This is a genomic window from Chryseobacterium sp. BIGb0232 (assembly GCF_024810195.1).
Taxonomy (GTDB): Bacteria; Bacteroidota; Bacteroidia; order Flavobacteriales; family Weeksellaceae; genus Chryseobacterium; species Chryseobacterium pennae.
The window spans coordinates 1,326,441-1,420,408 of sequence record NZ_JANUEH010000001.1; the positions used below are offsets into that span (position 1 = coordinate 1,326,441).

General features: G+C 34.1%; 85 protein-coding genes, 1 tRNA gene and 1 pseudogene. 37 read left to right on the forward strand and 50 right to left on the reverse strand.

What is annotated here, in order from left to right; genetic code table 11:
• Positions 1 to 267: 267 nt before the first annotated feature.
• Positions 268 to 558 carry an HU family DNA-binding protein gene (locus M2372_RS05785; RefSeq protein ID WP_027379880.1) on the forward strand — a complete coding sequence of 97 codons (291 nt, stop codon included), beginning with the start codon at positions 268 to 270 and terminating at the stop codon, positions 556 to 558.
• Positions 559 to 884: 326 nt separating this feature from the next.
• Here the strand turns inward: M2372_RS05785 and pdxH are convergent, their stop codons facing one another.
• Positions 885 to 1,526: a pyridoxamine 5'-phosphate oxidase gene (gene pdxH / locus M2372_RS05790; RefSeq protein WP_123318000.1), complete on the reverse strand. Its 642-nt coding sequence runs from the start codon at positions 1,524 to 1,526 to the stop codon at positions 885 to 887.
• Between the two features lie 24 nt (positions 1,527 to 1,550).
• On the opposite strand from pdxH, the gene M2372_RS05795 reads away from it, so the two are divergent.
• The 3 genes from M2372_RS05795 (at position 1,551) to M2372_RS05805 (ending at position 2,786) form a co-directional block, all read left to right on the forward strand.
• Positions 1,551 to 2,102 (forward strand): YqgE/AlgH family protein, encoded by a 552-nt coding sequence (locus M2372_RS05795; RefSeq protein ID WP_115970090.1) that lies wholly within the window; start codon positions 1,551 to 1,553, stop codon positions 2,100 to 2,102.
• A 103-nt stretch (positions 2,103 to 2,205) separates the two neighbouring features.
• Positions 2,206 to 2,361, forward strand: coding sequence for a hypothetical protein (locus M2372_RS05800; protein WP_228455616.1), 156 nt, complete (start codon positions 2,206 to 2,208; stop codon positions 2,359 to 2,361).
• A gap of 14 nt (positions 2,362 to 2,375) precedes the next feature.
• Entirely contained in the window at positions 2,376 to 2,786 is a 411-nt protein-coding gene (locus M2372_RS05805; RefSeq protein ID WP_259080651.1) for an N-acetylmuramoyl-L-alanine amidase, read from the forward strand.
• Positions 2,787 to 2,874: 88 nt separating this feature from the next.
• Here the strand turns inward: M2372_RS05805 and M2372_RS05810 are convergent, their stop codons facing one another.
• The 14 genes from M2372_RS05810 to M2372_RS05875 all read right to left on the reverse strand — a co-directional run bounded on the left by M2372_RS05810 (position 2,875) and on the right by M2372_RS05875 (position 18,799).
• A complete protein-coding gene (locus M2372_RS05810) occupies positions 2,875 to 3,690 on the reverse strand; it encodes an aminotransferase class IV (protein WP_115970088.1) in 816 nt (271 codons plus the stop codon).
• 78 nt (positions 3,691 to 3,768) lie between these two features.
• Positions 3,769 to 4,155, reverse strand: coding sequence for an START-like domain-containing protein (locus M2372_RS05815; RefSeq protein ID WP_034696870.1), 387 nt, complete (start codon positions 4,153 to 4,155; stop codon positions 3,769 to 3,771).
• A 216-nt stretch (positions 4,156 to 4,371) separates the two neighbouring features.
• Entirely contained in the window at positions 4,372 to 4,938 is a 567-nt protein-coding gene (locus M2372_RS05820) for a hypothetical protein (RefSeq protein ID WP_123317999.1), read from the reverse strand.
• 57 nt (positions 4,939 to 4,995) lie between these two features.
• On the reverse strand, positions 4,996 to 6,069 hold the full coding sequence (locus M2372_RS05825; protein ID WP_123317998.1) for a hypothetical protein: 1,074 nt from the start codon (positions 6,067 to 6,069) through the stop codon (positions 4,996 to 4,998).
• A gap of 65 nt (positions 6,070 to 6,134) precedes the next feature.
• Entirely contained in the window at positions 6,135 to 7,310 is a 1,176-nt protein-coding gene (locus tag M2372_RS05830; protein ID WP_115970228.1) for an aspartate aminotransferase family protein, read from the reverse strand.
• Positions 7,311 to 7,444: 134 nt separating this feature from the next.
• Positions 7,445 to 8,221, reverse strand: a complete 777-nt coding sequence (locus M2372_RS05835) for a hypothetical protein (protein ID WP_123317997.1) — start codon at positions 8,219 to 8,221, stop codon at positions 7,445 to 7,447.
• 1 nt (position 8,222) lies between these two features.
• Positions 8,223 to 9,050: a hypothetical protein gene (locus M2372_RS05840; RefSeq protein WP_123317996.1), complete on the reverse strand. Its 828-nt coding sequence runs from the start codon at positions 9,048 to 9,050 to the stop codon at positions 8,223 to 8,225.
• A 1-nt stretch (position 9,051) separates the two neighbouring features.
• On the reverse strand, positions 9,052 to 9,960 hold the full coding sequence (locus tag M2372_RS05845) for a hypothetical protein (RefSeq protein ID WP_123317995.1): 909 nt from the start codon (positions 9,958 to 9,960) through the stop codon (positions 9,052 to 9,054).
• Between the two features lie 689 nt (positions 9,961 to 10,649).
• Positions 10,650 to 12,392: an OstA-like protein gene (locus tag M2372_RS05850; RefSeq protein WP_115970082.1), complete on the reverse strand. Its 1,743-nt coding sequence runs from the start codon at positions 12,390 to 12,392 to the stop codon at positions 10,650 to 10,652.
• 3 nt (positions 12,393 to 12,395) lie between these two features.
• Positions 12,396 to 12,869 (reverse strand): Fur family transcriptional regulator, encoded by a 474-nt coding sequence (locus M2372_RS05855; protein ID WP_027374694.1) that lies wholly within the window; start codon positions 12,867 to 12,869, stop codon positions 12,396 to 12,398.
• 67 nt (positions 12,870 to 12,936) lie between these two features.
• Positions 12,937 to 14,928, reverse strand: a complete 1,992-nt coding sequence (locus tag M2372_RS05860; protein WP_115970081.1) for a KUP/HAK/KT family potassium transporter — start codon at positions 14,926 to 14,928, stop codon at positions 12,937 to 12,939.
• Between the two features lie 123 nt (positions 14,929 to 15,051).
• Positions 15,052 to 16,032, reverse strand: a complete 981-nt coding sequence (locus M2372_RS05865; RefSeq protein ID WP_115970080.1) for a pyruvate dehydrogenase complex E1 component subunit beta — start codon at positions 16,030 to 16,032, stop codon at positions 15,052 to 15,054.
• Positions 16,033 to 16,326: 294 nt separating this feature from the next.
• Complete coding sequence (locus M2372_RS05870; protein WP_115970079.1) at positions 16,327 to 16,746, reverse strand: DUF2147 domain-containing protein; 420 nt, start codon at positions 16,744 to 16,746, stop codon at positions 16,327 to 16,329.
• Positions 16,747 to 16,870: 124 nt separating this feature from the next.
• Positions 16,871 to 18,799, reverse strand: a complete 1,929-nt coding sequence (locus M2372_RS05875) for an LTA synthase family protein (RefSeq protein WP_123317994.1) — start codon at positions 18,797 to 18,799, stop codon at positions 16,871 to 16,873.
• A gap of 89 nt (positions 18,800 to 18,888) precedes the next feature.
• Between M2372_RS05875 and M2372_RS05880 the strand changes: the two genes are divergently transcribed.
• From M2372_RS05880 to M2372_RS05900, 5 genes are all read left to right on the forward strand, one after another.
• Complete coding sequence (locus tag M2372_RS05880) at positions 18,889 to 19,602, forward strand: phosphatidylcholine/phosphatidylserine synthase (RefSeq protein WP_123317993.1); 714 nt, start codon at positions 18,889 to 18,891, stop codon at positions 19,600 to 19,602.
• Positions 19,603 to 19,659: 57 nt separating this feature from the next.
• Positions 19,660 to 20,424, forward strand: coding sequence for a 3'-5' exonuclease (locus M2372_RS05885; RefSeq protein ID WP_123317992.1), 765 nt, complete (start codon positions 19,660 to 19,662; stop codon positions 20,422 to 20,424).
• A 2-nt stretch (positions 20,425 to 20,426) separates the two neighbouring features.
• A complete protein-coding gene (locus M2372_RS05890; RefSeq protein ID WP_123317991.1) occupies positions 20,427 to 20,828 on the forward strand; it encodes a DUF2007 domain-containing protein in 402 nt (133 codons plus the stop codon).
• A gap of 77 nt (positions 20,829 to 20,905) precedes the next feature.
• Positions 20,906 to 21,511, forward strand: coding sequence for a fumarylacetoacetate hydrolase family protein (locus M2372_RS05895; RefSeq protein ID WP_123317990.1), 606 nt, complete (start codon positions 20,906 to 20,908; stop codon positions 21,509 to 21,511).
• Positions 21,512 to 21,570: 59 nt separating this feature from the next.
• Positions 21,571 to 22,008 (forward strand): universal stress protein, encoded by a 438-nt coding sequence (locus M2372_RS05900; protein ID WP_123317989.1) that lies wholly within the window; start codon positions 21,571 to 21,573, stop codon positions 22,006 to 22,008.
• Positions 22,009 to 22,090: 82 nt separating this feature from the next.
• Here the strand turns inward: M2372_RS05900 and M2372_RS05905 are convergent, their stop codons facing one another.
• Positions 22,091 to 22,324 (reverse strand): DUF6341 family protein, encoded by a 234-nt coding sequence (locus tag M2372_RS05905; protein ID WP_115970072.1) that lies wholly within the window; start codon positions 22,322 to 22,324, stop codon positions 22,091 to 22,093.
• Positions 22,325 to 22,366: 42 nt separating this feature from the next.
• Between M2372_RS05905 and M2372_RS05910 the strand changes: the two genes are divergently transcribed.
• Positions 22,367 to 23,272: a DUF6427 family protein gene (locus M2372_RS05910; protein ID WP_123317988.1), complete on the forward strand. Its 906-nt coding sequence runs from the start codon at positions 22,367 to 22,369 to the stop codon at positions 23,270 to 23,272.
• Between the two features lie 6 nt (positions 23,273 to 23,278).
• On the forward strand, positions 23,279 to 23,863 hold the full coding sequence (locus M2372_RS05915) for a DUF3109 family protein (protein WP_123317987.1): 585 nt from the start codon (positions 23,279 to 23,281) through the stop codon (positions 23,861 to 23,863).
• Positions 23,864 to 23,943: 80 nt separating this feature from the next.
• Here M2372_RS05915 and M2372_RS05920 read toward each other — a convergent pair whose 3' ends face one another.
• From M2372_RS05920 to M2372_RS05990, 15 genes are all read right to left on the reverse strand, one after another.
• Positions 23,944 to 26,787 (reverse strand): pitrilysin family protein, encoded by a 2,844-nt coding sequence (locus M2372_RS05920; protein WP_123319055.1) that lies wholly within the window; start codon positions 26,785 to 26,787, stop codon positions 23,944 to 23,946.
• Between the two features lie 393 nt (positions 26,788 to 27,180).
• Positions 27,181 to 27,867: a hypothetical protein gene (locus M2372_RS05925; protein WP_115970069.1), complete on the reverse strand. Its 687-nt coding sequence runs from the start codon at positions 27,865 to 27,867 to the stop codon at positions 27,181 to 27,183.
• Positions 27,868 to 28,074: 207 nt separating this feature from the next.
• The gene (locus tag M2372_RS05930) at positions 28,075 to 29,409 is read right to left on the reverse strand and encodes a trigger factor (RefSeq protein WP_123317986.1); all 1,335 of its coding nucleotides are present in this window, start codon (positions 29,407 to 29,409) and stop codon (positions 28,075 to 28,077) included.
• A gap of 176 nt (positions 29,410 to 29,585) precedes the next feature.
• Positions 29,586 to 30,140: a hypothetical protein gene (locus M2372_RS05935; protein ID WP_115970067.1), complete on the reverse strand. Its 555-nt coding sequence runs from the start codon at positions 30,138 to 30,140 to the stop codon at positions 29,586 to 29,588.
• 20 nt (positions 30,141 to 30,160) lie between these two features.
• Positions 30,161 to 32,545 carry a TonB-dependent receptor gene (locus M2372_RS05940; RefSeq protein ID WP_185018685.1) on the reverse strand — a complete coding sequence of 795 codons (2,385 nt, stop codon included), beginning with the start codon at positions 32,543 to 32,545 and terminating at the stop codon, positions 30,161 to 30,163.
• Positions 32,546 to 32,815: 270 nt separating this feature from the next.
• Entirely contained in the window at positions 32,816 to 33,169 is a 354-nt protein-coding gene (locus tag M2372_RS05945) for a hypothetical protein (RefSeq protein WP_123317985.1), read from the reverse strand.
• Positions 33,170 to 33,607: 438 nt separating this feature from the next.
• Positions 33,608 to 35,536 carry an ABC-F family ATP-binding cassette domain-containing protein gene (locus M2372_RS05950; RefSeq protein ID WP_115970065.1) on the reverse strand — a complete coding sequence of 643 codons (1,929 nt, stop codon included), beginning with the start codon at positions 35,534 to 35,536 and terminating at the stop codon, positions 33,608 to 33,610.
• Positions 35,537 to 35,674: 138 nt separating this feature from the next.
• Positions 35,675 to 35,923 (reverse strand): hypothetical protein, encoded by a 249-nt coding sequence (locus tag M2372_RS05955; RefSeq protein WP_123317984.1) that lies wholly within the window; start codon positions 35,921 to 35,923, stop codon positions 35,675 to 35,677.
• A 27-nt stretch (positions 35,924 to 35,950) separates the two neighbouring features.
• On the reverse strand, positions 35,951 to 36,682 hold the full coding sequence (locus M2372_RS05960; RefSeq protein WP_123317983.1) for a hypothetical protein: 732 nt from the start codon (positions 36,680 to 36,682) through the stop codon (positions 35,951 to 35,953).
• 262 nt (positions 36,683 to 36,944) lie between these two features.
• The gene (locus tag M2372_RS05965) at positions 36,945 to 38,288 is read right to left on the reverse strand and encodes a DUF2235 domain-containing protein (protein WP_123317982.1); all 1,344 of its coding nucleotides are present in this window, start codon (positions 38,286 to 38,288) and stop codon (positions 36,945 to 36,947) included.
• A gap of 153 nt (positions 38,289 to 38,441) precedes the next feature.
• Positions 38,442 to 39,119 (reverse strand): response regulator, encoded by a 678-nt coding sequence (locus tag M2372_RS05970; RefSeq protein WP_123317981.1) that lies wholly within the window; start codon positions 39,117 to 39,119, stop codon positions 38,442 to 38,444.
• On the reverse strand, positions 39,088 to 39,774 hold the full coding sequence (locus tag M2372_RS05975) for a sensor histidine kinase (RefSeq protein ID WP_123317980.1): 687 nt from the start codon (positions 39,772 to 39,774) through the stop codon (positions 39,088 to 39,090). The genes M2372_RS05970 and M2372_RS05975 overlap by 32 nt, the downstream gene beginning before the upstream one ends.
• Positions 39,775 to 39,869: 95 nt before the next feature.
• Positions 39,870 to 40,493, reverse strand: a complete 624-nt coding sequence (locus M2372_RS05980; protein ID WP_123317979.1) for a hypothetical protein — start codon at positions 40,491 to 40,493, stop codon at positions 39,870 to 39,872.
• Between the two features lie 16 nt (positions 40,494 to 40,509).
• Positions 40,510 to 41,280 carry a hypothetical protein gene (locus M2372_RS05985; RefSeq protein ID WP_228455615.1) on the reverse strand — a complete coding sequence of 257 codons (771 nt, stop codon included), beginning with the start codon at positions 41,278 to 41,280 and terminating at the stop codon, positions 40,510 to 40,512.
• Between the two features lie 66 nt (positions 41,281 to 41,346).
• On the reverse strand, positions 41,347 to 41,967 hold the full coding sequence (locus M2372_RS05990) for a DUF5715 family protein (protein ID WP_185018683.1): 621 nt from the start codon (positions 41,965 to 41,967) through the stop codon (positions 41,347 to 41,349).
• A gap of 220 nt (positions 41,968 to 42,187) precedes the next feature.
• Here M2372_RS05990 and aqpZ point away from each other — a divergent pair, with 220 nt between their 5' ends.
• Entirely contained in the window at positions 42,188 to 42,904 is a 717-nt protein-coding gene (gene aqpZ, locus M2372_RS05995; RefSeq protein ID WP_123319053.1) for an aquaporin Z, read from the forward strand.
• Between the two features lie 181 nt (positions 42,905 to 43,085).
• On the opposite strand, the pseudogene M2372_RS25595 reads toward aqpZ, so the two are convergent.
• The 12 genes and pseudogenes from M2372_RS25595 to aceB all read right to left on the reverse strand — a co-directional run.
• Positions 43,086 to 43,234: pseudogene (locus M2372_RS25595) on the reverse strand (penicillin-binding transpeptidase domain-containing protein); the annotation flags it as partial.
• A gap of 127 nt (positions 43,235 to 43,361) precedes the next feature.
• A complete protein-coding gene (locus tag M2372_RS06000; RefSeq protein WP_123317977.1) occupies positions 43,362 to 44,030 on the reverse strand; it encodes a hypothetical protein in 669 nt (222 codons plus the stop codon).
• A 156-nt stretch (positions 44,031 to 44,186) separates the two neighbouring features.
• Positions 44,187 to 44,732 carry a hypothetical protein gene (locus M2372_RS06005; protein ID WP_115970056.1) on the reverse strand — a complete coding sequence of 182 codons (546 nt, stop codon included), beginning with the start codon at positions 44,730 to 44,732 and terminating at the stop codon, positions 44,187 to 44,189.
• Positions 44,733 to 44,784: 52 nt separating this feature from the next.
• Positions 44,785 to 45,777, reverse strand: coding sequence for an acyl transferase (locus M2372_RS06010; protein ID WP_123317976.1), 993 nt, complete (start codon positions 45,775 to 45,777; stop codon positions 44,785 to 44,787).
• Positions 45,778 to 45,971: 194 nt separating this feature from the next.
• Positions 45,972 to 46,742: a UDP-2,3-diacylglucosamine diphosphatase gene (locus tag M2372_RS06015; RefSeq protein ID WP_123317975.1), complete on the reverse strand. Its 771-nt coding sequence runs from the start codon at positions 46,740 to 46,742 to the stop codon at positions 45,972 to 45,974.
• Positions 46,743 to 46,766: 24 nt separating this feature from the next.
• Positions 46,767 to 47,213, reverse strand: coding sequence for a 6-carboxytetrahydropterin synthase (locus M2372_RS06020; protein WP_115970053.1), 447 nt, complete (start codon positions 47,211 to 47,213; stop codon positions 46,767 to 46,769).
• A 72-nt stretch (positions 47,214 to 47,285) separates the two neighbouring features.
• Positions 47,286 to 48,728, reverse strand: a complete 1,443-nt coding sequence (locus M2372_RS06025) for a serine hydrolase (protein ID WP_185018681.1) — start codon at positions 48,726 to 48,728, stop codon at positions 47,286 to 47,288.
• 97 nt (positions 48,729 to 48,825) lie between these two features.
• On the reverse strand, positions 48,826 to 49,491 hold the full coding sequence (locus M2372_RS06030; RefSeq protein ID WP_123317973.1) for a DUF6624 domain-containing protein: 666 nt from the start codon (positions 49,489 to 49,491) through the stop codon (positions 48,826 to 48,828).
• Between the two features lie 39 nt (positions 49,492 to 49,530).
• Positions 49,531 to 49,941, reverse strand: coding sequence for a thioesterase family protein (locus M2372_RS06035; protein WP_259080645.1), 411 nt, complete (start codon positions 49,939 to 49,941; stop codon positions 49,531 to 49,533).
• Positions 49,942 to 50,019: 78 nt separating this feature from the next.
• Positions 50,020 to 50,592 carry an OmpH family outer membrane protein gene (locus tag M2372_RS06040; protein WP_115970222.1) on the reverse strand — a complete coding sequence of 191 codons (573 nt, stop codon included), beginning with the start codon at positions 50,590 to 50,592 and terminating at the stop codon, positions 50,020 to 50,022.
• A gap of 228 nt (positions 50,593 to 50,820) precedes the next feature.
• Complete coding sequence (aceA, locus tag M2372_RS06045) at positions 50,821 to 52,101, reverse strand: isocitrate lyase (protein ID WP_123317971.1); 1,281 nt, start codon at positions 52,099 to 52,101, stop codon at positions 50,821 to 50,823.
• 117 nt (positions 52,102 to 52,218) lie between these two features.
• Complete coding sequence (gene aceB / locus M2372_RS06050; RefSeq protein ID WP_123317970.1) at positions 52,219 to 53,793, reverse strand: malate synthase A; 1,575 nt, start codon at positions 53,791 to 53,793, stop codon at positions 52,219 to 52,221.
• Positions 53,794 to 53,919: 126 nt separating this feature from the next.
• Between aceB and M2372_RS06055 the strand changes: the two genes are divergently transcribed.
• The 3 genes from M2372_RS06055 (at position 53,920) to M2372_RS06065 (ending at position 56,926) form a co-directional block, all read left to right on the forward strand.
• Positions 53,920 to 55,392: a helix-turn-helix domain-containing protein gene (locus tag M2372_RS06055; RefSeq protein WP_123317969.1), complete on the forward strand. Its 1,473-nt coding sequence runs from the start codon at positions 53,920 to 53,922 to the stop codon at positions 55,390 to 55,392.
• A 67-nt stretch (positions 55,393 to 55,459) separates the two neighbouring features.
• A complete protein-coding gene (locus M2372_RS06060; RefSeq protein ID WP_115970046.1) occupies positions 55,460 to 56,116 on the forward strand; it encodes a ComF family protein in 657 nt (218 codons plus the stop codon).
• A gap of 123 nt (positions 56,117 to 56,239) precedes the next feature.
• Positions 56,240 to 56,926, forward strand: coding sequence for an alpha/beta fold hydrolase (locus M2372_RS06065; RefSeq protein ID WP_123317968.1), 687 nt, complete (start codon positions 56,240 to 56,242; stop codon positions 56,924 to 56,926).
• 2 nt (positions 56,927 to 56,928) lie between these two features.
• Here the strand turns inward: M2372_RS06065 and upp are convergent, their stop codons facing one another.
• Positions 56,929 to 57,579 (reverse strand): uracil phosphoribosyltransferase, encoded by a 651-nt coding sequence (gene upp / locus M2372_RS06070; protein ID WP_123317967.1) that lies wholly within the window; start codon positions 57,577 to 57,579, stop codon positions 56,929 to 56,931.
• 143 nt (positions 57,580 to 57,722) lie between these two features.
• Between upp and M2372_RS06075 the strand changes: the two genes are divergently transcribed.
• Together M2372_RS06075 and M2372_RS06080 are read left to right on the forward strand one after the other, a co-directional pair.
• Positions 57,723 to 61,643, forward strand: coding sequence for a Pls/PosA family non-ribosomal peptide synthetase (locus tag M2372_RS06075; RefSeq protein WP_123317966.1), 3,921 nt, complete (start codon positions 57,723 to 57,725; stop codon positions 61,641 to 61,643).
• A gap of 158 nt (positions 61,644 to 61,801) precedes the next feature.
• Positions 61,802 to 62,284, forward strand: a complete 483-nt coding sequence (locus M2372_RS06080) for a GNAT family N-acetyltransferase (protein ID WP_123317965.1) — start codon at positions 61,802 to 61,804, stop codon at positions 62,282 to 62,284.
• 117 nt (positions 62,285 to 62,401) lie between these two features.
• Here the strand turns inward: M2372_RS06080 and der are convergent, their stop codons facing one another.
• The gene (gene der / locus M2372_RS06085; protein ID WP_115970043.1) at positions 62,402 to 63,712 is read right to left on the reverse strand and encodes a ribosome biogenesis GTPase Der; all 1,311 of its coding nucleotides are present in this window, start codon (positions 63,710 to 63,712) and stop codon (positions 62,402 to 62,404) included.
• Positions 63,713 to 64,082: 370 nt separating this feature from the next.
• Between der and M2372_RS06090 the strand changes: the two genes are divergently transcribed.
• Positions 64,083 to 64,153: transfer RNA gene (locus tag M2372_RS06090), tRNA-Gln, on the forward strand.
• 148 nt (positions 64,154 to 64,301) lie between these two features.
• On the opposite strand, the gene M2372_RS06095 is transcribed toward M2372_RS06090, so the two are convergent.
• Entirely contained in the window at positions 64,302 to 64,826 is a 525-nt protein-coding gene (locus tag M2372_RS06095) for an antirestriction protein ArdA (protein ID WP_123317964.1), read from the reverse strand.
• Between the two features lie 508 nt (positions 64,827 to 65,334).
• Between M2372_RS06095 and M2372_RS06100 the strand changes: the two genes are divergently transcribed.
• From M2372_RS06100 to M2372_RS06165, 14 genes are all read left to right on the forward strand, one after another.
• Positions 65,335 to 69,576: an NACHT domain-containing NTPase gene (locus tag M2372_RS06100; RefSeq protein ID WP_123317963.1), complete on the forward strand. Its 4,242-nt coding sequence runs from the start codon at positions 65,335 to 65,337 to the stop codon at positions 69,574 to 69,576.
• A gap of 268 nt (positions 69,577 to 69,844) precedes the next feature.
• Positions 69,845 to 70,246, forward strand: coding sequence for a hypothetical protein (locus tag M2372_RS06105; RefSeq protein WP_123317962.1), 402 nt, complete (start codon positions 69,845 to 69,847; stop codon positions 70,244 to 70,246).
• A gap of 1 nt (position 70,247) precedes the next feature.
• Complete coding sequence (locus M2372_RS06110; RefSeq protein ID WP_185018679.1) at positions 70,248 to 70,823, forward strand: hypothetical protein; 576 nt, start codon at positions 70,248 to 70,250, stop codon at positions 70,821 to 70,823.
• A 32-nt stretch (positions 70,824 to 70,855) separates the two neighbouring features.
• Positions 70,856 to 71,170, forward strand: a complete 315-nt coding sequence (locus tag M2372_RS06115) for a hypothetical protein (RefSeq protein ID WP_123317961.1) — start codon at positions 70,856 to 70,858, stop codon at positions 71,168 to 71,170.
• A 2-nt stretch (positions 71,171 to 71,172) separates the two neighbouring features.
• Entirely contained in the window at positions 71,173 to 71,562 is a 390-nt protein-coding gene (locus M2372_RS06120) for a hypothetical protein (protein WP_148060697.1), read from the forward strand.
• A gap of 429 nt (positions 71,563 to 71,991) precedes the next feature.
• On the forward strand, positions 71,992 to 72,285 hold the full coding sequence (locus M2372_RS06125; RefSeq protein WP_123317959.1) for a hypothetical protein: 294 nt from the start codon (positions 71,992 to 71,994) through the stop codon (positions 72,283 to 72,285).
• A 414-nt stretch (positions 72,286 to 72,699) separates the two neighbouring features.
• Entirely contained in the window at positions 72,700 to 73,905 is a 1,206-nt protein-coding gene (locus tag M2372_RS06130; protein WP_123317958.1) for a putative phage abortive infection protein, read from the forward strand.
• A gap of 270 nt (positions 73,906 to 74,175) precedes the next feature.
• Complete coding sequence (locus tag M2372_RS06135; protein WP_123317957.1) at positions 74,176 to 76,392, forward strand: type VI secretion system Vgr family protein; 2,217 nt, start codon at positions 74,176 to 74,178, stop codon at positions 76,390 to 76,392.
• Between the two features lie 32 nt (positions 76,393 to 76,424).
• On the forward strand, positions 76,425 to 77,633 hold the full coding sequence (locus tag M2372_RS06140) for a DUF11 domain-containing protein (RefSeq protein ID WP_123317956.1): 1,209 nt from the start codon (positions 76,425 to 76,427) through the stop codon (positions 77,631 to 77,633).
• A gap of 19 nt (positions 77,634 to 77,652) precedes the next feature.
• On the forward strand, positions 77,653 to 78,165 hold the full coding sequence (locus M2372_RS06145) for a hypothetical protein (protein WP_123317955.1): 513 nt from the start codon (positions 77,653 to 77,655) through the stop codon (positions 78,163 to 78,165).
• A 101-nt stretch (positions 78,166 to 78,266) separates the two neighbouring features.
• The gene (locus tag M2372_RS06150) at positions 78,267 to 78,596 is read left to right on the forward strand and encodes a DUF4280 domain-containing protein (RefSeq protein ID WP_123317954.1); all 330 of its coding nucleotides are present in this window, start codon (positions 78,267 to 78,269) and stop codon (positions 78,594 to 78,596) included.
• A gap of 13 nt (positions 78,597 to 78,609) precedes the next feature.
• The gene (locus M2372_RS06155) at positions 78,610 to 79,305 is read left to right on the forward strand and encodes a hypothetical protein (protein WP_123317953.1); all 696 of its coding nucleotides are present in this window, start codon (positions 78,610 to 78,612) and stop codon (positions 79,303 to 79,305) included.
• 291 nt (positions 79,306 to 79,596) lie between these two features.
• The gene (locus M2372_RS06160) at positions 79,597 to 79,722 is read left to right on the forward strand and encodes a hypothetical protein (protein WP_259080649.1); all 126 of its coding nucleotides are present in this window, start codon (positions 79,597 to 79,599) and stop codon (positions 79,720 to 79,722) included.
• 580 nt (positions 79,723 to 80,302) lie between these two features.
• Positions 80,303 to 80,635, forward strand: a complete 333-nt coding sequence (locus M2372_RS06165; protein ID WP_148060696.1) for a hypothetical protein — start codon at positions 80,303 to 80,305, stop codon at positions 80,633 to 80,635.
• 123 nt (positions 80,636 to 80,758) lie between these two features.
• On the opposite strand, the gene M2372_RS06170 is transcribed toward M2372_RS06165, so the two are convergent.
• From M2372_RS06170 to M2372_RS06185, 4 genes are all read right to left on the reverse strand, one after another.
• The gene (locus tag M2372_RS06170) at positions 80,759 to 82,261 is read right to left on the reverse strand and encodes a hypothetical protein (RefSeq protein WP_123317950.1); all 1,503 of its coding nucleotides are present in this window, start codon (positions 82,259 to 82,261) and stop codon (positions 80,759 to 80,761) included.
• Positions 82,262 to 82,425: 164 nt separating this feature from the next.
• Positions 82,426 to 82,689, reverse strand: a complete 264-nt coding sequence (locus M2372_RS06175; protein ID WP_123317949.1) for a helix-turn-helix domain-containing protein — start codon at positions 82,687 to 82,689, stop codon at positions 82,426 to 82,428.
• A 77-nt stretch (positions 82,690 to 82,766) separates the two neighbouring features.
• Positions 82,767 to 83,678, reverse strand: a complete 912-nt coding sequence (locus tag M2372_RS06180; protein ID WP_123317948.1) for a hypothetical protein — start codon at positions 83,676 to 83,678, stop codon at positions 82,767 to 82,769.
• A 2-nt stretch (positions 83,679 to 83,680) separates the two neighbouring features.
• Positions 83,681 to 85,132: a phage integrase SAM-like domain-containing protein gene (locus M2372_RS06185; RefSeq protein WP_185018677.1), complete on the reverse strand. Its 1,452-nt coding sequence runs from the start codon at positions 85,130 to 85,132 to the stop codon at positions 83,681 to 83,683.
• 545 nt (positions 85,133 to 85,677) lie between these two features.
• Here M2372_RS06185 and M2372_RS06190 point away from each other — a divergent pair.
• From M2372_RS06190 to M2372_RS06210, 5 genes are all read left to right on the forward strand, one after another.
• Positions 85,678 to 87,102, forward strand: coding sequence for a hypothetical protein (locus M2372_RS06190; RefSeq protein ID WP_123317946.1), 1,425 nt, complete (start codon positions 85,678 to 85,680; stop codon positions 87,100 to 87,102).
• Positions 87,103 to 87,125: 23 nt separating this feature from the next.
• Positions 87,126 to 87,620: a hypothetical protein gene (locus tag M2372_RS06195; RefSeq protein ID WP_115973977.1), complete on the forward strand. Its 495-nt coding sequence runs from the start codon at positions 87,126 to 87,128 to the stop codon at positions 87,618 to 87,620.
• 417 nt (positions 87,621 to 88,037) lie between these two features.
• Positions 88,038 to 89,657 carry a T9SS type A sorting domain-containing protein gene (locus M2372_RS06200; protein WP_123317945.1) on the forward strand — a complete coding sequence of 540 codons (1,620 nt, stop codon included), beginning with the start codon at positions 88,038 to 88,040 and terminating at the stop codon, positions 89,655 to 89,657.
• Between the two features lie 12 nt (positions 89,658 to 89,669).
• Positions 89,670 to 93,212 (forward strand): DUF5977 domain-containing protein, encoded by a 3,543-nt coding sequence (locus tag M2372_RS06205; RefSeq protein WP_148060695.1) that lies wholly within the window; start codon positions 89,670 to 89,672, stop codon positions 93,210 to 93,212.
• Positions 93,213 to 93,345: 133 nt separating this feature from the next.
• On the forward strand, positions 93,346 to 93,968 hold a 623-nt coding region (locus M2372_RS06210), incomplete at its 3' end, for a DUF6443 domain-containing protein (protein WP_228455614.1).

A 93,968-nucleotide genomic window follows, 5' to 3' on the forward strand; every position in this document is an offset into this window, starting at 1 on the left:
TTAAAAACATCAATACTTTATACACAATTTAGGATTTAATAAATACAGGAAATAATATTAACTTTTTGCTAAAGTCAATAAACATAAGCATTTGGCATGATTTTAGTAACCCGTAACGTAGATTTTTCGCTAAAACACGAATTATCATATTTTAACTGTTTTCACTGAAAAGTAAAAAAATTATGTAAGTTTTTATAAAAAAATTGCACAATTAGAAAATAGTATTATATTTGCTATAATTACGAACTAACTTTAATATTAAAAATTATGAACAAGTCTGAATTAATCGACGCAATCGCAAAAGATGCAGGTATCACTAAAGTTGCAGCAAAGGCTGCTTTAGAATCTTTCATTGGTAACGTAACTTCTACTTTAAAGAAAAAAGACGGAAAAGTTTCTTTAGTAGGTTTCGGTACTTTCTCAGTAGCTGAGAGAGCAGCTAGACAAGGGATCAACCCTGCAACTAAAAAACCAATCAAAATTGCTGCTAAAAAAGTTGCTAAGTTCAAGGCTGGAGCTGATTTATCAAATGCAGTTTCTGGTGCTAAGAAAAAATAATCATTCAGATTACGAAAATTCAAGACCGCTTCTCCGAAGCGGTCTTTTTTATACTCAATATTACCGACATTGGATGGATCATTAATTATGGCTTCGAATTCCTAAACTGAGAATTATATTCAAAAATTGAGTGATTAAGATAGAAGAAAACATTAAGAAGAGTGAAGGTGTTAAGAGTATTAAGTTTTCGCTAAAGCCTTTAGTAATATATAATAAATAAGCGGGCTAAAGCCCGCTTCTATAGATGTTTTAAATCCTTTTTATTAATTTACTGAAAATAGGTGTAACAAACCCTCTACCTACTCTTTTTCGCTTTTCATCCTTACCTATGGAGCCAATCGAGAAACCTTCCAGTCCAGCCCGTCCAGCTCATATACAATTCTATCGTGAAGGCGATTAGGTCTTCCCTGCCAGAATTCAATTTCGTAAGGCTTTGCAAGATACCCCCCCCAATGAGCAGGTCTTGGAACTTCAGTGTCTTCGTATTCTTTTTCCAGATCCTTTAATTTTTCTTCTAAAAACTCTCTGTTCGGAATTTCCTGACTTTGAGGAGAAACCACCGCACCCAACTGACTTCCTTTGGGCCTTGAATGAAAATAACCCTCACTTAGATTTTCTGCCACTTTCTCAAGATTGGCTTTGATGATGATTTGTCTCTCCAGATTAGGCCAGAAAAAATGCAGACAGGCTTTATGATTGTGCTCTATTGCTTTTCCTTTTTTACTGTTATAATTGGTATAGAAAATAAATCCTTCGTGAGTATAAGCCTTCAACAATACCATTCTTGTTCTTGGACAACCGTCTTCCTCTACCGTAGAAACCGCCATAGCATTGACTTCTGAGATCTCAGGACTTTCAGTTGCCTCCAAAAACCAGTCTCTAAACTGCTCAATTGGATTTTGTTTTATCTCACTTTCAATAAGTTGGGATTTGTCATACACTTTTCTTTTGTCGTGCAGGTTTTCCATAAATATTTTTTATTAAATTTGAGTATGAATCACTCATACAAAGGTAAAATATTAATCTCGACACCTGACATTTCCGGCGATATTTTTTCCAGATCGGTAGTATTGGTTATTGAACATAACGAAAGCGGAGCTTTTGGTTTGATACTGAATAAAAAGAATAGCCAGATGAGCAGTAAATTCAAGGATTTCTTTGATTTTAAGATCGAGGTATACGATGGTGGCCCTGTAGAAAATGACAAGGTATTCTTTATTGTAAAGAGTGATGAAAAAGTAACTGAAATCTATACTGATATCAACGATGAATACTACCTTACCGAAGATATCGAGCGCATCATCAATGCTGTATTAGCCAATGAACTGGATATTCACAATATAAAAATCTTTTCCGGATATTCCGGATGGGCTCCTAACCAGCTGGACAGTGAAGTTCAGAGAAAGATGTGGACTGTGGTAGATGTTTATAACCTTGACTATACCCTTCCAAACGACCAGACATTATGGAAATCAATCATGCAGAATCTTGGGGGTGAATTTTTACTTTGGGCTAACTCTCCTGAAGATATCTCATTAAATTAACTATATCCTTTTCAGATCAATAAAATAATTAACAAATTTTAGGATTTTATTAACCAATTTTAAAGAAAGTTTTCCCGTTCTTTGAAAAACCAAAATTACTGAAATGAAAGGTATTCCATTATTTGCTTTATCAATCTTTTCGACTGTCTTTTTATCATTCACTCCTCTCAGCAAGAAATACATTGTCATAGATGCCGGTCATGGCGGAGATGATTATGGCGCGGTGTATGGCGCTTCAATGAAAAAGATATCACACTAAGTATTGCGAAAGAAATTCAAAAACTTAGCGGAAAGCAAGAGCTATACGAGGTCATTTTAGTAAGAGACGAAGATACTTACCCCAGCCTTTCCGAAAGAACTGATCAGATCAATAAACTGAATCCTGAAATGGTATTTTCACTCCATGTCAATACCTCTTCTCAGAAAGAAACCTCAAAGCATGGTACTGAAATATATGTTCAGAATGCTGAAGACTCAAAGAAACTGGCGGGAAAAATTTATAAAAAATTTGATGTCCGTAAAATTGAAGAGCGTAATCTTCATATTTTGAGAGAAACCAAAGCTCCTACGGTATTGGTAGAACTTGGATTCATCAATAATTCCACAGACAGGAATTATGTCACCAGTGAAAAAGGACAAAAGGAAATCGCACAGAAATTCGTTGACATTATCAACGGAAACTAAATAAAAAAAAAAAAACAATTTCTGATTTACTCAGAATAAAACCCGGTAAAGGACTTTATAACTTGTTGTTTACCGGGTTTGTCAATTTTTATGAATTAAAACTCTTTTTCCAGCTTTCTACTAATTCTGTGAATCGGGAAATTTCAAAGGTCTTATTTCTTATTTTACCTACAGAAAATATGCCTTTCTCATCAGAAATCATCAAAATCTCTTCTGCTTTCTGAGATTCAAAAGCAATAATTTCGTGTTCCTGAATATCAGCCAGATTATTTTTATGTAAGAAAGTAACAAAATTTTCCATCAAAGGAGAAATGTAAGCACCTTCTGTCTGCTTTGGAACTTTAATAATATTACCTTCCATGAATAAAAGGTTTCCGGACGTGGTACGGGCAATTCTTTTATTAGGGTTCAAAAGGATTACGTCATCAAGGTCATTTTCCTGAGCGTAAATTTCACCATAGATATTTTCCGGACAATGTACTCTAATGTTACTTAAGAGATTATTATTTACATTAATTTCCTTGATCAGATCCAGGTCCAAAGGTCTTTGGTGAACAGCCAGTACATCATCCATTTCTTCAACTTCATAAAAGTAAGAAATTGAAGATTTTGCCAATGTCACAGCATCCTGATTTCTGAATACCTGAAAATTGATAATTCCGTTTTTGATTCCTTTACCGTCTATGATATCCTTTTGGAATAGTAACTGGAAAAACTCCAGTGTATAGGTTAAGGGAATATTCATTCTCATCTTTCTCATGGAAGCCATCAGGAAGAAATAACATTCTTCATCCATGATCAATCCGCCGTTTCTTACAAAGAAAGAAACCTTCACTGCGTCGCCCCAAAGAAAGGCTCTGTTCTTTACATTTAATGCGTCTGATGTAAAATATTGATTTTCCAATTTTTGATGTGATTTATTTACAAAAAAATAATGAACGATAAATCGTTCATCAGTTTTATCATTTAATAAAGCTCTGCATTACGCAGCACCTAATTTTATTCTGAGATTCTCAATAAGATTTTCCCAATACATTGCGTTTTCCTCTTCGTCACCTTCTTCACAAAAATCTGTAATATTCAGTGCAAGATCTTCTGTAATATCATCTATTGTGATAGTCATTTCAAAGAAGTTTTTAGTTCCCTCATCTTCTTCCCATCTGAAACGTACGAAACCTTCAGGCTTATATCTGATCAAAGTGGCCTTCTCTGCAGGTCCTCCACCCCAGCTAAAAAAGAAATCATCGCCTTTCTCTGTTACCTCATCCGCAAACCATTCAGACAATCCCTCCGCAGTAGCCAGATACTCGTATAAAATCTCTGATAAACAGTGCATTGGAAATTCGTAATGGACTTTATGTTTCGCCATATAATCTTTGTTTTTATCGTCCCGCAATATATAAATTAATTTTTTTATTACACAAAATTGCAGTTACTTTTTTAAAGAATCTGCATGATATTTATCAGAGATTATAAATACCTATTCTATTGTATATAAACCGTTAAAATTACCATGTTAAGCATAAAAAAAATCTCTCAATTCTGAGAGATTTATATCAACTGTTTCGAGTTATTTTTAGTTTGTTTAAAAGTGAAAATTCAATTCTACAAAACCTACTTTTCCGAATCCTGTTTCACTCCACCCGGTCTTCTTATCCTTTTGGAAAGTATCGCGGTCTACAATATAAATGTATTTATAATAAAACATAGGTTCTGTAGAAATGGAAAAATGCGGAGAAATGAAGTACTGAACACCTATAAAGGCCCCTATTCCGTTATCATACTGGGGTTTATTAATATTCTTGTAATTAGAATATCTCATAAAAGCATCTGCCCCATAATAAAAGTTCCAGTTACGGTATCTCTTAAGGTTTCTATCAACCCCAAGCTTCATGGCAAACTGTGTAAACCCTCCTTCACTATCATCCTTCTTATAATCAAATCCTGTTCTATAAGACCATTTCCCTTTCGGAGAATACCGGTAATTGATCACCATTGCATTATCATCGGATGCAAAAATGGATTTAATAAACTTATTAATCCCAATACCTATCTGATGTTTCGGGATTGTAAATAAAGTATCTTTCTGAGTCTGGGCCAGGCACAGGCATGAAAAGAAAAGAAAGAAAAATGCTGTAGTAATACGTTTCATAATAAAAACATCTCAAAGACTTATAAGCCTTTGAGATGTGTATCTTTTTTAGTTATGTTATTTTATATAATTTGCGAATATAGCTTTGATCTTCTGCTCAAAATCACCAATATACACATCTGTATTTTCAGTAGTTCCATCAGCATATACAATAAAGAATTCTCCTTTTCCATTTACTGTTTTATAAATGATCTCCCCAACCTTTTGTCCGGAATAGGATACTACAGCTTTAGAGTTTGCATTAATCTGGCTATCTGTTGGATCATTAATGGCAGCTAATGCTTCTACATTCATGCTGCAGTTAATTTTAAGATTCCCTTCTGTTACAGATGCTGTGATTGCTTTAAAATCATCTTTAGAAGATATATTAGCATAGTCCGCATGTTTTAATGTAACATTGGCAATAACTTCACTGTTTGCTCCCTGAGGTGTAGTAGCATTATATTTGAACTGGAATTCTTTACTTGAATTTCTCTGCCATGTAATCGTCTGCGTCCAAGGGGAAGCAAAGATCTTGATATTGGCACTGATCGGCATACTGAAGTTAGTACTGTTATCAAAAGTTACATTTGATAAGTTCATGCTAAAAACTGTATTATTACTTTTCTTTAATGTAAGATCAAAAGTTTTCGGAAGCCAGATTGTTTCAGAATTGTAGCTTGTCTGAACATCAGTATAGGAAGTAAGTGTTAATTCTCCGTCAACAGCTGCCTGATTCTTAACTGATGGAAATTTAAGAACAACTCCTGTAGAATTTCCTGTCTTAGCCCATTGCCCTGTAACATTATTAAAAGTATATTCACCCAGTTTTGTAGCAAACTGCAGCTTGTTATTGATCAGAACTTCTCCATATTGGTTTTCGAAACTTTCGATAACATTATTTAAGTGGCTATCATCGTACTCTTGTGCAGTATTATTGAACATGGTGTACAATATATATTTGGACAGATCACCATCATCCAATACATTCAGCTTATCATAAAAACCATTAATTGTTTTCTTGATATTTTCTTTGTCTTGTGCTACTGTTGTGGTACGATTTTCAGTAATAGAATCGTCTGAGCTCCCGCAGGCCTGAATTCCCAGGATAGTAGCAAGTCCTATCCCAGTGAATAAAATAATTTTTTTCATGGTTATTTTTTACGCTGCGAAAGTAAAGATTTTTTTTATGTATTCAAAGTTTTATAAAAAGAGTCTTATTCTTCATCCAGAATCTGTAAAATAATTTCACAGCCTTTTCTGATCTCTTCTTTTGAAATGGTTAACGGTGGAGATATTCTCAAATATTCATTTCTGTACAACTGCCAGAAAACAATAAGCCCGTTTTCCATACATTTTTTAGCAACATTTAAAGTATATTCAGGTTCCCCAAGGTTAACGGCAAGCATCAATCCTTTACCATTAATATTTTTAATCTTCGGATGTACCAAAAGCTCCCTGAAGAGATTTTCTTTTTCTTCTACTTCTTCCATCAGACCACTTTCCAGAACTTCTTTCAAGGTGGCATAGCTGGCTGCTGCAATCAGTGGATTTCCTCCAAAAGTCGTCACATGTCCCAGTTTTGGAGAATGAGACAGGGTTTCCATAATTTTTCTGGAACTCATAAAAGCTCCTACAGGAACTCCGCCTCCCATTCCTTTCCCCATGACCAAAATATCAGGAACGATTCCGAAATGCTCAAATGAAAACAGTTTTCCTGTTCTTCCAAATCCAGGTTGAATTTCATCCAGAATCAAAAGTGCACCTACTTCTTCACATCTTTTTTTCAGTCTGATCAGATAGTTATTATCAGGAACCAGGAATCCGGCAGCTCCTTGAATGGTTTCCAGAATAACACAAGCCGTTTTTTCTGTGATCTTTTCAAATTCGCTCTCATTATTGAATTCGATAAAAGATACCATTGGCAACAATGGGCGGAATTCCCTTTTATGATTTTCATTTCCTGAAACACTTAGTGCTCCATGAGTATTTCCATGGTAAGAATTTTTAAAGGAAACAATTTCTTCTCTCCCGGTATATCTTTTAGCAAGCTTCAAACTCCCATCAATGGCTTCAGCACCACTATTTACAAGATATGTCACCTCCAAAGGCTCTGGAGTAGCCTCCGCCAGTAACTTACATAATGCAATTGGTTTTTCCTGCGCATATTCTCCGTATACCATTACGTGAAGGTATTTATCTGCCTGTTCCTTGATGGCATTCACAACTTTTGGATGTGAATGTCCCAGAGTATTGGCCGATACTCCCGCTACAAAATCAAGATATTTTTTCCCATCTGTACCATAAATATAGTTTCCTACCGCTTTTTCAACTTCAAAACCTGCTGCAAATTTTGTGGTTTGCGCCTGATATATAAAAAAATCTTTGTGCATTTCCATTGTCTCAAAAAATTTCAGCAAAGCTATAAAAGATTCAGCAAACGCCGAAATTATTGATAGGGAATAAAAAAGTCACACTTACTAATGTAAATGTGACTTTTCATTGAAATATTAAGATTCGTTTTATCTTATAATACCTTCTCTACTGTTACATAACTGTCATTGGTAACTGTATAATTGGTTGTACCACTTACTTCCGTAATGGACTCTAGTGTAATATACTGTCCCTGAACCGCATACACTGAAATATCCAAACTAATCTTCCGATTGGTACCATCAAAATTAACTGTATCTTCAAGCAATTGAAATCTTTTGACATCATTCAGGTATAAACTGGCTCCCAATCTGTTACTAAATGATCCGGCGGGACCTGTAAAATTAAGATTGAGATTAACTCGATATAATCCTGTTTGCCTAATGTACAGTCTATTCAGGTTTGCTCCTGTTGTAGGAACGTTTGTTTTAAGCTTTAAAGGATCGGCAAGAAAATTGGGTTTATCGATCGTATTATTTATCGGTAGTAAAGCTGTACCATTGGTAGTTGATACAGAATTTAACCGGAATCTTGAGATATTATCAGATTCTATTTCAAAAGCCTTGCTCCATACGAGACCGTCAAAAACCATTACCTGTCCTGTAGCTTTAACAAACAAGAGCATTCCTCTTAATTCCTCTATCCTGGTTGCCGGAGCACTTGCTCCTGTATATGGAAGATCTGTTGCTGCATTTACAGCTGGAAGTCCAAGACCTTTTACACCAGTTGCTTCACTGGTATTGGTAACATACATCATTACCCTGTCATTTCCATTCGCGTTAGAATCGGGATTAGAGATATTGGTGAAATTCACCTGTGCACTGTAAATATTGATCGCCAATAAAGACAGTCCGAATAAATATTTTTTCATCTTAATAAGCTTTAATTAAACGTGCTGCAAGGTAAGAGTTGATTGAGCTGGCATCTGTACCATAAGCAGATAGAGACCCTCCTGATCCACCAATAGTTCTGATTGTAGGAATAACCCTTAATTCAGCACCTACCGGCAATGAAAGCGTCTGGGCAAAACTGCATGTTTTATTTCCATTAGTATCAATAACAAATATGAGTGAATAGTTTGACTTGGTAACGATAGTTTCCCAATTTCCTGTAGGTACATACCTAACCTGTAATGTCAGTTTAAACTCTGTAACTCCAATCTGGGCTCCAAGCGATCCACCGGTAAACCCTAAAGCAGCTCCTACATCATAGACTCCAGCCTGTTTTATTGTTACATTACTTGCATTCTTTAATGTAAGATTATCAACAAGAACTTCGCTTTTATTATCCGGAGCTAAATAAACGGCAGACCCTGTTGAAAGACATATTCCTAAACCGAAAGCAATACAAGGAATTGAAATCCCTGAAGAGATTCCCAGTCTTGATCCTTTAAGCTGGTATATCCCCTGGATCTGTCTTGCAGGATTCCAGGCATAGCCGTCATATTTGTAATATTGATCATCTGTCTTATTGTAGATAAGCCCTCCTATAAGGTTAGGATAGTCATTAAATACATCTGTCACTCCAGCGTTATATTGTGGAAATGAAGTAAAGCTATTAGAATAAGGAAGTATTACTCCTTTAGTTCCGTCCAGAACTTTTACTATATTTTTTGTGCTATAAATATCACCACCAATACCTACCTGCGCCTGTAGAAAGTATTGGCTAAAAAGCGCTATAATAAGTGTTACCTTTTTCATCTTATTGCATATTTATTTTTTCAACAATAATATCCGATATAGAGTTTCCTGTAGTGTTCATCGAAAAAAACATATTACTTCCCAGACAACCACCTACCAGCATTGCCTGGTTACCATAAAATCTTAATCTAGCTCTGTCATTAGCATTAAAAACACCTACATAGGTAAATGCAAGCGACTGACCTACGTCTATAGATCCAATAGGTATTGAACCCAATGAAAGTAATCCGCCTGTGGTATTACTTACTGTATTATTAACAGGCTTCCAAGATGTACCATTATCAGAACTGATTTCTAAGTTCAATCTGGAATACAGGTTGGTTGATGCACCTATACATGTAGGTGTTCCCACATTAAGTGTACCACTTTTAAATGATATTTTATATAAACCTCTTGTTTTAAAATTAATCACATTACTTGTGGTACTTAGTAAATCTACATCAGTTGATATTTCATTCAGAGCAGGTATTCCTGTAGTAAATGGTACATCTACTGCTGCGCATTGCTGATTAGATCCTATAATACAATTGGGGAATGGTAACAGCACACAGGGATCACAAGTAGTAGTTACAGTACCATTCCTTATAAAACGGGCCATTTTGTTATTCTTCATGGTGGTTACAATAGGATCTGAAATCTTCCAACTTGTTCCGTCATTCTGAACAACACTTCCTGTTTCACGGTTAAAGATGATAGAACTTTGGGTTCCATCTCCCGTTGTACCAGCTAATGAAGCAGGCAATACTGAGGTGGTATTGGCTCTTGGTAATCTGGCGGCGTAATCATCTTGCTTTACGTGCAATTGAGCTCGAACGTCTGGCTGGAAGCCCGCGGTTTTGGAAATACCAACTTGGGCACTAATCTTTATATTAAAAATAATAAAGATCAAGATAATAAATTCTAATTTCATATTGTCATTTTTAGATTGGCTTGACCTATTAAATGTATAAAATATTATAATTATATAATTATGTCATTATAAAAAAAATAATAATTCCAATATATTAGAATAAACATAACCCGTAAAAACAGCTGTACACAACAGAAAATTCTATGTTTATGACAGAAAAAAAATATTTTTAAATTCTGAAGTTTAAGAGTAAAATTCGAACTTTTTCAGGCTCTTTTTTATGATTTTACTCGTAAAAAATTCACCACTTATTGATATGAAGAATGATTTTTTAACATTTTGTATCACAAAATAATATTTAAATATGGCTTTTGCCCAGATTAAAATCCAATTACCAACAATAAAAAACAACCCCGCAAAATACTGATTTACAATATTATAAATAAAAATTAAATAAATTTATTAATAACAATAAGATGCTTATACAATTTATTCTCTATTGTTACCAATCTTATTAATAAATTTTATTTAACATATTGTTTTTTCACTATTAAATGATATAAAATATAAAATTATACTTATTTTATTTAAATATTCATAATCATCAAAAAATTGAGTCTTTGTTTAACCAAAACCTAGCTGAACAAAATTTCAAAACCTTTATTTATAATTTTTATTCTTCAAAAAAACATCAAATTAACCTTTATAAATAAAAAAACCGCTTTACAAATAAAGCGGTTCATTTTATGTTATTTTCTTACTCTTTTCGGTTTCTTAGCCTCTTCTTTGGCCCGTTCTTTCTCAATAGCATCCTGTGCCTGATCGTACAGCTCATTATCTGAAGAATACTTGATTTCTTCATAATTCGGGCTGTCTACCAGTATATCCTGCCATTTCCTTATCCTGTCTTTTGTATTCCAGTTAAAATCGGGGAACTTCCTTCTTACAGGTTCTAGTTTACTCATCGGATAGGTATCTGCTGTAGCCCCAATACTGCAGGAAATAATCTGCAAAGTTCTTTCCTCAAATAAAGCACCAATAATACCACAGGCAGAAAGTGTGATTCCAATTCTTTCAGGCTTTTGAGTTTCTTTGTTTACATCATCTACATAAGCAATAGACTGGGCATTTCCTACGACCCTTGCCTCTTTAATATCATTCCCCTGATAGTAAACCGTCATAAATTTACCTTTCACCTGATTGAATTCATCTTTCAGGGTTAAGGAATCTACTTTGCTGATCGCTAAAGCATTTCCAGTTACTTTTAAAGAGTCTATATTTTCATTCTGGGTATTGAAATAGGCTTCAACCTTATCTCCTGTTACCTGTTTCTCCCCACTCCATAAAATAGGTTTTGTATACATATGCAAGATACCATCTGTCTCATTAAACGCAATGGAATCAGCCCTTCCCTGTGCATTGGATTTGTATATTCTAGCCTTTTTGTAAGCTCTTAAAAAGCTCTTCTTTATTCTGATATCTAAAGAATCCTGTTTCTGGTAAGATATAATCTTCTCTGCTGCAAAATACGCGGTGTCTTTTTCCATGATTTTGACAGCATAAGGATTTTTAGTCATCATGGAAGAATCTTTTTTCTCAAAGATTTCACCATATCCTCCTTTCATATATCTCCTTTCTTTCGGATCATCAAGCTTTACATTTCCAGTCGCTTTTCCAAAACCTGTGATCTGGTTAAAATACATATCATCACCGGTAAGGATTTTGTCATTATAAAAGATCTTGGAATTCTTATTTAGGAAAGCTTCTTTGGTTTCCATCCTATAGGTTCCTCTTTCTGTATAAACCCTGTTTTTAGGATTAGCTCTGTTGGTGATGGTAGTAGGTCCGAAAAATTCGGCGACTTTGGTATTCTGATTCTGCTTGATATTAACTCCTTCAATAATGTATTGGGCATTGTCTATTTTCACATTTCCAACAAAATCAATCATTTTGGTATCGAGAAAATAGGTTGCAGACTTAGTATACATTATATTCCCCTGACTATCAGAAATAGTACCTCCCGTATTAAAATAAGCCTGACTAGAAAGTTTATCATAATACAGAATATCAGTTTTAATAGTCTGCTTGGGATCTGTTAAGACAACATTTTTCCGGGCAACACCTTTTTGGGTATTCCCATCATATTCCATTTCTCCTGCTGTAATCACAGAGCCGTCTGCATTCTGAAGTTTTGTATTTCCAATTGCTTTGGCAAAGTTTTCTTCACTATAAAGAACAACTTCATCTGCGGTAAGTATAGACCCCTTTTGTTCTATCTGAACATTTCCTACAAAGTATTGATTACCATCATATTTCGTGGGATCTTTAATAATTTTATCTGCGTTGATAAGTTTTATTTTATCTTCAGGTTTCAGGGGCTGTGGTTTTGCAGGTGAAGGAGTCTGTAAATAGGGATCTCGCTTCACAGGCGTCTTGTCCTGCGCCAAACTGAACGTAGAAATAAAGATAAACAGAAAAAGGATTATTCTCATTAATTAGTCATTCTTAGTGCCATAGAAATATAGCGAATGAGAATCAATTTTTACGCCAAATGCTTCTTCAATGGCTTCTTTGATTCCTTGAATTCTTGGGTCACAGAACTCAATAATTTCTTCAATTTCTTTATCAGAGTCTTTTTTGTAGATTACCAGATGGTCATGCTGCTTGTCAAAATAAGACTTTTCATAAGATGAAGAGGTAAGGGTTTTTTCTCCAAACTGATGCTTACGGATTAAACCTGCATCAAGGAAAATCTCAATAGTATTGTAGATGGTAGCTTTAGAAACATGGTATTTCTTCTGCATCATCAGAAGATACAGATCATCAACATTAAAGTGATGATCCATATTATAAATTTCTTCTAATATCGTATATCTTTCAGGCGTGTTTCTGAACCCTTTTTCTAATAAGTAGTTTCTTAAAACATCCTTGATCAAAGCTATATTTTTTTCTTTTTGTACTGTATCCATTAAAAAAATTATCTACAAATTTATTGAATTTTATTTAAATAGATAGTATGGTTAAATACTCCGGGTATTAAGAGTTGTGACGGAAGTACCCAGACTGTTCAATTTTATTATCATAAACAGTAAGTTCTGTAATAGGGGCAGACTCCACTTCTACGTTGTGTGAAGATACTCCCCAGGCCTTAAAGTCATCACTTCCTATATACTTCACAAAGTTGTAAATATTAAGGGTAATCTTCTGTTTAACAGTTAAAAGTATATCGTTGATATAGGTGTTATCAATGATAACATACTTCAGATCCGGCGGTATATTATGAGCTCTTAAAGACGGATGACTGCTTCTTGAAGGGATGGTTCCTTCAGCCATTAAATCTTTAAGCACCATATTAAAATAATCATTAATTCTTCGGTCTACTTTAAATCCTAAAAGGAAATTGATCTTATAAACGGTTCCAGGCAGAATTTCATCTACTGTGTATTTGAATGTATATGGATCTTCCTGGTTAACAATACTTAAAATAAAGTAATGATCTGCTCTTTTCGGCTGTTTTTTGATGATGGAATAGATAATTTTGGATTCCACTTCATCATTTCTTTTGGCGCGGCTCAGATAAGCTAAATTGGTGGCATATTTCGGAATGGTTTCATCCAGTTTCATATCCTTAAGAATAGAAACGTATTTTTCTATTTTCACATATTGGATAAAATTAGCTTTAATTAATCTTCCGTTATACCATGCGTACATACATACGGCAATAAACCCACCTAATACCATTGTTAACCAACCTCCGTCTACAAACTTAATTACATTGGCATAGAAGAATCCCGATTCCAGGAAAAGATATACAACCGCAAAACCGGCAATAAAAACTTTATTGACCCTTGTACGGCTCAGCCAGAATAAAAGAAGGATTGTTGTCATCAGCATCGTAATGGTGATTGTAAGCCCATAGGCAGCTTCCATACTTTCTGATTTCTGGAAGAATATAACCACTACAAAACAGAAAGCCATCAACCCCCAGTTAATTCTTGGGATATACATCTGTCCTTTAACCCCTGAAGGGTATTCAATATGCTGATTAGGCCAGAAAGAAATAGACATTGCTTCTGAGAACATGGTAAATGAACCGGTAATTACCGCCTGACTGGCAATAATTGCCGCTGCAGTTGCCAGAATTACACTTGGTAAAACAGCCCATTCCGGCATGATTCCAAAGAAAGGATTTACTCCGTTGTGTACCTGATGATAATTATCCAATAACCAAGACCCTTGTCCTAAATAGTTCAGGATAAGCATAAGCTTAACAAAAATCCAGCTGATTCTGATATTCTTTGCCCCACAGTGTCCTAAGTCTGAATACAAAGCTTCCGCTCCTGTTGTACACAGGAATACGGCTCCCATAATGACAATGGCACTGGATGAATGTGTAATCAGATTATAGGCATAGATCGGATTGAAAGCTCTTAAGATTTCAATGTGGTCGAAAATATGCATTGATCCTGAAATTCCTAATACCAGGAACCACGTCACCATGACGGGTCCAAAGAATTTACCAATAGATGCGGTTCCAAACTGCTGTACAACAAAAATTATGAATAGGATGACTAAAGTAATGAGGACTACCGGAGTTTCTGGATTGTAAATTTTTAATCCCTCAATTGCAGACATCACCGTTAAGGAAGGGGTGATTACACTATCTGCGACGAGCGTGGATGCTCCAATAATGGCGACTACGTACAGCCATTTTTTCTTGAGTTTTTTTACTAGTGAATACAGTGCAAGAATTCCACCTTCACCCTTGTTATCTGCTCTTAAAGCAATAATCACATATTTCAGGGTAGTCTGAAGCGTCAATGTCCAGATGATACAGGATAATGCTCCTTCAATGTATTCATCAAATGGCATGGTAGCGCCGTCTTTTCTTGCGTTCACAATCGCTTTCATTACGTAAAGCGGTGACGTACCTATATCTCCGAAAACGATCCCGAGAGAAACGATAACGCCTACAAATGAAAGCTTCTTTAAGTCAAAGTGATGACCGCCTTCTGTAACTTCTGCCATATCAGCCAATTTATTTTTTTAAAAGCGCAAATTTATATCAATTTTATGACCCCAAGAACTTTTCTTCATGAATATAATAAATGAAAAAACTTCCTTTCGGAAGTTTTTCTCTATAATCTATCATTATTTTACGTACATCGCTTTTTTGATTTCCTCTTTTACTTTTTCAAGTTTAGGGAACCATTCTGCAAATAATGCAGCAGAATAAGGTGCAGGTGCATCAGGAGTAGTAATTCTCTTGATTGGAGCATCTAAATAATCAAATGCTTTTTGCTGTACCATATAAGTAATTTCAGAAGATATAGACGCAAATGGCCAGGCTTCTTCTAAAATCACCAATCTGTTTGTTTTCTTTACAGATTCTAAAATAGTGTCAAAATCAAGAGGACGAACAGTTCTAAGATCGATAACCTCAACAGAGATTCCTTCTTTCTCCATATCTTCAGCTGCCTGCATCGCTAATTTCATGATCTTACCGAAAGAAACTAAAGTAACATCCTTACCTTCTCTCTTTATATCTGCTTTTCCTAATGGTAAGTAGTATTCTTCTTCAGGAATTTCCATTTTATCTCCATACATCTGCTCAGATTCCATGAAAATAACCGGATCATTATCCTGAATTGCAGTTTTCAACAATCCTTTCGCATCATAAGGATTTGAAGGAACCACTACTTTAAGGCCAGGAATGTTTGCAAACCAGTTTTCAAAAGCCTGAGAGTGCGTAGCTCCTAATTGCCCTGCAGAAGCTGTAGGTCCACGGAAAACAATTGGGCAGTTCCACTGTCCACCACTCATCTGACGGATTTTTGCAGCATTATTGATAATCTGATCAATTCCTACCAATGAGAAATTGAATGTCATATACTCTACAATTGGTCTGTTACCATTCATCGCAGCTCCAACAGCAATTCCTGTAAAACCAAGTTCTGCAATTGGGGTATCGATTACTCTTTTAGGACCAAACTCATCCAGCATTCCTTTTGAAGCTTTATATGCACCATTGTATTCTGCAACTTCCTCCCCCATTAAAAAGATGGATTCGTCTTTACGCATTTCCTCGCTCATTGCCTGTGCAATTACCTCACGAAAAGTATATTCTGCCATATTTATTCGAAAAATTTAGACTACAAAAATAGTGTTTTTTTATTATACACATAATAAAAAGGCATCTCATTTGAAGGAAGTTTCTTAATATTAAGAATAATTTAAACTCAGAGATTTCTGAAAAGAAGGATGCTGAAAGCTATTGAAGCCTGAGAGAACAATTAGAAATTAATTTTTAATAATTCCCGACACCTTCATCTCAAAACGTTCCAGGGATAAAAGATTTTTCCAGGTATACTAAAAAATGACATTCCATTTTTGAAATGCCATTTTAAAATTCTATTTAAACTTATATTAATTAGCTTTCTCCCAAACCTGGGTTCTTCCTAATAATGATAATCCTAAATACCCTCTTACATTAAGCTTATCTCCGCTCTTTGTAATGGTACATTTGTAAGTTTTTCCCGTTTTAGGGTCTGTGATATTACCTCCTGTAAATTCATCACCTTCTTTTTTCAATCCTCTGATGATTTCCAGTCCTACAATTGGTTTTCCTTTTCTGTCATCTTTACAAGCGGTACAGTTAGGCTCAGCAGGTTTTATCAATAATTGAGAAACTTTCCCATAATACTTTCCATCGGACTTCTTGAAGATCTCTACAATAGATTTAGCCTGTTTGGTTTCATCGTCTATCGTCTTCCACTTTCCTTCTATCTGTGCGAATGTCATCACACCAAATAAAGAAAGCGCGAATGTTAACATTATTTTTTTCATATTTCTTATAGTTTTAATTTTAATACAATATACTTTTCTATGTATTGATAAAAATATAAATTAATTCTTAACGAACAAAAACTTTTATTATACAAAGCATAAAAGACCTGGTAAATGAATTTATCTAATTCAGCTTTCTATTAATCACTCTGTCCATATAATCCTGATACCATGCTTTTGCTGTTTGTTTTCCTTGTTCTACTTCAGGTGTTTTTAGCTGGCCAATCAGATTCTTTTCAAGAGCAAGGTCTGTTTTATCATATACTCCCACAATATCCTTGCCATCAAAACGATAGATATAATTTCCAATCATAAATTGTTCATTATTTCCATCTGAATTCACCATAATACCTGGATATTTTTTATCACTTACCAGACTTCTTCCCCAGCTTCTGATGGGTTTATTATAGCCTATTAAATCTGCAAGTGTCGGATAAATGTCTATTTGCTGCGCCATTTCCGGATTTTCTCCTTTCAGTTGATATTCCGGATTTGGAGAATATAAAACCAGCGGAACAGCAAAACGGTTCATCGCTTTTTCATATTCTGGATAATAAATCTGATTGGTATGATCTCCCGTGAATACAAAGATTGTATTGTGGAACCAAGGTTCTTTTTTAGCCGTTTCAAAATATTTTTTAATTGCATAATCCGTATACTGTATAGGTTCATGCATTTCTATTTTCCCTTTTTTGAATTTTCCCTGATATTTCTCCGGAATTTTGAATGGATGGTGAGAAGATGCCGTAAATACCGTAGTCATAAAAGGTTGTTTCTTTCCTACATTTTTAGCAAAATACTGAAGAAATGGTTCATCCCAAATCGCCCACATTCCATCAAAATCTTCATCATGATTATATTCTGTTTTCCCAAAATAATGCTTGAAACCTAAGATATTTCCAAATCCCAGGAATCCCATAGAACCATTAGGTGCCCCATGATAAAATGAAGTATCGTATCCCAGATCATTGCAGACAGAAACAATAGACTGAATTTTCTGGTTAGAATATGGAGAACCTGTAAAAGCATCCGTAAGACTCGGAATTCCGGCCAGCACACTGCTCATTCCATGGATGGATTGCCTTCCGTTCGCAAAGGTATTTGGGAAAATAAGGCCTTGTGTAGCCAGACTGTCCATAAACGGAGTATATGAAACGTAATCTTTAATATTTTTATCTTTATTAAAAGCTCCGGAGTACTCTCTACCAAAAGATTCTACAATGAAAATAACAATATTGGGACGGTTCTCTACTTTTCTGTCGTATTGTTTATAAGGCTGAACATTTTCTTCAATATACTTCTCATCCACAAAGTGAACTTCCTTGAAATTATTAGTATTTAAAGTCCTGAAGAAAGAGAATGTACTGTTAAGAACCAGATTTCCCTGCAATGGATTGGTTACAAAACGGGTAGCATCCACCATATTGATCGGTCTTGTACTGTGTTTGAAATCTCCTCTGATTCCGCCTACCACCAAAACTGCAGTAATACACAAAGTAACAATGGAGGATAAAAAATAAGGTAGTAACTTAACAGGTTTTACTTCATCAACTTTTACTTTTTTATAAAGGAAAACCCAAAGTCCCATTAAAATAATAAACCAGATCAGTACAAAAGGATGTTGCTGAACAGAAATCATCAAGGTCTGAGAAACATTAGACTCATGCTCTGCTACCTGAAATACTGCTGAAGTAAGCCTTGATTGGGAGAATTTATAATAAATAAAATCCCCGAAATTCATTCCATATGCTACTCCGTTCGTCAGAAAATAAACCCAGAAAAGGAGTTTCTGAAATACTTTCTTTGTATTGATGACTAATGGAAGGAGACTTAACAGTATAAATAAGGCATTCACATACAAAATAGCTGTGGTATCGAAGGCTGTACCATGATATGCCAGTTTAAGATACTCTGAAACAGAGTCTACCTTAATGAGGTCTTTATTAAAGTACCAGAATAAAAGTCTTGCGATCTGATAAAAAACATAGGCTAAAAAAATTCTGTAAAGCAGTGCCAGAACTTCCTGTTTTCTAAATCCTTTTAAAAATTTCATGGGACAAATTTACATCAAAATCACTTTATGGCGTTTTTTAGTGCATATTATTTTGAGTTAGAATTTTTAAAAACTGTAATTTTGTACTTATGGATTTTATAAAGAATAATCTGGCTAATGCCTTGACCCTGGCTAATCTGTTTGCAGGCTGCGTGGGTGCAATACATCTTATTTTAGGAGACTATCAAACCACGGCAATATGCCTTATCCTCTCCTCTATTTTCGATTTCTTTGACGGATTTGTAGCCAGAGCCGTAAAATCAAACTCCAACCTGGGACTTCAACTCGACTCTCTTGCCGATATGGTGAGTTTTGGGGTTATTCCTGGATTAACAATGTATAAAGCTCTTGAACCATTTGGAACAGAACTTCTTGGAATACATTTTCCTTTTGAAATTAAATATATAGGATTAGTAGTAACCGTTTTCTCTTGTTTAAGGCTTGCTATTTTCAATCTGGATGAGGAACAGAGATATTATTTCAAAGGTTTAAATACACCTACCAATACTGTTCTCTTGTTTGGTTTGTATTATGCTTTTAAAGAAACCGGGACTTTCAGTTTCCTGTTTGACAATGCATTACTGCTTATCATACTTTCGTTCCTTACTTCATGGCTTCTGATCAGTCCTATCAAAATGATGGCAATGAAGTTTAAATCCAAAACTCTAAAGGACAACTATCCAAAAGTAGTATTATTGCTGGGTGGAATTGCGATTCTTGTGATCTTCCAGATTGTAGGAATTCCAATGCTGGTCATCTATTATATACTGGTATCGCTTATTTTTCAAAGACAATTAAAATAGAAGCCAAACAACCTTTTATTTTTAAATAAATACATATTCAAATTATTATTGATTAACATGAACTTAAAACTCCATAAACCACTTTGTATTTTTGACCTGGAAACTACAGGAACCAACATCGGAAAAGACAGAATTGTTGAAATCTGTATTTTAAAAGTAAATCCTGATGCTTCCAGAGAAAGCAAAACATGGCGTGTGAATCCTGAAATACTGATTCCAAAAGAAAGCAGTGAGATTCACGGAATCTATGATGAGGATGTAAAAGATGCTCCAACATTCAGAGACATTGCTTCTAAAGTGATGGAAATGATTACCGGCACTGATCTTGGCGGATTCAATTCCAACAGGTTTGATGTTCCTCTTCTAGCTGAAGAATTGCTAAGAGTGGGAATGGATTTTGACCTTAGCAAATTCAGACTGGTAGATGCACAGACTATTTTCCATAAAAAAGAACCTAGAAACCTTGGAGCTGCCTATCAGTTCTATTGTGGAAAAACTTTAGAAAATGCCCACTCTGCAGAAGCTGATGTATGGGCTACTTTTGAAGTTTTGGACGCTCAGGTTGGAAAATATGAAGATATTCCAAATGAAATAGCGCCATTAAGCGAGTTTACATTCCATAATAAGAATGCCGATCTTGCAGGATTTATAGGTTATAATGATAAACAGGAAGAAGTTTTCAACTTCGGAAAATATAAGGGACAGGGAGTAAAAGCTGTCTTCCAGAAGGATCTTGGATATTTCGGATGGCTGCAGAATGCTGACTTTCCATTGTACACCAAGAAAGTTTTCACAAAAATTCAACTTTCAAGCAAGTTTTAAATATGTCTGATCTGGTTCGCTTTAAATTTTATGAAACTGCCCTTGAAGCTAACAGGGACAAACAGATTCTGGCTGAAAACGGAATCAATAGTTTCATTGCGAATGAACAGCTTATCCAGTCGGATTGGCTGCTTTCTCAGGCTGTGGGCGGAATTCAGCTTCAGGTTTTTGAAGAAGATCTGGAAAAAGCAGGTAAGGTTCTTCAGGACTATAAAGACAATGAGCAATATTCATTGGAGGTAGAACACACTATTGAAAACCCGGAATTTGATTTTGCATGTCCTAAATGTGGCTCCAATCATATTTACAGAGATGACAGGGCGACCAGCTTTTTCGGAATTTCTTTTCTGACGAGCCATAAGTTTGTGTGTTATTATTGTGGCAATGAATTTACCCATGAATAAGTACAAGATAAATATTTACATTAATAAAAAGATTGCTTCGTTCCTTGCATGACGCAGTCTGAAATAAATAAAGAATTATGAAAATCATTTGCATTGGAAGAAACTACAGCGAACACGCTAAAGAATTAGGAAACGAAATTCCGGAGAATCCTGTTATTTTCATGAAGCCGGATACAGCCATTTTAAAGGGAAATGATTTTTATATCCCTGAATTCTCCAATGATATCCACTATGAGCTTGAAGTGGTGATAAAAGTATCTAAAGGAGGAAAATACATTCAGAAGGAAACGGCTCACAAACATTATGAAGAACTTAGCTTAGGAATTGATTTTACAGCCAGAGATCTTCAGAGTGAATTAAAATCCAAAGGGCTTCCATGGGAGCTTGCTAAAGGATTTGATGGTTCCGCAGTAGTAGGAAACTTCTTCAAAAAAGATGATTTTAATCTCAATGATCTTTCTTTTTCATTGCTAAAAAATAAAGACAAAGTTCAGGATGGAAATACAAAAGATATGCTCTTCCATTTTGATGACATCATTGCTTTTACCTCTCAATATTTTACTTTAAGAGTAGGTGACCTTATCTACACAGGGACCCCGAAAGGAGTTGGAAAAGTAGATGAAAATGATATTCTGGAAGCTTACCTTGGTGAAGAAAAAATCCTTGATATCAGAATATTGTAAGTATTTAACATAAAAGTTTGGTGAATTTTTCATATCTTTAGATAACAAAATGAAAGGTTATGATAAATATTATTTTACCTGTAGATTTTGGGGACAAAACTGACCAATTGGTGGACGGTGCCATAAAATTTGCAAAACAACTTAATGGTAGAATTTACCTGATCCATGTTGCTCCATCAGATATCGGCTTTGCCATTGGAGATATGGGATTTCAATATTTTCCGGAAGTGGAAGCAAACGAAATCAGGGAAGAGCTGGTTCAGCTTAATAAAATAGAACAAAGAATCATTGCCCATAATATCGATTGTGAGCACCTTCTAAAACAAGGGCTGGCAAAAGATATTATCCTCGAATATGCCAAAGAAAAAAATGCAGATTATATTGTAATGGGGTCACATGGAAGAAGCGGAATCTATGATGTATTTGTAGGAAGTCTTACCAAAGGACTCACAAAAAGTTCAAATGTTCCGGTTTTGGTACTTCCGATCCACGACTAAGTAAAAGAAAATTTTAATCGTTAGTATAAAAAAACCGATCAAATAAATTATTTGATCGGTTTTTTACTATATAACCAATTAATTAACCTTCTTTTTTGTAGATATTCGGATCGTAGTAAGGGTGCTTACCTTCCGTTGGAGAATAATAGTCTTTATCTTTGTCACCACCTAATGTTACAACCAATACGTAACACCAGTAAATGAATAATACACAGCAAACTGTAAATAAAATCCAGTTTAAAACATTTCCGAAAGTATCAAAGAATGCGAAACTCGATTTGAAAACTTTGCTTAAGAATAGAAAGAAAGACGTCATTATTTTCCTTTTTTAAATTAACTTTGTACAAATTTATAAAAAATGTTTAAATTACTTTCAAAAGAAAGCAATATTTTTTCAATTCCTGTTTATATTGGTTGTCTTCTTTTAGTCGTTGTAATATTTAACATATTGAATTTCAACACTTATGAAGCAATTATAGCCGGAATTACATTTTTAGGAATTGCCTTGGGATATTTTTGTTTTCACAGTATTGCTCTTAATTATCAGACCCATCTTCCCTTATTCTTATATACATTTTTTATTTTTGGCCTGTACCCGGGTAATTTAGACATAGGAATTGCAGTTTCGCTGCTTACCAATTCATTCCTGATCTTGCTCTTAACAAGTGCTGATGAAGATATAAGGAAGAAATCATATGTATTGGTAGGTGCCATTGTTGCACTGAATTTCATTTTCCTGCCCACCACCTGGCCAATGGCTGTTTTTGTTATTATTCACGTGGTAGCTACCTCCGCCAAAGTAGGTTTAAATCTGTTCAGATTCCTTTTAGGGGTTATTCTGATTGCATTCAGTTATTTTTCGGTGATGTACTTTGTGCAGTTCACTTCATGGAATATTGATTATTTTCCGTTTGGAAAGATGAAGCCGGTAACAGATTATATGGAATTATTGCCTTTGATTCCGGTTGCCATAATGCTTATTTATGCAGTATATGACCATTTTCAAAATTATAATAGGAAAAGTCCTATAAGCAGATATAAATATACTTTTCTGCTGGTTTTTTCCCTTGCTCAACTTGTTACCATCATCTTATATATGAATAAAAGCTATGAATATTTACTGTTGCTGGCATTTCCGTCAAGCATTATTCTGAGCAGGATGATGAGATTTTTACCGAAATACTGGATGCAGGAGGTGAGCTTATGGCTTATTATTTTGAGTTTACTTACCTTTAAAGCAGGTACAGTTTTTGATTTATTTTAGAAAATTATGATTCAGATAGACGATAAATTGATTTCTGAGGAAATCTTTTCCGAAGAATTTGTGTGCAACCTTAGCAAATGCAAGGGTGCATGTTGTGTGGAAGGTGATGTAGGAGCTCCATTGGACAAAGGTGAGCTTGAAATACTGGACGGTATTTTTGACAAAATCAAGCCCTATCTTACTCAGGAAGGCATCAAAGCCCTTGAAGAGCAAGGTACATGGACTACTGATCCGCACGACGGAATGTATGTTACTCCCATGGTGGAAAACCGTGAATGTGCTTATGTAACTTTTGATGATAAAGGAATCACTAAATGTGGTATTGAAAAAGCGTACGAAGATGGAGCGGTAGACTGGCAAAAACCTATTTCATGCCACCTTTACCCTATCCGGGTTACAGAATACTCTGCATTCACTGCTCTAAATTATCATGAATGGAATGTATGCAGCGGCGCCTGTACGCTTGGAAAAGAGCTTCAGGTTCCTGTTTATAAATTCCTGAAGACCCCATTGATCAGAAAGTATGGTGAAGAATTCTACACAGTTCTGAGCGGAGCTGCTGACGAATGGAAGAAGGAATATGGTTCTTAACCGATCCATATTTGAATACAATAATAAAAACCGCAAAGAGATCTGCGGTTTTCTTATTTCTTCCTGTAAATAAAAATGAATTAGTGTACTGTTTCTGCTTTCTTGGTTTCATCTTTTTTAGCCTTTTCCCAACCATCTTCCGGCATTAGTATTGCTACACTTTTTTCTTTTGTAAGGTATTTTTTAGCAACATCCTGAAGGTCTTTTACAGTAAGTGCTTTTACTTTATCCGGATAATTCAGAATATCGTATTTATCACTTCCGTCCAATTGATTTTGGGCAATTCCCTGTAACCAGAATCCATTATCTTTAAGGCTAGTTTTATATTCGTTGTATTCACCTTCTTTATATTTATCCAGATCCTTTTGCTCAGGACCTTTATCTATAAATTTTTGTAATTCGGCCATTGCACTTTTTGTAAGCCTATCTGCATTTTCAGGACCACAAGGGAAATTAACACTAAAATCATAAGCACTGTACGGGATTTTACTGAAGCTTCCACTTGCACCTCCGCCGTAAATACCGCTTTCGTCTTCTCTTAGTTTTTCAAGAACTTTAATTGTAGCTACTTCTCCAAGAGCTGAAAGTGCCATAGCTTCCTTCTCATTATAAGGAGCTTCTCCGCTGTAAGAAATTGTTACAAGACTCTTCGGCTCTTTTCCTTTTTTATAAACCTTTGTATATCCTCCTTTCACAGGTCTGTAACCCGTATCTTTAAATGTTGATGATTTTCCTGTTGCAGGAAGTGAAGCAATATACTGCAGGACTTCATTTTTAAGCTGCCCTTCATCTATATTCCCCACAAAATAGAAGTGAAAATTACCTGCATTGGCAAATTTCTGTTTGTAGATATCGTAGGCTTTCTTATAATCTGTATTCACCCAATCTTTTTCGGTAGGCTCAAGTCCGGTAAATCTTGGATTTTTCTGATTGATAAATTTAGAGTATTCATTAGAGAAGTAATATTGCGGATCTGAATCCACATTCGTCAGCATTGCGGATTTCTTTATTTTATAAGTGTTGAATGCTTCAGGGTTATAATTTAAGTCTGTAAAGCAAGCATAGATCAGCTCCATAGCTGTCTTCAGATCTTTTTTCGAACTTGTTCCTGAAATACCATCTGTAAGTCCACCTACATAAGAGCTTGCACTCATCTGTTTTCCTGCAAGATAGTGTGTAAGATCTGTCTTTGAAAGCCCGCCTAATCCAGCTTCCAGCAAAGCATCAAATGCGAATTTTGTTTTATTGTAATCAGTATCCGGAATGACAGACACTCCTCCCAGACTTATTCCTGCAAAAACAATCTCATCATCTTTAAAATCTGTTTTTTTGAAAGTCACTTTAGCTCCGTTGTTCAAAGTCCAGGTGGTAGTTCCTAATTTATTGTCCGCTTCTACTTTAGTGATTTTCCCTTCTGATTTAAAAGGCTTTACTAAGCTCTCCGTTTTCGTTTTTTCTTCATAAGGTTTAAGATCAGCCATTTTTACGGCATCAAATGTGTTCAGGACCATAACCTCTGTTGGCATGGCAATATTTTCTTTTTCTGGCCCTGTAATCACGATTACCCTGCTATCATCCTTTACAAGCTTTTTGATAATTCTATTTGTCTGTTCCAGAGCTATAGTTGGAAGAACTTCTTTAATGTGCTCGTATCCCCAGGTAATTCCAGGTATTGGTTCCTGTCTCAGGAAATGGTTCACAAAACCATCTATAAGCTCACCACTTTGGTTTTTGTCTTTGTTGTTGTAAGCCCATTCATAAGAGGAAAGCATCTGGTCTTTTGCTCTGTCCAGTTCAGATTGGGTAAATCCGAATCTTTTGGCTCTTTCCACTTCTTCCAAAAGAACTTTCAGCGCATTCAGCTGATCACCGTCTTTTGTAGCTGCTGATCCCTGAAATGCTTCTTTGCTTCTTGCATAAGTTCCTCCATGGTAAACTGAACCATAAGTAAAAGGTGGGGTCGCAGAGTTAACCAATTCTGCCAATCTGCTGTTCAGCATAATATTTACAAGACCTTCTACAATACTTTGATCATACTGCTGAACTGTTACATCCGGTTGGTACATTTCAGAATCTTTGATAATGAACTGCACTCCGGAACCTGTAGCATCAGGATCTGTCTCGATGGCTACCAGCGCTTCTTTATGCCCCGGAAGATCAAAAGATTTTCTTTCTCTGGGGTTTGAAGGGTTTTTATATTTACTGAAATTAGTCTTTATTTTTTTTTCTATTTCATCTACATTGATATCTCCTACTACTACAATTGCCATCAGATCGGGTCTGTACCAATCCTGATAAAATTTTCGGATAAGATCTGGTTTGAAATTTTCCAGGACTTCTTTTTTACCGATTGGAAGTCTTTCTGCATACTGTGATTTGTATAAAAGTTTTGGAAGATATTTATCCATCATTCTCTTATCCGGTCCAAGACCTAATCTTAATTCTTCCAGTACCACTCCTCTTTCTTTATTGATTTGTTCGTCAGAAAGCGTTGCGTTAAATGCCCAGTCTTCTATTACTTTCAGACCAGCATCCAGATTTCCTGGTTTATCCAATGGGACAGGAAGCATATAAACGGTTTCATCAAAGCCGGTATAAGCATTAAGGTGTTGCCCAAATTTTACTCCGATAGATTGCAAAAAGTCTACTAACTTATTGTCCGGAAAATTTTTAGTCCCGTTGAAATTCATGTGCTCCATGAAGTGCGCCAATCCTCTTTGATTTTCGTCTTCAAGAATAGATCCGGCATTGATTGCCAGACGGAACTCTACTTTTTTTTCTGGTAAAACATTTTTTTTAATGTAGTACTTCATTCCATTGGAAAGAGTACCGATTCTTAGGGACGGATCCACAGGGATGTTTTGTCCATAGACATTGATAGACATCAGGAAGATGACTGAAAACGAAGATAATATTTTTTTCATCTGCATTATTTTTTGACGCCTCAAAAATATCGATTCTCTCTGCAATTCGCCTTTTACTACTGGGTTAAATTCGAGTTAAAAAATTTAAATATTACAAAATGAAAATATACAATGTCTTTTATATTATTTAAAACAATTTTTAATTAAAAACATTCATCAATTAATTAAAATAGACTAATTAAAAATAATACCATTTACTTCATTTATCCTGAAATTAAGGTAATCTATCATTATATTATTCATCCAAACCAAAAAAACCATTGTAAAATACAACGGTTTTTTAATTTTGATTAAAAAATTTCAATCGCAATCCTGATTTTTGAAATTCAGCAATAGTACTTTTAGCCTAAAAAACCGGGAATTCCCGGTTTTGATCACTTAAAAAGTAATTTATTATTTAAAATCTGCATCCGTTACTCCGGAATTAATTGTAATCTTAGTGGTTTTAATATTCACTTTCTGACCTCCTCCTTCTGCTTCTACATCAGCAGGGAATTGCAATCCGTCTACTGTCATATAACTTTTTATCGTTACATTTCCTTCTCCGGCAATCGTTTTATATAAAAGTCCTGTAGCAGTATCAAAATAAAATTTTCCTTTATCGGAAGACAATACATTATAGTCTTTACCATCCAGTTTTTCTACTGCAACATTTTGAAAAGTAGCTCCGTCAAATGCTAATGCATCCACTGGTTTTGCTTTTTTCAGTTCTGCTACTTTATCTGCAGGAATTGCAGTTTTGCTTCCCATCTGGTCAAAATATCCTTTTTCCCCATCAAAAAACTGGACCATCTGCTGTCCCATAAGCGACTGTACAGACTTGAATTTGTTTCCCATTTTTTTGGTAGTCATAGTAATTTCCATTCCCTGGGCAGACATAGTATTTTCCATATAAAGAGTTTTTACCCCTTCTAATTTTTCTTTTCCTCCTAATGCCTTAAAGTAATTATCCAGAACTTCTTTAGCCGTTGTTGTAGATTTTACAGCCTCTGTTTTTACAGAAGCGGCATCTTTCTTCTGAGCTGCTGCCGGAACAGAGAAAAGTACGGCACAGAAAAATGGAATGATGATCTTTTTCATAATATGTAATAAGTTTATGATGTAAATATAGGAATATTGACGGACATGAATACATTATGGGTCATGAGTAATCAGTAATGAAGAAATATAAAGATAAATAGTTAGTTCAGAAGCCTGAGGTGAAGAATATAAAGAGAACAGGAAAGGCCGAAAATAAAAAAACCGTCAAAGAATTGACGGTTTTGAAATATTTATATCTGGATATAATTATTTTTTAAGCTCTTCTAAAAATTCGTCGTGAGAAATTTTAGTTTCTTTTTTGCTAGCTTTTTCAAGAATTACATCTTTTAATTTAGCCATCGCTACTTCAGAAGAGATTTGTCTTACCTGCTCCTGATCTTTCAACATTTCAACAGCATATTTTTGGATCTCTTCATCCCCTAAGTGGTGGATTCCGTAGATAGCCAATTGGTTTTTCACTAATTGCTCAGCTTGTGCCAATACATCAGCATAGTCAAGGTTGATTTCGTTATCAGTCATCAATTTACCTTCGATGATCTGGTATCTCAACTGGTTTTTCTCGTTTTCAAGAATTTCTTTTGCCTGCTCTTCAGACTGGATATTCTGGTTAGAGAATATTAACCATTTTACTAAGAAAGTTTCAGGAAGTGCTACTTCTTCTTTTTCAGTAACCTGCTCCAATACTTTATTCACGAAGTGAACGTCAGCATTCTGTTGGAAATACTCGTCTAATTCAGTCTTAACTTTGTCTTTAAGCTCGTCTTCAGATGTGATGTTTCCTTCTCCATATACTTTGTCGAATAACTCCTGGTTAAGCTCAGCTAAGTCTAATGAGTAGAAGTCTTTTACTTTAACTTCAACTTCATTGTGGTGTAGGTGCTCTACTTCTTCTTTGCTGAATCCTAATTCTTTAGCTAATTCTTCATCACCTGCAAGAGTTTCTTTAGTTACTTTTACAGATCCATCCATTTTTAAAGCTTTTACTAATTTGAAAGCTTCTTTGTTTTCACCTGTAATGGTAACATTCTTTGGGTGGTGGTGGTGCTCTCCTTCAGCATCTTCTTCTACAACCTGAGAAACTTCTAAAGCGATGTAAGAATCTTTAGTGATTTTATCTTGAGGAACCTGCTCAGCGAAACGCTTCTGCATGTTTTCAATACTCTTGCTGATTTCTTTGTCAGAAGCTTCTACTTTGTAGTGAGGCGCTTCATATTTAGCTAAATCTATAGTGAATGCAGGCTCATATCCTACTTCGAAAGCAACTGTTACCTGATCAGCATTGTAATCTAATTCGTTTACAGGCTGAGGAATAGGCTGACCAACTAATCTTAACTTGTTTTCGTTAACATAGCTGTTCAATGCATCAGAAACCTGTCTGTTGATTTCTTCAAATGCAATTCCTGCTTCATATTGTTTTTTAACCATACTCAAAGGCACTTTCCCTTTTCTGAACCCAGGAACTTGCGCATTTTTAGCATAATTAATCAATTGCTTTTCTACTTTTTCTTTGTAGTCAGATTTCTCCAATGTTACAGTAAGTAATGCACTTACATCATCATGGTTTTGTGCGGTAACCTTCATTATCGATTAAAATTTTAGGTTGCAAAAATATGAATTTTTTATGAAAATCACTCATTTAAAATCAACTAATACAGCCAAATATTGTTAAATAAAAAAACCACTGAAAAAATCAGTGGTTCTCCCAAATTAATATGACGATATGAATGCCCTTTTTCTTTGAAGAGCTTACTTCTTAATTAATGAAAATCAATAAAGATATCTACATCACTTTCCCCTCCTACAGTACTTCCCTGCTGGTTATCTGCTGAAGGCGAGTTGTCATTCACGGCTGTTGCTCCGTGTACAAGAGTAATATTTGCTTTACCTGCTGCAGCCGTAGCTACAGTCCATTCAGTTTTAAGTCCCAATTTCTTACCATCAGTTCTTACTACATCATCAGCCGTTCTTTTTACTTTGATATCTGCTCCAGAGAATTTGTAAGTAACAAAGTGCATATCTTTTTCTTCTATAATTTCTTCTGCATCATGGTAATGATCTCCGTGTTTAATCTGGAAATTAACATCTATAGCATATGTTGCTCCCTGAGTAAGATGAAAGTGGTCTTTTGTCTGGCCGTTAGTAACGGTTACAGTCTGCTTGGCACCATCAGCTTTATTAATAGCTGTCACAATCACCTGCCCCACCTCTTCATGCTCATGAATATCTTCAGGAATATCATTATTCCCGTCACGGCAGGAAAACAATAAAACAGCAGCGAATAATAAAAGTGATATGTTGAATAATTTTTTCATTGTAATTTAAATTTTAAGAGTTAAAAATTGTATTTAAGAGTAACCACAAAGTTTCTTCCCGGTTCCGGCATATAATATCTCAATCGGTTAAGATATTCCTTGTACTCTTTGTTAAAAATATTGTTGATTCTGAAATTCAGATTCATGTTTTTGAATAGATCTGCACCAATAGATGCGTGAAATATTGAAAATCCGGCAGGAGGAGTACTGTAATCTATTATTTTAGTTACCATTTCTCCATCCTCAATAAACTGTACAGACTGATCTCTGATAGGGAAACGATTTTGTTTAAATACATTTTCGTTTTCCAGCCTGATATAGAAATTGGTTGGTTTGTTCAGTTTCAATTCCAATGAATTTCTAAGATTCATAGGCATCATGAGAATAAGAGGTTCATTGTTAGTCAAATCATCTCCTCTCAGTGCACTGAAACTGGTTGTCCATTTCAGATTATCCAGAATATTAAGCTGTGCATCAGCATCTATTCCATACATTCTGGCTTTTACCTGCTGATAAGCCCAAACGGCAAAGGTTCCTCTGCTTGTATTCTGGATTTCCACCGGCATTTGATTAATGAAACTATCAGAGAAAATAATATATGGATTTGCTTCTACCTGCAAGCCTTTCAAAACGTTGAAACGACCTGTTAATGAGAGATTGGCATTATAAATCTCTTCTTTTTTGATTCTTAAATCTCCTTTTTCAATAATGGCAGCAGAATGGTGAAGCCCATCAGCAAATAATTCTGCCGGGTTTGGTGTTCTGCTCATTCTTGAGAAATTAAATCTGATATCAAAGTTTTTAGAAGGATTATAATTCAACCCTACATTCGCTGAGAAGTTATGATTGTCAATAATTGGTCGAGACAGTGTTCTGCTTCCGCTTTCTTTCACATAAAATTGTGGAAAAACGTTTGCATACTTATCGTTCCATTCTTTAGTATCATAATATTTATAGGAATCATATCTGCTGAAATCATATCTCACTCCCGCTTCTGCGTTCAGTTTTGGAGTAAAACGGTATTTAAAAACAGAAAATGCTCCTGCATCATAACGGTAATAATCAGGAATCAGACGTCTGACTTCTGTCGCCGGGTTAGGATAATTATCCTGAAAACCTGCTGAAATTCCACTTTCCAGACTCCATTTTGAACGCTCTATAAGATGAATAAGACTTGCGGAGTGTGTAATCAGCCTTAAATCCATAGAAGGAGTATCTTTCAGGTCTCCTTTTCTGATATCATATTCCTTACGTCTGTTCAATTGAAAGCTATATTGAAAAGTAATTTTACCAAAATCAGCAAAACGTTTATAAGCAGAAATCTTCGCAATATGATGTTCCACAGTCTGTTTCGGATATCCAATATTATAGCCAAAATCATCCAGAAAATAAGGTTGTCCCAACGTCATTGCTTTATAGATATCATACCCATTTCCAAGGTGTGCGCCTCTATAAATTCCAAAATCCTGGTTGGTCCCGCTATAGGAAACATCAAATCCCTGCATAAAACCATGATTCCCGAATGAAAAATTGAAAGAATTAGTCTCTGCTCCGGTATTTTGAAGCGTATGATGCGGAGTGTATAAATCTCCCAGCTTCTTATAACTTCCTCCTGCTTTTACAAACCATTCGTTTTCCCAGGATTTAAGCACGTTGGCAGAAATTTCGCCTCCTTTTCCATTGGAAATCCCCGAAAGTTTCACATTTCCCATGATCGTATCCTTCTTTGGCGGGATTGCAGGTTCTAAAAGAACAACTCCTGCCACTCCGTCATTTCCATATTTCAAAGCGGATGCTCCTTTGATGACATCTATATGTTCAAAGTCATTCACATCCACATTGGGTGCATGTTCTGCGCCCCATTCCTGTTCTGCGAGCTTCACTCCATTATTCATGATAGAAATACGGCTTCCATAGAGACCATGAATCACAGGTTTGGTAATATTATTTCCTGTTTTCAACGCTGAAACTCCTGAAATTCTCGAAAGAATATTCCCCAGATTTTCCGTAGAGTTTCTTTCAATTTCGGCTTTATCCAGTGTTTTCATTACTACAGAACCTTTATTTTTATGGCTTCCATGTAATGTAATGGTTTCTATATCACCCGAGTGATGTTCTAAAATAATGGTAAGATGAAGGTCCTGATCAACTCCTATATTTTCAGTATAATCATTGCAATCAGGATGTTTTGCAATGAGTGTATACTTCCCTGCAGGGACTCTATCAAAGGAAAATGCTCCTTTTTTATCTGTTTTTGCTGTAAGGCTTCCAATTTTCACCACTGCATTTTCCAGCATGGTTTTATCATGAAAATCCTGAACCGTTCCTTGTACAGTATACGTTTTCTGTGCACTCGTAAATACCGATCCACAAAAGATCAGCAACAGGCAATATATCAATTTCATTGTAAAATAGATTGATGATGTACCCTTTTAATGAGGGGTACATTTTCGTTAAAATTTATTGAATGGGTTTAGGTTCATGATACAATGCATGATGTATCACGTAAAATGAATTAATGATAAGAAGCCAAAATGTAAGGTTATAGAAGTAAGTCACAGGCACTTATCTATAACGAACTACAGCTGTTTTTCAACAACTTTAAACATTAAACTTCAAACCTTGAACATTCAACTCTACAGTATAGAGCCAAAAACCCAATAAGAATGTATTGATTAGGAAATTGTGGGCGGTCCCCGAAGCTGAAAGGTAAATTTGGTCTGAGACCAGATTTTTTCCTGAATCGCGATAATCTGCTTTACTTCGTGCGTGTAATGCTGGAAGCTAAAGCTGAATTCTTCAGGAGCTAATGTGTGTCCGGTCACCAAAAAGTGGCAGGCCAGACAGTCACCCGCTTTCTCTTTAGTAATGGCTTTCGTTATAGAATTTTCGACTTTTTTAAGATTAAACGCCTTAAAATAATCTACAGATTCATGATGGTGAAAGCTCTGAGAAAGCAGCGCGATGAAGTATACCCCAAACAATAGTCTGGAGATAAATACTTTTAAGTTTCTGCTTTCTTTAATCATGGGTCAAAATTATGAAAATAATTTAATACTTCGTGTTAATTTTGGATAGTCTCTTACTATTATTTAATTTAAGTTCAATTTTAGAACATTTCCTGATTTTTTAACGCGAAGAATCGCAAAGGAAAAATGAAAGTTATGCTGGATATTTCCGTCCGCAAAGGCATTTCATTCAGCTATGTACATTATTATTTTTCATTTGCTGAGTGTGAACGCCTTTGCGAACGAAAAATTTTACATTTAAAAATATCTTTGCTAATCTCTGCGTTTAGATAATATACATATTTAAATCATAAGCTATCTTAGCGTATATTTAATTGATATATAATCAATACTCTAAGATATAGATGAGTAATTATTGGGTCAGCTTTAACCACATCAAAACATCAGATAAAAAAATTCGGGACTCGTATCCCAAGCCCCGAACCTTAGTCCTTTATATTAATCAAGTTGGGTTCCTAAATATTCCCATTCCTGCAGAGCGTTATCCAGCTCTTCTTTAGCTTTATTGTATTTTTCTAAAGTTTCATCTGATGGGTTTTCTTTAGCGAAAGAAGCTTCCATTTCCTCTACTTTAGCTTCAAGCTCAGAAATTTTTTCTTCTACCTTTTTGATTTTATTCTGAATATTTTTTTGTTCTTTGCTGACAATATTAGATGCCTGACTGTTGCTAACAACAGGTTTTTCTTCCACTTTCTTAGGTTCTTCCTTCACATCACTATGAAGTTTTGCTTTTTCTGCAGAAATCTCTCTGATGGTTTCTTTTTGTCTGTACTCAAGATATTCATTGATATCCCCAAGGAATTCTTTCATCTTTCCGTCACGGAATTCATAGATTTTATCACAAAGTCCCTGAAGGAATTCCCTGTCGTGAGAAATTACGATCAATGTACCTTCAAAATTCTGTAAAGCCAGCTTAATGATTTCCTTAGACTGAATATCCAAGTGGTTGGTAGGTTCATCCATAATCAACGTATTGAAAGGACGAAGCAACAGTTTACAAAGTGCCAGACGGTTTCTTTCCCCTCCGGAAAGTACTTTTGTTTTCTTGGAAACGGCATCTCCCTGGAACAGGAAAGATCCTAACAAGTCTCTTACTCTTGGTCTGGTTTCTTCTGTAGCAGCGTCTTCTGCTTCTTCAAGAACCGTTTTGTTCGGTGTTAAAACCTCTTCCTGGTTCTGAGCAAAGTATCCGATGTTTACATTGTGACCAAGGTTCCAGACTCCTGAATAATCTTTGATATCTCCTGCTAAAATTTTAGCTAATGTCGTTTTGCCCTGTCCGTTTTGCCCTAATAGTGCAATTCTGTCTCCTCTCTGAACGATAAAATCTACATCGTCAAAAATCTGTTTCTGACCATAGGCTTTTCCAAGGGTTTCTGCTTCGAAAATCACTTTCCCAGGAACCATAGACTGTACGAAACGGATATTGAATTTTGAAACGTCCTCATTATCAACTTCAATACGTTCTATTTTATCCAGTTTCTTAATAAGCGACTGAGCGAAAGATGCTTTGGTAGCACTTGCACGGAACTTATTAATATTATCTTCCATTTGTTTGATCTCCGCATCCTGATTCTTTTTAGCCTGAATCAGTTTTTCACGGCGGTCTTCACGCATCACAAGATATTTGGTATAGTTGGCTTTATAATCATCAACCTTCTTATTGTTGATATCAAAAGTACGGTTACAAACAGCGGTCATGAACTGCTTATCGTGACTTACCAGAACAATTGCTCCCGGATAATCTTTTAAGAAGTTTTCCAGCCAGATGATGGATTCCATATCCAGGTGGTTGGTAGGCTCATCGAGAAGCATGATGTCATTCTTTTGAAGCAGCAGTTTTGCCAATTCAATTCTCATTCTCCATCCTCCGGAAAATTCATCAGTGATTTTTTGGAAATCATCGGCTCTAAATCCTAAACCAAACAACACTTTTTCCATGTCACCTTCAAGATTGTAGGCATCATGGTTCATTAAAAGGTCATTCAACTCGGTCATTTTATTAATCAAATCCGTGTAAGAATCACTTTCGTAGTCGGTTCTTGTAGCCATTTGGTGATTGACCTCTTCAAGCTCGTTTTTCCAAGCATTGATTTGCTCGAAAGCCTGCATTGTTTCATCCCAAACTGTTCTTCCTTTTACGAAATCAAGATCTTGCTTCAGGAAACCAATGGTAATGCTTCCTTCTGTTACAACTTCTCCTTCGTAGAAATTAATTTCTTTGGACAGCATTTTCAATAAAGTAGATTTCCCTGCTCCATTTTTTCCTACGAGCCCTACTTTATCATCCTTTTTAATGGTGAAATTTACGTTTTGAAATAAATAATTTCCTGAATGATGTAATCCTAAACTTTGAACCGAAAGCATTTTAATTGATAATTAGTAATGAATAATGAATTTTCGGGGGCAAAAATACGGAAAAAGAAATGAATAGCCCAGAAATAAAAAAAAGCTGCCCTAAACAGGCAGCTTTTGCTTTATCATAAATTGATTTCTGAACAAGATTTATCCCGGAATAAGTGGCGGTGTTTTCTGTCCTGACAGTACCAATCCAATCATATTGCTAAGGATATCTGAAGCTTCCTTATAACTAACCGGAGCAATTCCGTGGCGATAATGTATTTCATCTTCCAATTCTGTTAATGTTATCATATGGGTATTTATCATTATTTTATTCCCGTTTCTAACACTAATCTCGTAATTACAAATATTTAAAAGCTGTTTAGCTTTATCAAGCCATTCTGAAACTGTCATATCATTCTATTTTATCTGATAATAATTTTAAAAAATATTGAAAAGTTGTAGTAATGATGACCCAGGGGATACAGGCTCTACGGATAATCTCCCAGGCACATTTTCAATCCCATAAGTTTCTGGGATCATCTGTAAATCAAACATAGTATTTTTAGCATTCCACATAAAACTACAACCTGGATTAATGATATGATCAGCAACTGATCCTGAGGTCATATTTGATTGTGCTGCAAATAGAGCTATTTTTGCGTCAGGCTGTATACTTACAGTTCCTTGTGCGGCACACGTAAAGGCGCAGAAAGGTAAAAACTGTCCATTTACTTTTACAGCCAGCCCTATTGTTATAGGTGATGTGCCTGCAGGTCTGCTATTATAAACAGTAATTACTTCTTCGGAACCAACTGAATCTGAATGAAAAGAACCATCCGTATTAAACACGACCTTTGTTCCCAAAGAAACTTCATCCGATAATGCATGCATTGTAATCGTTGTATTGATCGTAATATCTCCTTTATTAAAAACATATACTTTGTATCTGGGTTCAAAGTAAATTTCGAATCGTCCAAACATATTAACATAAGGCATAGAAAACCAAGTAGGTACTCCTGAAGAAACTTGGTTGGGCCCAGATGCTCCTTTATATCCTAATAGTCTGTAATTATTAACCTGTAGATAGTGCAAGATTTCTTTTTGTTCCCCAGAGGTAAAATCAAACTCGGTTGAAAATATTGTTGCTTTTTGCATGAGTGTCTTTTCCATTGTTTTAATTTTTGGTGTTCTTACTCTTTTTGATATCAGGCTTTTCAGAATACGCCTTTGTTCATATTTCCATTGTAAAGCTTATTGAAATGAACAATTTCAAATTAACGGGAATGAGAATCCAAAAACTACAGTATAATGTACCAAATTTACAGTTCAGTAATTATACCCATTGAATTCAAAAAGACATATTATAAAATAAAAGGGAACATCTTAAATGACGCTCCCTAACCTAAAATTTAAAACTAAAAAAGGACTGACATTAATTATCTATTTTATCCAGCCTTGTTACCGGAGTTTTGATAATTGAACGGGTCCAGATATCATTATTAGGAACACTGGTTCCATACAGAAAATCGGCTACAAAGCTATCTTCGGGAAGGTGAAGCTCAGCAGAAAGTCTTGCATGACTTTTCTGATCTACAATTGTACTGCTTGAGACATTCATTCCGTTGTTGAGAAGTTCAACATTTACTTCATACTCGGACCGTTTCGATAAACCGTCTTGATAGAGCCCGAAATTGGCAGCAATATGGATATAATCAGCCAATTTACCGTAATTGTATATTGGTTTTTTATCTATGGAAAGATCTTGTACATAAACCTTCATTTTTTCATACAAGTTTTGTAATAAAGGATGCCTGTTATAATCTGTCTCCAAATCTTTTCCTGAGATAAACACCTGCGATATTCTATTGGTTTCCTGCAGCATGAGTTTTCCATATAATTTTGAAAGTTCATTATAAACTTTATCTCTACTCATATAGGCTTTAGCAAAAGCATCTTTTTTTTCCACTCCAAATCCGGAAAGTAAAGCATCCCAGATTTTATTTCCTTCGGTATCTGTTTTTGTGTTTCTGATGTTTTGAACATAATTTTTCAGATCATCCGTATTAGCAAAATCTGTAGAAATATAAACCGACTGCGGTCCTTCCAGATAGCCTCCTCCAATATCAGCATGAGCGCCCGGAACAAAAATTTCTTTCCAAACAGAAATATGATTCCGAAACTGGTAATCCTGCATCATTTTTGAGTTTTCAAAAAAACCAGTCAGTGGAAAAAAGAATCTGCATTCATTGAGTGCGCAGATATGAAATACATTTTCCACCTGATGAGGAATACTCAGATTGTAGGTATTAAATGGTTTCGATTCTACTGTATCAAAAGCGCCCAAAAATTTCACTTTCATCTTAGCAAAAGAATAGTTTGAGAAAAGCCAGTGACAAAAGGTTCTGGCCAGCATTCCCCCTCTTCCGAAGCCATATAAGTAAAAGTGATACTCACAGTCTTCATCCTGAATAATCCTTTGTACAAATTTTTCTGCTTTCTGAAGCTTATCATCTGAAGAATATCCTTTTCCATAAGGTGGATTGGCACATGTTGTCATGGCGAAATTACTGTCTTCCCCACCTGAAACGGTTCCTATTCCTTCAATATATATTTTTTCGTTACCGATAAATAGTTTGTATAATTTATAGATATTGGTGAATGCACCATGATAGCTTTCATTGTTATTCAGTGGTTTATCTGATGAAAGTGCATTTACTCCATTATTTCCCGTACCGTCAAAGAAAATTCCGACGGAAATCACTCTACTGCCATTCATTCTTTTGTTAATTTTTTATTACAGATCTTCTCTGTACATTTATGTTTTTATTTAAAATCCCTAAAAGAGACATTTCAAAATAACGGAAGAAAGAGCAGTCTGGCTAGAGTGGAAAGTACCAAATAAAAAATTCCGTATTTCTACGGAATCTAATCAAATTTTTTCGAGTGAGTAAATATTGTTGACAATGGCATAAATGACTATTCCCACTGTGTTTTTAGCACCTATTTTTTCCAGAATACGTTGTCTATGGCTTTCAACAGTTCTGGGACTTATAAAAAGTTTTTCTCCTATTTCATTATTGGTAAACTCCTGACAAATGAGCTTTACAACATCTTTTTCTCTTTCAGACAGCTCATCTTCGGTTTCAAAAAGTGAATTTTTCTTAGCTGAACTGTTCATATAGGTAAAAAGCATCTGATGATCTTCAGCTGTAAAGAAAACTCCGTTTTTATCTACCATAGTAATCGCGTCAATAAATGTTTTCTTATCCGAGTTTTTAGGAAGAAAAGCAGAAACGCCCAGTTTCACCATATATCCTAGTATAGATGTTTTATAATGAGAAGAAAGGATGATGACTTTAAGATCCGGATACCTGTCTTTAAGAATTTCTACCAGCTCAAACCCATTCATGGGCTTCATCTGGACATCTACAAGTGCAATATCAGGAAATTCTTTTTCTGAGAGGTTTCCCAGAGACTTTATAAAATCGGGTCCGTTATCTGCGGTAAGGCATACAGATATATTTTTCTCATTGGACAGCAGCATTTTCACCCCTTCAAGGATTAGCTGTTCATCATCAATTAATGCTATTTTGATTTGGGAACTCATAATGTTTCGGAATTTTAATGATTAAACGACTTCCTTTATTTAAAAAAGATTTTTTCCATTTGTGAACGGCATTCATCGATTTGATCCTGGATTCAATATTTTTGATTCCCATCCCTTTTTTCACCTCTTCATACTCGAAACCCTGTCCGTTATCTGAAATAATGACAGCCATATTTTGCGGATAATCTTTTATATAAATCCACAGGTCTGTGGCATTAGAATGTTTGATTACATTGGTGGTAAATTCCTGAATAATCCGGTACAGCTGTACTTCCACAAAGAGATCTTTCTTTTCATATCCGGGCATTACCTGCAAGGAAATATTAATTTTATGGGAAAGATTCGCAATGAGTTCTTCCGCATACAATACGAGTCCCACCGATTCAAGATTCACTGGATATAATGAATGGGAAATGCTTCTGGCTGCATCAATCAGCGAAGACATCTGGCTGTGGATATTTTTTTTGATCAGCTCATCGCCCTTGGTATCAAGATTATTAAGCCATAAAGAAAGAATATTGAGCCTGTTTCCTATATCATCATGAATCATCACAGCCATTCTTTTTCTTTCTTCTTCCTGAGCTTTGATGTTTTCCAATACCAGTTTTTTCTGATGAAGAACTTCTGCTTCATGCTGTACATTTTTTTCCTTCATAATCCTGCTTATAAAAGCTCTGTAGGCAAGCATAATAAAGGATACTATAACTGCTATGGTAACAATTATAAGGATCAAAAGGTTGATATTTAAGGTTACTTCTTTAATCGGATAAAGGTATATATAAGTGAACAGTATAAAATACTTGAAAAGATATTATTGGCACTGAAAAGAATATAATAATTGTTTTCTGAAAGATTAGCAATCTGATGCTGTATGATAAAAATAAATACTGAAACAGAGTAATAGAAAAAAATACTGGCATCTACCCAAAGAAAACGATTCTGATCTGAAGTCTTTTTAATCTCATTAATCAAGGCTATTCCCGAAAGACAGATGATCATGATATTGGAAACTACCTTTGCTATATCTGCATTGGCAGGATAATCAAAACCGTATTTTGAGATCATAAAACCAACTGCAATCGCAGCACTCAATCCCAAGAGGTATTTGGGCCAATCCAGTTTTCTGATAAACAAGCCCGTCAGTAAAAAGAATTCTCCGCCAATATAGAACGGATAAAGAAATGAGGTATCATTGAGCCTGAAAATATAAGGCAAAACAAGATTCAACAGTTCAATAAAAAAAAGAAAAGCAATACAATAAAAATACTGCCTTTCTTTATGATTTAATATACGGTATTTAGCAGCTCCCAACACTATAACAGCAAGAAGCAATCCATAGTTTAGGAATAAAATCGTCTTATAAAGATCTGCCATTCCTTAAATTATTATTTTAAAATTCACCTTCCATTCCCGGTATACGACATATAGGTGGACATGGTTTTGCCCAGTCATAGGTATTAGACATCATATCTGCCCGTTCTGAATTCTGAAGATTTTGGCGGAAAGAGATAAAAATAAGGGTTACCAACATTTTTCCGTACACATTATTATATTTAAGTCCGAAGGAACATTTCATTTCCGTCAACCCTTCATCCGAAAGGCATAAATCTGCTGTAGGAACATAAAACCTTTTAAATATTCCCATTCCTTGAGATTCGCTACACTCTTTGTAAAACCAATCCATTCCGGATTCTCTCCAGCTTTCAATGGCTTCAATAGCTATATCCTGCTCAAGAATAGGTTTATCGGATATAGGAAAAGCCATATTTGCATTTTTCTCTATTTTTTCAAGCCCTTTGGAAAGAATCGTATTTTTAACAATGGTATACTCTTGTATCTCCTGTAGCTTCACATCACTAGTCAGTTCGGCAAGAGCACAATAGGGATATTCTTTCTGATCTATTCTGTCTCCTTTTTCATTCATAGGATAAAAGATCAGAATCAACTGGTCTTTCCATATTCCCATTGTGGCGCAGAATTCAGGATAGTCCTTATAGCTTTTCATCCATTCGAGCGGACCATCAGAAATAGTAAAGACATACGTGGTAGGAATCAGATCCTTTATTTTTAAGAAATTAGAACGGCAAAAACTCCATTCGTCTGCAGCAATTTTGCATTCTTCTACAGGAAGTAAATAATCTACGATGTTTAATGTTGTCATAAGCATGGTGGTTTTTAGTTGTATAAAATTATATAAACTAAACATGCTGTGCAAGTAGGAATTTAATTAATAATTCCGCACTGTAATATGATAACAACTTTGCTGTCTTTCTTTTATGTAATAAATTCTACCAGCATCAGCATAATGCTTTAAAACTTTCTCCAAAGCAACTTCCATTTTAGGGTTATTTTTGAGAACATTATTGAACCTTACATAAGAAATATCGAAGGAGTTGCCATAGTTGTGAGAACTTATTCCCAGTGAAGCATTGGAATTCACCCTTCTCAGCCTGCATTGATCTTCCAATGTTCTGGTAATAGATGAAACCGTAAAGGTTCCCCCTTTTGTTGCCTTATTAAATTTAGACCCAATATTTTCCAACGTAGTCTTTCCTTTAGAAACCATATAAGCTCTGCTATAATCAAGCCTCTGAATCTGGTATCCTTTTCCGGATTTCTTTATTTTATGAAACTTTCCTTTGCTGATATATTTCTGTATGGTTTTGGAGTCTTTCAATAAATGTACTCCAAAACTTTTGGAGGCATCCAGATGGGATTTATAAAGTGCTGTAGGTTCCACCTTTAAAACAGTTGTAAGATCATAACAGGGAAGCGTTTTTTTTACTGCCTGCGAATAATGTAAACTATACATAAAAGGTACAAAGACCACACAAAGAAACTTTCTCATTAACCACCACTTTAAATTAGTACCGAACAATAAAACGATTATGTTAGCTCTTTCATCAGCAGCTATAATCGTATTCCGACAAATCCCAAACAAACATTAAACCAATTTGTTTAATTTATAATATTTATTCCTTTAATTTTGAAATATTTTTTCAGTTTTAACTTTTTACTTTAAGATATAAATTCTACATTTGAGTTACATTTTTAAAATAAACAACATGATAAAAAAACTTTTTGCTGAATTTTTCGGCACATTTTGGCTTGTTTTCGGAGGTTGCGGGAGCGCTGTTTTTGCAGCGGGTGTTCCTGATATTGGGATCGGACTTTTAGGAGTTGCGCTAGCCTTCGGTCTTACTGTTCTTACAATGGCATATGCTGTAGGTCATATTTCCGGCGGTCACTTCAATCCTGCAGTTTCTTTCGGGCTTTTAGCTGGGGGTAGATTCTCTGCTAAAGACCTTATCCCTTATATTGTAGCGCAGTGTCTTGGTGCTATTGTAGCTGCAGGATGTCTATACACTATTCTTAACGGAGCCGGGGTTGTAGATTTCTCAGCACCTGGAGCTTTTGCTACCAATTTTTATGGGGAAGCAGTCTACAACGGGAAAGCATTCAGTATGGGTGCTGCATTTCTGGCGGAGTTTTTATTAACTGCCTTTTTCCTTATCGTGATTATGGGTGCTACAGATAAATGGGCTAATGGTAAATTTGCCGGTATTGCGATTGGACTTGCCCTTACTTTGATCCACCTGATCTCTATCCCTATTACGAATACTTCTGTAAACCCTGCAAGATCCCTTTCGCAGGCAGTTTTCACAGGCGGATTGGCTATGTCACAACTTTGGTTGTTCTGGGTAGCTCCTATTCTTGGTGGAATTGTAGGTGGATTGATCTACAAATTCTTACTTCAGAGAGATTCTGAGGAAGTAACGGATTAATTAAATTAAAGATAAATTTTAATCAAAATAAACTATCTCGATCGAGATAGTTTATTTTTTTTTATAACAATTGTAAAGCCGGAAATTTATAATAATCAATATAAATTTCCAATATTAGGTAGAAAACTGATATACAATTTTATTTTAGAACACCCAGATCCTTAAAGGCTGCTTTTGTAATTTATTTTCTACAGGCACCAAAATTTGAGCTGTTTACCTTTCTATTCTGCAGGAGTCTGGTTGCAAAAAAATAAGTTCCATCCCTATTTTCTACCAGCCAGTGTTTATTCCATTATCTCTTGTCCGGCCTGTCTTTGATCTAATAGTAAAGTGATTAAAATCTTTATTTACTGAATCCAACGATACTAATCAATTGAATAATTTGTCCTACTCTCATGGTATTAATATAAGTTCTAAAAATAAAAGACTATGTAAATAAAGACACCTTAAAAAGTTATTATTTATTGAGATTCTGCCTCTTAATAATATTTTCTAATGTTACTGATATACGTTCAATATCCCCACCATCAGGATGAAAAATCCATAAAGAATTTTGATCTCGGTAATCAATACATAAGAGCTTTGTATTTTCTGAACCGATTGTTAAGCAATTCGAAATATCTTTATAGTTCAAATCTTGTCCTTTTGGAGAGATTCCATCAGTAATCTCCAATAATGAATGTACAAACCCTTTTAATTGGCTAATGGTAAGATAAGACGTTCCGTCTACATTTATTTTTTCACAAAGCTGGTTAAGATCATACAGATTAAAGTTCTCTTCATTTGAAAAGATTGAAATTTGAGAATCGAATTCACCACTGATCAAGTAATCAAAATAGGCTAATGGGATATCAACTTTTGCTCTATCCAGAATAGCTGTCAGTTGTTTTATTGTTTTTCCTTTTTTTTCAATAGTGATATTGGGATCAGAATACCCAAATTTATCTGATTTCCATTGTACTGTATTAAACTTAAACTCTCTTGAGCACTCCGGGCAATGTATGATCATAAAAATCATTTTTTTTCCGGATGCTGAGCTTAGAAAATCATAATCATGTTTGCTTAGCTTCTTGGGTTCAATTGTTTTTCCACAATCCCAAGGGTAAGGACAAATAATATCTTCCATATTCCTTTTTCAATAGTAAATCATCTCAATGAAAATTATATAAAACAATAACTATTTACGGACAATATGATTTATATCTAACTCTTAAATAGCATCGTTATCCTGCTAATATACAAAAAGAGAGCAACAAAAAATCCTGTCTTTCCGACAGGACCTCTATTTTCTTTTTTTAAGATCAAAAGGATTTTTAAAAATGAGTTCTTCCTGTTTTCCTTTGATTTCCATTTTACGCTGAAGTAAGTTTAAAGCTATTTTTCTAATAAAAAGATCTTTATCATTCAGTTTCCAGTAAGAATCTTCGTGAAGTCTTTTTGGAGGACGGATAAGATAGAATTCCGTATTCCAGGTATCTTCATTATGATAAAACTCAATAATTCCACAATGCTCAGGAATAAGACTGGAGTCTACCATTCCCATCGGCAATAAGAAACTGAAAGCGTTGCATACATAATCTCCACAGGAAATTTTATCGTGTTTAAGAAATTTTTCTCCGGTATCTTTATTGATATATGATTTTTTAAAATCATTTTTAAAATCGCTTTTTGAAAGTTTGATCTCTATTTCATGACTTATTCCTTCTGCATCAACAATAAGAATATCGGCTTCCCAATCCGCCTGAAAATAATTCGTCAAGACGAGTTCTTTTTCAAAATCGCAGTGGGTATGGATGTATGCGTGAACAAGTTCTTCTATTTTAAGCATAATTTAGAATTTAGACCGGAGACCTGAAACCTCATACAAAGAATGTTCTTTGTTAACTAACCAACAGGCTGCAACCCCTGATGTCAGAGTGATCTATTCTTCCCAGCACCTGAAATTTATCACCTGTTATTTTACCCAGATCCTGAGTGGCAATAAAGGCACAGGAATGGATATTGGCTAAATCAATGATATTGATCGCTCCTGTTCTTCCTTCTTTTTCGTAAGAGAAAGGATCTTCTGCGTTTCTGATCTTAATCCGCATCCAATTGGGACATTGATATTCATTATTTCCAAGAGAATAAGCCTGGGATAGCAATTCTGTCATTGAATATTCTGAATAAATCGTATCGGTTTTAAAGCCCTCCTGCAATATTTTCAAAAGCTCATCTTTCGTCATTTCTTCTTTTCGTCCTTTCATTCCTCCGGTTTCGATAACGATTAGGTTTTCAAGAACATTTATAGATTCCCCACTTCGCTCGGAATGGCAGTAATCTAAGAAATCTAAAAGGGCAAAAGAAACCCCGAAAAGAATTACTTTTTTATCACGCAACTGATTTAAAAGATCAAAAAGATCGGAATGATTGTAAAGGAAATAACCGTTTTCTGACTTGTCAGATTTTTTCATCAGATAATCCACCATGTAAATTAGGGATGAATTCTGTTTTTCCAGATAACTTGGAAGCAGCCCAAGGAAAATAAAGTCTTCAGGTTTTCCAATAAACTGATCAAAGCTTTTATAAATACTTTCTTCATACAAACCTGTATTGGCTATGAAGTGTTTTGAAAGATTCATCTGCGTGGTTCCGGAACTTTGAAAAAAGAGATCTGTACTCACATTTTTATCAAGAATCTGATGATTTTTAAACATTTCAATCGGTAGAAAAGGAATTTTAGACAGATCGTCAACCTCATCAGGATTGATATTTAAAAAATCTACAAACTTCTTATATATCTCAACATTTTCATATTGATAACGAAATGTTTTCAATGTTACATTCAGGAAATCCTGCTCGGTCTGTATGTTGAATAGATTCTTCGGCTCCATAATTTTTTCGATCTTCTTATTACCTCTGTATAAAGCAATTATCTGGATAAAATATTTTTATTTAATGTTTTTTTAATATATGAATCTGACTTTGGTAAACTTCTTGCAATTACTTAACCGGAATATGGATTAAAAACAGAATGAGTCCCCCACTCATTCTCAAATTACCTCTTTTTAGGGGTAATTTTTTTGTTTTATTTTTCAAAAGTCTTCAGTTCAAAGTCTTTTTCAAAAACGCCATAGGTAAAATAGGAAATCCAGTCTCCCAGATTGATATATTTTGAGTTTTTTCCCAAATCCAATACCATGGGAAGATGGCGATGTCCATATACGAAATAATCTATATTCTCTGTCTTCAGCTTCTCCTTAGAATAGATAATTAAAAATTCTTTATCCTCCCCTAAGAATGCTTTGTCTTCTTCTCCTGAGATCATTTTATTCTTCTGAGAAAGATACAACGCCACTTTCATGGCAATATCGGGATGAAGCCATTTAAAAAACCATTGTGCCACCGGATTGGTAAAAAGTTTTTTCATTCTCTTATAACCTTTATCACCAGGCCCCAATCCATCTCCATGGGCCAGCAAAAACTGTTTTCCACCCATTTCAAAATATTGTTTCTGGTAAAAAACCGTACATCCAATCTCTTCTTCAAGATAATCTTTCATCCAAAGATCATGGTTTCCTACAAAGAAATAAATATGGATTCCTCTGTCTTTCAGTTCTGCAATTTTCCCTAAAACACGGATGTATCCTTTAGGTACCACATGTTTCCATTCATGCCAGAAGTCAAAAAGATCACCCATTAAAAATAAAACCTGTGCATCTTCCTTGATCTGATCCATCCATCGTATAAACTTTTCTTCACGAACCTTACTTTCTTTAGGAGTAGGGGCACCGAAATGCTGATCTGAAGCAAAGTATACTTTTTTTCCAGGTTCTAAATTAATTGTTGTTTTTAACACCGTCTGAACTTTATGGGATAATATTTATTGATTGTCTTCTGCAAACCATTCTCCATAAGAATTTTCAGTCTCATGAAGTTTAAGATAAGCCAGAGAAATTCCTTCAGGAAGTCTTGATTTTATTTTAGCTGCGATAGCATAGAGCATATTTTCACAGGTTGGCTGGAAACTGCAATAGATTACCTTGTGTCCTTTCTGTTCAAGATCATCTCCCAATTCTTTATGGGGAGTCAAGGCATTTAAAAGCACTGAATGATCCCAAACGTCTACGATCTCAGATTTTACGATACTTTTGATATCTCCGAAATCAACTACCATCCCGTTTTTAGGGTTTTCAATGTCATTAATCGGTTTTCCTTTCACTGTTACAAACAGCTTATAGGAATGTCCATGCATATTTTTACATTTCCCATCGTAGTTGTACAGTACGTGGGCTGTTTCGAATGTAAAAATTTTTGTAATACGTATCATATTGCAAAGATATGACAAAACCGCTTAACAAAGAAAAGACTGTCTCTATTACAATGATTTTCAAATAAAGTTCTAATCAATTTTCAGGGCGAAATTATTATCCGGAGTTCCGTCTGTATTAGCCGTATTGTAAGGAATGGTGAGCCATCCGCTTTTATTCATCACAAACTTAAAACCATAAGTTTTTCCTTTTTCGAACTGGGATTTGGGTACTGCAACCTCAAAGACATTATTCTTTTTTAGAGTCAGCTGATAAGATACATCATTCATATTCCAGTTATTAAATGCACCTGCTACAGAAACATTCTTAATAAATTCTGTATTTGAATTTTTAGGATATTGATAGGAAAAAATCACTTTATCGTTTTCTATCCTATATCCATATACTTCCTTCTTCAGATTTGGATGAGCAAAAGGTTCTGCAATCGTGATTTCTTCAGCCAGCATATAAGGATTCATCAGTTTTTTATCTATAATTCCCGCAATATGATTCACCATCTGATACATCACAGGAAATCCTTTATTTCCGTTATACATCACAACAATCGCCATATTATTATCCGGGAAGAAGCTGTATGCACTTACATTTCCACCGGAAAAACCATATGATCTTATATTATTAGAGTCTGTAATTTCCCAGCCATGCGCGAATTCCCAGTCATTATTTTTATAATTAAATGGTTTCCACATCATCTTTTTTGTTTCCGGTTTTAGAAAATCGTTTTTGCTGAAATGGATACTCCACTGTAGAAAAGCAGGAAGCGTAATCGCCAAACCATTTGCTGAATGAGATCTCACTCCATCAATAGTCATCAATTTCTCATACTGTCTCTTTTCCGGATTATAATTATACTTCCCTACTCTATTAGGAATTTTTTCAACTGAGTTGGAAGAAAACACGACCTGGTTTCTGGAATCAGAGAATTGATTTTCCAGAATATATTCTTCAAAGGTTTTGCCTGTTATTTCCTCAATGATCATCATAATCAAAAGATAATTGGTCTGATTATACCGGTAATGATCTCCGGCTTCAAACTCTATTTTTTCTTTTGACAGGCGATCAATGACTTCATTATGCGTTGCTTTCTCGGCAAAATCTTTAATATCAGCCATATCCGGTAATCCTGAAGAATGGGAAAGAAGATTTTTCACCTGTATGTTTTGCCAGTCTTTTGGCAAATTCTCTATATATTTTGAAATCTTATCATCCACCGACAGTTTTCCTTCTTCAACAAGTTTAAAAAGCCCAACATTAGCAATTAATTTTGTATTAGAGTAAACTCTGAACATGGACTTGGAATCCACTTTTTTATCACTTTCAAGATTTTCACGTCCATAGTATTGCTGGAATGTTACTTTATCATTTTTTACAATTCCTACAGCCATTCCAGGGATTTCATTAATCTGGATAACATTTTTTATATAACTGTCAATTATTTTTGACTGTTCTGCCGTCTGGCTGAATCCTAAAATGGATATATTAAAAAATAAGGCTGCTAAAACAGTCTGTTTCATTGTGTATCTATTCATTTATTTCTTATAAGACAAATACTAGCTTTATTATGTTACACTGAATAACATTTTTTTCTATCATTGCAAAAGCTTTCATCTTTTATTTATAAAGTTTTGGCTCTGTAATTCCTCTCTGTAAAAAGACTTTTTCATTCATTTTAAAATGCCTCTCGGTCATTCCGTTATAATATTCTTTAAGCGTAGGCAAATCATATTTAGCACGCAGTTTTTCAACATTTGCACTGTCTATTAATCCATTTTTAGGAACAGCCTGTTCAAAATTATTATAAGTTACCTGTGTACCAAACCTCTGTTTTTGATGAGTATTAACAGCTATTCGATCTTCCAGTAATGCATATTCATTTTTAGAAGCATTATTCCTATTGACTTCTTTTTGCATAGCCACAAGCATTGCTTTCTGAAATTCAATATCATGATCCGCATGCTGAATGGGCAACCAAAATTGTGTTGAATTTTCTTTTCCAACCTGTTTAAAACCTAAATAACCATACTGAGAGTAAAGCTTTTTAATTCTGTTTTGGTTATCTTTTCCTACACTGTCTCTTTTTGCCTCAAATATTTTCCAAACATTTTTCCCGTATTTTTCTGTCATATCTGCCGGGGGAATTCCTGCAAATTTCTGATCTATTTTCCCAATATAATTTAATTCGGAAATAATTTTTTCACGTTCGGAAGCAGATATATTTTTATTAGAATTACAGCTGATAAAAGTTATCGCAGCCCATGATAGTAATATTTTTTTCATATTAATTATTTATAATACTTCGAACACCAACATCCTCAACTAAATCTTTAGTTTCTCCAGCCAATTAGTTTCCACCCGCTTTATCTTCTTCGCTTCTGTATCAAACAGAACCCAAAGTGTAGAAGAATCCACAACCAGCTCATTATTACAATAAAATTCTACTTTTCTTGGTTGCTTTGCGCCTTCAGGAGTTTGTGGATAAGTTTTTACTGTAATCATATCATTCAGGTACACCTGCTTTTTGTACCGGATGTGATGATCCAGAAGCATCCACGCATCGTTTACATATTCTGTTTTTTGTTTTAAGAGATTCCAATGCTCCGCTGCCACTTCTTCTACCCAATGCACATACTGAACATTATTAACGTGGTTGTTCTGGTCTATATGCTCTTCTGTTACTTTGATCTGCTTTTCATAGACTAAATTCATTCCAATGAAATATTTACTCAAATGTATGGTTTTAAATTAAAGAAAAACGGAACCAGATGTTGATCTGATTCCGTTTTTAAAATATTCAATATTCTGAATTTATTTTTTAGCTTTTCCTGCCGGCTTTGTAGCTGTTGCAGAAGCTCCCAGTTTTGCTTTTACCAGATCCGTAATATCCTCACCTCCCTCAGTATAAACAAGGTTGGAACCACGTGTTGAAACGTCAAATATATAGTTCAGCCCTTTTTCCTTGGCTACTGCAGCAACAGCATCTTTTACTTTCTGTTGTAAAGGATTGTACAGCTCAGCCTGCTTAGCTGAAATTTCTTTAGCCGCCTGTGCTCTTGTATCTTCTATCTTTTTAGCCAGATTATCCAATTCCACTTGTGCTGCTTCCAATTCTTTGGTTAAAACAGCCTTATTAGCCTCAGTTAAAGTCTTCTCTTTATCCTGTGCTGTTTTTAATTTAGTTTGATATTCAGCAATAACTTTATCAATTTCTGCTTTTTTAACTTTTGTCAGATTATCAACCGTTTCACTGGCCATTTTTACATCAGGTAAATTAGCAAAAACCTCATCAGTGCTTATATTCCCGATCTTCTGTTGAGCATTTACAGCATTAGCCGTTAAAGTTAATCCTGCTGCAATAAAAAATAATTTAATTAGTTTCATTATAATATATACTTTTTCGAAAAATTTACTTTTTTTCCGTGCCCAAATATAATATAATTTTTCATTTGCTGTCATCCTGTTTTTTTAGACTTAATTAAGTCATCAATATCATTATAAATCCTTCAAGATCCTGCAAAGTGTTTTTCATAAAAACTGAATAAAAAATAAAGCTCTCCCCAAAAACTGGGGAGAGCTTCGAAAATATGTATAATGTAAAAAACTGACTATTTAATGAAACTGTGCTGTTTCTGTAGAATCTTTCATCGCTACGGTAGCAGAGGATCCATTGGTAACAACATTCTGAACTTCATCAAAATATCCTGTACCTACAAAAGACTGATGTTTTACTGCTCTGAATCCTTTTTCCTGTAAAGCAAATTCACGTTCCTGCAATTCTGAATATCCAGCCATCCCTCTTTCTTTATATGCTAAAGCCAATTCAAACATCGCTGTATTCAAAGCATGGAAACCAGCCAGTGTAATAAACTGGAATTTGTATCCCATTTTAGCCAACTCTTCGCGGAAAGTAGACATCTCCTCGACACTCAGTTTAGCAGCCCAGTTGAAAGAAGGTGAACAGTTATAAGCAAGCATTTTTCCCGGAAACTGCGCATGAATTCCATCGGCAAATCTTTTTGCCTGCTCTAAATCCGGGTTTGAAGTTTCCATCCAGATCAGATCTGCGTAAGGCGCATAAGATAAACCACGGTCTATCCCCTGCTCTACCCCGTTTCTTACTACATAAAAACCTTCAGAAGTTCTTTCTCCTGTTACGAATTTTTTATCTCTGTCATCAATATCTGAGGTCAGTAAGTCTGCCGCATCGGCATCTGTTCTTGCAATGATGAGACTTGGAACTCCCAATACATCAGCTGCCAGACGTGCTGCAATTAATTTATTGATAGCCTCCTGAGTAGGAACCAATACTTTCCCGCCCAAATGCCCGCATTTCTTTGCAGAAGAAAGCTGATCTTCAAAGTGTACACCGGCAGCGCCGGCCTCAATCATCTGCTTCATCAGTTCAAAAGCATTCAGATTTCCACCGAAACCTGCTTCAGCATCTGCAATGATGGGCACAAGATATTCTTTATCTCCGGTTCCGCTTACAGACTGTACCTGATCTGCTCTTAATAAAGCATTATTAATTTTTTTCACCACAGAAGGCACTGAATTCGCTGGATATAAAGACTGGTCCGGATACATTTCTCCAGACAGGTTAGCATCTGCAGCTACCTGCCACCCTGAAAGGTAAATGGCTTCCAGTCCTGCATCTACTTCCTGTACTGCCTGATTACCCGTTAAGGCTCCAAGTCCTGCCACATAATCCTGGGTATTTAATTTCTCCCAGAATTTTTTAGACATTTCTGTCGCAATGGTATAATCAATTGTGTAAGAACCACGAAGTTTTAAAACTTCTTCTGCTGTATATGGTCTTTTTACACCTTTCCAACGTGGGTTTGTCAGCCAATCTTGCTCCAGAGTCTGGATTTGTTCTTGTCTTGTTTTCATAATATTTGGATTTTGTTTGTTGAATTACGGGTTTGAGATACGAGATATGAAGTTTAGAGTAATGATCTACAGATGTAAAATTCAAGCTGTAAAACACTCAAAACCCCTACTCTCAGGTTAAATAAAAGGATATGCTTTAAGAGTTAAAAATTCTTCGAAGTTTTCTGAGAACACCAGCTCATTGAAAAGTTCTTTGGCAAGATTGAACTTTCCATTTTTAAAGCGGGCTTCACCAACATATTTTTCAATATTGTCCATTTCTTCGGACTCCCACTGAAGAACCATATTTCTGGTTAATGTTCTGTCACCGCTTAATACAGCTTCATTTTTCAGCCATTGCCAGATCTGTGTTCTTGAAATTTCTGCTGTAGCAGCATCTTCCATCAGATTGTAAATAGCTGCTGCCCCTACTCCCATCAGCCAGCTCTCCAGGTACAGAATCCCTACATTGATATTTTTTCTTACTCCTTTTTCTGTAATTTCTCCTTTAGGGATTTCCAGCAGTTCACTTTCCTGTATGCTGTATTCAAATTTCTTATCGATCTGGTTTTTGGAAGGCATATACTGATCAAAAATATCTTTAGCTACCGAAACCAATGCAGGGTGAGCTACCCAAGTTCCATCATGACCGTTTTTCACTTCTCTTTCTTTATCACTTCTTACTTTTTCAAAAGCAATAGTATTAGCTTCATCATCATCCTTTACCGGAATCTGTGCAGCCATTCCACCCATAGCATGAACGTTTCTTTTGTGACAGCCTTCAATTACCCTTTTTGAATAGGCACTCATAAAAGGTGAAGTCATAGTAACCTGATCTCTGTCCGGAACAATGAATTCCGGAAGGTTTCTGAATTTTTTGATATATGAGAAAATATAATCCCACCGGCCACAGTTCAGCCCTGAACTATGTTCTTTTAATTCATATAAAATCTCATCAATCTGAAATGAAGCGGTAATGGTTTCTATTAAAACAGTTGCTTTAATACTTCCCTGAGGAATCCCCAGATAATTCTGTGCGAAGACAAAAACTTCATTCCACCATCCTGCTTCTTTATAATGTTCTAATTTTGGAAGATAAAAATAGGGTCCGCTTCCCTTTTCCAAAAGGTTTTTTGCATTTCTGAAAAAGTAAATTCCAAAATCAGTTAATGATCCTGATGCTTCTTCATTATTAATCTGAATATGTTTTTCAGGAAGATGTAATCCTCTTGGACGAACCAATAAAACAGCTGTTTTTTCATTCAGTTGATAAGCTTTCCCTTTTTCGTTGACAAAATCAATAGTTCTGTTAACAGCATCCGTAAGATTAATCTGTCCTTCTATACAGTTTTCCCAAGTTGGCGAACTGCTGTCTTCAAAATCTGCCATGAAAGTAAAAGCTCCTGAATTCAGAGCATTGATGATCATTTTACGGTCAACAGGTCCTGTAATTTCAACTCTTCTGTCCAGCAAATCTTCCGGCAATGGGGCACACACCCAATTTCCATTTCTGATCTCTTCTGTTTCTTTTAAAAATTTCGGAAGAATCCCCTGATCGAATTCTTTCTGATTTTTTTTCCTTTCTTCTAAAAGTTCTACTCTTTTATGATTGAAATTCTGATGAAGGGCGATTAAGAAATCGATCAAATCCGGAGTGAAAATTTCTTCAAACTGCTTCTGAGCTGTTATTTTTAATTGAGTCTTAGTTTCCATAACATATTGATTTTGTGATTTGATGTTACAAACATAAATAAAAATTTTCACAAACAGCGAACGTTCGCTAAATTTATTTAAAAATTATTATGCGAATAATCGCATCTATTTATTTATATTTGAGTAATGAATTCAGACAGCGACTTTATCAAGACCGTTTTCGGGCTAAAACTGAAACAGCTGAGGCAAAAGAAAAATTGGTCTCTGCAGGATCTTGCCATAAAAACCGGATTATCAAAATCTTACCTTAACGAAATTGAAAACGGAAAAAAATATCCGAAACACGACAAGATCATCCAACTTTCTGAAGCCCTGAACTGCACTTTTGATGATCTGGTATCCACAAAGCTGGACAAAAGCCTTGCTCCGTTTAATGAAATCCTACAATCTGATTTCTTCAAGGAAGTTCCTTTGGAATTGTTCGGGATTAATAAAAACAATCTCATCAGTATTATCAGTGACGCTCCTAAAAAAGTAACTGCTTTTATTAATGCACTAATAGAGATTTCTCAGAACTATAATCTTGGGAAGGAAAGGTTTTATTTTGCAGTTTTACGATCCTTCCAGGAATTGTATGACAATTATTTCCCGGAAATTGAAGATAAAGTAGACCTGTTCACTGAAGAAAACCATCTTCAGATTGATAAGAATTTAAAGTCTGACATTCTGGAGAATATCCTTACGGAAAAATTCAGCTATACTATTCAGTCTGAAGATTTTGAAAGATATGGAACATTAGACAATCTAAGATCCCTATTTATTCCTGAAAAAAAATTACTGCTTCTGAATAAAAAACTGGAAAAGGATCAGAAAACATTTATTCTGGCTAAGGAAATAGGATTCAATGTACTGGAGCTAAAAGTCCGTCCAACCACCTATTCATGGCTTGACTTCGGAAGTTTTGAAGAAATTCTGAACAATTTTTATGCTTCTTATTTTGCAGGTGCTTTATTGATTTCAAAGGAGCCTACAATTGAAAAGACCTCAGAATTTTTTCAGCAAAACACCTGGGAACCTGAGAATTTCGCCAGTCTTATCAACAGCTTTACAAACTCACCTGAAACTTTTTATTATCGCCTTACTAATATCCTTTCTGCCGAAATGGGTATTAAAGATCTTTTCTATCTATGTCTGGTAAAAAAGAAAGGATCTGAAAAGATTCAAATTCTAAAAGAGCTCCACCTTAATCACCAACAGGCTCCCCATGCCAACGCAACCAATGAGCACTATTGCAGAAAATGGATCGCTGTGAAAAACCTACATTATTTAAAGGAAAATGAAACTCTGACAGATGCTCAGATCTCCCATTATAAAGATCAGGGAATAAGCTATCTTGTTATTTCCACCTCTCAGAAAAACCCTTTTTCTGATGGCAGCAACAGAAGTTATTGTCTGGGTATTTTACTGAATTCACAAACAATAAAAAAAATAGGCTTTATAAAATCTCCGTCACTAAAAACCATCAATGTAGGAGTAACCTGTGAATCCTGCAGTATCCCGGATTGTGAAGTAAGACAGGCTCCACCAGTTCGGTTGGAGAAGGAGCATTTCAATCTCAGCATGAAAAACTCAATTGAGAAGATAAGGAAAGAGTTCTGAACCTGAAGGGATAAAAATTTTAGAGTGGGAGCTAAAAACTATTTCATATCTTAGTAAAAACACACTTATGATATTGGACCTACTCTTCCCCAACCGATGTCTTCATTGTAACAGAATTATTGAGTCTAATCTTTTGGTTTGTGATATCTGTTTCAACCAGATTCATTTTACCCATTATGACTATTTCGAAAACAATCCTGTGAAAGAAAAATGCAGGCTTCTTTTTCCTGTTGAGAATACTTATGCTCTTATACAGTTTGAAGAAGAAAGTTTAAGCCGGAAAATTATTCATGAACTGAAATACAGAAGCAGAGAGATAACCGGAAGAATTCTTGGTGAATGGACAACCGACCGACTTGATTTCAAAAACCAAAAACCGGATCTTCTGGTAAGTGTTCCCCTTCATCCTAAAAAAATAAGGGAAAGAGGCTATAACCAGCTTCATTTATACACGGAAACCCTTTCAAAATATTATAGAATTCCCTTTGACCATCAATTAGTCAAACGAAATTATTATTCCAAAGCACAAGCCTTAAAAGATAAGCAGCATCGTCTGGAAACCATCAATACCTTTTCTGTTACTCAACCTGTAAACGGAAAACACATATTACTAATTGATGATGTCTTTACAACAGGAACCACCGTTTCGTCTATTGCATGGGAGATTTTAAATGCCGGTGAGCATAACAAGGTAAGTGTGCTGGTAATGGCAATGGATGTGTAAAGAGGTTTAAAGTTTTAGATTGTGATTTACAAGCACCGTTCTTTCCATAGAAGGACTTCAGTATAATTCTCCTGTTTTTGTGTTCCGATTCTTTTGCTTAATTTTCCGGAAAACAAAATAATCATGCCGAACCTAGTTTTATTACACGGAGCTTTAGGTCACTCTGAAATATTTACCCCTTATCTGGATAGTCTCTCATCCTATTTTACAATTCACACTCCTTTATTTTCAGGACATGGAAGTAATGATCTTCCTGCAGATGGAATCACTATAGAAAAATATACTCAGGAGTTGACAGAATACTGTACAGAAAATAATCTAACGGATGTACACATCCTAGGACACAGCATGGGTGGCTATGTTGCCCTTTGTTATGCTGTAAAACATCCTGAAAACATAAATTCTATTATGACTTTGGGAACAAAATTCGACTGGACAGAGGAACAAGCTTTAAAGGAAAGTAAAATGCTTAATCCTGATGTTATTCTTGAAAAAATCCCAAAATATGCACAAACTTTAGAGAAACAGCATGGCTCGAAATGGAAACAGTTACTTCCGGCTATTGCTGATTTAATGATTGCTCTGGGCAAAAATCCACCATTAAAAAATAATCTGGCTACAATTAATATTCCGGTTCAGATTATGGTAGGAGATCAGGACAATATGGTAACTATTGACGAAAGTACAGCTGTATACAGAGAGCTTCCAAATGCAAATTTGGCCGTACTCCCGGATACAAAGCATCCACTGGATAAAGTACGACCTAATTTATTGTTGAATTTAATGAGAGATTTCTGGAATCTTTCTTAAAATTATCGTTGAAGTTTTTCTCCGTAGCTTAAATCTCCGGCATCACCCAATCCTGGTGTAATATATCCTTTTGAGGTCAACTCTTCATCAATGGATCCTACCCAAATGTGAGCGTCAGGATAGGCATTTTGTACAGTTTCTACCCCTTGTCTTGAAGCAATGGCTGCTACAATGTGAAGCTGAGTTGGGTTTCCGTTGGTCAACAAGTCTTTGATTGCTTCAATCAGGGATGCGCCTGTTGCCAGCATAGGATCTGCTACGATTAAAGGTCTTCCTTCAATATTCGGACAAGTAAGGTAATCCTGTTTGATAGAGAAATAATCATTGGCATCGTGCTTTCTGTAAGCAGCCACGAAACCACAATCTGCTCTGTCAAGGTAATTAAGAATTCCTTCAAATAACGGAACTCCTGCTCTTAAAATGGTTGTAATCACCGGTTGTACTGCAATTTCCCTACTTTTAATAGTATCTAAAGGAGTTTGGATTTCAACATCTCTTACTTCCAATCCTTTACTGATTTCAAAGGCCGCAATTTCTCCGATTCTTTCCATATTTCTCCGGAATCTCATTCGGTCATGCTGAACATCAACGTTTCGAAGTTCATTAATCCATTCATTAACAAGAGAAAAATTTTGCGATAAAATAGTAAGCATGAAGATTTTAGGTTTTTTAATTACAGTTAGTAAAACATTAATTGCTGCAAAATTACAACTAAAAAACGAATTTGAAGATTAGGCATGAATAGAAATAGGCTATATTTATATAATTTTCCCAACCTATATATTTTATTTTTTTAATGATGAAAAGCCTAATTTTAGGAAAAATCAGTCCGGAGTTTATAAAAGATGAAACTCTGCCTGAATTATTAGTTCCCACCTTTGAAAAATATAAAGACAAAACAGCTTTTATATTTAAAAATAAAAAAATCTCCTATGCTGAACTGGATAGCTGGAGCAACGCTATTGCCCTTCAACTGCAAAACCAGGGAATACAACCCGGTGATAGTGTTGGAGTCTGGTATCCGAGAAGCCTTGAACTTCCTATTGCTATACTTGGAATTTTAAAGGCTGGTGCTGCTTATATTCCTCTGGACCGGGAAATGCCCGTAGACAGGATCAGGAAAGTTTTTACAGATATTGATGTTAAAGCTTATTTTTCGGATACGGATGCCCATATCCACTGTGAGCCATTGTCAATTGCAGCTCAACCGCAAAAGGCTGTATCCACACCGATAATCAGTCAAGTTCCGAACCATTGGGCTTATGTTCTATTTACATCAGGAAGTACAGGAAACCCTAAGGGAATTCCCATTTCCCACAGAAATATATGCCATCTGATCCGCTCTGAACAGGATTTTATAGGCATAAAAGATACGGATACTGTTTATCAGGGATTCTCAGTCTCTTTTGACATGTGGTGTGAAGAGGTATGGATTAGCCTTTTTGCTGGAGCAGCCATCTGGATTGCTGATTCTACTACTGTAAAAGCAATTGATGAACTCAGTCATATTTTAACAGAAAATAAAATCACAGTACTTCATGCAGTTCCAAGCATTCTGGCTATTATTGATGAAGTTCCCGCCATCAGACTCATTAATACCGGTGGGGAAGCCTGCACTCAACAGGTTCAGGATAAATGGGCAAAGCCTTACAGGACATTTATCAACAGCTATGGTCCTACAGAGACTACAGTTTCATCCAATATGATTAAACTAAACAGCCAGGAAGAACTTACAATCGGACCTCCTCTTCCCAATTACCACATTGCTATTGTTGATGAAAATATGAATATTCTTCCAAGGGGAGAACGTGGTGAAATGATTATTTCCGGGCCAGGCGTAAGTCATGGGTATTTTAACCTTCCGGAACTTACTGAACAGAAATTTTTATCAAATCCTTTTAATGAACTTCCCGGAGACAAGATCTATAAAACCGGAGATGCAGTTATTATCAGGGAGAATGGATTTATTGATTTTCAAGGAAGAATAGATGATCAAATCAAACTTCGTGGCTACAGAATTGAACTTGGAGAGATAGAAACCCGTCTTAACCAGCTTCAGGATGTTTCTGCTGCTGCTGTAGCGGTAAAAGAGGATTCCAACGGGCAAGGTCAGCTTGTGGGATATGCTGTAATGAGCAATGACACCTCATTTGAGGAGAGTGAAATGAGAAAGGAACTGTCCAAATTTCTGGCTCCTTATATGGTTCCTATTTCTATTGTCCGGATGAAGGAAATGCCTAGAATGCCTAGCGGTAAGATCGATAGAAAACAACTTCCTCTTCCAGAAAACTTTACCGTTCATGAAAAGAATGATGATATTAAAATTGATCTCAATGCTCCCGTACAGGAAAGATTATTACAAACGTTGAAATGGGTGTTTCCAGGAAAAGATATTAATCTGGAACAGGATTTTTTCACTGATTTAGGAGGACATTCTTTACTTGCAGCTACTTTGGTTTCACATTTACGTCAGAAAGCAGGAATTCCTATGGCTTCATTAAAAGAGATTTATGAAAACCGTCCTCTTTCTGCCTATTCGGAATGCCTTAAAAGTAAACAGACTCAAAAAGCCTCACATCATGAACCTTTTCACAGGGTTTCAACTTTACAGTATATTGCCTGTAATATTGCCCAGACCATAAGTCTGCTGGTTGTATTTGCCTTATTGAGTATTCAGATATTTTTTCCTTATTTAAGCTATTATTATTTTCAACTTAACGGATATGGACTGCATTATGCTCTATTAAGTGCATTTTTACTGTATACTTTAATTCCACCTATATATTCTCTGATTATCCTTTTAACCAAATGGCTGGTGATCGGAAAAATTAAAGAGGGAGATTATCCATTATGGGGATGGTATTATTTCAGATGGTGGCTATGGAAAACCATCAAAAGACTAATGCCATCTGAATTTATTGTAGAAACACCTTTATATCCGAAATATTTAAAATTACTTGGAGTAAAAGTACATCCAAGTGCCCAGCTTAGCTTATTACCAATTGCAGCAGAGGACCTTGTTACCATTGATGAAAACGTAAACACAAGTTCGGGATGCAGCATTGATAATGCTTCTGTTGAAAATGGAATTTTAAGAATAAGAAAAGTACATATTAAAGCTCATTCTTATCTGGGATCTTCTGTAATTATATGTGGAGACACAGTGATTGAGGAATTCGGAGAACTTCAAGATCTCAGCTGTCTGAATGAGGGTGGAAAAATCGGATTCGGAGAAGTATGGAATGGCAGTCCTGCTGAAAAGGTAAGGATAAAAACAGGAGAAGAAGTGGAAGTTCCTAAGCTTTCTTCAGCGGCAAAGAGAAACAAATACGCATTGTTATACTCCTGTTCTTTATTTTTCTTTCCGCTACTGATCGTTTTACCTTTAGCACCTACCCTTTATACACTGTATTACTTGGATGACCGCTCATCTGACTACAGTTTTTATTACCTGTGGCAGGCTCCGATACTTTCAACAGTATATATTTTACTGTTTATTGCCGTTGTATGTATTCTTACGAGGATTTTACAATACAAAATGAAGCCTGGAATCTATCCTGTGTATAGTTTTACCTATTACAGAAAATGGATCAAAGATCAGATCTTCAATTTATCGCTCATTATTGTACATCCACTTTTTGCTTCGATTTATATCACTAAATTTTACAGAATGATGGGTACAAAAGTGGGCAAAAATTCAGAAATATCAACAGCCAGCGATGTGTCACACCACCTTTTGGAAATTGGTGAAGGCTCTTTTATTGCCGACGCTGTTATCCTTGGGGAACATGATGTAAGAAATGAGAAATTAATTTTATCCAAAACAAAAATTGGAAATAACAGTTTTATAGGAAACAGTGGACTTATCCCACAAGGCTATGAATTGGGCGATAATATGCTGATCGGAGTATTAAGTAAAGCTCCTTCTGAAGAACAGCTTAAAAATTCATCTGAAAGAGACTGGTTTGGCTCTCCGCCAATAGGTCTTCCTTCGAGACAGAAATCAGAGGCATTTCAAGATAATCTTACTTACAACCCACCTTTCCGTCTTAAACTGGCAAGAGCTATTGTAGAAGGAATCAGAATTATCTTACCACAAACTATAGTAATTATATGCAGTGTGCTGTTTATTGCCTATACCAGTACTTATCTGGAAGGAAGAATCCATTATCTGCTCCTGCTTGCCCCTTTTTATTACCTGGGAATTGTTGCTTTACCATCTTTTTTCCTGACAGTATTGCTGAAGTGGATTTTTATAGGTAGGTACAAGGAGTCAGAAATGCCTATGTACAGTCTGAAAGTATGGTTAAGTGAAGGGATTACCACCATCTATGAGGCTCTTCCTGTACAGTTCTTCCTTGATTTTCTTCGCGGTACATGGTGGCTTCCATTCTTCATGCGTTTTCTGGGTGTTAAAATCGGCAAAAAAGTATGGCTTAACACAACAGACATTACAGAGTTTGATATGGTATCTATAGGTGATGAATCTATGCTAAATGAAGACTGTGGGCCTCAAACACATCTTTTTGAAGACAGGATAATGAAAATAGGAAATGTAACAATCGGAAGTCAGACCACCATCAATTCCCGAACGATCATTTTATATAATACTGAAATCGGAAATAATGTTAACATTGATGCTCTATCACTGGTAATGAAAGGAGAAGTTCTTTCTGATAACACTTCGTGGTACGGAAGCCCGTTGAGAGGCAAATAATTAAGTAGAAAGTTGGAGGCTGGAAGATAGAAGTTTTAAAGTTCAAAAAAAAATAAATAGGTATCATTTCATTGAAAAATACATAATAACGACAGAACGAATGTACAATAGAAACTTCCCTCTTCCTTTTTTCAGCCGGTAAAAAACAAAACACCATTATGAATTATTCCATCAAAAAAATTAAAATCAAAGACAACCTGGCCATTGTAAATGAGCTGGTGGGTGAGCTTCACGTTTCTGAAAAAGAGATGAATGATAAAACTGCAGACTGGACTCTGATCCGGAACAATTACCTCAAGTTTATGTCAGAATGTGAAGAGGAAAATGACGGCACTTTTCTCATTGCAGAAATTGACGGAAAAGCCATTGGGTTTTTGTTTGGATATATTGATGAGAAAGATGACAGTAATTTTGAACAGGGAGAAGGTGATGACCTGTACGTTTCGGAAGGATATGTGAAAAAGGAATACAGAAAACAAGGAATCTACTCTGCTCTTAATAAATCATTTGAAGAAACGTATTCTGATTATAAGATCCGGAAAATATACCGTTTTACTCTTTGCAATAATGACACAATGCAACGTTGGCTAAATTCACAGGGCTATCGGCCGGTAAGATTGGTTTATGAAAAATGGTTATAGAAGCTGGAAGTTTCTATTCCACAATAATAATAGTGCAACCACTTATATATAATAAATTATTCAAAATAAAAGATCTGGTAAGTTTCCCTACCAGATCTTTATATGAACACTGTTCTTTTATTTTTGTCTGAAATACACTTCAATCGGAATTCCGGTAAATCCGAATTCTTTTCTCAGCTGATTTTCAGTAAATCTTTTATATGGCTCCTTCACATACTGTGGCAGGTTGCAGAAAAATACAAACTGCGGTGACGGTGTAGGAAGCTGAACACAATATTTGATTTTAATATATTTTCCTTTAAGTGCCGGTGGTGGAGTTCTTTCGAAAATAGGAAGCATTACTTCGTTCAATTTTGAAGTTTTGATCTTCTTTTTACGATCCTCATACACTTCCATTGCTACTTCTACTGCTTTCAGAATTCTTTGTTTCGTCAATGCAGAAACGAAAAGAATTGGAATATCCTGGAACTGACCGATTTTATCTTTGATCGATTGTTCGAAGTCACGCATTGTATTGGTCTGTTTATCTTCGATCAAATCCCATTTATTAACAAGGATAACGATTCCCTTTCTGTTTTTCTGAGCTAATCCGAAGATATTCATATCCTGAGATTCCCATCCCTGTGTAGCATCTACCATGATAATAACTACATCAGAATATTCAATAGAACGGATTGATCTCATTACAGAATAAAATTCAAGATCCTCATTTACTTTAGACTTTCTTCTCATTCCAGCCGTATCTACCAATACAAATTCGTGTCCGAATTTGTTGTATAACGTTTGGATACTGTCTCTTGTAGTTCCTGCAATATCAGTTACAATGTTTCTTTCAACATCCAATAAGGCATTAGTCATTGTAGACTTCCCTACATTCGGACGACCTGCGATTGTAATTTTAGGCAGTCCTTCAAAAGGATCTTTGTACTCTGTTGTTGGGAAATCATTTACAATATCATCCAATAGGTCTCCGGTTCCTGAACCAGTAGCAGAAGAAAGAGTGAAATATTTATCGATTCCTAACTGATAGAATTCTGTTGCAGGAAGTTCTTCTTTTGAAGAGTCTACTTTATTGATAACAATATAAATAGGTTTATTTGATCTTCTAAGGAGTCTGTAAATTTCCTGATCAGTATCGGTAAGACCTTCTTCCACGTTCATCATAAAGATAATGGAAGTCGCTTCATCTATTGCTAACTGTACCTGCTTACGGATTTCTTCTTCAAAGATATCATCAGTACCTACATCATATCCTCCGGTATCAATTACGGTAAAGTCTACCCCATTCCAGTCAGATTTTCCGTAGTGACGGTCTCTGGTAACACCGGCTGTAGAATCTACAATAGCCTCTCTTCTCTCTAATAAACGGTTAAAAAGCGTGGATTTCCCTACATTGGGGCGTCCAACGATTGCGACAATATTTGACATAAAAAATGTTTAATAATCCTTTTGCTATGCTAAGGATACGTTATTAATGGGTTACTCCAACTTTTGGAGCCCAATTTTTTGCAAAGATAAGTTTTTATTATTTAACATAAAGAAGGCTAAGATTGGAAGGATAGAAGATGAAAAAATGACGATGGGAGTTACTATCCTACGGTTAATCTCAGAAAATGATGTCATCAAAAAACCTTCTGACTCTACAATATAACTTTAAAAACAGATTTATCGAAAAAAATAAAAAAAATAATTATTTGGCTATCAATAAGTAAAGCTATTTCCGCTCTATTATGTTAATTAATCTTCAATTTTGATTTTCATATTTAAAATAAATTCTATAATTTCGCAGCATCGAAACAGACCTATAGTGTAACGGTAGCACTCCGGTTTTTGGTACCGTCAGTCGGGGTTCGAATCCCTGTGGGTCTACAACCAAACAAAAGCAACTCGCTAATTTACTGCAAGTTGCTTTTTTATTTTGGTCACTTTTGGTCACTTGGTCACGATTTTGGTCACTGTTTTTGTAAAAAACTCTTTGAGTAAACCTATTTGGACCTACTTGAATCTGATTGTATCTTTAAGCACGGAAATAATGTCCGTTAGACTCGAAATAATCAAACATTATACTCCTAGCCGTAGCTTCCCAATCAATCACAACCCAATTAGGAATATTAAACGCATCATCTTCATATAAGTACTGCACAAAATCTTCATCGCTGTTGTATTCGCCGTAATAAAAATTGTTTACATATTCATACAAGCTTTGGAAATCCATCTTTCCAAGATTATCCAAACACGCTTCATAAACTTCTACATCATGTCCAGAATCATTGATTTGTTCAAGTACATCATAAATATCTTTTGATATATGATATTCGCTCAATAATCCCAGCTTTTCCAGAATTGGACATTCATAATCTTGAAACATAAATTCAGGGTCTTGTTCATCAGAATGAAGTTCATACATTGCTGTAAGTAATTCGTCATAATCGGAATAGTCCGAAAGATTTAACCATTTACCGTAAAGGCTTCCGTTGTTATACTTGGCATACGTGCCACAATAGATACTAGCAGTATCAAGACAATTTTGTAAATTTGTCATGTTGATAAGTTTTAAGTACGATTTAAAATTTATTGATTCGCCTTGTTGCATTGCAGTGCTTCAAGGCATTTTTTGTATATATTGAGATATATTTTAGTAGTAAGTCGCTCACAAAAGCAGTATAAATATACAACAAAAAGCCCATAAATACAAGTGTTTACAATACTTTTCAACCAAAAAATCAACCTCTGTTAAAAACTTTTTAACCACTCGGAGCGGAGAAAAGAGAAAAAACAGTCGCCAAAAACAAAAAGCTTTTGGAGGGGGGCTATATCGGGAAAACCCTCGAAGGAACACCTTCTTCCCTATGGTAGGGACACTCTCTATACCCATACAAAAATTTTGAAATTTGGGTAATTGGGAATATAATATGCATTAGGATAGTAACTCAATTTTCTGATATTTATTTATAAAGTCTAAATATCATTGAATGACTATCCTAGAGAAACATGATTATTTATTATTTTTGTTAGTATCAGAAAAATACAAAAGATAAAAGCAAAATAATATGGTGAAAAAAGGTGGAAGCTTTGAAGAAATAACACTTGAATTTCTTGAAAGCATTTTCCAAGAGTTAAATTATGAAGTTGTTAGTAGAAGAATACAAAAATCAGGTTCGCAGGATGGGTTTGATATTCTTGTAGAGCTTGTTGACGAAAAAAATAAACATTACAATATATATGCTGAGTGCAAAGATTATTCTACACGACTCAATTATACGTTGGCTCTTGAAAAAATCCCTCATATAGTCTCGACTCATAAAAAAATTGACTTGCTTCTTTTCATTTCACCACATGAAGATTTTGCAAATACAAATGAAGAAACAAAGTTAGAAAGCTTTTATGAAGCGATTAGCGATGAATGTCCTATTGAATTCTTGACTCCTGAATCTTATATTAAAAGTTATTTTGCACTATATCCAGAATTATATGAAAAAGTTTATGGTAAAAAAACAAAACCAGTAACATTAGATAATAGAAATAAGTTTCTACAAAAATTTAAGAAATTAATTTTCTCCGATAAAAACCTTAAAAAAATCATAATCAATGAAGATGATAAAAGCTTATTTATTGGCAAATTAGAAAAAGATAAATATTACATTCGTCGTTCGTTTAGAAAATATCAGGATAGAGATAGATTTATTTTCGATAATCCAGATTATAAAATTAAAATAGAAGAACAGTTAAATAAATCAAAATATGGAATTGTTATTTTGGGAAACCCAGGGAGCGGAAAAAGCCATGAACTGGAAAACCTTTCAATTCAACTTTGGGAAACTAGAGAAACTAATAATAAAATTCCAAAATTCTGGATTTTAAAAAACTTTAATTCTGAAACTAAGTTTCAAAATTTGTTACCTTCAAATTATAAGTATATTTCTAATTTAGTTATTATTCTTGATGGAATTGATGAAATTCACAACATCACAGATTTCACTACTAAGCTGAAGAGTTTTATTTTTGAAAACGAAGAACTGATTAAAAAAAATAATCTAAAATTTGTTATAAGTTGTAGAACTAATATCTACAATAATCATATTAAAAACATTGATGGTTTAGACATCTGTTTTCTCAATGAAATTCCTGAGAACTTAGCAATTAATTTTCTATTAAATAAATTTGGTCTTGATTTGACGCAAGATAGTAGATTTAGTTTTTGGAAATTCCGTGATATATTACAGACTCCATTTTATTTAGAACTTCTAGGTAAGCATTACCTCAAAACCAATGAAGTTTTATTAAACAAATCAAAACTTTTGGAAACCTATGTTGAGTATAGATTAAAAGAAGATGAAAAAATTAAATATCAAAATGATAATTCTTATCATAAATCTGAAATTTTAGAGCAATCCAAAAAAATTGCATTGTCAATGGAAGCAATGCAACAATCATTTATTTCAACGGGACAATCAAAAAAAATATGTGGAAAATCAATTGACTTATCAAAAAATCCATTTCTTCAACAAAATATTGATGAAAATTGGTGTTTTGAACATAAAAATATACAAGAATATTTAGTTGCGAAAGTACTCTCAGACTTAAAATTTGAAGAAATCATTTCTTTTATACAAATTGATGAGGATACTCCTAAAATACATCCCACTTGGTATAATGTAATATCTTTCTTACTAAATTTAGATTTACCTAAAAATTTATACGATAGATTAACGACTTGGATAATAAGTAATAATTTAAAGCTAATATTTCAAGCTGATTTTGATAGAATTATTGTAGATATTCGAATAAAATGTTTAATTGAAATATTTTCGAAAACCTGCTTACAGGAAAATCTTTGGATAGAAAATAAAGCGGAAGTTGCGCAATTTGCCAATTCAAAAGAAAGTGTTGATTATTTATTGACCCATGCAAAAGAATTTAATCTACATATAAGAGCAAGACTCTCCTCAATTCAACTTTTATCTTATATGGATTATACAGAATTTCAAATATCTGAGATTCAAGATTTAATTATACAAATAATTTCAGAGTTCGAACGTGATACAGAAAAAAATAATCAGTTACTTCAAGAAGCATTTAGATTGCTACAAAATCCTAAAATATGTACTATTAGCCTTTATAGCTTTATAATAACAAAACTACAAGAATATGACCATAGAGAAGTTGTAAGGAATATCCTCACCACTATGCCAACTGAATTGATTGAAGAAAACGTTGATTATTTACTTGATATTTTAGATAAAACTATAGGGAGAAAATATTGGGTTTATCCATCTCATTATACTTCTACTGTCTCAACAAAAGATTATGTTTTCGAACTTTTCCTGAAAATTGATAATCCAAAGTTATTAATTAAGATTTATTCATTTTTAGTTGACAGACATCAAAATCATGAAATAAGAGAAAGTCTTATCAAAGGTTTTTTAGATTATTTAAAATCTGTATTTATTAAACACCCTGAAATAAATAATGAAATTATTGAAATTATATCTAAAGCAGTTATAGATAATAAAATTAGATATTACGAGGATGATTTACTTTTAGAAATTGTTAAATTTTGTGGAATAGAAAAAGAAGTGTTTTTTATAGTTTTGAATGAGATAAAAGAAGATTTCTCTCAAAAAATTTTTCTTGCTGAAATAGTAAATGAAACATTTTTTACTGAGATACTTCAATCCTATAAAACAGGAGTTATTAATGATGATTTTTTACTCTTTTTCCGAAATGCTATTTGTGATTGGAATAGTATTGACTTAGGCATTGCCTTTGAAAAACATATAGAAAAATATAGTAATTACAAGTTTGAAGAAAAAATAGATAAAAAAGAAATTGAAGAAAAGAATATTTTTTTTCAAACTGACAGACAAAGAGAATTTGATGTGTTATTTGATAATAAATTATTGAATAAACAGATATTACAAATTTTTATTTTTAAAAATAAAAACGAACTATCATTTCAAGATATAGAAAAGTTTAATCAAACGTATTATAAGTCTTATAAACTTAAACAGAATGTAACAAAAAATGCACTACAGGTTTTACGAGATATACTCCGAGATAATTATAATAATAATGGATTAAAGCTTAAATTAAAAGACATATTTAGAGAAATTTCAAAACATCAATTATGGATAATGAGGGGAATTTTGAGTTTTTTGCCCAAAGAAAAAGATAATGGTATTGTGGTTTCTGCTGACCAGCGTTTATATATTGAAAAATGGTGTTTAAAAAATTCTGAGAAAGCAAAAAAAACATATAATAAATATTTCTCTAAAAGCGAAGAAACACCATGGAATAATAAAGAGTATTCATTGCTTAATACTGTATTTCAATTTCAAAAATATTTCATATTTAATTTAGATGAGGAGTTTCTTTTGGATATGATATTGCTAAATGCTAAAGAAAAACTTGATTTGGAATACATTCCTCAAAATTTCAATACTGAGAAAGTAACTGCAAGAATAGTTAAAAATCTTAATAGTGCTATAAAAGGAAAAAGTATCTATCTGTATATTAAATATCTTATAGACAATAATCAAAACTTAAACTGTGTTAAGTTCAATATTAAAGACAAAATAGTAAACTTGTTAGACAACAACAATCATTATCATTCAGAAAAATTGATTGAGTTACTATACTGTAAAGATATAGATTTCATTAGTGGACTAATAAATATTAATAGAATAAAAACTAGGGAAAAACATTTTTTAGATTTTATTCTGAATCTACTGATAAAAAACGAAAACATAAAATATGTTGAAAACTATCTTGTAGAAAATTATGATTTTTTGATAATGAATGAAATAATGGAAGAATCAATCATAATCAAAATGTTAATCAATGTAAATTCTGAATATGGTTTTAAAAAATTATTAAATATTATTGAAAATCAACCTAATCTATATTCTGAAATTGAAAATAATTTTAGTTACTCAAGTTGGCAAAATTATTCAAATGAAAAATCAATTGATGACTTACTTAGAATATTAGAGGTATCAATTACAAAAGAAGATATAATAAATCTAATAGATACCCATTTCTCTCCTATAAGAATATCTTTTGAATCAATAATCAGTATTTGTCAAAACCAGGACTCTTATTTTTGTCAAGAAACATTAAATAAATTAAACAGGCTGGATACGAAAAATTCACAAAAATCAAATATTGATTTATTTTATATTAATAAATTAAAAAACGATATACAGGATATTATTTACAACCATAAATCAAAGGCATTTGATTTTAAAAATACGTTAGAATTAATTAATAAATATGATTATATTTTTTATTAGAACATTTATTTAAATCATGAAATTTATATATTTGTAGCTAGAATTTTATCGAAAAATATAAAGCGTTAGCTTTTATTCTGTACAAGGAAATCTGGTACATTTCAAATACAGCACAGAATAAACAGTTGATGCCCATGCTATGCGTGGGCTATACTTGTTTGTGCTGTATGGTTTACCAGAACCTCCTTGAACAATTTAAGTTATAGTCCCACGCTTTTTGCATTTATTAACCTTCACTTTAGGGACTGAGTGATACAATAAATCACTTATGAAAAAAGTATTACTATCAGGAATAGCTGTATTATTAAGTACTTTCTGTTTTTCTCAAAACTATTATTTCTACAATAGACAGGAGAGTATAAAATATTCTGACAGCAACGGGCAAACACAATACAAAATTACTTCAAATGATACTTCAACCTACAAATTTTATTTTGAACTATCTGCCGATGGAAAAGGAACACAAATCTTTACAGTTTACAAAAATGGTGAAGAAATGTATTGGGCGGCTGAATTAAAAAAATCAGGATATAAAGAGGTTGCAGGTAAGATTTTTAAACAATCTCTGTACTACAATACCGCATCAAAAGAAAACATTTATGTTTTTATCTCTCAGGATTACAAGAGAATTATTGTTATGTCAAGTGATGGAATAGCTGAATATTACTAAGATGGAAAAGAAAACTATTCAAGTAGACAAAAACATACCTAAATCAATATTGATAGGTTTTATATTAGCTTTTTTGACTGTTTTTGCAGTAGAGCATTTTAGTACATTTTCATATATCCCAAATTTGAATATTCCAACTACTGACAATAACGGAAAGATTATTTTGAGTGGAACATATGACCCAACCACAACACGTGTAGGTACATTATATCAGACTACACCTTTTGGAACAAGGATAAACCTCCCGACAAACGGCATGATATGTAGTGAACTTCTGATTGAGGGTTCAGACTTTAAAAGCTACTCTAATAAAGGCTTGTTATTTGCAAAATCTGTATTTAACGATTACAAATTTCTTCTGTTATTTTGGTTAGCATATACACTTATAATTCTATTTTTCAAAAGATACCGTTTAAAGGTTCTGATTCTGACACTCCCAATTTTAGGCATCAATTGTAGCAAGAAACAAAAACCAATAGGTCATTGTATAACGCACGGAAACACATCAAAAATCGATTCAAACACCCAAGTCAACAAAATGCTTCAAAAAGCTGACATAACAGCTATAAAACACTAATTTCAAATAACAATTTTTAAAAATTTATCAATATGAAAAAATTATTTTTTACGCTATTATTAGCAACGACACCAATATTATTTTTTGCACAGGAAGAAAAGCCGAAAGAAATCGCAAAAGAGTGTGATTTGCCTAAAGATTTCAAAGAGCCAATCAAAAACAAACGACTGAAAAAATTCGTTGCCATTGATAATGGAGTTGAAGAAAAAGAAGTAATCATTATCAGAGCACAAAATGGTCTTGGAAGTGGAATTTATACAGCTTGCGTAAAGGGGCAGTCTATCCAATATCAGAAGATGGGAACTGTCTTTATGAGAGAAGGAAATAATCCTTTCAAAAATAACTAACCATGAGAAGCTTATTAATAGTTGTATTGCTCATAGCATCTTCAATATGTTTCGGACAAAAATCTCAGATGAAAACAGAATATGTTAAATACAGGCAGAATAAAGGTGGATATTGGACTGATTGGAGCGAATTAAAAAAGACATCTGTTACAGTAACCATAAATGCTGATGAACAAAGAATTATAGTACATTCAAGTCCGCAAGAAACATACAAAATCCTTGATTTCAAACCAACACAATATATTGATGATAGTTTGGTACAAGATTATTATTGTGTAGATTCAAGTGGTAAAAGATGTACTATAACTCTTGTAATAAGCAAAAGTGAGAACGTTATAATCAATCTCCGATACAATAATTGGCAATATATTTACAGTGGATATTTATTATAAAATCTAGCCTTAACCTTATGGGTTGAGGCTTATTTTTTATCTCTGTAAGCAAAGACAGGCAATAAATCTGTAACATAACACCAATAATTTATAGCAAAATAATCTCATTCTAACTACTCTCAAACTAACTCAAACCCTCTAATCGGGATTTTTTAAAAAAAATCTCAAAATTCATAGACCTGCAGCTCTCTGTTCTCTAGTAAATAGTAAAGGTTGTTGTCTTCCACATCATAAGTTTTATTTTTTTACAATTATTTCCTTGAAAGACAATCTACTTAAAAACTTGTTTATTCATCAATGTTTTCTATGTATTTTATACTATTTTTTTGATTTTTTGATGATGAAAAGTAACAATCCAAATATTCTTATTAGAAAATTTTAGTTTAATTGTCAAAGATTTGTATATTAATCCATATTAAAAACTTAACCATGAATAATATAATTCCCTCAAAATTAAAACAAATTGTCGAAAATATCTTAGCGACAAATGAACCAGATAAATTAAAAATATATTTTAATGAGTACCTGTGTGAATATGAGAAAATCAATTTTAATCCATCTTTAATTGAAGGAAAAAATCTTACTTTGAAAATATTAAATGAAAGTTTCAAACAACATTATCAAAATTGCATTGATGAATCCCAGAATAGATTCGATACGAAAGATTTAGTACTTTCATTTGCTACTGCAGCTGATTTTATCAAAATGAATAACTTGGAATAACAAACAATAATCAAATTAAAGAAATTCAAGAAAGACTTCCTTATGATATAAAGATTGCTGATGAAACACAATATAAATTTACAAAAGATGAATTTCTACAAATTATATCTTGGTTAAAATTCTTTAATAACCATTATAAAAATTGGAGAAAAACTGAATAGAAAATAAATATAATCGAGTTGCTAAAGTTAATATAGAAATTGTATTCTTAGGAAGACATACCATCGCTTGATGAACAGACCCAAAAACAAATCTGGCTGCCTCATTGGAAAGACTTTTGTAACTTCAAAATGGAATTACCAATACCTGATAATAAAACAGCTGTTATTGAAAGTGGTATTATGTGGAAATACTTAATTGAAGGAATCTTAAGGTTAAAGAAATAAATTAAGTAAAATCTCAAATAAACGATTGATGGAAAATCAAGAATATATTAATAAACTACAAAAAAAATCAAAAAAAATTCTGCGTTGGTCAATATTTGCATTTGCAGTGACGGCTATCTTAATCTTTTCTTTGCCATTTTTTCTTACGACATATAATTGGGTTGAGCTAGCTATTGAACCAAATGAAATTGGTGACACAATTGGTGGAATTGTTGGACCTGGTATTGCTACAATAGCAGCTATGCTAACATTTATAGCTTTTTGGATACAGTACGAAGCTAATAATGAGCAAAAAAGACAATTTGATAAACAACTGGCTATTCAAAATGCTCAGATTACAAAACAAGATACACAATATTTATTAGAACAGGTAGAGTCTAGAGTTTTTAAGTTAATAGATGTTTATAACGTTAATGTATCTCAAATGAAATTTGTATCAAATTCTGGTGAATTACATGAAAGTAAAGGTTACTTTTATTTATTATACCGAGACTTTAGATATTTGTTAGAGGAAATAGATAGATTTGATACCACTAAAAATCAATCGTTAGATGATAAAATTTATGCAGATTACAAAGATAGTCTAATTTCAAAAAATGATACAGTAAATTTAAGCAAATGGACATCATACGAAATTGCTTACATAATTCTTTATTTTGGTGTGGGATTTATGGGGCGTGATAATATCAAACTAATTTTCCATTCAAAATATAAAGATGATTATTTAACTCCACTACTAAATTATTTATCAAATAAACCAGAAGATGCAAGGCATAATTCCACATCTAAAGAAACTTGGGAAAGCATATTCACAACATTTCAAGATTTTGACAGTCCAGCAATAAATACCCAAAAATACTATTCAGGTCATCAGGGGACATTGGGGCATTATTTTAGGCAATTATTTATGTCAATTAATTACATAAACAATCAATCAAAATTAAGCTATACTGAAAAATGGGAATATGCTAAAAACTTTCGTTCTTTGTTTTCTAACCATGAACAATTGATATTATTTATAAATAGCATTTCAATCTTGGGAAGAGCTTGGGAACTGAAAAATCAAGATGAAAATAAAAGATTAATTACTAAATATGATTTAATTAGAAATATTCCAAAAGCATATAGAATTAAATACGACATAACCTTATTCTATCCACAGGTCGAATTTGAAGAAGAGGAAACAATTTTAAATCCATATCGAGAAAATCTTAATGAGAACATATATAATTAATATTTAATATTCTATAAATGTAATTTCATAGTATACATTAAACTTCATTATTTATTAATCTATCAATAAAACATTTGGAACTAGAGCCTAAGATAAATTTTCTTTTCTTAGAAATAAATTATGCAAGACAAAGGAGTATTAAAAACTTTCCCCAACCCCTGTTAATCAATCGTAGTTTTACTACACTTTTTGAATTTTTTCAAAATTTGTATATGTGGTATTATACATTTATCTATATTTGGTGATATAAACACAAATACCACAGTATTAATGAGAAAGAATATTTCCAATTCTGAAAAGATTTCAGAGAACCATATAGCAGGTATTAACCGTGTGGTTAAGCTGGACATTGTGGTTGAAGGGAAATCTATCAGTCATTTTAAACACTTTCGTTTACAACAAAGTGCCAGAAAACACCATTATTTTGAATTGATTCTAGCTCATGATTCTTTAGGTGAAATACAGAACCACAATCTTGAAGAAGCCCAACAATTTTTAGGAAAAAGACTAACAGTAACTTTCAAATATAAAGACTATGAAGACGAAAGCCCTGAAAGAACATTTGTAGGTGTTATTACAAAGATTGCATTTAGCCAGGAACAAATGAGCCTTGGTAATATTGTACTTAAAGGTTATAGCCCTACAGTTTTAATGGATTCAGCCCCTCATACTCAGAGCTTTGGAGGTCGTCAATCTGTAAATACCTCCATTATTGCAGATAGAATTATTAAAGAAGCACTGGGAACAAGTAAGTTTGATTTTAGAATAGAAACCCAGAATAAAAGTTATATCAATTACAGTGCACAATATTGTGAAACACATTATAATTATCTTGCAAGACTAGCAGAAGCCTATGGAGAGCAATTTTATTATGATGGGTATATCTTACATTTTGGAAAACTTCCAGCACCTGAAAAGCCTATCCAACTTATTTACGGAAGTAATGTTACAGATATACAGGTAGAGTTAAAAGCTGTTCACACTAAACCTGAATACTTTGGTTATAATAGCAGCAGCCATGCAAAAATGCTAGGGTCCGATAATAAGATAAAACACCTCGGAGATTTATCTCAAAAAGCATACGTATTAAATGATGACATTTTTAAAACAAGGTCTCTTACCCCTACTCCTATCAATGCTAATATGTTTTTGGATGTGGATGATTCTCAAAAGAGTGCCAGGGGAAGTAAAGCCGTAGAAGTTTTTACTGTATCTGGAAGTACAACAGTTCCTTTTTTATTCATAGGCTGTGTGGCAGACATAGACATGAGAAATCAAAGCAGTAATCAGACATCACATTTCACAACCCTGATGATGACAGAGGTAAACCATGAAGTTGATGCCAGAGGTTATTATACAGGAAGTTTTGAAGCTATAGCTGAGGGAACAGGTTTCATGCCTAAACCAGCTTTTATAACGCCCAAAGCAGAACCACAGGTGGCAACGGTTATCTCCAATGTAGACCCTTTGAATCAAGGCAGAATACAAGTGCAGTTTGACTGGCAATTAAATGATACCACCCATTTTATCCGAATGATGAGTCCAGATGCGGGAGGTACAGATACAGTAAGCCAGAATAGAGGATTTGTAGCAGTTCCAGAAATAGGAGACCAAGTAATGATTGGCTTTGAATACCATAATCCTGATTTTCCTTTTGCAATGGGTGGCATGTTTCACGGAGGTGTAGGATTGGGAGGTGGTATGGACAACCGTGTAAAATCTATTCAAACAAGGAGCGGACATCGCTTAGTATTTACAGAGGATGAAAGTATTTTATTGACCGATAAAAGTGGAAATGAGTTGAGATTTGATACAGAGGGAAGCAACATTAATATTACTGCCCCTGAAACCATTACTATAAAATCAAAGAACCTGAAATTTGATATTGAAGAGAATATCGAAACCAAAGCAGGAAAGAATATGGATACCAATGTTGGACAGAATATCAAGATTATTGCCAAACAAGAGATAAGCCAAGACAGTGGTAAGAAAACCATTATCAATGCTGGAACCAATACCGAAATATCAGCAAAAGCACACCTAGACCTTTACGGTAAAGAAAAATTCATAGGTTATACTGATGGCCAAACAGAGTTCGGAGCAAAAGACAGAATGCATGTATATGGAGCCAACTCATTATTAACTGCTAAAGATAAGATTGAGTATAAAGCCCCACAAATGAATAAACTTCCTGAAAATGGCAAGTTTGATTATACAAAAGAAAAGCAGATTGTAAGTGTACAATGGATGGATGATGAAATGAACGAGAATATTAGCGAAGCATATATTGGACAAAAAGTAAGCTTGTTTATACATACAAGAAACTACGAAGAAGGTGAAACTGTACAATTGAATGTTAAAGAAATTCAAGGAAAAGAAGTTGAGGACAAAAAAAGTTCTGTGCCCTATTCAGGAGCTGTTGATAAGAATGGATTTGCAATTTTGAAAAAACGAATCATTATAAAAGAATATCAAAAGGAAGGATAAAAAAAGGGATGAAATAAATAAAAATTAATTTTATGGACGGAAGAGTTTTTTATGTAGAAATAGATGGCGTTGAATATAAAGATGCCCTTTTAAAAATAGATATTAGTGTTGATATTTTTGTAAATGAAGATGGAAAAGAAATAGGCCGAGTAGCAAACAAGGGAATTAGGGATAAGAAAAGAGATAGAGCAGCAAAGGAAGATATTTCAACGGACTTAGAAGTTGATTTATCTTTTGACAAGGGGCAAGCTAATGAAAATGAGGAAATAAAATTTACAATTACAGCTAAAAATCTTGGCCCGAATAAGGCAACAGGTGTATACGTTGAAAATACATTACCTGATGGATATTCCTTTGTAAATGCAACTCCCTCTAAAGGAACTTGGGCTAACGATGAATGGACTATTGGAGACATGGAAGTAAATAAAGGTGAAACACTTGTTATGACAGCCAAAGTAGCAAGCGGAGGAAATTACGAAAATAAGGTACAGATATATTCAAATGAAGTATATGATAGGTTTCCCACAAATAATGCAAAGAAAACAGGTAATAGAGTTTTTGTAATAAAAACAACTACAAAAACGTTCGATTCAGGGGCAAAAGGAGCAAATCTCTCAAATAAAGAAGCAAAAGAAACTGAAAAGTTTATTACCGAAAATCTTCAAAAACCTGAAATGTTCACGGCTGATTGTCTGGCTTACAAGAATACTATTGAAATTTACCCAAAGGAATCTACAAGACAAGCTATGGTAGATATTGTACAACAAGATGATGGGAGTGGGGGAACAGTAAAGGAAAAACCACAAAATAATAAAGAATATGGTGGTAGTATAAGTCCAAGTGGCATAGTAAAAGAATCTAGAACAGGACAGATTAATGACATTAACGAAAGAGGATATGCTGAGATACAGATTGAAAGTTTTGTTGGTGACTCAACTTTTCATTCCCACCCAAGTGGAGGCGCAGAAGAAAAAAAGGAAACACCAAATGCTGGTAGTAGAGTAGCAGGTTTTGGAAGTGGAGAGGATAAAGCTCCTGAGTATTGCCATGCACCTTCAAATAAATTTACAGATAGCGAAGGCAAAATAAAAGGAGATATTTACAGTCTTCAAAATGATGCAGATAAAGAAATAATTAGATATGAATTTGCAAGGAGAAAACCACAAAAAGTATATATATACAACTATTTGGGAGTTTTAGCGACTTTACCACATGAATACTTTGTAAATTTTAAAAAATAGAAATAGAAATAGAATTAAAATGAAAATATTACTATGCTATATTTTATTGTTGTTATCAATTGGAGTGAAATCACAACATAAAGTATCCAATTATGAAGATGTTATACTTGAGAGAAGTATCGAAGATTTAAATAACATTTTAAGTAAATCCACTGATGAAGCAGAAAAGGAACTTATTGAAAATTATGTATTGATTAAAGATGATGGACATTTGATTGATAATAAATACTTCAATGTTCACTCAACAAAAAAAATTAATGAGAATAATCTTAATGAGAATATGCTTTGTAATAAAAAAAACTTATTCAAAGTCTTTAAACTCATTAAAAAAGAAGGACTTAAGTTCTTAAAAGTAAGTATAAAGAGAACTGAAAATCATTATTATGTTTTCTTCGAAACAATGTGGGCAACAAAGACAAAAGATAATGACATTTATTTTAAACGTTACAATACACTTGCAATGTTTTTATATAACTATGATAATGATAAAAAAGATTTTTATTTAGCTGAAACAGAACTATTCAGACATTAAAACCAGCATAAGAAAAGCCACAAAAGTATAGATATAACATGAACTTTTATACTTTATTTATATGTATGAATGTATAAAATTAACCCATATGCAAAATTTTTATGCCACACACTATCACAGATACCACCCAGCTAAAATGTGATAAAGGAACTTCACCAACTCCACTCACAGTAACAAGTCAATCTTTTATGAGTATTGATGGAAAGCTACAGGCTACAGAAGAGGACAAACAGCCTAACACCAATATTAAACCTTTTGGAATATGTAGCGTTTTAAGGTCTTCCTGTACACCTTCACCTATTACATGGAATGATACTTCTGATTTTGAAATTGAGGGTAAAAAAGAGCTGTTAGACTCCTCTACTTGCCAATGTTCTATTGGTGGTAAAATATCAGTTATAAAGTCAACACAGAATTTTGTGAAAGAATAAAATACTAATAATTATGGGCTACTATTTAATCAACAGGGATGACCCCGAAAAGCCATTTTCACAATATGTAGATAGAATTGAAGATTTAATCTATCATATCAAAGGTGATATAAATGATGCTATAATTGTTTCTGGAAAAAAGAAATCAGAACCTTTTTTTCTAAGAGATTCTGAAGAATACAAAAATCTCTGTAGTGAAAAGTTACGAAATGGTATATTGGCTCAGGAGGTATTCAAAAAATCAGCCATAGAAAGAAGCTTTATGATAGAAGATATTCCCCAAGATAAAACAAGTTTTCCAAACTATAATATCATTGATTCTTTTACAGTAAAAAGAGCTGATTTTGTCGTTAAAAACTGTAAGGATATTGAAGTAGATGTCAAATGTCTTTCCATTTATACAACAAACAGCATTCAGTATTTTTATATAAGATACCATGAGATAAAGAAACTGGAAAGAATGAATAGCCTGATTGATAAAAAAACAATTTTAGCAATTTTTAAGCAAGATTCAATTCAAGCCAATGATGAATCCTTAAAAATGATTGAATTATCTACGATTCATAAAGAAAATAATAGGTCTGTAATTTATGATAAGAACACTAAATGCTTCAAAATTCCTTTGGATTTAACAACACCTGGTTTTAAACTATTAGAAGAACATAGAATCAACAGTGAATTGTATTTTGGTAAAAATAGCCTAAAATAGCACAGAAAGACAGACCTCAACACCTTTTAAACGTCATAAATAAGATTGTTGGAACCCTATACAATAAAATTTCCAATTCCGCAAAAAATGTGGAAAAAAACTAACTTTAATAGATAATTACTAACACTTTGTTGTTACTACCTTTTTTTTATTCTATCTTTGTGTAAGAACGTTACGGTAACATTGTTCATACCTGTTACACGGGTGGAAACACTATGTATGTAAACAAAACAACTCAGGGTGCAACCTGAGCTGTTTGGTCATTCTGTTTAACTTCAAAAATCCGAGTCAATGGAAATTTTTGAAAAAGATGGTAAAACTTACAAAAAAGTGTTTACCAAGTCTATCAGAAAGAATGGTAAAGTAATTTACCATCCAAAAGGAGGCGTATTTGTTTTCACAGTAGAAATAAAATAGCCAACTTTTTTATCTATGCTCCTTGTACATACAAGGAGTATTTTTTTATGCATTATGCACCTTTGTATAAAGACTTGTGCAAATATGTGTGCTTTTATTTGCGTAAATGTACGAACAATTGTTCAATCCTACTCACAAATTGCAAATAATTTGCAAATAATTTGTATGCAATTTATTTACAAACTACTTAACAAACATTTACTATCCAAACACTTACAAATACAACAGGTAGTAGTTATATATATATTTGGATATAAATATATATGTATATTTGTATACATCCTTACGGAAAACCATAATCTTGCTTATTTATTAAAAAAAGAAAAATTTCCTACTAAAATGATTAGTTCCACCTAAACCTAATTATTGCTATTTTAAGTCATTTTTAGGTACTATATCTTTATTACACTATAAGTCTGACCATTTCATTTCAAAAAAAGTAAAAAATCATCTGTTCCAATATATATTTTTTATAAATTTAAGTATGTAAAGCTAAATATATTATGTAGTAAAATAACCAATAAAAACAATAATCATGGAAACAGTAGAATTTCAAATTGACTCTAACAAAACTGTTAGAATGCAATCTTTTAGAGATGCAAGTGCACAACAAAGATATAAAGTGTTCAGAAGACTTTATACTGAGATTAATAATTGGTCATTTCTTGGTGAGTATGAAGGCGGAGAGCAGTCAAGCTATCAGGTATTTAATCCTATTTCAGTACCAACAATTTATAAAATTGAATGTGCAGGTTACTGGAATCAAAGACCTGCTGACGGATGGAAACCATCAAAAGCAAGAGTAAGGTATTATCATAATCCTGATAATATTGTAATCAAGGTCGAATGTGAAGATTATTGGAGTACAGATGGTGATTGGGATGATTTAATTGTTCAATTTATAGTAGATTAGATACTCTTAACATTTCATAGATTCTACTCTTTATAAAAAATCAAACAAATAAATCAATTCTGAAGACACAATATAAATGATTGGCTTTACCTCAATATAAGGATAAAGCCAATCATTACTATTTTAGGCTACCTTTAGGCACTCATCAGTATTACACCATAACTCGGGTTTAAAACTCGGTAAAATACCATTAGCATAGGTCAAAAACAGCTCCTGCACCATAGATTCCAAAACAGGAAACCAACTTTGTGTAGTACAAAAAGAATCATGTATCGTCCAAAGTGGCATTTCAGGATTTATCTCTGCAATCTGTTTAGTAATAGTATCAATTACACAATCAGATTCAACCTGTTGCAAAAGTTTGGGGAACAGTTTGAATGAATTTTTATCATCGGAAGTTGTTTTAAAAATCTCGATACATTCACATAACAAAGGAAAATGTTGTTTAAATATCAGATATTCTTTTGACGGTTTTTTGAGTGGAGTGTAAAGAATCTGCAATGTGAGCTTTTTCATCATATCTCGTTTATTTTCAAACTCATATACTTTTGCTTTACCTATATCAGAATCATAAAATGATTTTCTAAACACACCATCATAATCAGATTTAATATCTGGAAAGAGTGGCATCAAAAACTCATAAAATTTGCCTGTCAACACAGCTTTTTTCAACGGAGCAAATTCTTGTTGAAATGCCTCACTAGAAGTAGTTTCTTGTAATTTCTGCAACATAGTACCTATATTATCACTTCCAAACACTCTATTCATAATTTCTATAATCTTACTATTACTCAAACTCTCTAATACCAAAACCATAAAATAGGGTTGTGAGTTCTTAATATCCAAACTTTGAATGTTTTCGCCGTAATAAGTTAGATATGGGCGGAATTTAGACGGCATATTGGTTAGGTTCGTATGCAGTCTGTTATCCGAATCTGGATTGCGGGAAATACGGTAACATTGTTCTTTCAGCATTAGTGCTGTAAACCAATAGTTATGTGCCTTAGCCATTATCGGATTCAATCTGGTGTAGCTCAAACTGTACTTATTGTAACAGAACTCAGACGATAAATCATCATTCAAGTGGTCAAAGTCAAGAAACAGCCCATCATCAAACCATTTAGACAAGTGTGAGCAAGATAAAATTGCATCATTGTCAACAACTTCTTTAAAAAGATTTTTAGTCAAAAATTTATCCGTCATTTCAAAGATTGAAAAATCCAGACATTCTACACCTTCAAGATTGATGTTTTCATAATTGTATCGGTAACGTTTACAGGTACGACCTTTTGAGTAACCTTTACCCTGCAAAAGACCAATCTGTGAAAAGTACTCAAAATACTTACTGTAATTGGAATCTTTCTTTTTCAATCTTTGGGAATCCATAGGTATATAACCCCAGAGATATGTTTTGTCTTTTTGATACGCAGGAATACTTATAACTAAACTCAGGAAGTACAGGGCATTATTCATTTTGAACTCTTTAAACGGTTGTTGCTCCCGAACTTTTTCCTGAAGATAATTAAATATGATTGTAGGTAACACTACCTTCCATTGATAACCTTCATGATAAAAGGCTGATGCATTGATTTTACGGTTTGATTTTTTGCTTTTATATTGTTGCATATTTGTTCGTTTTTGTTGAAAATCAGGCATAGCAATAGCTCTCCATAGCTCCTTACTATGGCTAAACCTTGAGTTGTTAAAATTTTTGGAGATGAAAAAGGATGTTTGTGTACAGTAGGTTCTTATACGTAATCAAACCACATGCGTACAACAGGAAAAGATTGTTAAGAAGCCAATCTTAATTTTGCTTGAATTTCATTGCGAGTATAGTAGACCCTACCGCCAAAGTCGATAGGAACCAATATCCCGCTTTTTGCCCAATTGTTTAATGTCCCAAGTGAAACCCCGAAATACTCCGCTGTTTCTGCTCTCGTCATTATTTCTTTGCCCTCTGGCTTATACAGTTCTGCCAGTTTACTTTCAAATTGATTTAATTTATCATTAATTAAATCCTCAATTTTTCTAAAAAAATCTTTAAAATAATCCATATTATTCCTTGTTTAAATTATAGTACAAAGGAAAAAAAATGGTTATATGGATAAAATTCGAGTTTGTTAGATTTTTATTAGATGGGGAAAGGGAATGCTGAAATATGCCTTTTTAAATCAATTTGAGCATTATCAGATTTGGAGTAATTTTTCGCAGGTTTAATAACTTCCTTTTCATAATACAGATTTAAAAAACCAACAAAATCTTTCTTGTAGACAGTTCTCTTGAAGATATTCTTTCTACACTCATCTACATCAAAGAAAGAAAGAACCTTAGCTTGAAAGCCTCTTTCATCAAATTGATTGAGCCAATTGAGCTGCCCCATTGCATGAATAAACCAAATCTCCGCATCTTTAGAAATAAAAATGTTGTGAAAATTTTGTTGCTGTTGTTGTTCTAACTTTATATTGGCTTTTTGTGTGGAGAGACTTGTTGTAAAATAATTATGAACATACGGAACTAAATCAGAAAACTCTCTTTTAACTAATTCTAGTTTTCTTTGATTTTCTTCAATAAGATTTTGGATAATTATTCTTTGAAGTTTATTGATATTAAAATTATTCAATAGACTATTATAATAATCTGTTGATTCTTCAATGGCTTTAAGAAGGTTTTTAAAGACATAATCTTTATTTCGACTTTCTGTTTCCTTATAAACATTATGGGTAGAATGTTGGAATTCTACAAAAAGATATTCCATAAAACTACTAACCTTAAGGAAAAAGTTTTTAGATTGAATAATTTCACCTTGAATCTCATAATTCAAAGTTTGGTATTTACTCGATTTTTCTGATTTGTATTCTTCTTCACTTATGTCGAGAAAAACTGAATTAGCAACATCCAAAAATTCATTATCCAGTAATGCGACATCACTGCATTTATAATATCTCCATGAAAATTCTGAAAACATTTGAATAATCAAATTGTTTAACAATCTTTCGGATTCAAAAAAATGCTTGTGATATTTAAATTCTGTATAATCTCTCATCGTTAACTAATATTTTTCAAATTTATAATTTCCCCCAATTGTTCAATATCTCCACTCTCAATAAGTTCCTGTATTTTTTGCATTTGGGCTTTCAATCCTTCAATCTCTTTAGTCTGCAAGTCGACCTTCTGAAGTTTTTCATTTCTTGCTATGATGCTTTCCTTTCTTACCTGTTCGTGCTCAAAAGTCGGCTTGAAATAGGTTTTAAAAACAGATTCGTCCGTATGTCCTGTATACTGCCATATTTCCAATAAGTCCCACCCCTCAATGTAACGATTGGTACAAAAACTTCTTCTAGAATCGTGAAATGCTACCTTATCTGCAAAATTGATTGTTTCAAATACCACTCCATCATTAGTAGGACGTTCACGGGTGATTATCTTTTCATTAAAATAAGGTACAACCTTAAACAATTCTTTCAGATACTCATTAGTGTTTTGATTAGATATTGCAATACTTTTTATATCATTATCGTATTTATTCAATATTTCTCCTGCATATCCGTAAATTGGAAAATTCACGGTTTTATATTTATCAACTTGAGAACCTTTATTTAACAAAATACTGATATTTCCTGAGCTAAGTTCAATATGCCCATTTTCGATTCTTGTAATATCTCCAAACCTTAGTGAACTATGACAACCGAGAACGAATAAATCTCGAACTCTTTCTAATCTAGGTGAATCAGAGAAATCATGTTCATACAATATTTTGATTTCGGGTTCTGTCAGCACTGTATGGAAGCTTGGAGGAACTTTAACGCTAAATTCATCCTGCATATAGCTCCTATTCTCAGTATACCCTTTTTCAAATGCTCGTTTAAGTATCGCAGATAGTCTTTTGATTCGGGTTCTGAGTGTACTCAACTCTCCTACTCTCTCACTACCTAAAAGCCAGTTCTGGAATTCTAAACATTGTACTTCATCAAATTTATCAATGTCCAAAAAGATATTATTATCAGTAGCAAAATCTTTTAAATCACGGTACATCACATTAAAAGATGATACATAACTTTTATGCAGTGGTTTTTGACCTGATACAATAGCACGTTTAATTTTAAGTTCAATCACTTTCATGAACTCCTGGAATACATCATCAAAAGATTTCTTGTTCTTTTGCACGGTGTTGAGTTCCTTTCCCTCAACTGCATTGCAAACAATGGTTTTCAGTTCTTCTTTTGTCGGCATACGATTGTAATGCTCATTAAAATTTTTGTGAGCATCTACAATTGAAGTTTTGAACCTGTTCAGCTTTTGGTTAATTTCTCTTTTATCTGTTCCCGAAGTAGCTGTTTTAGTATCACTGTCCCAACTGCTCGGAGAAACTTTTAATCCCGTTGAAAAATCCGTCTGTAAACCTTTAAATGAATACCTACCCATTATTCGGGAGATTTCCGTCTTTGGTTCTTTCAGCCTGAAATTTACACTTCCTGTTTCGTTGTTGTATTGTGCCATAAAATAAAATATTCGCATAACAAATATACGAACATTTCAATTTTGGTCACTATTTTGGTCACTGTAAATTTTGAATTTATTTGAATTCATTTACATACAATCAAATTTAACCACTTATTAATCAACAATAAAAGCAATCAAATTCATTCAGCAAGAAATAAACAAATGCAAGATGTTATATCCTGTGGGTCTACAAAAAGCCTTGTTAATCATTTGATTTACAAGGCTTTTTTATTTTCACTCAAAGCAATCAAGCATTAGATTCACTTTCTACCATATCTAATTAACAAACTGTCAAGCTAATGATATCGTTCCAGTTTTAAATTCAAAAGATTCCTATCATCAGATTCCACAGAAAGATAATCTCCTATTCAAAATAAAATTTTAATGAAGAGGTAAAAACAAATTAAATTATAATATGACATGATTTGTCGTATCCCGGAAAAACCTTTGTATAAAGACAATTCAGAACATGATAAAATCTATATTTCGTGAAATAAAAATTATTTTTACTTTAGCCACCCTAAAAAAATTATAGAGAACCGATGAACAGGAAATTTATTTTGCGGTTACTTTTAGTAGTAACAGTTTTATTCTTTTTCAACTCTTGTAGGACGGATGAAGTAACACAAGAAGAAAAAAGAACTGAAAGAGAGAGGATTGAAGCTTTCAGTCGATTTGAGAGCAGTTTACCTTCTCAAAAAATCACACAAAAAAGTAACTCCGGCTATGTAAGTTATCATGAACCTTTTAAACAGATTATTCAATCGTTTATGAGTAAAAACCCTTCTTATACAGAGAGATTTCATAATGAAGTGGGAGATATTTATTTTAATCTGAGAAGTCTTACCTATGGGGATACCACAAAAGGAATTGCCTACCCTATCATAAAAGACGGTAAAGTAAATGCCATACTTATAGGGTTGGTGAATCCTCAAAGAGACTGGGTAAATTTTATAGTAGTAAAAAATGATGCGCCCGAAGTACAGGCTGTTATAGCAAAGTTTCAAAACTTTTATAATTCACCCTCAACAACTTCAAGAAAAGAACCTGAACAGGAAGAAGCTATACAGGAAATTATAATTACTGCTTATGACAGTATTCCCGGACCTTCGTATGTTATTTATCAGCCTTACATGGATTATGGAAGCTTTGGAGGTTTTGGTGGCGGAATGAGTGGTGGCGCCAATTTGTATGGAGGTACCGGTAGCGGTAGTGAAAGCCCGGAAGAAAACTCCCAAAATCCATGCAAAAATGCAGAAAGCTCTATGAGTGATGCCAATACCATTCTAAAAAACAGTGAAATAAAGCAAAAAATGGATGCAGTTTTAAAAGGGAAAATTCAAGCTTCCAATGAATGGGCAGTTGCTATCGGTGAGAAATCTAATGGAGATTATGAAGTAACATCAGCTGTAGAGCAGAATGAGGATAGTGGAGCAATTCCTACTTCTCAATTAACAACCTCATACATTGGTGATGGCCATTCTCATTCAGGAGGAAGGGGTAATCCTTCGGGAGGAGATTTGTATGGTATGATAAATTCTCTTGCCATTAGCAGCCCTAACCTGAAATATCGTTTTGTGTATGGTAATTCTGATGAAGGAACAAGTGAAGTATATGCTCTTGTAATTAGTAATGCTACTTTAGCCCGACAATTTCTTAATCAATTTCCTAAGGATCAAAATTATGATTCTCAAAATCATTCGTTTAAAGAAGACAGCCAATTGGGAATAGAGTTCTATAAAGCATTTGTATATCATCAATCAGGAACGTATGATAATACTTCCGGAGAAGCTTATGATAATAAAGCTGTCGCCATGGCTTATATTTTGGATAAATATAATGCTGGCATCAGTGTCGCTAAAGCAGATGTGAATGGAAATCTTAAAAAGATAAATACAGAAGTAACACAGGTAACAATTCCATACAGTGGAGTTAAAGAGGGTATAAAAATATCAAAATGTCCATAATTTAATGGTTTAGAAAAAATAATATGAAATCTATATTTTTAAAAAGCTTACTATTCATAAGTATATGTTTTATACATACGTATAAAGCTCAATCAGTAAATGATTATATTACATTTTATAATGGTGTTGTTCCTAAGTTGAATACTATTGCCTCGAATAAAACACAATTCTACGGACAAAACTTTTCACAATTCCACAACGAATTATTAAGTAAAAATATAAACATTATTGGTTTATCATATGACAGCAAAACAGATACCGGTATAAAATATTATATCTTAAGATTATTTTTCTGTGACTCTAATATGGATAAACCTGCATTAGATAATAAGTATCAGATTCCCTGGATTACAATTACCTTCCAGGATGAAATTCCTCCTCAAATTAAAAGTATGGTGCTGCAACATCATGGAATGTGGAATAATAGTTTTGCTCAATTTTTCTCGAATATGAAAATAGAAAAAATAAAATTCGTAGGAGTTAACGGATATAACAGTAAAGATTGGTCTGCTAAATAATCTATTCTAAAAGAAGGATTAATATTTTCAAAACAACATTTAAAATGATTGGCTCTACCTATAGTGCCAATCATTTTTATTTTAAGTTGCCTGCAGACACTCATCATTGTTGCACCTACACGTCAGGCTATCTTTAAAACTGGACGAAATCAGCTTAAAGAGTTTGATGTATTATGATTTAAAAGGCAGATTAATCTCTATTCCAATCATTTTCAAATAAATTAAAACAAAATTTAATACGCCATGCTTTGACGCACTGCATAAATACTTTTATTTCCAGATAAAATAAACAAAAATTAACTCCACTAAATTGTGATAAAAATCACCTTAAATCACCTTATCATGAAACAGGCAAACTGTTAAAAAAAGTTAAATTTGCAAAATTAAAACTATCATTAAACTCAAAACAACACAGGAATGAAAAAGATTTATCTCAGTGCATGTACTGTATGCACAATTCTTGGCGTATCTGCCCAGAATGTTCTTTGGCAAAAAGATGTCAAGTCCTCTACTCAGGATTTCCTTAGCCAGGTCACTACCACTATCGATCAGCAGTATCTTATCACAGGAAGCTCTATACAAAGCGACAAACAGCAAACTTCAGGAAGTAAACAGAACAATGGCTACGATTTCCATCTGGTTAAACTGAACCAACAAGGAGAAAAAGCCTGGGAAAAGTATTTCTCAGGAAACAATCACGATTATTTATCTGCAACAGTTAGCACTCAGGAGGGAGGATTTCTTTTAGCAGGAACCTCATACTCCGGAAAAGGACTGGATAAGAAAGAAGATTCCAAAGGAGGTTCAGATATCTGGCTGATCAGAATCAATGAATTTGGCGATGAAATCTGGCAGAAAACATTAGGAACCTCTTCCGATGAAGAAGCTAAAGCAGTCATTCAAAGTATAGATTTAGGCTTTTTTGTAGCCGGGAATGTACAAAACTCTTTCCAAGGGTATGGCTCCAAAGATGTCTGGATCACCAGACTCGACAAAGACGGAAAAGAACGATCCCAATTGATAGTAGGTGGAAAAGGTTTGGATGAAGTAGAGAAAATGATTCCTACAAAAGATGGTGGAGCATTATTGGGAATTTATTCAAGAAGCTCCGAGGTGAAGAATTTCGGGGTAAGAAATCCTGAAAGTCAATCTTCAGATGAAAGATCTGTCAGTTCAACAGCCAGACGCCAAAAGCCAAAAGCCAGCAGCAACTTTGGTGAAGGAGATTACTGGATTATCAAGCTGGATAAAAACGGAAAAGTAGAATGGGAAAAGAACTTTGGTGGTAAAGGAGATGACCATATCAGAACCCTGTCTTTAACTTCAAATGGCTACATTATTGGTGGTGAATCCCGTTCTGAAAGATCAGGAAATAAAACCGTAGGGATTGAAGAAGGAACAGACCTATGGCTGATTGCTCTTAATGAAAGAGGGGATGAACAATGGCAAAAGTCCTACAACTTCAAAAACCGTGATATCCTGATGGGAATGAGTGTGATTCATTCAGCGGATGATAAAGCCTCAAAAGGAATTCTTTTAGGCGGTTATACCCAGGCAGAAGGAAGAATAGAAAAAGATGATGAGACGTTCTGGATGATCTACCTGGATGGTAATGGAAATGAACAGTGGCGAAAGCATGTAAGCGGAGAATCCAGACAGAAAGAAGAAAGACTTTCAGATTTGAAACTCAACAGAGACGGTTCTATTATTTTAGCAGGAACCAGTGCCAAGGAATTGGGTAAAGAAAACTGGAAAATTGTAAAGCTGGGTGATAAGCAGGTTAATGATCTGATTGAAAAATACGATATCAAAATTTATCCGAATCCGGTATCCGATTATGCGTATGTAGAAATTGGCTTTGACTTTAAGGAAGCTGATATTATGCTGTATGATATGAGCGGAAGACAGCTTCAGAACTTCAAAACAAAGAACAGAGTGACTAAGATGAATACCCAAGCTTTGGTGCAGGGAGCGTATTTGGTGACGATAAAAACGGATAATAATAAAACAGCGAATGCAAAGCTGATTAAAAAATAAAAAACATTAATTATGAAGAAAATAATAAGTCTGACTACGGTATTGTCGGCTATAATGGTGTGGGGGCAAACCCTGGAGTTACCTAAAAATATTCAATCTCCCAATGCTGCTTCATTAGGGAAGTATGGAGATATTCCCATGAATTTATCTACAGGAAGAGCAGACGTTAATGTACCGGTGTATTCTTTAAATGATAGTAATATTCCTCTAGACATTAATCTGAGCTATGACACCGGCGGGGTTCGTGTCAATGACCATCCGGGATGGGTAGGACAAAACTGGTCATTAAATGCTGGTGGTGTAATCACCCGTACTATGAAGGGGCAGCAATTTGATGAATATGAAGGTGAATTAGCCACCGGATACCCGCAAAGAGGTTATATATTAACTCACGATCTTTTAAATACACCATTATGGCAAGATGGAAACTATTTAAAAAATCTTGCTACCGGATCACCTTTTAACGCTCCCGATCTTGAACCTGATATTTTTACGTTCAATTTTATGGGAATGAGTGGGAAATTTTTCCTGGGCGAAGATGGGGAATGGAAAGTGGCATCGGATAGTAACCTCAAAGTAGAGATTGACCTTAATAACAATATTAAGCCTTTAGGATTGGATTTTATTGGCTACCCTTATGCTTCTTCAAATTATCCACAAGTAAAAAGCATTGGTAAAATTAAACTCACCGACAGTGTGGGTAACCAGTATATTTTCGGAGGAAATATGAATTCGATTGAATTTAACGTCTCTGACTTCTTTAATCAATCCAGTTATATCATGTTTTCTTCGGCATGGTATCTAACCAAGGTTTTGGATAAATACGACAATGAAGTATATGCATTGGAATATGAAAGAGGAGGTTATCAGGCCGCATTTTATAATAATTTTTCAATAGCCAATTATAAAGTACCTAATGGGGGTTGGCTGGAGCCCGGCTGTGGTTCTACTACTTACCTGGGACAGGTGGGGGCTGCGGGAAATCTTATTGTTCCTTCTTATTTAAAGAAAATAACAGCATTGCAGTCTAATCTTACGTTTAACTTTAACTCATCTGAGAGTAATTCTCTTCATTATTTAGCTTCTGAACCTACTTTACGAAATACATATGATATAGAGCTTGTTCCAACAGCAGATTACCAAAGAAAAGTCCTTGGCAAACTTTTCTATTTATTCTATGAAATGGATGGAGTAACACCTAATTACCCCGACGAAGGGTTCGGTAATCAGTTTAGTATAAATACTGTTCTTAACAGACTTAAATGGAGAAAACTTGATAATATCTCAATTGCCGGAAAAGAGTTTTCTAAACAGATCCGTTTTAATTATGATGATTCTCCAGATACAAGACTTAAGCTGGAAAGCGTTGATTTGAATGATAAGGAATCTTACAAATTTTCCTATATAAAATTCGATGCGTTACCGAAATATTTATCTACCCAGGTCGATCATTTTGGGTATTATAATGGTAAAGATTTTACCCTTGATCCCAACATGCACTCCAGAACAAGGCAGTCAAACAGGTCAACAGTTCAGTATGGTGCCTTAAACAGGGTTATTTACCCAACAAAGGGAAGCAGTTTTTTTGAATTTGAGCCGCATCAGTATTCTCAGGCATTAAATTCGGATTTTCAGATTGTTCCTGAGAACGGATATATAGGAGGATTAAGAATAAAGAGAAAAGCAGATTATGACACCACTTTTAAGGAAGCTAAAAGTGTGGAATATCAATATACTAACGGAATAAACTCAGGCGTTTCTACAGGGATTTTGGCCAAAAAGAATTTATATACCTTTACTAATTGGAGCTTAAGAAGCACATCAGGGCAATTGTATACAGGATGGACTTTCAGCATCAACTCCATCATTCCACTTTCTAATTTTTCTGGCTCCTTTATCGAATACAGCAGTGTTGTTGAAAAAGAAAAGGATAAAGGGTATACGATCAATCAATTCACCAACTCTCTGGAGTATCCGAATAGAAAAGGGGTCACTATTGCAGAGGCATATAGTATTATGGATCCTCAAAACGAAATGGGATTTAAAAGAGGAAAACTATCATTAAAATCTTATTATAGCTCAGCAAATGCTTTGCTAAAAGAGGAGAAATATAATTATACATTTAGTCCGGTGCAATATGCCAAAGCATTTAAATTCGGAGGTAAGGGCTCCTGTCAATCAGGGAATATTATAAACGGTACTGCCTATCAAATTCCTTATGCGGATTTTACGTTAAGAGAAAAAATTACCAAGACATACGAAGGAGGACAAGTACTTGAAAGTAAAGAATCTTATGCGTATGACCAGAAAGACAATTTTGGAGACCAATTCCTTAAAAGAAAAGCTATAACTTATCCTGACAACAGAAAAGAAGAAGAGACTTATGTCTATACTTTTGAAAAAACAACTCCTTTGTACAATGAGCTTGCCAATAAAAGACAGTATACCATAGTTTCAAAAGAAAATAAATTAGATGCAGTCTCTATTATCAAATCAGAAATAGAATACACAAAGGTTCCAATATTTAATAGTAAAGGAACGGCTACCAATACTCAGAATATTTTTCCTACAATCTTTAATAAGTCAACGAATGGAAGCCCTGTAGAAAATGAACTGACGATTGACAAATATGATAAATACGGCAATATAATGATGGGACATACCAAGGGGGGAGCCTATCATTATTACTATTATGCATATAATGGAAAATATCCTATTCTGAAAATTGAAGGAGGCATTGTAAGCAATACTGCACTTGATTCCAAAATAGAAGAACTGATCAATCTTTGTGAAAACAATACTTCTATAAACACTTCTATCATCAATGCTCAAAAAGATATTAGAATATTATTGCCGGAACATCAGGTAACTGCTTATACTTACTTTCCTAATATCGGGGTGGAAAGCATTTCCCCTTCAACAGGAATTACAGAATATTATATCTACGATAGCCTACACAGACTACAAGCAATTAAAGACTCTAATCAAAAGATCATCAAAGAGTTTACATATAACCATTCAAGTGTAGATCCTGTAAAAGATATTTATTACAGTAATGAGAGAAAAAGGAATATTACAAAAAATGATTGTCCCAATGGAGCTGAAGGAGGTGATTATGAATATATTGTTCCGTTTGGAAGATATGTTTCATTCATTAGCCAGCAGGATGCAGATAGTAAAGCTCAGCAGGATCTCACCATAAGTGGACAACAAGAGGCTAATTTATACGAAAGCTGTGATATCACACAGTGTATATATCTGAGTTCATTCTGGAACGGATTGAGTATAAATAAAATAGGGTATAGAAAAGTAAAAGTTAATATTGATCTCCCCTTCAATTATTTATCTTATCCTTGGAAGGAAGGAGTAAAAATAGCGCAGCTTGAATTAGAATGTGCTCCTGTCTATAAAACATTCAGATATGATATTGGAATAATAAATCCTAATTCTATATGGACGGTGTATGTAGATCCTAAAGGACAGGTCTTTTTAAAATATGATAGTCTTGAGCCGATCATACCTTATCAGTTATCCTTCATTTTTTATGCTGAATAATGAGTTCTATGTCTAACCTCAAAATATTTTCCGCAATGAAATTATTACCTCTAAAAAGTAAATGCATAGAAGATGAGCTACACTGCATTCATGATCAGCATAAAGAAAGAATAAAACATATAAACTAACACTGATGAAAAATATAATAATCTCAATAGTTACCCTTCTTTTGATGGGTACTATAAAAGCTCAGGTTCAGCTTCCTAGCGGTTTAGCCGGATCTGCCAGTGAAAATTATGTATATACCAGAACCTATCTGGAGGAGAAAACCCAGAGTGATCCTGCTGCTAAACAAAACCAGACCGTTCAGTATTTTGATGGCTTGGGTAGACCTAAGCAGGTAGTGAACGTAAAAGCTTCCCCATTAGGAAGAGATGTGGTCACCTATATAGAATACGATCAGTTTGGAAGACAGACAAAAGACTATCTTCCTGTCCCACAATCAGGAACTCAGAATGGTGCCATTATTACCAATCCTTTATCCAATGCAACCCAACCTGGGATTTATGGGTCAGAAAAGATCTATTCGGAAAAGATATTGGAAAAATCACCTTTGGACAGAATCATGCAACAGGTTCAGCCTGGTAACGACTGGGCCAGTAAACCTGTAGGATTTTCATACGAAGCCAATATGGCTAATGAAGTATATCAGTATACCACGAAAACAACATGGGAGAACGGAGCTACCAAAAGCGAGCTTATTCTGGCTTCAGCTACTTCCTTCTATGCTCCCGGAACATTGTATAAAAATGTAGT

Coding starts and splice junctions, on each gene's coding strand:
- M2372_RS05875 (WP_123317994.1), bottom strand. CDS start 18,799: ATGAAATTTTTAAAAGGATTTAGAAAACAGGAAGTTCTGGCACTGCTT.
- M2372_RS06205 (WP_148060695.1), top strand. CDS start 89,670: ATGAAGAAAATAATAAGTCTGACTACGGTATTGTCGGCTATAATGGTG.
- M2372_RS05800 (WP_228455616.1), top strand. CDS start 2,206: ATGAAAGGTATTCCATTATTTGCTTTATCAATCTTTTCGACTGTCTTT.
- M2372_RS06020 (WP_115970053.1), bottom strand. CDS start 47,213: ATGATACGTATTACAAAAATTTTTACATTCGAAACAGCCCACGTACTG.
- M2372_RS05820 (WP_123317999.1), bottom strand. CDS start 4,938: ATGAAACGTATTACTACAGCATTTTTCTTTCTTTTCTTTTCATGCCTG.
- M2372_RS05885 (WP_123317992.1), top strand. CDS start 19,660: ATGAACTTAAAACTCCATAAACCACTTTGTATTTTTGACCTGGAAACT.
- M2372_RS06060 (WP_115970046.1), top strand. CDS start 55,460: ATGATATTGGACCTACTCTTCCCCAACCGATGTCTTCATTGTAACAGA.
- M2372_RS06125 (WP_123317959.1), top strand. CDS start 71,992: ATGAATAATATAATTCCCTCAAAATTAAAACAAATTGTCGAAAATATC.
- M2372_RS06120 (WP_148060697.1), top strand. CDS start 71,173: ATGAGAAGCTTATTAATAGTTGTATTGCTCATAGCATCTTCAATATGT.
- M2372_RS05785 (WP_027379880.1), top strand. CDS start 268: ATGAACAAGTCTGAATTAATCGACGCAATCGCAAAAGATGCAGGTATC.
- M2372_RS06080 (WP_123317965.1), top strand. CDS start 61,802: ATGAATTATTCCATCAAAAAAATTAAAATCAAAGACAACCTGGCCATT.
- M2372_RS06145 (WP_123317955.1), top strand. CDS start 77,653: ATGAAAATATTACTATGCTATATTTTATTGTTGTTATCAATTGGAGTG.
- M2372_RS06140 (WP_123317956.1), top strand. CDS start 76,425: ATGGACGGAAGAGTTTTTTATGTAGAAATAGATGGCGTTGAATATAAA.
- M2372_RS05895 (WP_123317990.1), top strand. CDS start 20,906: ATGAAAATCATTTGCATTGGAAGAAACTACAGCGAACACGCTAAAGAA.
- M2372_RS05985 (WP_228455615.1), bottom strand. CDS start 41,280: ATGACAACATTAAACATCGTAGATTATTTACTTCCTGTAGAAGAATGC.
- M2372_RS05960 (WP_123317983.1), bottom strand. CDS start 36,682: ATGGAAAAGACACTCATGCAAAAAGCAACAATATTTTCAACCGAGTTT.
- M2372_RS05990 (WP_185018683.1), bottom strand. CDS start 41,967: ATGAGAAAGTTTCTTTGTGTGGTCTTTGTACCTTTTATGTATAGTTTA.
- M2372_RS06115 (WP_123317961.1), top strand. CDS start 70,856: ATGAAAAAATTATTTTTTACGCTATTATTAGCAACGACACCAATATTA.
- upp (WP_123317967.1), bottom strand. CDS start 57,579: ATGCTTACTATTTTATCGCAAAATTTTTCTCTTGTTAATGAATGGATT.
- M2372_RS05965 (WP_123317982.1), bottom strand. CDS start 38,288: ATGAATGGCAGTAGAGTGATTTCCGTCGGAATTTTCTTTGACGGTACG.
- M2372_RS06170 (WP_123317950.1), bottom strand. CDS start 82,261: ATGCAACAATATAAAAGCAAAAAATCAAACCGTAAAATCAATGCATCA.
- M2372_RS05840 (WP_123317996.1), bottom strand. CDS start 9,050: ATGAAAAAGGTAACACTTATTATAGCGCTTTTTAGCCAATACTTTCTA.
- M2372_RS06195 (WP_115973977.1), top strand. CDS start 87,126: ATGAAATCTATATTTTTAAAAAGCTTACTATTCATAAGTATATGTTTT.
- M2372_RS05945 (WP_123317985.1), bottom strand. CDS start 33,169: ATGATTAAAGAAAGCAGAAACTTAAAAGTATTTATCTCCAGACTATTG.
- M2372_RS06105 (WP_123317962.1), top strand. CDS start 69,845: ATGAAAAAAGTATTACTATCAGGAATAGCTGTATTATTAAGTACTTTC.
- M2372_RS05880 (WP_123317993.1), top strand. CDS start 18,889: ATGGATTTTATAAAGAATAATCTGGCTAATGCCTTGACCCTGGCTAAT.
- M2372_RS05955 (WP_123317984.1), bottom strand. CDS start 35,923: ATGACAGTTTCAGAATGGCTTGATAAAGCTAAACAGCTTTTAAATATT.
- M2372_RS06155 (WP_123317953.1), top strand. CDS start 78,610: ATGGGCTACTATTTAATCAACAGGGATGACCCCGAAAAGCCATTTTCA.
- M2372_RS06055 (WP_123317969.1), top strand. CDS start 53,920: ATGAATTCAGACAGCGACTTTATCAAGACCGTTTTCGGGCTAAAACTG.
- M2372_RS06030 (WP_123317973.1), bottom strand. CDS start 49,491: ATGAAAAAAATATTACTATCATGGGCTGCGATAACTTTTATCAGCTGT.
- M2372_RS06160 (WP_259080649.1), top strand. CDS start 79,597: ATGGAAATTTTTGAAAAAGATGGTAAAACTTACAAAAAAGTGTTTACC.
- M2372_RS06040 (WP_115970222.1), bottom strand. CDS start 50,592: ATGAAACTAATTAAATTATTTTTTATTGCAGCAGGATTAACTTTAACG.
- M2372_RS06100 (WP_123317963.1), top strand. CDS start 65,335: ATGGTGAAAAAAGGTGGAAGCTTTGAAGAAATAACACTTGAATTTCTT.
- M2372_RS05795 (WP_115970090.1), top strand. CDS start 1,551: ATGAATCACTCATACAAAGGTAAAATATTAATCTCGACACCTGACATT.
- M2372_RS05925 (WP_115970069.1), bottom strand. CDS start 27,867: ATGAAAAAGATCATCATTCCATTTTTCTGTGCCGTACTTTTCTCTGTT.
- M2372_RS06075 (WP_123317966.1), top strand. CDS start 57,723: ATGATGAAAAGCCTAATTTTAGGAAAAATCAGTCCGGAGTTTATAAAA.
- M2372_RS05905 (WP_115970072.1), bottom strand. CDS start 22,324: ATGACGTCTTTCTTTCTATTCTTAAGCAAAGTTTTCAAATCGAGTTTC.
- M2372_RS05980 (WP_123317979.1), bottom strand. CDS start 40,493: ATGGCAGATCTTTATAAGACGATTTTATTCCTAAACTATGGATTGCTT.
- M2372_RS06185 (WP_185018677.1), bottom strand. CDS start 85,132: ATGGCACAATACAACAACGAAACAGGAAGTGTAAATTTCAGGCTGAAA.
- M2372_RS06010 (WP_123317976.1), bottom strand. CDS start 45,777: ATGGAGCCGAAGAATCTATTCAACATACAGACCGAGCAGGATTTCCTG.
- M2372_RS06150 (WP_123317954.1), top strand. CDS start 78,267: ATGCCACACACTATCACAGATACCACCCAGCTAAAATGTGATAAAGGA.
- M2372_RS06200 (WP_123317945.1), top strand. CDS start 88,038: ATGAAAAAGATTTATCTCAGTGCATGTACTGTATGCACAATTCTTGGC.
- M2372_RS06165 (WP_148060696.1), top strand. CDS start 80,303: ATGCAATCTTTTAGAGATGCAAGTGCACAACAAAGATATAAAGTGTTC.
- M2372_RS05900 (WP_123317989.1), top strand. CDS start 21,571: ATGATAAATATTATTTTACCTGTAGATTTTGGGGACAAAACTGACCAA.
- M2372_RS05830 (WP_115970228.1), bottom strand. CDS start 7,310: ATGCACAAAGATTTTTTTATATATCAGGCGCAAACCACAAAATTTGCA.
- M2372_RS06095 (WP_123317964.1), bottom strand. CDS start 64,826: ATGACAAATTTACAAAATTGTCTTGATACTGCTAGTATCTATTGTGGC.
- M2372_RS05845 (WP_123317995.1), bottom strand. CDS start 9,960: ATGAAATTAGAATTTATTATCTTGATCTTTATTATTTTTAATATAAAG.
- aceB (WP_123317970.1), bottom strand. CDS start 53,793: ATGGAAACTAAGACTCAATTAAAAATAACAGCTCAGAAGCAGTTTGAA.
- M2372_RS06000 (WP_123317977.1), bottom strand. CDS start 44,030: ATGGAAGATATTATTTGTCCTTACCCTTGGGATTGTGGAAAAACAATT.
- M2372_RS05920 (WP_123319055.1), bottom strand. CDS start 26,787: ATGAAAAAAATATTATCTTCGTTTTCAGTCATCTTCCTGATGTCTATC.
- der (WP_115970043.1), bottom strand. CDS start 63,712: ATGTCAAATATTGTCGCAATCGTTGGACGCCCCAATGTAGGGAAATCC.
- M2372_RS05865 (WP_115970080.1), bottom strand. CDS start 16,032: ATGGCAGAATATACTTTTCGTGAGGTAATTGCACAGGCAATGAGCGAG.
- M2372_RS06025 (WP_185018681.1), bottom strand. CDS start 48,728: ATGAAACAGACTGTTTTAGCAGCCTTATTTTTTAATATATCCATTTTA.
- M2372_RS05940 (WP_185018685.1), bottom strand. CDS start 32,545: ATGAAATTGATATATTGCCTGTTGCTGATCTTTTGTGGATCGGTATTT.
- M2372_RS05855 (WP_027374694.1), bottom strand. CDS start 12,869: ATGGATACAGTACAAAAAGAAAAAAATATAGCTTTGATCAAGGATGTT.
- M2372_RS05860 (WP_115970081.1), bottom strand. CDS start 14,928: ATGGCAGAAGTTACAGAAGGCGGTCATCACTTTGACTTAAAGAAGCTT.
- M2372_RS05825 (WP_123317998.1), bottom strand. CDS start 6,069: ATGAAAAAAATTATTTTATTCACTGGGATAGGACTTGCTACTATCCTG.
- M2372_RS06065 (WP_123317968.1), top strand. CDS start 56,240: ATGCCGAACCTAGTTTTATTACACGGAGCTTTAGGTCACTCTGAAATA.
- M2372_RS05975 (WP_123317980.1), bottom strand. CDS start 39,774: ATGAAGGAAAAAAATGTACAGCATGAAGCAGAAGTTCTTCATCAGAAA.
- M2372_RS06110 (WP_185018679.1), top strand. CDS start 70,248: ATGGAAAAGAAAACTATTCAAGTAGACAAAAACATACCTAAATCAATA.
- M2372_RS06175 (WP_123317949.1), bottom strand. CDS start 82,689: ATGGATTATTTTAAAGATTTTTTTAGAAAAATTGAGGATTTAATTAAT.
- pdxH (WP_123318000.1), bottom strand. CDS start 1,526: ATGGAAAACCTGCACGACAAAAGAAAAGTGTATGACAAATCCCAACTT.
- M2372_RS06190 (WP_123317946.1), top strand. CDS start 85,678: ATGAACAGGAAATTTATTTTGCGGTTACTTTTAGTAGTAACAGTTTTA.
- M2372_RS06180 (WP_123317948.1), bottom strand. CDS start 83,678: ATGAGAGATTATACAGAATTTAAATATCACAAGCATTTTTTTGAATCC.
- M2372_RS05890 (WP_123317991.1), top strand. CDS start 20,427: ATGTCTGATCTGGTTCGCTTTAAATTTTATGAAACTGCCCTTGAAGCT.
- M2372_RS05815 (WP_034696870.1), bottom strand. CDS start 4,155: ATGGCGAAACATAAAGTCCATTACGAATTTCCAATGCACTGTTTATCA.
- M2372_RS05850 (WP_115970082.1), bottom strand. CDS start 12,392: ATGAGAATAATCCTTTTTCTGTTTATCTTTATTTCTACGTTCAGTTTG.
- M2372_RS05870 (WP_115970079.1), bottom strand. CDS start 16,746: ATGAAAAAAATAATGTTAACATTCGCGCTTTCTTTATTTGGTGTGATG.
- M2372_RS06005 (WP_115970056.1), bottom strand. CDS start 44,732: ATGCTTAAAATAGAAGAACTTGTTCACGCATACATCCATACCCACTGC.
- M2372_RS06135 (WP_123317957.1), top strand. CDS start 74,176: ATGAGAAAGAATATTTCCAATTCTGAAAAGATTTCAGAGAACCATATA.
- M2372_RS05835 (WP_123317997.1), bottom strand. CDS start 8,221: ATGAAAAAATATTTATTCGGACTGTCTTTATTGGCGATCAATATTTAC.
- aceA (WP_123317971.1), bottom strand. CDS start 52,101: ATGAAAACAAGACAAGAACAAATCCAGACTCTGGAGCAAGATTGGCTG.
- M2372_RS05950 (WP_115970065.1), bottom strand. CDS start 35,536: ATGCTTTCGGTTCAAAGTTTAGGATTACATCATTCAGGAAATTATTTA.
- M2372_RS05915 (WP_123317987.1), top strand. CDS start 23,279: ATGATTCAGATAGACGATAAATTGATTTCTGAGGAAATCTTTTCCGAA.
- M2372_RS05910 (WP_123317988.1), top strand. CDS start 22,367: ATGTTTAAATTACTTTCAAAAGAAAGCAATATTTTTTCAATTCCTGTT.
- M2372_RS05935 (WP_115970067.1), bottom strand. CDS start 30,140: ATGAAAAAATTATTCAACATATCACTTTTATTATTCGCTGCTGTTTTA.
- M2372_RS05930 (WP_123317986.1), bottom strand. CDS start 29,409: ATGAAGGTTACCGCACAAAACCATGATGATGTAAGTGCATTACTTACT.
- M2372_RS06130 (WP_123317958.1), top strand. CDS start 72,700: ATGGAAAATCAAGAATATATTAATAAACTACAAAAAAAATCAAAAAAA.
- M2372_RS05970 (WP_123317981.1), bottom strand. CDS start 39,119: ATGAGTTCCCAAATCAAAATAGCATTAATTGATGATGAACAGCTAATC.